The following is a 115,343-nucleotide window of genomic DNA, read 5'->3' as shown; positions in this document are numbered from 1 at the left end:
GAATCATGCCGCCGTCAAGGTATGGAGCCGGGAGATGCTCGTCCAGTCCCTGCTGATGGAGAACCGCCTGCACCCAGCAGCGCCCGCACTTGTGGACCCGGCAATGGAATCCGGCCTGCTCTGGGATTCCTATCAGGTAATCCTGATCCGGCTGCTGCTCCAGGATCATGCGGATAACGGACCTTCCACCGCCGTCAAGGCCAGGCTGACGGCAAGCTTCGAGAACAACAGCTGGGGCATTGTCTTCTCGCTGGATTCTTATCTGGGCGTGCTGCTGCAGCCCTCTTACCAGAAGGAGCTGGTCCGCAAATTAATCGTGCAGAATATCCGCGAAGCATCCGCCGCCGAGGGACTGGAATGTATTATTACCGCCGGAGACATGGTGGACAGCCTGGAAGAGCTCTCTGTCTCCCATCAATCGGCGCTGGCCCGGATGAAGGATCATTTCTTCTATGATGAGCCGGGGATGATCGGTCCGGACTCGCTGAAGATGAAGACGGGACTTCCGGCTAAGCTCCCGGATGCGGAGAGCAGCCTGGCACCAGTGATGGACCGGCTGTATTTTGCCATGGATACCGGGAACCTCACCGTGATCCCTTCCCTGATCCAGGAAGCCGGGGATATCATGAGTGCCGCAGGCTTATCGGAGATGGCTGTGAAATCCTATTACGTACGGACGGTTTCGGCACTTTTCAATAAGCTCTCTCTGGAATTCAAGGAGCTGGGCCAGGCGCAGAGCCGGGTGGACGGGCAAATCCAGCATATCTACAGGCATACCTCACTTCCCCAATTGCAGCGCTATATCACGGATCTGCTGGAGCAATATGCAGGCGGAATTATCCGCGATGAGATGGATGTATTAATGAAGCGGATGCTGGACCTCATTCACCGGCATTATGACGAGAATCTGAAGCTGGAAACCCTGGCTGATGTGTTCTCTTACAGCAGTGCGTACCTCGGCAAGCTGTTCAAGAGCAGTACGGGCAGCTCCTTCAACAGCTATCTGGACAATGTACGCATCGGGAGAGCCAAGGAACTGCTGGACCAGGGCTGCAAAATCCATCAGGCCGCAAGCGAAGTCGGGTTCAGCGATGTGGATTATTTCCGTGAAAAGTTCAAAAAAATCACAGGAATCTCCCCCTCCGTCTACCGCCGGAAAGATTCACTGCAGGAGGATGATTTTTCAGAAAGCGCTTACGAAAAGAACTGATTTCCCCCTGTTTTCCCGCTTAAATCTTCGGGTGTTTCCCCGTTTCCCGGAAGATTATGATAAAGCCATATCGAAGGAGGGACATAAATGAAAGCGATTACCCCCGCAATGAAGCCGGAGCTCAAGAAACCCGCTTCACGCTTCTGGGCCAAATTCCGGCAGCAGAAATATCTCTATATGATGGCGGTTCCCTTTGTCCTGTGGGCCTTTGTCTTCAGCTATCTGCCGTTATGGGGATGGATGATGGCTTTCCAGAAGTACAAGCCGGGCAAATCTTTTTTTGAGCAAAAATGGGTCGGCCTGCAGTATTTCAGGGAGCTCTTCCAGGATGAGCAATTCTTCAATGCCCTGCGCAACACTCTGGCGATGAGCCTCATGGGGCTGCTGGCCGGATTCATCATTCCTATCCTGTTCGCCATTCTCCTGAATGAGGTCAGACTGCAGGTGCTGAAACGGTTCGTCCAGACAGTATCATATCTGCCCCACTTTGTGTCCTGGGTGGTAGCCGCCGGGATCATTACCAAGATGCTCTCCACCGACAACGGCGCAGTCAATGACCTGCTGCTGAGTCTCCATATTATTAGTGAACCGGTCCAGTTCATGGCCAAAGGCAATCTGTTCTGGGGAATCGTTACCGCCTCTGATGTCTGGAAGGAAACGGGCTGGAACACAATCATCTATCTCGCCGCGATCTCGGGGATCGGTCCGGAGCTGTATGAAGCCGCCAGAGTGGACGGGGCAAGCCGGCTGCAGCAGGTGCGGAACATTACACTGCCTGGCATCCGGGCGACGATCGTCATCCTGCTGATCATTTCCATCGGCCATCTCATCAGCATCGGGTTCGAGAAGCAATTCCTGCTCGGCAACAATCTGGTACGCGACTATTCGCAGACACTGGATCTATATGCGCTGAACTACGGGCTCGGTATGGGAAGGTTCTCCTTCGGGACGGCCATTAATATTTTCAACTCGGTGGTCAGTGTGATTCTGCTGTTTACGGCCAATGGTATCTTCAAAAAAATAACCAAGGAAAGCATCATTTAGGAGGCCCTTATGCTGATCAAAAAACTGGCCGCCGCGTCCTGGTCGGACCGCATCTTCGATTTGGTTGTCTATATTGCGATTACGGTGGTGACTGTGGCCACACTGTACCCTTTTCTCAATGTGCTGGCGATTTCATTCAATGATTCCACGGATAGCATCAAGGGCGGGATTACGGTCTACCCCCGGATGTTCACCTTCAAGAACTATGAGACGATCTTCGCCTTCTCCGGTCTCATTACCGGATTCAAGATTTCTGTCCTGCGTACCCTTATCGGAACCCTGCTCGGACTGATTAGCGCCTCGATGCTGGCCTTCACCCTAAGCCGTGCGGACTTTCAGGGCCGCAGGTTCGTCTCCACCTTTCTGGCGCTGACGATGTACGTATCCGGTGGTCTGATTCCCTTCTATATTCTGATCAAGAATCTGCATATGATGGGCACCTTCGGCGTGTATGTCCTGCCCGGCCTGGTCAGTGCATTTAACGTATTCGTCATCCGCTCCTTCATCGACGGCCTGCCTTACGCCCTGCAGGAATCCGCCAAGCTGGACGGGGCCAATGACTTCACCATCTACTGGCGGGTGATTCTGCCGCTGACCAAACCTGCGCTGGCGACCATCGCCCTCTTCCTGGCTGTCGGCCAGTGGAATGCCTGGATTGACACCTACCTGTATAACGGCTCGAATGACGCACTGACGACGCTGCAGTTTGAGCTGATGAAGGTCATTCAGAGCACCACCACCAATGCGGATAACTTCCGTGGCCGGAATATGACCGAAGTGATGGCGCAGATCTCCCCGGAATCGGTCAAAATGGCAATCACGATTGTTGTCACCGTACCTATTCTGATTGTTTATCCGTTCCTGCAGCGCTACTTCGTCAAAGGCATGACGCTGGGCTCGGTCAAAAGCTAGTCCGCTCACCGGTATCATCAGGCTGGCGCCTGTGTATACAATATGTTCTCACCAGACAAAGGGAGGGTTTCTATTCATGACAAGAAAGACAGCGAAACCGTATGTGGCGCTAATGGTCTTGACCTTGCTGCTCAGTGTACTGGCCGGCTGCGGCGGGGGCAATAATAACAGCAAGAATACGGCAGGGAATACCGGTACTAAAGCTGCCAATAGCACTAATGCGGCGGCCACAGCAGAAGCTACGGCAGCAGCCGAAGATTTAAGTCCATTGACACTTTCCTTCTTCGCGGAAGATCCCAATCCGAACTGGAATAATATGAAGGATGAAGTCAGTACCGTCCTTACGGAGAAAACAGGCGTCACTCTCGATGCCGAATTCGCCGTAGGCGATCCGCAGCAGAAGATTGCGCTGATTGCTGCCGGCGGGGAATATCCCGACATTATCTCGGCCAAAGCGGATATCGGCAAGCTGGTGGATGCCGGCGCTGTCATTGACCTGACCGAACTGATCGACAAGTACGCGCCCAATATCAAGCGGGTGCTTGGAGACAATCTGGCCCGGGCTAAATACACGAACGAAGACCAGTCCATCTATGCCATCCCTACCTGGGCTGCTGTGAATGAGAAGAAATTCGTCGCCGGCGGGGGCTTCGAGCTGCAGCACAGGGTGCTGAAGGAAGCCGGATATCCGGAGATCAAGACGGTCCAGGATTATGAAAATGTAATCAAGGCCTACCTGGAGAAACACCCTACAGATGAGAACGGCAACAAGAATATCGGCGTATCGCTGAACGCAGATGACTGGCATATGTACATTTCCGTAACCAATCCTGCAGTGGCGACTACCGGCGGTTCCGATGACGGGGAATATTTCATCGATCAGGAGACCCATGAAGCGATCTACCACTTCCGCCGTCCCGAAGAGAAAGAATATTTCCGCTGGCTGAACCATATGAATGACATTGGCCTGCTGGATAAAGAAAGCTTCGTGCAGAAATACGACCAGTACAAAGCGAAGGTGGCCACTGGACGTGTGCTTGGCCTGATTGACCAGGATTGGGACTACAATGACGCGCAGCAGGCTCTGAAGACTGCCGGTAAATTCGATCAGACCTACGGCCATTATCCTGTGACCTTGACCAGTGAATACAAAGAAACCAGCTTCTGGCCTACCGGCTTCATGGGCGGCTACGGAATCTCCATCTCGACCACTAATCCCGATCCGGTCCGGACGATTAAGTTCCTGGATTACCTGGCTTCCGATGAAGGACAGATCCTGAACAACTGGGGCATTGAGGGCAAACATTATGTAGTAGAGAACGGCAAACGCGTTGTCCCTGCCGAAGTGCAGGACCGCATTAACAATGATAACACGGCCTTCACGAAGGAGACCGGCATCGGCTTCTACTGGAATATGATGGTCCACTATGGCGACGGGGCCAAGGATTCTACCGGCAACTATTACACCAAGAACTTCCCTGAGCAGCTGGTGCTCGGTTACAGTGACGTCGAGAAAGAAACGCTGGCAGCTTACAATGCCACTACCTGGAAGGATCTGTTCCCTAAAGAGGAGGAGTTCGCTGAGAAAGCGTACGGGGCAGCCTGGAACATTGCCCTCCCCGGTGAAGATGAAGTCTCCATTCTGGGCAATAAAATGAGAGATATTACGTGGAAACGCATCCCGCAGGCTATTCTAGCCAAACCGGCTGAATTTGATAAAATCTGGGATGACTACATGGCCGACCTTGAGAAAGCCGGCGTTAAGAAAATGGAAGCAGGCTACACCAAATACGTGCAGGACCGCGTGGAGCTGTGGAGTACCAAATAGGGTGTTCATTATTGCTTGACCTTAAGTTTGTTAGAAAAAGAAAGTGTCGCTGCTGCGGGGATTTTGGACTTCCGGCCGCTGTTGTTCCCAGATTTCTTGATTTAGACCGCTACTTGCGGTGGAAATCCGGTAACAAAGGCGGACGCTGACGCTCCTACAGTTCCAAAATCCCCTCCGCTACTCCTTCTTTTTGCTAAAGAATTAAAGTCCAACCAATAGTTCACAAGCAAAACCAACCGTGCGGGAAGCTGCACGGTTGGTTTTTTACTGGGCATTATACAGCTCATGGTAGGTCTGTCTAATTAAGTCCGCATATTCGGAAGGCGGATAATCCTTCACCTGATCATAGGCAAGCTCTACCTCATGGCGGGCTTCCTCCATCAGGCCTTGCTTCGCGAATATCTTCGCTTTGTATGCATAGGCAGTGAGCAGGTCGACCCGGTCAAGCGGATGATAGACCTGGTCGTTCAAGACTACTTTGGACAAGTCCGCCAGTGCCTCTTCATCCCTCTCCAGATGGTAGAGCGCAGTCCCTGTCATCATATGGACAAAAGGCATGAACTGGCTGTCTTTCGCCGGGTAATGGTCCGCGAGTATCAGTACTTCCCCGTAATTCCGCTTCGCAAGAGCCAGTCTAATTTCGCCAAGGTGCACCAGCTCCAGTGACTCCGCAGCTTCTGTGAACTGTGCGAACAGCTTTGCCTTGCTTAAGTATGCCTCTGCCTGCTCAAGATCATTGTGAAGCAGGGCCAGATGGGAAAGTAGACGGTACAGATGATCAGACAATGAGTAGACTCCTTCTTCGTGCGACAGCTTAAGTGCCGCCAAGGCAGCTTCCCGGCTGCCGGAGTAATCTGCCAGTGCAGACAACGTAACACTTTCCGCATAATAAAGATCGATCTCAAATAAAAAATCGTTGCCCACCTTATTGTTCACATATTCCTTACGGACACGGCGAATCAGCTCCAGGCCATCCTGGTATCTGCTCTTGGCAAACATTAAAGCATAAGCCAAATACTGAATCTTGGCACGCTCTACAAATAAACCGAAACGCTCATAGATTTCAACGGCCCGTTCAATACCTTCTTCTCCGCCCTCTGTTCCGGTGTGGTAACAGGAGCCCACATAAAACTCCATCAGCCGTGCGGCATCCACTGCCATCGGAAGCGTGTCCTTCATCAGCGGCTGAATTTCCGCGACAATCTCCTTATACTGCTTCGCCTTGTACTGCTGCTCGATCTTACGGACCAGCGGGCCCAGCTCCGCTTCGTGCTCGCCCTCCAGGAAATAACCCGCATCTGTGCCCAGACGCCCTGCAAGGAATTGCAGCGTATTCATCGAAGGCAACGCCCGTCCGTTCTCTATTTGGCTGAGCATGCTTTTGGTCATATGTTCTCCGGCCAGGTCAGTCTGCGTAAGGCCCTTGGCTTTACGCATTTGTTTGACTTTGTCGCCGATGGTCAGTTTAGTCGTCATCTGCTGTGCCAACTTTCTTTGGTTGCTTTTCTTCCAGTATAGCCTACCTGTAGGGTAAGGAAAAGCTTGAGCCTTTGTAAAGTTAAATAAAATTAAACTTTTCCATTGCATTCTAAACCTAATGATATTACAATAAGTTTAATTTAATTTAACTTCCAAAAAAAGGAGTGCTATCATGTCTCAAGCAACGCCGGTTTCGGCAGCGACTAACCGGAACATCTTCCTCTTCTTCACAGGCAAGCTGGCTTCTGTTCTAGGCTCCAGTATGTATACCTTTGTTGTAGGTCTCTACGTCCTCAAGCTAACCGGATCCGGAAGCAGCTTTGCGGTTACCCTGCTGTGCGGCATGTTGCCCAGCATTCTGTTGTCGCCTTTCGCCGGGGTGGTGGCCGACATGGTCAACCGACGTAAGCTGCTGATCAGCTCCGACCTTGCAAGCGCCCTGATTATGTCTCTGTCTTTTCTGGCTGTCTCCATCGAAGGAATATCCCTGCTGCCGATTTATATCTCACTGATCCTTCTGTCGATCTGCGCTACCTTCTACAGTATATCCGTCTCCTCTTCCATGATGATGCTCGTTGACAGCGACTCTATCCAGCGTGCCGGGTCACTGAATCAGATTGCCGGATCCGTTGGTCACCTGCTGGCCCCGATCCTCGCCGGTATGCTCTACGCCTTCCTCCCCCTTGAAGACTTCATGCTCCTGAATGCAGCCGGGTTCACCCTTTCGACCGTAATGGGCTGCATGCTGAAGTTTAAGCCGGTTCCAGAAGCTTTATCTGAAGACAGGCTTGCAGATGCGACTGCCGAAACCGGGAATCTCCGCTTTCGCGAACGCCTCGGCAGCGTCGCTGCTGAGGTCCGCACGAATCTGAAAGAAGGCTTCTCCTATGTAATCCGCCGTCCCGTAATACGCTCCCTGCTGATCATTGTGTTCTGGATCAATTTCTTTGTCGTCGCGCTGAATATTGTGCTGCCCTTTGTAGGGGTGCAGACTCTGGGGCTGTCTTCCAAGCAATATGGTGTACTTGAAGCAACGATAGCGGCAGGAATGCTGCTGATGTCGTTGCTGCTCACAGTTCTCCCTCAGAGCAACAATCCCGTAAAGCCTATTATTGGCGGCTTGAGCGTACTGGGTCTGCTGTTCCTCGCCATGTCCCTTCCGCTGCTGCTTCATTTCACCGCGACCGTCACCTTCATCTTCTTCCTGCCGTTACTCCTGCTTATCGGTATCGTCATTATGATCATCAATATTCCGATTCAAGTGTACTTACAGCAGAGTATAGAAGAAGAGTATCGCGGGCGGGTATTCGGGCTGGTTGAAGGTATCGCCGGTTCCATCGCTCCGCTGGGCATGCTGCTCTACGGGGTGCTGCTTGACTGGATTCCGGGCTCCATTATTCTGCTGGCCTCCGGAGCGGCTATTCTGGCGGTAACCTTAACCGGACGGAGAGGCTTAATCAGCAGCAGTGCCGCAGAACAGCAAGGGGCTCATGCAGAGGTGGAGCAGGCTAGGGCGTAGCAGTTCGGGCTTTGAGCGCTGTGAGCACATGTGAGGGGACGGTATGGCCAATTAGTGAATACAAGTGTGTGTCTCACGTACAAATCCTGCACGAAATACAAAATTTCCTGCACGACAGCGCTCCTAATCCCAAATTGTTGTATGAAATGCAGCATTCCCCCTCCTTCCAGTCTATTAAACAAACTATTCTTGTATTTCCTGCAACAATCCTCCCAGACACCCGGATTTTTCTGCCTTCGAGTTGTAATTCGTACAACATTTTACCCGAATCCGTTTGACCACCAGCGATGGGACGGAAGCTTTGAAATAGTAGCTATAATTACGCAGTTTTTTCACTTTAGAGGAGTATATGAAACAAAAGGCCGCCCTAAGGGCGGCCTTCTCCGGCAAACTTATTTCTGCACCGAGAGCACGAACCTCTCCAGCGAGCTTATATTGGTGATACTCTGATTACATCCATGATTATCTATGCAGACGTATTGCCCCACAGAAGCAATGTTATCGGCTGAAGCAAGCTCAGGCTTGGTCTTGACCGTCAGGAAGGCAAGCTCCTGCTGGCGGTTGCAGAACAGGCAGTAGCCTTTCTTATGGGTCGGTATTATTCTGCCCTCTACACCGATGAATTGTCCTTCGTAGGGATAGACAATGAACAGCTTATTCGTGGCAATGTCTGCCCAGGCCAGATACGTTACATAACGGAAATCAAACGATGCAAGATCAGGTAGCTTCATCTTCTTATTCTTGGGAAACAGCTTCTGAATCTGCTTCAGTGTAATCGGCGGAAATGCCTCCAGATAAGGCTCGAAGCCGCTGATATACTGCTGGAAATCCTCGGCTTTCTCCAGGGTGGAGATAGGCCTCAGCATCTGCTCCTGCTCGGTAGTCAGCGAAGAAAATGCCTCCGTCACATTCACCTCAGCACTGTACCGTACGGTCTCCAGGACACGGCGATCTGCTACAGACCGTAGTGTTTTGAGCACGAAATCCGATTGTTTCTTAATATAATTATATTGATGGTTTCTAATAAATGTTGTAGTCACAGCTCTTCAGCCCCTTATTCATATTGGTCAATCCAATAAGGTGCAGAGCCTGCTAATTAGAAACGATAAAATCAGTTTGGGCGATCAAGATCTTCCTGCCGCACCCCACGCAAAGTATCGCCCCAGATCAGGCTCTGCATGAGGACTTCCTAGCTAATGAGCAATTCGTTGCCATCAGTGTAACCCCCTATCAACTTACATGCGAAAAGTATAGCAGGAAATTCCGGAGGGTACAATTGATAATCTCTTATCTATCATTCCCCTTCATACACCGCCAGCAGCCCCTTGATCCTCCGCACCAGCTCCGCCCGCACATGGGGCGGCCCCAGACATTCACACTTATCCCCCATCCGCAGCAGCATATTATATCCGAAATCATTCTCGGTAAATGGAAAGTACACGGTAAACTGGCGGTTCCCGCAGGGCACTACATTCTTCTCACCGCATAGCTCAAGCATCAAATCACGTAATGAGGAGTCTATCTGCAGCGTAAGGGTTATCACTTGCTGGCCCGGCGGATGCAGCGGCTTGGGATCAAACTCCCTTGGTGTAAAGGTCTCCTCCAGTACCTCCAGCGCAGTGATGCGGGATAACCTGAAGATACGAAAGTCCCGCCGGGAGATGCAATACCCCTGCAGATACCAGTTGGAGTCCTTCAGCACCAGCCTGTAGGGTTCAACTTGCCGTTTGCTCAGCGTCCCCTCCTGGTTACTGTAGCTGAACGATACCAGTCTGCACCTGTCCATAGCAGTCTTGATGTCGTTCAGATTCAGCTTCAGAATCTTATTGCCCAGCCAGGGAGCATGATCGATAACGATCTGACCCGATTTCAGCTCAATCTCCCGCACCTGCTCCTCGGGAATCAGCCCTTTCACCTTGGCCATCGCATTCAGGATTTCCTCACTCGACATCGTTGAATGGATACTCCCGAGACCCGTTAACAGGGCGGTAATATCCGAAACGGTAAATAATCTTTTCTCCACCTTATATTGCTCCATAATGCCTATGCCGCCGCGTACCCCCGGGTAGGTAACAATCGGAATTCCCGCCTGATTGATCGAATCAATATCCCTGAAGATGGTACGGGGCGTAACCTCGAACATCTCTGCTAACTTGGAGGCACTCACTTTATCGCGTTCCAGCAAAATCATGATTATGGAGATTAACCGGTCTATTTTCAATGTGATCACCTTTTTTCATTCTACCACAACAACCATGACAGACTGCTGTCATAATTCCGTATGCTACTATCAGCTTAGGCCGCTAACCCGCGGTTCAATACATTAACAGAGGAGAATGAACATGGAATATGTACAAGGCTTCAAAGAAATTATGGAGGTCAGCGCACACCTGGCCCTAGCCACCTCAATGGATAATAAACCGAACGTGAGAGTGATGAGCCACTTCTACGATCAGGAGAAGGGCATTGTGTATGTCTCCACTATTAAGCAGTCCCCCAAAACCGAAGAGTTTGCTTCCAACGATAAAGTTGCCTTCACAACCCTCCCCGAACCCGCAGGCAGGCTGGTGCGCGTGACGGATGCTATCGTTAAGAAAAGCGGGCATACCGTATATGATTTGAAAACCGGCTTCACGAAAAACAATCCGGCCTTTGAAAGCACGCTGGAAAAAATGGGTCCGATGTTTGACGTATACGAATTTCATTTCAATGAAGCAATTGTCACACTCGGGCCGATGAGAATGGAGAAGATCACGCTCTAAATAGAGTGATCTTAAGCATCCGGCTTACATCACTCTTAAGTTCAGCTTATAAAGATGGTAAGATAGGTTGGTGTTTATCAGCGCTTCAGCTGCAAGGAGGGAGGATCGTCATGGACATCCACAAATACGAGCACCTTGTGCCGGATGTCTTTCTGTTTGTGGACCGCAGATCCTTTGCCGACTGGGAGATTATCAGAAGCACCATAGATTTCCATGATCTGTCGTTCATCGTGGAAGGCAAAGCGGATTACTTCATTAACGGGGAGAAATTCTCTGTAGAAGCCGGAGATATGCTCTATGTCCCTTCCGGCAGTGTAAGGGAAGCCCATACCTTTGCCGAGGCACCCATGCATTCCTTTGCGTTCAACTTCTTCTGGACGGGGGCGGATAATCATGTACACCTGCCGTTTGAGACCGTAACCAAGCACCGGATGACCAAGGAAATCCTCGATGATATCAGGGAGTTCTCGCATAACTGGATGGGCGGCCAGCCTTTTTATAGAATGAAGGCCCGGGCCATCTTCCAGCTGATTGTCTACCGCCTGCTTAATATTACCCATCATCAGGAAACGCCGCTGCTTGATCCGAGAATCCATAAAGTCATGGCTTATATCATGGATCACTATGCGGAGGAGGTTACGATTAAAGCTCTGGCGGAGTGGATCGGACTGAATCCCGTCTACCTGGGTAAGCTGTTCAAACAGAATACCGGCTCCACCTGCAAAGAATTCCTGAACAGGGTCAGGGTCAATAATGCCGAGATGATTCTGTCTGCGGGCGGGTTCAATGTGTCTGAGGTGGCGGAGCACTGCGGGTATCATGATGTGGCGTACTTCAGCAATGTGTTCAAAAGCATGAAGGGGTATCCGCCGTCAGCTGCTTTGAAATGACGGCGGATGGAGTCATGTTAGTCTAATTTACAGAATAATGGTATTAAAAGATTCCGCATCCAGCATCAGCTTATAATGCGTCTCATCGTTAGCCAAAAGAATCTTTCTTGCTTCCTTGAACGGATTCGCGATCACCAGCACCCGTCTGCCTTCCGGCGTCCCGAATGCCAGTGCATTGCCTGTCCATCTGCCCTTCAGTCCGATTCTGCGGGAGCCGGGGCCAATGAAATGAGCGAAATGCTTCATGACGTAGAACTCGGGATTATGCACGGCCTTCGGTTCATCCGGATCTACAGTAATCATGGAATTTTGCTCCCATCCCCAGGTACTGCGCCCTTTCGGCTGAAGCACCATGTTCCAGTAGATATAGGCGTTCACGCCATTGGTGAAGTAATGCTGATACAGGTTAAACACATATTTAGCATAAAACCAGGTGTTCTCCCCATCCCCGCACTCATTCTCCGTCTGCATGTAGCGCAGTTCAGGATAAGCCTGCACCGTACGCTGAATGCCATATTTGCCCGCCCACTGGTAGCCAACGCCTTGTACATATTTGTATGCTTCAGGATCGCTTAACACCGTGTGCGCATAGGCATCGAATCCGCTATCCTTCTGCTTCATCCACTCATCCCATGGCTCCGGCGCATTAATCGTACCCAGCCAAATCTCTGTATCCAGGCCATGCTGTTCAAAAGCCGGTCCCAGATAGTCACGGATGAATTCACGCAATTGCTCACCGGTCCATACGCACGAAGGGAATTTCTGATCCGCTACGACTTCATTCTGCACATGAACCTGATGGATGGTGATGCCTTCCCCGGCATACGCCTGTACAAACTTCACAAAGTATAAAGCATACGCCTCCAGAATCTCCTTCTCCCAGCGCAGCGTGCCGTAATTATAAGCCCGGGGGAACTTCATCCAGGTGGGCGGACTCCAGGGCGAGGCGAATAATTTCAGCTCCGGATTCAGCTTCAGCGCCTCCCGGATGTACGGAATCAGATACTTACGGTCCCGTTCGATCGAGAAATGCTCCATGGCGTAATCGCCGTCGGTTTCATTCAGGCTGTACCATTCAAGCGCATAGTCACTCGCCCCGATCGGCAGCCGGCAAATGCTGAACTTATGATCCCCTGCCGGATGGAAAAGCGAGTGCAGCACAGCGCTTCTGTCTTCTGCAGCCAGCAGGTTCAGCGCCTCGAATCCAAGCTCGTTGAAGCAGCCGCCGAACCCTTCAATGTTCTGATGGATTTCTCCGGTGAACGCCAGATCCGCCGCGCCTTCTGCTGCTGCACTTTCCACGCTTCGGGACACCCAAGGCTCACTCTCTGTACTCGATACCCAGACTATATCTTTAACGTCCATTTGCTGCCTCCTCATCCTATCTCCCTATGGGGAGGATCGTTACTTGCTCCTCATAGTTAAAGCAATTTATTAACCTTCACTAATAATAAATACGCCCCAAGCCTCCAGCTTCAGCTCCTCAGCATGCGCTACGGGATTCCCGGATAGAAGCTCTTGCCCCGCGCCATGCGGATACTGGAATGTCACGGACTCCGCCGAATAATTGTAGTAGTAGCGGATTGTACTGCCATGCCGGTTCACACCGGATTTCACGATTAACGGGAACGACAGCTGCTGGTCTTCGCCCCATAATCCGGCAACCTGGAGCGTATCCCGCAGGATTACCGCCAGCGCGGCAGGCTCCGTCATACATCCGATATAGGTGGCCGTACCGTCACCGAAAGAGTTTCTGGTGACCGCCGCATATTCGCCCCACTGGGGATGATCATAGCTGGCGAGTACTTCGGCCGAGTCTGGAACAAGCATTTCCATCCAGGTTCTGACGGTATGAACGCCTGCTTCCGTTCCCTCCGGGAACAGCTTGCCGGTAAGTCCGGCAGAGGCATTAGGCGTGGCAAAATGGCTGTAAGCCACTCCGCAGGCCTCATGAATTACGCCCGGCTGCGCTGAATGCCGCACCTTCACCTGCTCATCGGTGAATCCGCTTTTGAAGGAATAGACGGCATGACCGCCGCTGCGCACATACTCATTCAGCCGCTGCAGTGCCTCATCAGAGACGGCGTACAGGGCTGGCACGACAATCAGCTCATAGTCGCTCAAACGTGTGCAGGACGGCTGGATGAAATCGCAGGCGATATTCATTCTGTAAAATTCGTCATACATCCAGCGGACTACATCGTTATAAATCACACCGCCGGGCAGCTTGAACCACTCGATCGCCGACAGTGCTTCGTTGCTGACCATAACAGCCACTTTGCTGGTCTTCTTGAGCCCAATCAGCTGATCACTCAGCCGCTTGAAATCAGCACCGATCGTCCGGGCTTCCTTATACACCGGATTAGGCAGGAAGTCGTGACTGAGCAGCCCTTTCCAGTAGGTCTCGAACGAATTATGAATCGAATGCCAATGCCAGTAGGCAACCATGGAGGCACCCGAGCCTAAATGACTGAAGGCTTGCAGCCGCAACTGCTTAGGGTAAGGCGTCCACTCAGGAAAAGCCTGCGCCTGTGTCTCCAGGACAAAGTAGTTGTCCTGCTTCAGCGAACGGGTCATATCTCCCCCGAACGAAATCTCCGTACCGGTAAGACTGTCCTGCGACGGATGATAGATATCTACACCGGCAATGTCGAACGGAGCGGCTGCGGCAAAGTGATCCACGGACGGCTGCACCCCAAACGAATGCCCTCTCCACTCAAAATCAAAATTATGTGTCGTGAACTGCCCCGGCTGCTTATACTCCCCGACAATTCCAATCTGCCACGCCAAAAATTCATTCACCAGCCCGCGCTGGAATCTGGCAAACTCCGCACCCAGACTGCCGTTAATCGTGCCAACCATCGACGGGAAGTCCTCCCAGCTGTCGATCCGGTTGCTCCAGTAATCCAGGCCAAACTGATGGTTAATCGCCTCAAGCGTTCCATAGGTTTCTCTCATGTATTTGACGAATTTAAGCTGGACATTCGGTCCGGCGGTCTCATAATGCTTGGTTTCATTATCAATCTGGTAACCGATAACTGCCGGATGCTTGTGGACCACGGCCATCAGTTTACGGATGATCCGTTCTGCGTAGAACAGATACACGGGATGGGTAATGTCCATAATCTGCCGCGCACCGTACTTCCCTTCACCTTGTGCCGTGACGGCCAGCACATCCGGATGCTCTTTGACCATCCACGCAGGAATGGCGTAAGTCGGCGTGCCCACAATGACATGAATTCCGGCGGCATGCATGGCATCCAGCACTCTTGTCACCGGACTGAAATTAAATACGCCGTTCTGGGGTTCATGGGTACTCCAGGTGGACTCGGCAATACGCACAGTATTGATTCCCGCTTCCTGCATCATCCGGATGTCTTCATCCAGACGGTCATAAGGCATGTATTCGTCGTAATAAGCAACACCGTATAGCAAGTGATCCATTGTTGTCCTCCTAAAAGTTTTGTGAGCATCTACTTCCCTGTGATTGCTTCGTACAAAACTCGCTTCGGAAGCATGCGCAGTGTGATATTAACCTTTTACAGCACCGGCAGTAACGCCCTTCGTAATCTGCTCATTGAAGATCGCATAGATGACAATCGCAGGGATGGAGGTCAGCACCATGACGGCAAACTGTGAGCCATAATCAGAGGAATACTGTCCGGCGAAATTCATGACTGAGAAAGGCAGCGTTTTCAGTGCATCCTTGCTGAGGAAGGTCGAAGCCATAATGAACTCATTCCAGCAATTCAGGAAAGTAGTTACGACTACTGTTACCAGAGCAGGTGCGGTAAGCGGTGCGATGATCTGGAACACAATCCGGTAAATATTCGCCCCGTCCACAATTGCCGACTCTTCCAGCGCTTTGGGGATACTCCGCAGGAACCCGGTCAGGATGAACGTCCCCATGGGCACGGACACCGCAGTGTAGGGTAGAATCAGCCCCAGATAGGAGTCGGTCAAGCCCAGCGCTTTGAAGATCGCGAAGTTGGGCAGCAAGGTGGCATGGATCGGAATCATAATCCCGAGCAGGATGATGGTGAAGAATACCGAACGGAACTTCCAGTCCATCCGTGTAAACGCATACCCTAACGTCAAGGATAGCACAACCGTTAATAGGATTGTAACCGTAGTAATGAAAGCACTATTAATGAAGTAGCGCAGGAATTTGCCGTCTACCCAGGCATTGATATAATTCTGCCACTGCGGTGCGCTTGGCCATTTCAGAATACTTGAAGAGTAGAATTCATTGCTGCTGAGGAATGAGAAATCCACCAGCCAGATTAACGGGAACAGTTGAACCAGGGCGACAACAAGGAAGAACACCCATAGTATGGTTTTAGTGCTTTTGGTCATGGTGTTTCCTCCTTAGAATTCCGTAGCATCACTGCGGGTAAGTTTGTTGCTGAGGTAGGTGGCCAGCAGACAGACGACGATGAAAAGAATCGAAATGGCATTGGCATAGCCGTATTGGCTGGCCGAGAATGCCTTGTTATAGAGATACACAGCCAGGAATTGGGTGGAATCGCCGGGGCCGCCATTGGTGGTCAGGAACACGGTTTCCATCTGCTTCAAGGCGGTAATCATAGCCAGTGTGATCTGCACCGTAATGACCGGTGACAGCAGCGGAACGGTGATCCGCAGGTGCAGCTTGAAGCCCGAAGCTCCATCGAGGGAAGCGGCTTCATACATTTCATCCGGGATTCCTTTGAGGCCGGCATAATAGAATAGCAGCCCCCAGCCGAATCCGGCCCAGATTAGAATGAACAGCATCGTAACAAGTGCCGTACTGCTGTCCCCCAGCCAGGCATGCTTCAGGAACCCAAGGCCCAGTGTATCCAGCAGTTTGTTGAACGCACCGAAGGTAGGGTCGAGCAGCGACAGCCACATTTTGGAGATAACCACTACTGAAATCACGCATGGAATGAAAAAGATCGTTCTGAACCACTTCTCCGCTTTCCCACCCAGGCGGTCCAGCATAATGGCAAAGAAGATGGCAATCGGATGTTGAATGAAGATGAAGCCCAAACCCAGCAGGACGGCATTTCTCAGCGCCAGCCAGAAACGTGTATCGTGAAACAGCAGCTCCGTATAGTTAGCGAACCCTATGAATGCAGACGGTGTGCCTGGTGCCAGGGTATCCCGGAACGAATAGTATGTGCTGAGCACAATCGGGACCAGAAAGGTTAGGGAGAATAAGAGAATTCCCGGGAAGACGAACAGGAAGATGGCCATTTTATTGTTGAATACTTTTTGCATGGAAGTCTCACTCCATCCTTAAGATTGGAGAAGGGCAAGAAGATTCCTGCCCCGTCCCCTTTCACTCTCTATATTTGTTATTGGGATTCCGCTGCTTTCTGCAGGTCTGCGAGCAGCTCTTCAGGTGTCGATCCGCCGGCGAAGAACTTGCCGAAGGCATTCTGGCCATCATCTTTGAACTTCGGAGTTCCGTAATCAAGACCCAGTGAACCTGCGGTTGTTGTTGCTCCGGTAAGAACATCTGTCAGCTGTTTCTGCAGCCCGCTCTCCGTGCCGGTCAGCTCATACTTCTGGGCAGGAACAGCCGCGCCGGTATCCCAGACGGTTTTGGCCCATTGATCTGCTTGCATTAGATAATCGAAGAATTTCTTGGCTTCTTCCGGATGCTTCGAGCTGCTGACCAGTGAATAGCCGCCGCCGTTCCAGGCCAGAAGGTCTGTATCCTTGCCTTTGCCGCCATCCACTACCGGGAATTTCAGCACAGCGACATTATTGCGGAAGTCTTCGGACAGGCTCTCATTCGTAGCCATTCCCGCTTCCCAGGAGCCCATGTACCACATTGCCGCTTTTCCCTGAGTGAATAAATTCTGGGATGCGCCGTAGTCTGCGGTCATGAATGATTCCTGGAACAGCTTGGCATCTCTTGCCTCACCCAGCAGCTTGGCGGCAGTGATGAAGCTCTCATCGGTTGTGAAGTTCTTCTTCTGCTCCACCGCGTCCAGCATCAGGCTCTGATCTCCGCTCACTCTAATGACCAGGTCCTGGAAGAATGCCGCGAAGCTCCACAGGTCTTTACCGTTCACCGACATCGGCTCAATGCCTTTGTCACGGAATTGTTTCGCTGCATCCAGCAGCTCCGCATAGGTTGTTGGTACATTTATGCCATTGTCTGCAAATATTTTTTGGTTGTAGTAGATGACCTCATAGTCGCTGTTCCGGGGCAATCCGTACAATTTATCATTGAAAGTGAATGACTTGTATACGCCCGGGAGGAAGTTGTAGGTCTCCCCTTCATACCCGGCCGGGTCCAGCTCTTTTACATAACCAGCCTGAACCAGTGTATTAAGCTCCGCTCCCCCGTGCACCATAGTGATGTCCAGCGCTTCGTTAGAGGCCATATAGGCTTTTAATTTGTTCTTAAAAGGCTCTTCGGCCAGCGTTTCGAGTTCGATTTTCACATTAGGATTCTCTTTGGTATAGTTGTCGATCACCATTTGCTCGGCCAGGCCCTGGCCCGATTTACGGTCCGGAAGGTTGGAGAACACGCGCAGTGTGACTTGTTCAGCAGCGGGATCTGCGGAGTTGCCGTTTGTACTGCCTGCACTCTCATTCTGATCGTTGCCTCCGCATGCACTGAGTACCGAGACAGCTGCCAGCGCTGTAATCAGCAGTAGATTCCGTGTAGCTTTTGTATTCATAACCATTTAATCTCCCCCTAGTTGTTGTTGATTGTGCTCGCCTTCTTTGTTGTGACCACATCGTAACAGAGAACCTAATCCGGGGTCAGTAGAGAAAAAGAGAGTAAAGTTTAAAATTGTCGACTCCTCTTCCGGCACCCTTGTTTAAATGCAGCAATACGCATAAGATAAGTGGAAACGGCTTCGCCGTCCTTTTTAAGGGCGGTACCGTTTCAGCGAGAAAGATAAGGAATATTTAATGCGCGAAGCATATAAATTCTTATCTTTTAAAAAACAAAAAGGTTAGTGATCATGTGCTGCGTTTCTATTTAAATATGAATCTGCGATATAAGATAACAATTCTTATCTTCCTTCTGATCACCGCAGTAACTTTTGCTATAGGAGGATATTCGTATACCATCTCAAAAAAACAGATCATTAACAAAGTAAGCAACTCCAATCAGAGCGTGCTTAAGCAGATTGACAGCAATCTCTCCCGGATGCAGAAGACGATTGCCGACTGGGTTACGGTATTCAGCCTGGCTTCCGTTGTACAGGAGACGTTAAGAAGCAACACCCCCGACTCTGTCGAGATCGAGGATCAGTTCTATAACGGACCAACCGCGTCCATGATGAACCAGATGCTGGTGACCGGTAATTTCGATTATCTGGCGCTGTACGGCAGCCTGTCCGCACCCATGTTTCAGGTCGCCACCGATGACAGCAGCGGGGCCTACAGCCTGGACAAGATCACTCCGCACAATATTTATAAGGAATCTGTTGCCCTGAACGGCGCCTCCTACTGGTTCCCGCTGACGGAAGAGAATAATGTCTTCATTCAGAGCAACCGCAATGACAAGCTCGGCATGACCCGGATTATCCGCGATATTGTAAACGGAAACAGAATCGGCTTTGTATTTGTCGGCATTAATCTGGAGACGATCCGCAGAACCTATCTGACGGATCTCTATGATCAGGACCACGGCATTCTTATTCTGAATGAGAGCGGTAAGCAGCTCCTGGCCGCAGGTAAAGAAACGTATGACAAGAAGGCAGTAGACTTCGTGATGAAGCAGGCCGAAGCCGGCATTCTGTCCGGTTATACCATCGTGAACCTGCAAGGCGGAGATACGCTGCTGAACTATAATATCAATGCCAATGGCTGGATTACACTGTACAGTGTGCCGCTGAGTTCGTTGACCGAGGAGCTTAACTCGATTAAGTCGGCTGTGCTGATCATGATTCTGGCCAGTTTGCTCCTTAGTATACCCCTGCTGATGTTTTTCTCCTCATTCCTGACTGCACCGATCAAGACCCTTCTGCTGTCGATGCGCCGCTTCCAGAACGGTCAGTTCGAAGAGAAGGTTAACATTAAATATTGGGATGAGATCGGCCAGTTAAGCCGGGGGTACAACAACATGGTCGCCAATATTAAGGCGCTGGTGGACGATGCCTATCTGCTCAAGCTTAAAGAACAGGAAGCGGAGCTCAAGGCGCTGCAGTCCCAGATCAACCCCCATTTTCTGTACAACATGCTGGATACGATTTTCTGGGAAGCCGAAGCTGCGGGGCAGGACAAGATCAGTGAGATGGTGATCAACCTCTCCAGATTGTTCAGATTAAGTCTTAACCAGGGCAAGAGCTTCACCAGCGTAGCCAAAGAGAAGGAGCTTATCGAGCTCTATCTGTCCCTGCAGAAAATGAGATTTAAAGACTCTCTGGATTTCGTGATCGATATCCCTGATGAGCTGCACCCCTATGTCATTCTGAAGCTCAGCCTGCAGCCTTTTATTGAGAACGCGCTGATTCATGGGATTGAACGTAAACGCGGGGGCGGCTGTGTGAGTATCAGCGGACAACGGACCGGAGATCAACTGATGTTCGTGATTGAAGATAACGGGGGCGGCATGAGCAGCGAGACCCTGCAGAAGATTCTCACCCTGCCGGATGAATCGGATATTTATACAGCCCGGGATACCGGGGGATACGCGGTGCAGAATGTCCAAGCCAGACTGAAGCATTTCTATAAAGGGGATTTCACCTTGAACTACACCAGCGTCCCGGGAGAGGGTACACGCGTGGAGATCGTAATTCCGGCTATCCTGAATGATATTTAGGCTGAATATAAGAAGAAACGGCTTCGCCGTCCTCTGAAAGAGGCGGCATCCGTTTCTCCAAAAATAGAAGGATAATGGATAGCGTGAAACCTATAAATTCTTATATTTCAAGTGGAAACAGCTACGCCGTCCTTTTAAGAACGGGGCGTTTCAGCGAGAAATAGAAGGATAAGTTATCATGCGAAGCATAAGCGCAGAGGACCGGAGGGATTATCACTTGTTTAATATGATTATCGTGGACGATGAAGAACGGGCCCGTGTCGGGATCAGGACCTTAATCGACTGGCAGGCGCACGGAATTACTATTGTTGCCGAGGCCAGAGACGGCCAGGAAGCACTGGATATTCTGGGTACCCATCCTGTCGACATCATGCTGACGGATATCCGGATGCCGCAAATGGACGGTCTGGAGTTAATCTCCATTGTCTCCGGGAAGTATCCCCACATCAAATCGGTGATTATGAGCGGATATGATGATTTCGCCTATGCCCAGCAAGCCATTAGAGTCGGAGCCAGCAACTATCTGCTGAAACCAAGCCGGAGACAGGAGATTCTTAATACAATACTGGACATCACCGAGCAGATTCAATCGGAGAAGCTGGAGATCAAATCGCTGGAGCATCTGCGGCAGGGCTTCCGGGAGAGTCTGCCCCTGCTGAAAGAGAAGACCCTAAGCCAGCTGGTTCTCACCGAGAGTCCTGCATATCCGCAGCTGCTGGCCAATCTGAAGATGAACAATCTAATATTTCCTTATCTGCTGTATGGCGTGATTCTGCTGCGGATTGATAATTTCCGGCAGCTGCACCAGAAATATCTCCATGAGGATACGGAGCTATTGAAATACGGGCTGAAGAATATTTGCGAGGAATCCCTTCCGGAGACAATAGTATGTATCGCCTTTGAACATCAGGATGATATTGTCCTGATCCTTAATACGGATGAGCTGCTGGATCATGAGGAATTAAGCGGATATATCCGGATCATCCAGGATAATATCCTGAGTTATCTCCGGTTCACGGTCTCTGCCGGAATCGGAAGTATAGATAAGAATCTTCAGCATTTACGGCGTTCTTTTCTGGAGGCTTCCCAGGCGCTGAATACAAGAAACTACACAGGCACCGGCAAAATTGTGGAGTTCAGCGGGGAATTTGATGATGAAGCCTCGCAATCCTCTTACCCTCTGCATGAGGAGCAGGAGGTGCTTAAGGCTGTCCGGAACGGCTCCCCCGAAGAAATTGCCGGGAAGCTTACCCTGTTCAACGTGGCCCTGCAGCCCGAAACGGTATCCAGGGATCAGGTGATCAAGTCGAGCTTCGCCCTGTTCTTCGCCCTGTATAAATTATGCATTGAGAATAACGTCAACGTGAACAAGGTGTTCGGACAAAATCTGACCGAGCTGATCCAGGTTCTGTCCCGCTCCAGTCTGGATCATATCTTTCAGTCTCTGCTTGAGACTGCCCTTCTGGTCAGTGAGCATTTGACCTCCAAGAAGAACAGCAACAAACTGCTGGAAGCAGCCAAGCTCTATATCGGGCAAAATTACATGAAGGATATCAACCGCGAGATTGTCGCCAGGGAAATCTATATTACACCCGGCTATTTAAGCCTGCTGTTCAAGCAGCAGCTCAAAATCAGCTTCACCGATTACCTGCATAAGATACGCATAGAGCATGCATGCCTGCTATTCAAAGATCCCGGAATGCGGATCGAGGATATCGCTCTGCAGTCCGGGTACAATGATACGAAATATTTCTATCAGGTGTTCAAAAAGTATAAGGGGATTACTCCGAATCAGTTCCGTAGTAATGCGGAGTAACGTGGAGTATGCGGAGGAACGGAGAGTGATGAGGAGTTATGGGGAGTTGCGGGGAGTGACGCGGAGTTATGGAGAGTTATGGAGAGTTACGGGGAGTGACGGTGAGTGACGGTGAGTAACGGGGAGTGACGGTGAGTAAGGGTAGTGCGCATAGTGTTGCGGGTTTCCGCCGCCATCTGCTTGACGATGGCTGCGGTCCCGGCAACCTGCGGGAAGTCAGCTATGATAGCTCTCCACCGGCCCCAGATAGGAATAGGGCAGCGGCCCGGCAGACAATACCAGCTTCTGCAGGACAAGTCCGGTATCCAGTCCGTAAAAGCGCAGCGTATGCTGGCCCTTGGCCAGTACATGACGCGTAACCTGCGTATGAATATTGTCCATCACCGCACGGCACCACGGCTCATTGTCATGATTGCCGCCCTCATAACCCGGCGGCAGCGCATCTGCGGTGACCGGCGTTTCCCCGTCGAATCCGGCTGCATACTTCAGGCCTCGGACTGGAGACAACTGGTTAGTCGGCGCAATATAGGCGGTCAGGCTGTATTCCCCGTCCTGATGGACGAGCAGCCGGTACTCCAGATAGGGTGCTTCCTCCGGCTGATCAAAGGAGCTGCCGGCGGGGAGCATTTTGACTGAAGACAAGGTCCGTCCGTAGTTGTTAATGGTCTTCCACTCGGCTCCGGATTTCGCCAAGCGGTTTGTAGCATGCTCCGCTTCGATAGAGACGGTATTATGCGTCTGGATGAAGGTCATCGGCGGCACATTGATGAGGTTGGTCCACTCTACTGCTACTTGAACGGTTATGATTGTGCCGGCACCCGAAAGAGTAATATGGCCCGAAGCCGCCCCCTGCACCTTCTCCCAATCTACTGAAACCCGGATCGCCGCTCCAGTATCCACCCAGCCTTGGGTCCGGTCCAGCCTGATCCATTCCGCACTTCTGACTGCCTTATATTCGAACCCGGCTCCGCCGCTGCTGACCGTAATCTCATAAGTCTCCTGCTGAAGATTCGTAAACGGAGGGAGACCCGCTGTCCCTGCCGTGTAACCCTGCTCCGTTCCCTCTACACCAACAATCATGATGGCTTCCTTGGCAGGGGTCACTCTGCTGACCTCCGGATAACTCCAGCCGTCCGCGTTCCAGTTCACATAGCCGACATGCGGAGAGCTCATCATGCCCTGCCATTTGCTGTCCAAGATGCCAGTATTGTAGTGCTGCTCCAGCTGCTTATCCCGCTCAATAGACTCCAGTACCAGATCGGCATAGGTATTGGCAAGTACACTGCCGCGTCCGGCATGCAGCCTGTTCAGTCCGGCGTAGATCTGCATCTTGACCACGTTCGCCGAGGCCACTGCCGGATAATAGACCAGCTGGTAATAGGCATCCTTGAGCGCCGCTGGGAGCTCAGGCTCATACCTGGCCGCCGCCTGCTCCAGGCTGAGCGCCTGTTCCAGCACTCTCTGCGCCTCTTGATGATGCAGCAGGCTGAAGGTGCCCGCTCTGATAATTTCCGGCTTGCGCCGCCCGTTCATCCGGGTGTAATCCGCCAGTACCGCTGCGATTCCGTCAACCGTCCCGGGCTTCAGGCCAGCTCCGAACTGCTGCTCCACCCAACGCCGGGTGTACTCCTCTGTCTGGTTAATCGCTCCGGTTCCCCAGGCTTCAAAGTCATAGGCTAAATCCATGAAGTAGGATAGCGGCAGCTCCATCGGCTTCAAGTCGCCGACATTTACCACCCAAATATCACGGATGCCGTAATCGAACGCCATGGTCATCTGCTCCCAGACCTTCTCCAGCGGAGTCACATTCACCCACTCGTAGGAATGCGGGCCTCCGTGGTAGTCAAAATGGTAGTAAATTCCCCAGCCGCCCTCCCGCTGCTGCTCATGTTTTTCCGGGATTTTGCGGAGATTGCCGAAGTTGTCATCCGAGAGCAGAATCGTCACATCCTGCAGGACCTCCCAATCCTTCAGCCCTTCTGCTTCCGCCGTACCGTACCAATACTTCTCGACCTCCTTGTACACAGCCAGAACCTGAGGCTTATGCTCCAGATTGTATTTCTTCAGCAGGGCCTTCTGGGTAAGGATAATCTGCTTCAGCAGCTCAATATTCTCCTGGTCTGAGCCTTCGAGGGCAGAGTCACTCTCTCCGCGCATGCCGAGTGTAATCAGATTATCATAGTATCGGTTGCGCTTAATTCCGTCTTCCCAGAAGGCGGTAATCGCCTGCGGGTTGCGGGCGAAATCCCACAGATTGCTTGTCCCGTACTGCGCGTACACCTTCTGCCATTCGCTGCCGGCCCTAAACAACGGCTCATGATGCGACGTTCCCATAACAATGCCGTATTCATCGGCATGAACTGCATTGGCAATCGGACTGCTTGTACCATTCAGACTGAATTCTGCACTCCACATCGCCGGCCACAGAAAGTTCCCCTTCAGTCTCAGGATCAGCTCGAACACTTTGTCGTAGAAATCCTCATTGAAATCGCCAAAAGCATGCGTGACCCAGGAGCCGAGCGACGGCCAGTCATCATTCAGGAAGAACCCCCTGTATTTAACGGAAGGTTCTCTGGAGCTGCGATTCAGTCTGCTTACAGGAATGGACACTGTGGTGTTCTGCTCCGGAACCACATCGGCAAAATACACCCACGGGCTGACCCCGATCAGCTCAGAAATGGAGTAGATGCCATAGATTGTCCCGCGTTTATCGCTGCCCGCAATGACAAGCGCCCGGTCCACGCCAGGCAGTGGAGCTTCAACCAGCTGCAGCCGGTAGCATTCCCGCTTGCCCTGAATCGCCGTGACGTCGAGGACGCCTTCTGCAATCAGCCTGTCGATCAGCTCATTTCCGCCTATGGGACCGGCGATGACGACGGTTCCTGAGAGCTGTTCTTTTCGTGTCAGAATCACAGGTGTTATCCCGCTCACCAGCTCGATATCTGCGCCGAAAGACTCCGCCACCCGACGCAGCCCGTTATAATCTGCCCCCTTCGGGTCCAGGTAAATTTGAACCGCCTGGTCTGGCGCGGCAAGTATAAAGTCCTCATTCGATTTCATGGAATAGCTTCCTCCCGGATTGTCCGATTTCGTATGCTTACGCACATTATATCGGGAAAGCGGTTACAGGCTCCATGGTCTAACTAGCAAGTTTTTGTAATTAGTAAAGGAGGCACTAAGCCGTCACCAGCTTATAGCCCGTTGAACTGCTTGAGCAGGTGAATGAACTGGTGCAGCTCGTCGTCATTCCATACCGCAGTCCGCCCGAAGAACACGGAACCCTTCTCGTTAAGGGCAGCTATTGTCTGCTGCTGTCCCTGCTCTGTAAGTGAGAGGAGGATGGCCCGCCCGTCATCGGGTGAGGCTTCCCGGCTCACATAACCCAGAGACTCCAGTTGCTTGATTAGACGGCTGACCGCGCTGCGGTCCATAGCCGTTGCTTCCGCAATGGCGGCAGCACTTGCCGGCCCATAGGAATAGAGCCAGCGGACAATATGGAAGGCAGCCGGCTGCAACGAGGAATCGAACCGCGCGGCGGCTTTGACATTCAGCGCATGGGCTGCGCTGATCAGTGCGTTAAGCTGCTCTCCCAGCGCCAGCTCCAGCTGTTCTCTTGATTCAAGCCTTGATTGATTAATGTTTATTGGGCCCTGCTTCATATTCATTCACCTGTCCTTAACTTCAGAAATAACCGCCACCAATATAGTTGACATATATCCATCATATAATTATAGTGGACATATATCAATTATACGTCATTTAAAGGAGAATAACCATGCCTAAACAACCAACCGTTGTCATCACCGGAGCCACTAGCGGACTGGGACAGCTTGTAGCCGTCCAATTGGCGGAAAGAGGCTATGCGCTTGTCCTGACTGCCCGCAGTGAAGAACGTGCTGCGGCTACCAGAACCATCATCGAGGCCCGTCAGCCTGCTGCAAATATCCGTTTTGTCTATGGAGACCTGTCGCTGATGCAGGATGTGAACCGGGTTGGCGCTGAAATTGCTGCCGCCTGCCCTTCCATCGATGTACTTTTGAACAATGCAGGAATCCATGCCTTCGAGCCCCGCACCACTGCCGAAGGTTTGCCGGAGATGATGGCTGTGAACTATCTGGCACCCTGGCTGCTGACGCATAGACTGGAGACTTCACTGCGCAGTGCAGGCAATGCCAGAGTAGTCAACGTAGCCTCAGAGGCTTCGCGCCGTCATGGTGTACTCCGCCTGCCCGGGGACCTAACGGATACTGCTGCTTTTACTGCCCGGGGCTCCTCTCCTGTCTACGGCAAAACCAAACTGCTAAACATCATGTTCACGGCAGAACTGGCCCGGCAATGGGCAGGCAGCGGAATAACAGTAAATGCCCTGAATCCGGGCTTCAATGTAACCGGACTGGGACGCGAGCTGCGGTTCGCTTCTGTGATCGAGCGGATCCTGAAGATTATCCGGCTCGGTGATCCGCGAAGAGGGGCAGAAATTATCACCCGGTTAATCGTGGACCCGTATTATGCAGAGGTAACCGGAGGGTATTTTAATGTGGGAACGGGCAAGTCCATTGTACCGGTATCCCCTGGCGGCGATGAAGCGATGCAGCGCAGGTTGTGGGCAGATACACGGGAGTTGCTGGGGGAGATACTGGTGCAGCATCAGATCTAATGAAGTGAGTTCATTCAACAATGCAGCATCTAAGAGAAAGTATTCAGTTCCAAGTGGAAACTCAGCGATAGTTGTATAATGTACAATTAAAAACAGCGAAAAGGAACGCCTTCATCTTTTAACTGTAATCAGTACAACTAAATCTGCCCGAATCGGAGAAACCATCTACAAATAGCAATTTAATTGCACGAAATACAACTAAACGGATAATCGGTTGTAAATCATATGATTTAGTTGTACAAAGTGCACTTAAGCCTAACTCATATTCTTTAATCGGGTTACTGCAACCCCCCAGCACACGATTGGCGAAAGTGGTTTTCACCAGTTAATATCGGTACTATAGAATAATATAAGTTCACACAAGATGATCTATTACTTGAATTGGAGGGTCTAAGAAATGATTCAGTCTATTATACACATCGCTTTGGTTGTAAAAGATTACGATGAAGCGATAGAATTTTACACAAAAAAGCTGCACTTCACATTAGTTGAGGATACATATCAGCCAGAGCAAGATAAACGGTGGGTAGTGGTTGCACCTCCCGGCTCTGCCGGTACGACAATTTTACTTGCCAGAGCGTCGAAATCTGAACAAGAGCAGTTTATTGGCAATCAGACAGGCGGGCGGGTATTTCTATTTCTGAACACTGACGACTTTTGGAGGGATTATAAGGAAATGGTCACTGAAGGCATCGAATTTGTAAGAGAACCCAAAGAACAAGCCTACGGAATGGTTGCTGTGTTCAAGGACTTGTATGGAAACTTATGGGACTTGCTGCAGATGAATGAAGATCACCCGATTTCCAAACGCATTAGATGAGGTCATATGAGATGCATATAATCAAAAACGGCCGCACCCTCACAATCACGTGAAGATGCAGCCTTTTTCTATTGTATCGGGATAAAAATTTCCGTTCCGCCCGTAGTTTGAACCGTGATGCCATCCTCAGCAAAAGAAACCTGCAGCAAGGCCTCGGGAGATTGCTCCAGAATATTACCGGCCCCGTTCACCTGCTGTGCTGAAGAATCAGCCGATGGATCACCGTAGACGGCCGAAGCCAGCCAGTGAATTCCGGGCTCAAGCGTAGCCGTCAATGTTGGCAGTACCGTCCGGGGACGCAGCAGGTTCGTGTTTGCATTGGGCCAGATGAGCTCTGCCGTTCCGTAACCCATCAGTCCCTTGATTCCGCTGGCTCCCCAAGCTGTAGATACTGCTGTGCCTGAGTTGTCGGTCTGCTGCGCAAGCTCCGTTTCCTGGCCCAGGGCGAACCCGCCTTCTGCGGCGTCAAGTGCCCGGCCTGTCTCGATCCGGTGAACCCGGATATGCCACGGCAGTCCCGCTACAACCCATGTTCTGACCTCCACATTGGCCCAAGGCTTCCAGACAGACCGCAGAACATTGTCCGTAATCTCGGATTCCACATTCCGGCGCCGCACGCGGTACAGATTGTCCCCGCCTTCACTGAGCGCAAGCATGGAGTCGAATGCACCCTGCGACAGCCCCCACTCAGAACGGGGTACGCTGAACCCGAAGCCTGTGGAATAGACGAATTTCTCGTATTTGGCCGAGGTATGGGTATGCTCATTCGTGTACAGGTGGCCGCTGTTGAACGCCGCCACATGACCGGAGGCCGGCTCGCGGACCAGGACAAGATGTGCAGGCTTCTGAACCATAACTGCCGGGATTTCCGGCAGGGGAAGCTCCTCTTCGCTCCAGAACGGATGCTCTTCACCAAGTGCGAGCGGCAGGAAAGTCTTCAGCGCCCAGTAGGGTGAGCCGGGTGCATTATAATTCTCCGCCATGACCAGATTCGGATACGTATATCCGATGGTCAATACGCCTGCCGCATCAAAGATCGGCTGGCTGAACCACCAGCGCAGATTGCGCAGAACGATGCCTTTTACCACACCGGCAGGGAAGCTTTCAACATCAGCATAAGCCAGGGCACTCCAGAACGCAGATTGAGCGAATCGGTATGCCAGGCTGCGCCCGTAAGGAAGCGCGGAGCCGTCCGGGGCGAACCAGCCCAGGAATTCAGCGGCGAACAGCCGGGCGCGTTCTTTGAACAACCGGGAACGCTCTGGGTCCTCCTGCTCCATCAGCTTCGCATAGAGCAGCGAATAGTAATGGATCGCAAACGGTCCATAATAATCGCAGTGTCCGTCAACACCGTCACTGTACCAGCCCTCTCCCAGATAGAATGCATCCATCCGCTGCAGATTGTTCTCCAGCTGCACCGCATCATACGGGCGGCCGATGGTGCGGAACCCAACATTAACAAGTACATTGAAGAACAGCCAGTTGCAATCATAGCAGGGATGCGAGTTTATCTGATTCAGCCAGTTATACAGGTGATCCTGCTCCTGTGGAGCAAGCGGTGCCCAGATCTGCTCCGGAACCGCTGCAAGCGCGAAGCCGAAGGCTGCCATCTCAACCAGACGCTGGTCGTAATCCCTTACATCTCCCCAATATTCTTCATGGGCAGGGTCGGTGCCATGCCGGATGCCCTCCAGCACGATGTCCCGGATTTCGCTGCTTCCGCCTCCGGCGAGCAAGGGGACCAGCCCCCATAATACCCGGGAAAAGCCCTCCATCCCGGCAGTTGCTGCCGGATAGCTCGCTCCGGTTCTGCCGATCTCAAGTCTTGCGCCGCCTTTGCTGTAGAGCGGACGCAGCGGACCCGTTAGCTGTTCAAGAGCGGTCACCAAGTCCTCCCGCGTCTTCAGCGGATTATCTGCAATCCGCGAGGATAATATGTCTGATGCTGCTCTCCCGTTAGTCATCATATCCCCCTACTCCCAGTAGAACGGGCCGGCTTCTTTGATCCGCGCCAGCGCTTCAACATAGAAGAAATCACCGTAGATCAGAGGAACATCGATATTCCGGTTCTCAGGATAGTTGCTTGTACCGTGAAGCAGCAGCCCTTCTTCCTCCGCATTATCCCAGGTCCCATAATTCCGGTAGAGGGATTCCGTAATTCTAAGCGCGCCGTTCCGGTAGACATGTGCCTCCGATTCATCCACCTGGCTCGCCAGCAGCAGCAGGCCGCTCGCCGCGCAAGAACCGGCGGAGCTGTCACGAATCTCACCGATTTCACCGGGAGCCCGGAAATCCCAATGCGGAACCTGATCCTCCGGCAGACGCGTCAGAAAGAAATGGGCAACCTGCTTGGATGCATCAAGGTAGCTCTGCTTGCCGGTATGATGATAGGCCAGCGACAACCCGTAAAGTGCCCAAGCCGCGCCGCGCGACCAGGCCGACTCCGGTGCATAACCCTGTCCGCCGCGCTTCTCTACCACTTCGCCCGTTTCCGGGTTGAAATTGACAATGTGATAGACAGAGCCGTCCGGCCGGATGAAATGCTCCAGTACCGTATCCATATGGGCCTCGGCGATATGCCGGTAACGCGGGTCTCCGGTTACTTCAGAAGCCCAGAAGAGCAGACTGGTATTCATGCTGCAGTCGATAATAGCGACCCCGCTGTTGTCCTCGCCTTCTCTCCATGGATTCCAGGCGCGGATATAGCGGCCTTTGAGGTTGAAGCGGGCAGCCAGATAGTTGGCAGCCTTAAGCGCCCGGACCCGTGATTCCTCTGCGCCCGTGAGCTTGAAGTTGGCTACGCTGGTCAGCAGCCACATGAACCCTAAGTCATGATCCAGCTTCACATAACCATCCAGCACCTCGTCCAGCCGCTGCTCGCAGCATTCGGCAATCGCCTTCAGGCTCTCGTCCCCGCTCCCGGCATAGAGCTGCCAGAGCATGCCCGGCCAGAAGCCGGCTGTCCACCAGCTCGGTGTCTCCAGTACGTACTTGCCGCCTTGGCTGGCATGGGGGAATTCCGCGCCGATTCTCAAGCTGTTTGCTCGCGTTTTCTCCAGTGCCTTACTCCAAGCCTCATCTACCCATGCGTGCTGTATTGTTCCACTCATCTGAATCCCGCCTTTGTTTGAATGATAAGTTCTGATCTATATAAGCTGAACGAAAGATTTCTACGAAAAATTAGCTTTAAATGCGGTAAATGTGGGGATTCCGGGCGGCGTACGCCGTAGCTTTCCCGGCGGCGTGCCCGGCAGCTTCCCGGAGGCGTGCGCGGTAGCTTTCCCGGCGGTGTGTGCGGCAGCTTTCCCGGCGGTGTGTGCGGCAGCTTTCCCGTCGCTGCTATCGCCGCAGAAGTTCCGGGTTTCTCCGCTCTGTTGTTAAATCCTGCATAAAATACAACATTCCCCTCCATAAACCGGCTCAAATCCAAAATTGTTGTACAAAAGGCAACATTTCTTCTCATCCAGGTCGTTTAATGAAGAAATTGTTGTATTTCATACAACAATCCTCCTACACATCCCGATATAGCAGCACCTAAGTTGTATTTCATACAACATTTTGCCCTAGTCCGTCTGAGCACCCGCGATGGACCGGCCGCTTTGTTGGAATCGTCTACTATGCGGGTTATACGCTTTTATATTTCCCCAAGCAGAGAAGCAGTAACTCCGGCGGATGAGATTACCTGGAATTCCGGCCGCCTGATTCAGTCTTCACAGAAATTGAAAAGTGAACGCTAATGTTCCCTCCGCCCCTGGCTGAAGAACATGGAAGTCCAGACTATGCCACAGTGTCTCCTGGCCATAATGATCCCGGTACACATGCGCGGTAATCTCCGGCCGGACTGCTTCCGGATCATAAGTGACCTCAACACCGTGACCCGCCGCAGTGCCCGGCAGCAGTACGCTGCCAGGGTGAAGAAGCTTAGGCCTGCGCCAGGTTACAAACCGTTCCGTCCAGCTCGCCGGAGCTCCCTCATACCGGTAGGTGTCTGTCAATTCCAGACGTGGCAGCTCCTCTTTGTGCCAGACCAGCGAACGCACCAAGGACTGCAAGCCTGACACCGGATAGGCCTGTGCCATCTCCAGTGTCAGCTCATCCTTCTCCGCCGCCGCAGATGCATGCAGCACGGCGGTGCTGAACTCCCGGCCTGCACCCTGATACTGGCCGCTGATGATCGGCACCGAATGTCCCTGTGATCCATTGCAGTCATAGCTGTAACGTCCGGCACCGAAATAATCAGCGGTATATTCTCCGCTGCCCAGATCGGAAGCATAGATCTCTCCCCGGCCGCTTAGAATGAAGTGGCCCAGATCATTATGATTGTGCGGCTCATCATTGTGGCCGGCTTTGGCGGCGAACCCGAAGGAGCCTGCTGCCTGCACATGACGCGAGACAATCCAGGCGGCATCCGGAAGATAATAGCTGGCAGCCTCCCAGGCTTCATTCTCCCGGCCCGCTCTGGTCCAGATCAGATTGCGCAAAGCCGGTGCGAAGCGGCTGCAGTGATCTTCAGTGAACGGTGCGCGCAGAGCGGACGGCGGCCGCAGGACATCCGCATAGGCATCAGCCAGATAATGGGACAAGCCCATATGCACACGTACCTGAGGCACCGAATCCGAGAAATTGGCGACATGACTTTCGTCGATGAAGCATTGTTGCTGGAAACGGGCAATCTGCGATACCTTCTCCTGCTTGAACCAGTCCAGCCTGCCTCCGGTTCTTGCCCGGAGCAGATCGCTATAATAAGTGAAATAGCCAAAGCCATAATTCCAGTAGCCCAGCCCCTCCAGACAAGCGCCGTCGTCCCCGAAGCCTTCCAGATAACAGCTCATGCTGCTCTCTGTCTTCAGCAGAATATCCGTCAGCATGGCCGGTTCCTTCACCAGCAGCAGCGCAGCTGCCCCGATGGAGCCCGCACAGACTGCCGCCCAGTTATGGCGTGATGTCTCCCAGAAATATGGCCCCTGCTCAAGAAAAGGCCGGAAGATTCTGCGCTCTACCTCATGCCGTATCCGGGACTGGAGCAGCAGCGGAAGCCGGTCCCCCAGCAGCAGTAATACTTCACTTAAGGTGAATCCCGTCTCGGAGGAGAACAGGTCAATATGCCGGCTGATCTCAGCAGCGTCATGATCTGCGGGAAGATGGGCCGGAAGACACCAGGTGTACTCATCGCAGATGACCCAGAGGATATCCTCCAGCTTCTCCAGAGCCCCCGTATTATCCGGCTCCAGCAGGCTTAGGAATGCATAAGTATTCAGTCTTCTTCTCCGTTCGAAATAGACCCGCTCATATTCCAGTCTCGAGCCTGTACGCGCAAAAATAGAAAATAGCGTATATGTCAGCGCGGATATAGGCTGACCGTCCAGCCTTTGCGCCTCTGCGCGAATCTCGCTAATGTCTGCCTGTAATACTCCGGATGATAACGCCCGGTTCCAAAACCCAGCCGAATCTCCCAGCGGATAATACAAGCTCCAATCCGCCGGCTTCATGTCCTGCACAATTCCGGTAAGCTCCTGTCTGTTCATGCCCGTTTCCTCCTCCTTATCGGTGCTCCACCTTGATTAGTGCCGCACCTCATAATCGTTAAAGCGGCTGAACACCCGCTATTCCAGCGCATGATCCCGCATGACATTCTCACCGTCTGCTATTCTCAGCGCAGTCCATTTCAGCTCTTCCCCCGACCAAAAGGGATCGGATGGAAGCAGCCCCAGCGGAAGGAATACGGCAGCGCATAAATAGAGGCTGCCCGTATTAATGTAGCTCTCCGCAAGCTCCGGCTGATAGCCATAGATCCCCGGCCGCAGCCAGCCTTTCTCATCCAGCGTACCCGGAGCATTCATGATCCGCTCTATCACGGCAGTCAAAGCGCAGCGTACCTGTGCCGGAGGCAGTGCCTCCTCCAGGAAATGCTGCAGCGCCGCCTGCGACAGCAGCTGAAACGCACCGAAACGGTACACAATCGAGCGACCGAGGAACGGATAGGTGCCGTCCGGTGCAATGCTGCGTTCAAGCACTGAGGCATATCTCTGTGCCCGTTCCATAATCACCGGCTTAAGTGCAGCATATTGCTCCGATTCCTGTTCAAAGATGGCCACGACATCAACCAGCATCGGCTGGATCACGAAGCTGTTGTAATAATCCCAGTGAAAATCCTTGCCATCCCCGTAGACACCATCGCCCTTATACCAGTCCATGAACATATGAACCGCATAACCGACACGCATCCGGTCATAGTCGGCATCGCCCAGTATATATAAAGCCGTTTCCACCATTGCACTGAACAGCAGCCAGTTGCTGCCGCTTGGAGCCGTCCGGCGCGTCTGCTTCAGCGCTGTAATTAAATGGCCTTTGACCCGCTCATCCAGCCGGCCTGTAATCGCTTTCGGTGCGCGCACCAGCGCGTGGGCCAGGAAGGCGGCATCGACCAGCGGCTGCCCTTCCGTCTTGAACTCCATATAGTCAGGCGACTGCGGATCGACAGCTGCACCGATAGCCTCCAGCATCAGCGCGGCATAACGGGCTCTAAGCTGTTCTTCTTCTCCTTCAAGTCCTTCAAGCTCCAGCCAGGGGGCCATCCCGCAGGCCAGTCTCGCAAAAGCTTCCAGATGGGCAAACCGGCTCCGGTCACTATGAAACTCCGTAGGCAGCTGCTCTTTCAGCTGCCGCTTCGCTAAAGCCTCCAGCACCGGTCCCCCGATCAGCAGCATCGTATCCAGCCAGTATTTTCGCTGTTCCTTACCCTTCATCTACAATTCCACCCTTTCAGGTATTCTTCTTCTCTAGTGTAGTGTGGTATTATTGCAATGTCTTTGCGAATAATGATGTTTTATTGCGTTTGTTGCGATCAATCTGAAAGGGGCAATGACTATGAAACATGCCCGTTATCATCAAACATTCAACGGCGATATTCTGGCCGGTATCGGCAATTCCCCAATCTCACCGACAAGGGATTTCCATATTCATGACCACTACGAAATCTTCCTGTTCCTGGGCGGCAGTGTGAACGGGTTCGTCGACCAATACAGCTATCCGCTGCAGCGGGGCAATGTGCTCTTGTTCAACAATCACGAGATTCACAAAATCATCAATTTGTCCCCGGAGCCTTACGAACGGTTGACGATTCATTTCAAGGCGCCGCTTATCTATCCTTTCTGCACAGCCACTACCAATCTGCTCGCCTGTTTCCAGAACCGTCAGCCCGGTGAGCATAATCTGGCCCGCATGGATGAACTGCTGCTTACTGAGTATATGGCACTAGCTTCACTTCTGATTGCAGCACTGGAGAGTGAGCAATACGGGAGCGAGGTGCTGGCTCTAACTTACCTGATTCAAATTCTCGTAATCGTCAATGAGCTGTACAGCCAGACCCGTTCTGCCGTCCCCAGCATTATTTCCTCACATATTCAATCGGCCATGAGCTACATCGACAACCACCTGCATCTGAACCTCTCGCTCGAGCACATAGCCGGGGAGTTGAACGTCGATAAATACTATCTCAGTCACCTGTTCAAGCAGCAGACCGGCGGAACCATCTACCGTTATGTCCTGCTCAAAAAAATAGCCTTATCCAAGCAGCTCTTGGCCGCCGGAAACTCCGTATCCGATACCTGCTACCTGTCCGGCTTCAATGACTACGCCAACTTCATCCGCACCTTTAAGAACATCACAGGCATCCCGCCCGGTAAATATGGTAAAAAAAGCTGAGGGCCCCCTTATGACGAGCACTCTATTGAACTAAGGGTACGCTGGCTGGCGGAATTAGTGGGATTTATCCCTCTGATTTCCTCGTTCTGCCCACTTCTGGTGGATTCAGTGGGATTTATCCCTCTGATTTCCTCGTTCTGCCCACTTCCGGTGGATTTAGTGGGATTTATCCCTCTAATATCCTCGTTCTGCCCACTTCCGGCGGAATTAGTGGGATTTATCCCTCTAATATCCTCGTTCTGCCCCACTTCCGGTGGATTTAGTGGGATTTATCCCTCTAATATCCTCGTTCTGCCCACTTCCGGTGGATTTAGTGGGATTTATCCCTTTCATTTCCTCATTTCCGGCCAAACAGGCCGAATCTGATGTATTTATCCCTCTAATCCTACGGGTGTCTAGAAATTGAGGGCAAATTTCACATTCGTATAAAAAACCTGACAGCCCGCTTCCCGCAGCTGCCAGGTTCTTTGAGTACCTCTTACAAATCTCCCAGCAGATTAGCGATGACTTGCGCACTCTCGGCGCGGGTCATGCTCTCCTGCGGAGCGAATTGCTGATTGCCGCGGCCCTTGATCAGCCCCGCCTGTCCGGCGATGCCGGCTGCGTTCTTCGCCCAGTCATGAATCAGGAAGTAGTCACTGAACGCTCCTGCAGCTATATCCTGGCTTGCCTGACTTGCATCGCTTGCATTGCTTGCATCGCTTGCATTGCTTGCATCGCTTGCATTGCTTGCATTGCTTGCCTGGCTTCCCTGCAAATACTCATAAGCGCGGACGATCATGACCGCCATTTCCTCACGGGTAATGCGCTCATCCGGAGCGAAGGCATCCTTGCTGCGTCCGAGCACGATCCCCGCTTCATTTACAGTGGCAACAGCTCCGGCATACCAGGATTTGGAATCCACATCAGCAAATGCCGGTGTGCTTCCCGCCTTAAGGCCAAGCGCACGTGTAATCATAGCGGCGAATTGCGCCCTGGTTACTTCACCTTGCGGATTGAATTCAGTAGCCGAAATGCCCTCGATAATATGCTTCGCAGCCATGGACTTAATAACACTGTTCGCCCAGTTACTGCTGCTGACATCCGCGAAGCTCTTGTCATACTCCAGTACTGCATACTGGCTGAAATGCTGTACATCGGCAGTAAACTTACCGTCAGCCAGTGTTCCGCCCATGTATTCAAGGGCACCGCTGGCAGCAATATAGTAGACGCCGAGCAGGCTGCGGTTCGCATTAGGATCTACAATGAATGTAAGGGTCAGCGGCTTGTCAAAAGCGGTTACCGGCACGGCCGTGCCGTCCGCAGCAACTACCTCCAGACTGAAGCTGATTACATCACTTGCCGCCGATAGCTGAACAGAACTGTTGACAGCCGGATTGTTCATCAGCTGCTCCGCAGCAGCCTTCGCAGTCTTCACGGCTGAAAGCTTAATTCTCGCCCCCTCCGGTTGTCCTCCTACACCCGCAACCTTCTCCTGAATGCTCTGCAGCACTTCCGGTGTCAGGTCGACCGCAACCGTACTCCAGGCGAGACGCAGGGTATTCTCTCCTGTAATTCCCGATATTCCTGCCGGAAGCAGCACGGATTCTGTAGCATCACTGAGCTGAACCGTTATTGTCCCGCCTGCCGGAGCCGCGAAATCACCAGCGGCAAGAACTTTCTCGGTCTGCGGCTGCGGCGCCGGTGACGGCGTAGCCGCTGGTGTTGGTGCTACCGTAGACACTGGCGCATCCGTAGGGGCCGGTGTTGCCGTTGGTGCAGTTGTCGGCTCCGGTTCCGGCGTCGGCGTAGGTGTTGGTGTCACCGGCGGCTGTTCTGCTTCGCCTACAGTCACCGTCCGGGTCACCTCAGCAGCGGCGTTGCCTGCTGTATCCGTCACATTATAATGGTACAAATAGGTGCCAGCTGCCGATGTATCCAGCGTTAATACTGACTCCCCATCCTTCGTAATCGTCGCCACGATACGCTCCGTAATGTCTCCGTCGCGGTCATCTGCCGCAGTAGCTCCGGCATCGGTATAGCTTGCGCCATTCTCCAGTTGAACGGATGCCTCCCCAAGCAGGGTTATCACTGGCTTCGTTACATCCGGATCAATGGCAACCACTACGGTTCTTGTTACTTCCTCCGCTGCATTCCCTGCGGTATCACTGACATTATAATGAAAGGTATAAATATCCTCTACCGCCGTATCCAGCTCTGTCAGGCCATATACTTCACTGGTCACTGTTGTAACGATACGGCCAGTTATATCGCCGTCCCGATCATCAACAGCCGTAGCTCCGGCATCCGTATATTCCGAGCCAACCGGCAGATTAACTGTTGCCTCGCCATTCAGGGTAATCACCGGCAGAACCGTATCCGGTACCGGCAGCGTAATTGCTCCGCTGGCCGAGCTATCCGCCTTCGCCTCTCCCTTGCTCAGCGTAACCGAGAAGGTGAAGCTGCCATCCGTGTCGTCTGTTGCTTCCTGGAACGGAGACAGGATGATGTCACCCATGGTAACCCCGGTTTCACTGAAGCCGGGCAAACCGCCGATGGTCTGCTCCAGCCAGGCAAGAACAGCCTCTTCGCTGTTTGCCGTTTCCTTCCCTACATTGTAGGCCGCGCCTTCAATGATGCTCTTCGCCTCATGGACAGCCTGCTCATTGGCAACGCTGACCTTGTCTCTGGCTACAGCTACATAGCTGATTACCGCAGCCTGACTGAACGTATTGTACACTGAATAGGTCACGGTACCGTTCACCGGCAGCGTGAAGTCATGATTGACTGCGGTACCCGCAGGACCTGCAACCAGGCCGGTACGAACCTTTTCAGATACGGCTTTTCCTTCTGCATCAGCATAACTCAGTGTAATATCCATCGTCCGGCTGCTGTTGTTCCACCAGTCCAGATGATAGGACGTAATCGTATATTTGCCTGCATTCAGAGGCAGCTTGTAGACCAGAGGCGTATTCTTCGTATTCAAGCTGTATACCCCAGTCTGGGCTTTGTCTGTAGCAACTACTGCTCCGCCAAGTCCCTTTGGACTGTAGTTTGCCGTAATATTGGTATGTCCCCAGACCGTATCCCCTGTCGACAACTGATCCGCCTTGTCATTCAGCAGGCTGTCCCCGACGAAATTCCTGATGGTTGTAAATGGCGGTGTTACCCCGTCAGCGGAGACACCAGGGTCCAGGAAATATACGAGGCCAGCAGGTACCACTTCCACATACGCTGTTGTCTTCAAATTTCCGAAAGTACCAGTAACAGCTACCCGCTCATATGGAGTGTCGAAGCTGACTGCGTCTACATTCCATTTCACAGCCACCTGCACCTTGCTGCCGTCAGCGCGCGTTGCTTCCAGCTTGGCCGGCAGGTTAGGCTTCTTCCCGGCATAAGCAGCCGTATCCTGAGGAGCGGCAAGTTCTCTCACATCGCCTACAATCAGCCCGATATAGGCTGAGGTCAAGCGCGCTTCAAGCTGCGCGGCCCCTTCCTGATCCAATCTGTACAGCACAGGATTATTCAGTGCTGCCTCGGCTGCACCAAGTGCATCTGCGAACAACTTCCAGTCACTCTCCGGGAATTCATCCTGCCGGGTGATTTCCTGCGCGTCCTTCACCGCCTGCTGAAGCGCAGCAGTGTTCACGTTACCTGCAGCTCCACCGGCGATAACCCCCACAGAATCCACAGCTAATGTCCCGCTCAGCACCTTGATCTGGACCGTGTGCTCTCCGTATTCCAGCCCGCGGAGCATGAAGGTCTGGTACAGCTCCTTCGATGCCGCAGCAGTTCCCGAGAGCACTACAGTCCGGCCGTCCACGCTCGCTTCCAGCTTGGCTGAGCCGTCGTTCTGGCCCAGAATATCGAGTCCGGTGCCGGTAAATGTGTATTTCAGCACCGCACCCGCAGCCTGACTGGTCGAAAGGGAACGCTGGTACACATACATCCCTTTGCCATTCTCATGGGCCCACGCACCTTCGTAAACCAGCTTGGCACCCGGAACCGCAGCCAGATCGTACATCTCCAGATTATCCAGCAGCTCAGAATAATAAGGAGTATAGCCGTCTACCTTCTCCACCTTAAGATTGTCGAAGCGGACATGATAGAAGCCGCTGGCCAGCTGTACGCGTCCCGACAGCTTCGGATCCGGGTCGGTATAGGTTGTAAGCTCAACATGATCCAGATAGGCAGTGATTCTATCACCTGCAACCTGAAGAGCAATGTTATGCCATGCGTCATGTGCGGTGTCGTAACCCTCAAGCTTCACACCGCCGGTGCCTGTAGCGGCATTGCCGCTGGCGACAACTGTGCCGCTGGAGAGCAGCTGCCAGCCGCCGTCGAACCAGAACTTCAGCGCATATGGTGTTCCGCTTAGCGTCTGCGAGCCGCCCTGATAGCGGGCTCCGACTGCCGCGTAATTGTTGCCGCTGTAAGTGCTGTTCTGTTCAAAAGACACATCGGCGCTGACCTTATAGTTGGTCCAGCGGTTATCACCGATTGCTGTGACCGGGTCTCCGCCGTTCCAGGCACCGCCAACGCCTGTTGTAATCTGGTCCAGCTGCTGGCGCAGGACATAATTATCCGTATCGCCGATACGATACCCCTCGAAGGCTCCGTTAAGGTCCTGGGTATAACGCGGAATGACGCTCTGCTCACCGCCGCGGGAGCTGACATAGCTCTGCTCGCCGGCAATCACACCCCCTTTGCCGATGACAGGAACAGTTTTGCTGCCGTAATTGAAATCATCCGCATACAGAATTCCGTCTTCCGTATTCTGCACGGAACCTGTTGCATCGGTATCCAGCACTGTACGCTCTCCCTCAACCGGAAGGGCTGCTGGCGACTCCGCTGTGGCGTGGTTATCCAGCGTGCTTACAGTTACAATCGAGAACGGCTTCACTCTCACCGTGTATACACCGCTGCCGTCTGCAGCCGCATCGCCTAGATATTTCATATAATTGCTGTTAAAAGCCTGACCCTCATCAGCTGCACGGGTCTCCCATACTTCCAGGGAGGGGTTTCCTGTATAGCCCATGTTCACCGCCTGAAGCTTGTAGATCTTCTCATACTCGCTGTCATTGATGATGACTGTCGAGAAATCCTGCTTGCCCGGAGCAGCAAGTGTCATGTAGCTCGGAGACCCGTTCCGTCCGCTGACAGGGTTCGTGCCGGATGCTCCGGTGTAGCTGGCCTTGGGCACCGCTCTCCAGACTCCTGCTGTATTATCCCCATTCTCCCAGCCCGTCTTGGCAAAACCGTTGAAATGCTGGAGAATAACCAGCCCTGCGTCATAGTGTATGAAGCCCGACCACGGGTCCCGCGCGCTGACCAGCTCCTTGAAGGAATACTGTCCGCCTTCATAGAAAGAGCCGATCGCCGGCTGGTAGATGAAGTGTGTCCGGCGGGAATTCACGAAGCCTTTAATGATGGTATTGCCCATCTCCAGCGGACCGCCGGTGCCTCCGATCCCCGTTCCGCTCGCTGACGGGTCCTTCATATTGTTGTTCGGGCGGAAGGCCGAGTTGCTGAAGGTCGCCTGCGCCTCACTGTTCCAGATTTCCTTGTCGAATTCTTCGGCCAGCCGTTTGAAGTTGCCTTTGCTGTCATCATCGGTGTTGTAATGATATCCGGCGGCCGTTACCGCCTCCCGCAGCGAAAGATCGCTGACCATAGCATCGCCGAAGGTGCCGATTCCGACCTCGTCGGAGATAATGAGCTTGATGTTGTGATACAGAGCCTCCTCCTCCGTGCTCTCGAAGCCTACAGTATCCGCTTTAACCTTGGCGCTGTATTGCTTGATCCAGTTCAAATCTGATGCATGCTCATTGACATCGGGATTGACGTAATCGACCATATAACCGTATTCACGGTAAGCGGCCAGAATCGTATTTTTGTACCAGGTATATATTTTGTCGTTGTTATTATTGGCCCAGGCCGGAGCATTCCAGCGCAGGAAGCTTACCTTAACCGCAGGATTGATGGCCTTGGCATCGGCCGCAAGCTGGAAGCCGGGATGCCGGGTTACATTGGCCTCTTCATTCTCCGTACGCATCGTCGAAGGGTCGGGACCTGTCGAGTTGTTGCGGTCATTCCCCATCTCAATCTTGACATGGTCGATCAGCGGACGGTCGCCGCCGAACAGGACCTGCAGCAGCTGCGCATAAGCCTCTGGCTGCTCAGACTTATAGTCCATCAGCAAGGCGCTGGTACTGTTGCCGCTCAGCACGCCGAAGCCTTTGAACGTCAGGCCGTTAACATTGTCTTCCTTAATATCGTTGCCGTCGAGCAGAACTTTGACCGTAGAGGCTGCGGTCTGCCGGGCATCATCAAGCTCTTGCTTGATCGCACCTTCGGCAACAGCGAACCAGCTCAGGATCGGCTTCTCACCGGATACAGAAGCATTGGTCAAGGTCATAGGACTGCTAACATCAATATCTGCGGGAATCGAGAATTCACCGGAAATAAGCTGCGTTGTTTGGGTATTGAACTGTGTAAACGAGATCGTGCGGGCTTCTCCGGCGCTGTTCTTATACTCCAGCCGGGGCTGTATTCCCCGGTCGCGGCTGCCGTACCAGTCATAGAAGCCACTGCTGAGCGTATAAGCACCAGGTTGAAGCGCTTTCAATTTATAAACGATATTAGCGCCGGACGGATCTGCACGCAGCCCTACCTTCCATATGGACGGTTCCGTCGCCGGATCGGCAAGTCCCCCGTCTTTGGAGTTCTTTACCTTATTGCCGGTATCATCGAAGCCCCAATCCGTTGTTCCGCTGACATATTTCTGATCCGGTAACCCGTTAAGCAGGCTGCCGCTGGATAATATTTTGACCGCCTCGTACAGGGGAGAGGCTCCAGGAGGATTCCCCAAGGAATCGCCGCCTCTGCCGCTGTCCACGAAGTAGACGAGCGGACTATCGGCCGGCGGAATCACTTCCACATTCGCCACCACCGGCCCGCCGTTCGCGGTTCCGTTCACGGTTACGGTGTCATACGGCACATCGAAGGTGTCTTCGCCGATGCTCCAGTTCACAGCCGCAGTCTGGCCGCCAACATCAACGCTTGCCGGCAGAGTCGTACCTGCCGTTGTCTTTGCCCCCATATAGGCCGCTGCATAGACCGTATTTACAGTAGCAGCAGATGCTGCCGGCATACCTAGTGCCGGAAACATTCCGGCTACAAGTGCTCCTGACATTAATACTGAGAATAGCCTTTTCTTGACACGGGTTGTGCTGTTCATTCATTCATCCTCCTCTTCTTCAAATAAGTAAGCGTATCCATTGCGTTGTTAGAAGAATAATGTCTTGGACAGACTTTTGCCTTACCTCCATGATTGGTTATAAAAAACCCGGCAGCCACGAAAAGATGCAACTGCCAGGCGCGTTACTTGTTCTAGCCTTTAATCCCCGATGCTGCAACACCTTGCACGAAGTACTTCTGCAGGGCCAGGAATACAATCACTACCGGAATGATAGAAACTACACTTGCTGCCATGATCAGCCCGTACTCCGCAGAATATTGCGAGATGAACATCCGCAGACCGATCTGAATGGTCTTAAGCTTCGTATCTGTCAGATAAATCATTGGCCCCAGGAAGTCATTCCAGGTGGCAACGAAGGTGAAGATGGTGAGTGTGGATAACGCCGGCTTGGACAGCGGCAGCATGATTCTTGCCCAGATGCCGTATTCACTGAGTCCGTCGATCCGGGCGGCTTCACACAATTCATCAGGTACTCCCTGATAGAACTGGCGCATCATGAACACACCGAATGCCGAGAACGCCTGCAGCAGAATGATCGCCAGGTGGGTATTGTTCAGTCCCATGTAACGCATCAGGATGAACTGCGGTACCATGTAGGCCTGCCAAGGGATCGCAATTGTCGCGATATAACCCAGGAAGATAAAGTTCTTGCCCCGGAAATGCAGCTTCGAGAACGCATAGGCCGCGAAGCTTGAAGTCAGCAATTGCAGAATCGTTACGATAATCGATAATTTCGCAGTGTTAAAAATAAACCGTCCGAGCGGAATCCGCGTCCAGATATCCGTGAAATTCTCCCAGCGCGGATTCGCCGGAATCCACTGCATCGGGAAGGAGAAGACATCCTTGTTAAGCTTGAGCGAGGAGGACAGCATCCATATATACGGAACCAGCATCGCCAGCACGGTCGCAAACAACAAAACATACACAAGAACCATAAGGCTGATTCTAAGTCCTTTACTTTTTCCAACCATATCTTTTGAATCCTCCTATTGTCCGTATTTCTTCTCGCCGCGGAACTGGACGATGGTGATGCCAAGTACCAGCAGAAAGAGTACAATCGCCATTGCGCTGGCATATCCGTAATCAAGTGAACGGAATGCCGTATTGTAGATTTGATAGACCATAACCCTCGTAGAGTCGTTGAGCTGGTTATCGGCGCCGGCAAATAGGTTGATAAAGATATCGTAGACCTTGAACGAGTTAATGACCAGAATCATCAGAACAAAGAAGGTTGTCGGTGCCAGCTGCGGCACGGTGACATTGCGGAATCTTCTCCACGGGCCTGCGCCGTCCAGCTCAGCAGCCTCGTACAGCTCAGGGTTAATTCCCTGGAGTCCTGCCAGATAGATAACCATGTAATAACCCATATTTTTCCACACTGTGAAAAGAACTACGGTAAACATGGCCCACTGCTTATCTGCCGCCCAGCGGGGAAGATCCTCCAGCGGGATACCGGTAATGGTATGCAGAATGTTGTTGATCGGACCCATGGTAGGACTGAAAATGAAGTTCCATACCGCCGCAACGGCTACCAGCGATGCTACATAAGGGAAGAAGAACACGGTTCTCATGAAATTACGGCCCATAATCTTCTGGTTCAGCAGAATGGCCAGCGCCAGCGCCACAATCATGGTCAGCGGTACGACTCCGATAGTGTAGACAATGGTGTTCCACAAGGCTTTGTGGAAGGTTGAATCTTTGAGCAGCCGGGTGAAATTGTCCAGCCCGATGAACTTCATCGGATTGGCCCCGTCCCATTTCACAAACGCAAGGACAAAGGCAAATATCATGGGTACCAGTGTAAACAGGGCAAATCCGATAAAGTTCGGCGCAATGAAGCTGTAGGCAATCAGGTTATCTTTAACCCCTCTTGACATACGTCTTTTTGGGCTCTTATTTGTATGCAATATGGTTTCGTTCTGCATTGTTTCTCCTCCAAACCTTCTAAAGCTTTCCCAAATCTATTATGCGAAGCAGATAGATTCTTATATTTTATAAAAGGCGGGCCTTCGCCCGCCCTTATATCCACCGTCCTACTCAGAACGGTTAATTGTTCAAGAGCTCTCCTACACGTTTGTTCATATCCTTCAGGCCTTCATCAATCGTAGCGTTCTTCGTCATGATGTTATCGTGGGCTTCATTCAGGATAACCTCGATGTCTGCACTCTTTTCATGTATTGGCATTTCCAGATAAGTCTGAACAGTATTTAGTGCAGCCTTACTGTTCTCGTCTGCAGGGAAACCGTCGATGGAAGTAATGGAATTGATAACTTCATCGTTCTTGATGGCCGGGATGGTTCCGGTAGATGCAATAACCTTCGCGCCTTCTTCACCGGTTACGAAGTTCATGAACTCCAGTGCGGCTTCTTTGTGCTTGGATTTCTGGTTTACAGCCAGGGAAGTAATCGTACCCAGAGTTGTACCGGCTTCTACACCGTCAGGATGAGGGTATTTCACAATGCCCCATTCAGTCGATTGGGATTCGCCGCTCTTCACTTTCTCGATCTGGGTGGCAATGAACCAGCTGCCCATGTTCATCATGGCAACGGAGTTGTTGTAGAATACGCCGGAATAATGCGTGCTGGAAGTCTTCAATGTAGCGTAATCCATCACGATGCCGTCTTCCTGCTCTTTCAGAATCCGCTCATAGGTAGGCTTCAGGAAGTCATAGTTACCGCCGACCACTGTGTTCTTGCCGTCAAGAATACCGAACAGTTGAACCGCGCTCCGCCAAGTGTGGTAGTGGGCACCGTATACTTTTTCGGAACCGCTGCCGGAGGTCATCTTGCGGGCCAGCTCATCATATTGGTCGAAGGTCATATCGTTGCTCGGGTATTCCACGCCTGCTTTGTCGAACAAAGCTTTGTTGTAATAGACCACCCAGAAGTCACTGCGGAAAGGAAGCGCATACACCTCGCCGCCCACTTCAATCTGCTCTACTGTACCGCCGTATACGGAAGGATCAATGGAATTTGTGCTCATGTAGCTCTTAAGCGGCTCCAGATGATTCTGCTTCACCAGGTTCGAATAGCCGGGAATATCTTTAATGGTAAGAACGTCCAGGTCTGCACCGCCGGAGAGCTGTGTGCTGAGCATGGTCATATAGTCCGTGGAGCCAAGGTCTACATATTCAATCGTTACATTCGGATGTGCAGCTTTATAGGCATCAATCAGCGGTTTGTAGTAAGCGGTTGCTTCCCAGTCCCACAGCGCCCATTTCAGAGTCACAGGCTCCTGGCTTGGTTCAGCGGAAGCGTTTGCAGCGTTACCCGCCGCAGGTGCGGTTGTTGCTGCAGCTTCATTATTGGCGTTGTTCCCGGAACATCCGGCCAGCATGCTCACGGAGAGCGCTGTGGCAAGGGTCATGCCATAGAATCTTTTTAAGTTCATTTAAATATCCCCTTTTCCTTCTATTGTTCTAGCGGCGACCGGCTTATCCGGCCTTAGTTCAAAGTGTAAGCCTTTTCAGGCGGGATTGGGATGCAATATCAAACACAGATCATTCACTTTTCTGTGCTCTTCTCCCCCTCGTCCGGCTTAAACCTGTAATATCCTATCCGAAACATGTAAAATTCTCAGCTTATACTCCTTGCCCTGTATTGAAACGCAGGAATATGATAAGGTAGATGAAAACGCTTAATATGTTTTCACAATGTACAAAGGAGTGTTCACGACGGTAAGAAAATCTACTATTAAAAGCCGCATCATTCTGCTCATGGCCGTCTTCGCCCTGCTGATCGCGTCGCTGCTGTCTTTTTTCAGCTATGAATTGATTACTTATTATCAGCGTAAAACAACCATTCAAGCGACCGAGTTCAATCTGCAGCTGGTTTCCCATATTATTGAACAGGATCTGATTAATCTGTCGGCCTTAGCCATGACCTGCAGCACCAACTCGTCCACCAATAGCCTGATCACGAATTATTTCGCGTCCAAGAACCCCAGCTCCAAGGAAGCTGTTAATGTCTTCAACTCGATGCAGCAGGAATTCCTGAATAACCGCTCGAACAGCTATGCCCGCCGCCTGATTGTTACGGATAACAACGGAAAGTTCCTGCAGGTGGATAACACAGGCACCTCCGTTCCGCTTACCATACACAATATCGGCCATATCGCCGGCCTTAATGCAGATGCCGAGGAGCAATGGGATCAGGTCATCAAGGACCCGCTCTCCAACACGAATGGAATCCCGTTTGTGTTTCCGATTTACGGCAAAGGGGCTATACGGGTTGGAACGGTATATATGTTAGCCAATACCTCTGTTATCACCGACAAGCTGAAGGGATACTCTCTGCCGAAGAATTCCCGGCTGCTGCTCACGCTCGGCAATCACCATTATCAGCTTACCGGCGATCAGGTCACTGCCATTACTGAACCTTATGAACCGGTGGCCTATACCAATGACAAGCCTGTCGGCCCGCAGACCGAGCTGTCCATGGTGAAGCTTACGGATGATAAAGAAAGCCATATTGTGGTATCTTATCCCGTACGCAGCGGAGTCATACTGTCCCAGACTTTATCGAACGACCAGTTTGCGCCCAAGGCAAATATCTGGATTCTGGTGATGCTTGGTGTCGTCCTGCTGGTTATTGTCTTAAGCGCTATCATTACACTGTATTTGACCCGTACAATCAGTCTTCCGGTGGAGAAGCTTAAGAAGCGCATCGATAAGATTGCCCAGGGTAATTTCCTGATTGACCGCAATATTGAATGGAAAAGCGAGCTTGGCGACGTCGGACGCGGCATTAACCGCCTGTCTCAGGATATCGTGGCCCTCATGGACAGCCGGCTTGCTGACGAAAAGCAGAAGCAGGAGCTGGAATACCGGATGCTGCAGAGCCAGATCAATCCGCATTTCCTCTACAATACCCTGAATTCGATCAAATGGATGGCTACTATTCAGAATGCAACCGGTATCGCGGAAATGACAACCTCTCTGTCCAGACTGCTCCGCAGTATCGCCAAGGACAACAGGCGGCTGATGCCGCTGAAGGATGAGCTAAGCCTGCTGGATGACTATTTCCTGATACAGAAATACCGCTATGGCAGCACGGTCACCATGGTCAAAGAAATTGAGAATGAAGAGCTGCTCACCGGCCTGATTCCGCGCTTCACGCTTCAGCCGCTGGTGGAGAACGCGATCTTCCATGGCATAGAGCCCAAGGGCCGGGGCGATATTATCATCACGGTCTCCAAAAGCGGATTCGCCGATATCCTGGTCACCATTGAAGACAATGGTGTCGGCATGAAGGAAGAGCAAATCTCTACTATATTGTCCACTCCCGAGGACGAATCCAAGGGAATGCTGGAGAATGTCGGACTGCGCAGCGTGAATGAACGTTTGCAGCTGGCTTTTGGCGGGAATTACGGCTTATCTATTGAGAGTGAACTTGGACAATATACCATCATGAAGCTGCTCCTGCCCTTCCTGCAGAGAGAGTAGCTAAGTACAAACTGCGTTACCGTCCCTTTTAGGACTATACCTTATCCGCTCGACGTTGCCCAGTAACAGTAACTGTATATAAAAGTGCCGCTATGCTTAAGCAGAACCGCCCTGGCTGTGAAGCTGGGGAGCTGCTGTAGATTAGGGAGCTGGCGGCTGGAGCTGACTGCTGACTGCTGACTGAAGGGCTGGTGGCTGACTAAGAGCTGACTGAAGAGCTGACTGCTGACTGAAGAGCTGAAAACCAGCGGTTCCCTCAAGCAAGTGGAAAAATGCATCTTAATTGTTCGATTTCGCAGGATTAGGGGCAATTAAGTGGAAAAATGACATCTACTACTTGAGGTTTCAGCTACTTTGAATGAAATGAGATCATTTAAGTGCTTTTTATCCAACTGCTGTTATTGCAAGGCTCCCTCGCTCATCAGCAAGTGGAGAAAATCCAACTGTTATCATTCCATTCTGGTGTTTACATCAAGGAGTAACAGCTTTGACGTCCCAGTTATCATATGACATATATAAACTCTTATATTTAGCAAACTTAGCAAGGATGTGATGAAATTGATCAAATTATTAATCGCAGATGACGAAGCCCTGGTCTGTATCGGCCTGCAGTCCATGCTGAAATGGGACCAGTTCAATATTGAAATTGTCGGCATTGCCCACAACGGCGCACAGGAAGAAGAGATGATTGACACGCTCCGTCCGGACATCGTAATCAGCGATATCAAAATGCCGATTAAAAGCGGTCTCGAGGTAGCCGGCTCGGTACGCAAAAAGTACGGCCGGCTGCCGCTCTTCATTATGCTGACCAGCTATGAAGAATTTCAATATGCCCGCGGCGCGATTGAAGTGCAGGCCACGGATTATCTGGTCAAGCTGGAGCTGACCCCGGAGGCGCTGTCCGAATCCATCCGCAGAGCGATTGGCATACTTGAGACTTACCAGGCGATGGAGAGCTACCCGAAGCTGGTCCACCGCGGGAATATCCAGGCCCAGCGCGATAAATTCTTCATCCGCCTGTTCAACAACCTGTTCGAGAACAAGAACCAGTATCTTTTGCAGAAAGAGGATCTGGACCTGGATTTGCCAGGGGCTGCCTATCTCGTCTGCACCTGCCGCATTCTGGGTCCGGATACGGTTCCGCCGCGCGGGGATAAGCTGGTTGCCTTATGCTCCAGCACTGTACAGATGGCTAAGGATACGCTCTCTTCTGTCAGCCCGTGTTATGTAACCAGTCTGGATCTGCGCAATTTCGCCGTGGCTCTGCCGGTCCCGGGCACCGATCCGCGGCTCTGGATGCCTGACATCCAGAAGCTGCTTGGGGACATGGCCTCTGTGCTGCACAACTACTTCAATGTGACGATCATCGGGGCCATCGGTTTCGCCGTCGAAGATCCTTATCTGCTGCGGGAGAGCTATCTTGCCGCCCGGAAGGCGCTGCCGGCTGCGGTTAAAGAGCGCTCCTTCGTCTTCTTCACAGAGGGCGAAGCACTGGCGCAGGAGCATCTGCTGTTCGATTTCTCCGAATCACGTTCGGAGATCCGCCGGGCTTTTGAAGAGATGGATACCCGGGCCTTGTACACCATTATCTCCAGAATGATCGAAATCTTCGATGGCCGGTCCGACCTGCTGGTCCCCGCCACCGATGCCGCCTGCAATATCCTGTATATGGCTACTTCCCTGCTTGCGGACGGGGAGAACATTGTGGAGCAGATATTTGAGAATGAGCCGGAGGGCTACCGGGCCATTTATCAGATGCATACTATAGAAGAAATTGCCGGCTGGCTGATCCAGTTCCGGGACGGATGCTCGAACATTCTTTCCACCCGCAGACAGAGCTATAAGGAGCAGGTCGTGAAGAATGTCCAGGAATATATCAAAAGAAATCTCGGCAGCAAGCTGTCGCTCAATCAGGTGGCGGATGTGTTCAATTTCAGTCCCAACTATCTGAGCCATCTGTTCTCGAAGGTCGCCAAGGTGAACTATGTAGAGTATATCACAGAGATCAAAATCACCGCCGCCAAGGAAATGATGGTCCGCGGGGAAGGCCGGATCTACGAGATCTCGCAGAAGCTCGGCTACGAGAGCGCCTTTTACTTCAGCAAGGTATTCAAGAAGGTCACCGGGCTCTCCCCCCGGGATTACATGCAGCAGATCGAATCAGGTACGGAGGATGTGCGGAGTCATTGAGGGGTAGCGGCAATTTTCTGCCCAAGGAAGACGGCTTGTCCGTTCTCCAGCAAAAACGGACAAGCCTGGAAATATTGGAATAGCAATATTCATAACGAGCTTCCAGAGCTGTTGAATAACAGAATAATCTTGCGGACTGAGAGGACGCTATTCGGCGGAAAAACCGGATTTTCTGGTTATTGCGGACTCAGAAGCCCTTATATTGCTTGTATGAGCTCCAATTGATGCGAAACAGGTTAGTTAAGCGCCAGATTACGAACCTGCGTGAATAAGAAGGTGTTCCAAGCCGCCGTTATACGGTGCTCGGGCACCTTCTTTTTTGAAAGAATTTATATGCTTTGGGGTCTCTGGTAGGCACCTGAGTAATCAATAAATATACTTCTCCACTTTTCGGGATAGTTTGGCGTATGCCGCAACTTTTCCTCCTTCTAAGCAGAAACTACGGGCATGACACGGCCACAGCCGGGGTATGGTCCTATCCCTGCCTTCCACAATGTAAGCGCCTCTAAAAAGCCACTTGAAAGAAAAGGACGCAGGTGGTAGGATAAAAGCGAAGTTTTAGTAAATATATTAACTAAAAAGGCGTGAAGCAGCTTGGCAACGATTAAAGACATCGCCCGTGAGGCCGGCGTATCCGCCGCCACCGTATCGAGAGTGCTAAATAATGACCTGTCCCTGGCTGTCAGTGACGATACGCGGAGCCGGGTATTCGCGGTTGCAGAGCAGCTTGGCTACAAGCCCTCCCGGTTAAGGCAGCTGAAGCGGGAGACAGAGCTGAGCAGCAAGGCCATTACGCTTCTGCTCTGGTGCTCGGCGGAAGAAGAACGGGAAGATCCGTATTACGGCTCAATCCGCCGCGGGGTTGAGCTGCGCTGCGAGGAGCTCGGGATTGTGCTCGGCCAGACGCTGCGCGGACGTAACCCGCTGCCCCCGCTCCGGGCCGATGATGGACTTATCGTCGTAGGCGGCTTCGACCCCAAGGAATTCGAGAGGCTGCATGCCGACAAAAGCACGACCGTGCTGGTTGACCAGTACGAGGAACGCCTGGAGTACGACTCCGTACGTACGCATTTCCGTCAGGCTGTCGGTCAGGCGCTTACTCATCTGCTGGACCTTGGCCACCGGGATATTGCCTTCATCGGCGGCGGCGGTGAAGGCGAGCGCCGGGCGCATCACTTCAGCCGTATGATGCAGAGCCGGGGCTGTTACGATCCGGGACTGGTCCGCAAGGGCAGCTGGAGCAGTGCTGACGGTTACCGGATGATGGACGAGCTGCTGGCCTGTGGCAAGCGGCCGACAGCTTGCTTCGCAGCCAGTGATCCGCTGGCGGTCGGCGCCCTCCGCGCCCTGCACGACCACGGCGTGCAGGTGCCTGCAGAGATGGCCATTGTCGGCTTCGATGATATCGAGATGGCCGCCTACGTCCAGCCTCCGCTGACAACGGTGCGCGCCTATCCCGAGCAGATGGGCAAAGCGGCCGTCCAGCTGCTCGCCGAGCGGTTCGAAGGACGCGAAGTGCCATCGCATACGATTATCGGCACGAAGCTGATCGTCAGGGAGACCAGCGGTGGAAGCGCCTGACTAAATTGGCAGGCTGAATCTATGTAAACAGAAACTATATATTGCAGCTGCAATAACGGACCGGATCACCGGACCGCATTACATCCGACAAGGAGAGTTATGAATATGAACATTATCGCAGATGAAACGTTAGGCCTGTTCCACCTTCAGTCCAAAGATACCAGCTATATTATCCAACTGGTAGACGGCTATCCTGCCCATGTATACTGGGGTGCACGGCTCCGCCATGACAACAGCCTGACCGGGGCGCTTGAGCTGCGCGAGCGCGCATCCTTCTCTCCAACTCCGCTGCTGCAGAAGCCTACCCTCTCTCTGGATGCTCTGCCCCAGGAATATCCGCAGTATGGAACAAGCGATTTCCGCCGGCCGGCCTATCAGGTTCAGCTGGCTGACGGCACGCGGATCTCTGAACTCCAATATGCCGGCTACACAATCACAGCGGGCAAGCCGGCCCTTGAAGGGCTGCCTTCGGTCTATGTAGAGGATGAAGCGGAAGCCCAGACACTGGAGCTTACACTGAAGGATGATTACGCGGGTCTGACCGTTAAGCTGATCTATACCGTCTTCGCCGGCCATAGTGCAGTTACCCGTTCTGTCCGCTTTGAGCATAACGGGGAGGCACCGCTGCGGCTGGAACAGGCGCTTAGCGCATCCGTTGATTTCGCAGATTCCTCCTACGATACCCTGCACCTGAGCGGTGCATGGGCGAGAGAACGCCATGTTCAGCGCCGTCCGCTTACCCCGGGCGCAGCCTTGTCGCTGGAGAGCCGCCGCGGCTCAAGCAGCCACCAGACCAACCCGTTTCTTGCCCTGCTCCGACCGGGTGCAGATGAAGACCAGGGGGATGTATTCGGCTTCAATCTGGTCTACAGCGGCAGCTTCGCCGCAACTGCAGAGGTTGAACAGTTCGGACAAACCCGGGTAAGCATCGGGATTAACCCGTTCGACTTCTCCTGGCTGCTGGAACCGGGCCAATCGTTCCAGACCCCGGAGGCTGTGCTCGTCTATTCCAGTGAAGGACTCGGCGGCATGTCGCGCACCTATCACCGGCTGTACCGGACCCGGCTGTGCCGCGGCGTTCACCGCGACCAGGCCCGTCCGATTCTCGTCAATAACTGGGAAGCGACCTATTTCGATTTCGACGCCGACAAAATCGCTGCGATCGCCAAGGAAGCAGGCCCGCTCGGGATTGAACTGTTCGTCCTTGACGACGGCTGGTTCGGCAAGCGCGACAAAGACAACAGCTCGCTGGGCGACTGGTTCGAAGACCGCCGCAAGCTGCCTGAAGGTCTTGCCGATCTTGCCGGCAGAGTCAACAAGGAAGGTCTGCAGTTTGGGCTATGGGTTGAGCCGGAGATGGTCTCACCGGACAGCGATTTATACCGTAAGCATCCGGACTGGTGCCTGCACGCCGAAGGACGCCGCCGCACTGAGGCCCGCAACCAGCTCATTCTGGATCTCTCCCGCCCGGAAGTATGCGATTATCTGTACGAGACACTCAGCGCAGTCTTCTCCAGCGCACCCATAACCTATGTCAAATGGGATATGAACCGCAACATGACGGAGATTGCCTCTGCTAACGCCAGCCCTGAGCGGCAAAAAGAAACCGCCCACCGCTATATGCTCGGCCTGTATAACCTGCTGGAGCGCCTGACCTCGCGCTTCCCTGATATCCTGTTCGAGAGCTGCTCCGGCGGCGGCGGCCGGTTCGATCCGGGAATGCTTTTCTACATGCCGCAGACCTGGACCAGTGACGACACCGATGCGATTGAACGCCTGGCAATTCAATATGGTACTAGTATTGTCTATCCGGCCAGTAGCATGGGGGCTCACGTGTCGGCGGTACCGAACCATCAGGTTGACCGCATCACCTCCCTTGCCACCCGCGGGGATGTAGCGATGAGCGGCAACTTCGGCTACGAGATGGATCTTACAAAGTTCACGGAAGCCGAGAAGGATCTGGCTGCCCGGCAGATTGCCCAGTACAAGGAGATCCGCACGCTGGTGCAGCAAGGAGATATGTACCGTCTGCAGAGTCCGTTTGAAGGTAACGGCGACACAGCCTGGATGTTCGTCAGTGAAGATAAGACGGAAGCCTTTGTTGCCTATTTCCGGGTGCTGGCTAAGCCCAATGCACCGATCTCGCGTCTTACGCTCAAGGGGCTCGATCCTGAGCTGGATTATGTGATTGAGACTGGCGCAGCCGATGTTACCGCAAAAGGCCACGGCGGCGGGGAAGCCACTGTATCTGCTGATGGGCAGAACTCCACTCCGTTCCAGACGGCCTTTGACGGCACCCCTCTCGGCGGCGACCGCCTGATGCGTATCGGCCTGGTCGTTTCCGATCTGCGCGGCGATTACGCGAGCTGCACCTATCGCCTGAGAGCAGTACAGCGTTAATCCTTAACTATTGAGAAGGCTTCAGTCTCCCCGGGGACTGGAGCCTTTTTGTTATATGGATCGGCTACATAACAGATAAAGAATAGCTATTACTTTAGTGAAAAGTTGGCTTCAGCTGATGATGATGCGGTTGCTGTTGTGCTATTGCAGCTTGCTGCCCGACTGTTGTTACTGCAGTTGCGGTTGCGGTTGCTTGCTGTTAATGATGCCGTTGCTGTTGTGGCGGTTGCCGTTGCAGTTACTGCTGCGGTTACTATTGCTGCTTGCTGTTGATAATGCCGTTGCCGTTGCTGTTACTGTTGTGGTTGCGGTTGCTGCTGTAATTACTATTGCTGCTAGCTGTTACTGTTACTGATGCGGTTACTGTTGCGTTTGATGATGCTGCAGTTGCTGCTGCAGTTGCAGTAAATTCCCGGTTGAAGCGGCTGCTTTTAAAAATCCTGCACCAAATACAACATTTCCCTCGATATCTCGGCCATAATCTTAAATTGTTGTACAAATTACAATATTTCTGATCTTCCAGGCGGCTAAGCCGGATAATTCCTGCATTTAGTACAACAATCTGCCTGAACAGGCGGATATATGCGGATCAATGTTGTAATATGTACAACATTTCTCATTTTCCAAGCCCGCAAGGTTCCTCCGGCAACCAACCACCAGCTACGGAAACTGAATTATTCAGTTAAATTTTAAATGTTCACGTTTCAGACACTAATTGCACATTGTGCAATCTTGCTCTTTGAGCAATAATATAGACTGTAGATTACAATTCAGCATTCATCCTATACATAAGAAAGGAGGAAGCATACAACTTGAATCCCAAACTGACACTGCGGGACCAAAAAAAAGAAGCCACCGCCTACGCTTTGGCCGTAGCTGCCTTCGAGCTTGCGCTGGAGCAAGGCATGGACGGCTTCATCGTCGATGACATTGTCCAGAAGGCCGGTTATTCGCGGCGGACCTTTGCCAACTATTTCTCATGCAAGGAGGAAGCGGTGGCGGCATATTTCATCAGCAGCGCTGCAAATGAAGATAAGAATATGCTGCTTGCTGTTCTGCCTCAGGATGCTACACCGCTGGAAGCTTTGTATAACCTGCTCAAGCTGCAGTTCACATCAGAGTTTCTGCATAAATTGCGGCAGTTCGTATCGCTCGCGAATCAGTATCCGTCGCTGGAGCCTTATATCCTCAGCGTATTCCGCCGCCTGCAGATTGCCGCCCAGGAAGTACTCGAACAGTTCTCCCATGGACGCTATGACGATGGATATACCCACCTTCTCGCCGGTGCCGTCTACGGGGCATTTATCCCTATACTGGACGGACGCCTCAACGTCATGCTGCCGGGCGAAACACAGGATGAACCCTCCAGTGCCATGCCGTTTGATCAATATTTGAATTCCATGTTTGCTTACTTACGCAACGGCTTCTAATAATAAATTCAGAGATAAAGAGGAGAAACCAATACATGTCAACATTTCTGTACCGCTTAGGGAAGTCGGCTTATTCCAAGCCCTGGTATTTCATCGCGGCGTGGATCGTCGTGCTCGGTGTTATAGGCGCCCTGCTGGGTGTCAATGGCATCCAGTCCAGCTCCGAAATGAAAATTGAAGGCACCGAATCACAAAAAGTGCTGGATAAGCTCACCCAAGAGCTTCCTGCTGCTGCCGGCGGCCAGGCGAGCGTCGCCTTCACCGCACCAGACGGAGAACGTCTGGATACGCCGGAGCGTGTAGCGCTGCTCCAGAAAGCTATCAATGACGTCTACAATATGGAATACGTCATCAATCCAATGGAACTGGCAGCACAGGCTGCTGCCGCTGCTCAAGCTGCTGGCGCCGATCCTTCCGCTGCTGCCGGCCAAGCTGCCGCCGCCGATCCTTCCGCTGCTGCCGGCCAAGCCGCTGCCGATCCTTCTGCCGCTGCTGGCCAAGCCGCCGCTGCCGATCCTTCCGCTGCAGCAGGCCAAGCCGCTGCAGCACAGTCAGCTCCTTACGGTCCGCTGATGGCTGACGGCGCTCCGGTTCCCGGCGTTATGCTGTCTGCCGACGGCAATATTGCCCTGTTTCAGTTCCAGTTCACGGTTCAGCAGACCTCTCTGCCATCGAATGTACCTGATAATATCATCGATACCGTGACTGAAGTTGAGCAGGCAGGCTCCGGCATCACTGCGATTCCGAGTGATTCCCTGAAGAGCATCCCGGCCATCGGCTCAACCGAAGCAGTCGGTGTTGTCGTCGCTGCGGTCGTACTGTTCATGACGCTAGGCTCGGTCGTTGCTGCCGGTCTGCCGCTGATCACTGCACTCCTCGGCGTCGGAATCAGTGTCGGAGGTGCGTTTGCCCTCGGCAGTCTGATCCAGATGAATGACATTACACCGGTTCTCGCCGTGATGATCGGTCTGGCTGTAGGTATCGACTACTCCTTGTTCATTGTTAACCGCCAGCGCCGCCTGATTCTCGATGAGAAGCTAAGTGCCGGCGAATCCGCCAGCCGGGCACTGGGCACCGCCGGCAGCGCCGTATTCTTCGCCGGTCTGACCGTTATCATCGCCTTGTGCGGGATGCTCGTTATCGGCATCGGCTTCTTGTCGACCATGGCTCTTGTCGCGGCTGCCAGCGTTCTGATTAACGTCCTGCTGGCACTGACCCTGCTGCCTGCCCTGCTCGGACTGGTCGGTGAGAAGATCGTTACCGCCAAGGCCCGGACGAAGAATACCGCTGCCGCTAAAAAAGCACAGCACGGCTTCTCGCACCGCTGGGCAAATGCCACAGTGAAATACCGCTGGGTGATCATTATTCTCGTTGTACTCGTTCTTGGAACAGCAGCGATTCCGGTAACCAAAATGGAGCTGGGCATTCCTTCGGGCGCCTCGGCAAACCTGGATACTCCGGCCCGCCAGAGCTATGATGTTATTTCCAAGGGATTCGGCGAGGGCTTCAACGGACCGCTGCTGCTGGTAGCAGAGCCGAAGAACCCGTCCGACAAAATTTCGATGGAGCTGCTGGGCAAGCTGACGCAAGAGCTGCAAATGCATGATAACGTTACACAGGTCTCTCCGATGGGCGTGAATGCCACCGGCGATATTGCCATCATCAGCCTGATCCCGAAAACGGGTCCGACAGATACAGCTACAAGAGATCTCGTGCAGGAACTGCGCGATCCGTCTTCCAGTCTAACCTCAGGGAATAATATTAATCTTGGTGTGACCGGCTTCACCGCCATCAATATTGATATGTCCTCCAAGCTGTCTGATGCCTTCCCTGTCTACATCGGCATCATTGTTATTCTCTCGCTGATCATCCTGCTGCTGGTCTTCCGGTCGATTATCGTACCGATCAAGGCAACCATCGGTTTTGTTCTCAGTATCCTTGCCACCTTCGGTGTGACCACCGCTGTCTATCAGTGGGGATGGCTGCATTCCCTGTTCGGCTTCGATACAGGAGGACCGCTGCTCAGCTTCATGCCGATTCTGGTCACCGGGATTCTGTACGGTCTGGCTATGGATTATCAGGTATTCCTGGTCAGCTCCATGCGTGAAGCTTATGTCCACGGCCGCCGCGGCAATGACAGCGTCGTTCACGGCTATGATCTCGCCAGCCGCGTTGTGCTTGCCGCAGGCGTAATCATGGTTTCCGTCTTCTTCGGCTTCATCTTCGCCCCTGATGCGATGATTAAGCAGATCGGCTTCGCACTCGCCTTCGGCATTCTGATCGATGCCTTCATCATCCGGATGACTCTCGTTCCGGCTGTCATGGCCGTCTTCGGCGACAAAGCCTGGTGGCTGCCGAAATGGCTGGACCGCCTGCTGCCGAATCTCGATGTGGAAGGCGATAAGCTGATCGCCAAGCTGAATGCAGAGAGCGGACAGAAGCACTAGAATAACCCCACAAAACGGAGCCTTAGCTTCGATAATTACTCAGTTAATTTGCGGGGACCCCAGCATATATTAATTCATCTAAAATAATGGACGGCATCGCCGCCGTCCGCCCCAAACAAAAGAGGGCCTGCAGACATTGTCAGCAGGCCCTCTTTTCTATACAACAGCTCTTCTTAAGCTACACTGAAAACCACATGCTTCCCAGTTGCCAGCGCCTTATCGTAAAAACTCAGATGAAGACCTACAATTCACCCTTTAATTCCTGTCTCAGCGTTTCCGTTCCGTAACCCGGCTCCAGCGTACCCATCAGCGCTGCTCCATCCATCGCCATCATGCTCTCCAAGGTATCCTCATCTATCATTACATATTGACCAAGCATCCCCATCTGCTTCTCCTCCTAAGTTTCCTGCACGGTATATCACTAATATCACTATTATCACTAGTACAACATCTGAACTAAAAGAAGCGAGTTCAGTAAACAATGCAGCAAATGATGAATTCAGTTCCAAGTGGAATTTCGGAAATAGTTGCATACTGTACAATTAAAAACAGCGAAAAGGCAGGCTTGAGTCTTATAACTGTAGTCTGTACAACTAAATTTGCCCGAATGGGTGAGAATCAGGCCGTAATCGCAGTTTAATTGTACGAATTACAACTAAACGGAGAATCGGTTGAAAAACATAACTTTTAGTTGTACAAAGTGCAATTAAGCATACTGCGTATACCGTAACCGGGTCACTGCAAACCTCAGTCTTCTTCTATAGAATAGGCGACAGCAGCCGCGATATCCCTTCCTTCAGCTTAATCATAAGCGAACGCTCCTTGTACCGCTCGGGCGTAAGCTCAGAGCTTAACAGGCTGTCCTGCAGAAACAGGTCCTCAAGCTGTGCGGCAACCTGCCGGTCATATACAATGGCATTGACTTCGAAGTTCAACCGGAAGCTGCGGGAGTCGATATTCATCGTTCCTACGGAGGCGACCTCCCCGTCTGCCACAATGGTCTTGGCGTGCAGGAAGCCGTTCTCATAGAGCAGGATTTTGGCCCCATAATTGAGTAAATCGCCGGCATACGCCCAGGTAGCCCAATACACGAACGGGTGGTCAGGTTTGTTCGGGATCATGATGCGCAGATCTACCCCTGAGAGCAGGGCGATTTTGCAGGCATCCATGAAGCTGGTGTCCGGAATGAAGTAGGGCGTCTGGATATATACACTTTTTCTGGCCGATAAAATGAGCTTGATGTACATATTCTTCAGATGCTCGGTCTCCGAATTGGGGCCGCTGGTGATGATCTGAACCGGGCTTGTCCCTGTATGGCCCCCAGTGTAAAAGGAGAATTCCTCGTAATCCCCGCGCTTATGCTTCCCGGCCTGATGCCAGTCCAGAATAAATCTGCCTTGAATATGATTGACGGCATTCCCGGTGATCCTGAGGTGGGTGTCCCGCCAATAGCCGAATTTCTTATCCAGCCCGAGGTATTCATCTCCGACATTGAACCCGCCGATATAGGCGGTCATGCCATCAATTATGCACAGCTTGCGGTGATTCCGGTTGTTGATCCGGAAGTTCAGCGGTCTGAGCAGAGACGGGAAGAACACCTCCACCTCTCCTCCTGCTGCACGTAATTCTTTGAAGAACCCGGGTGCAATCCGTTTGGAGCCGACTTCATCGTAGAGCAGCCGCACCTTCACGCCTTCCTCTGCTTTGCGGGTTAATGCATCCCTCAGCTTCCTCCCCAGGGCATCCGGCTGAATGATGTAATACTGAATATTGATCTCTGTCCGGGCAGACCGGATATCCTCGAATAATGCGTCGAATTTCTGATGCCCGTCACTGTAGATAACGATGTCATTATCACTGGATAAAAGACCATGCGACGATCTGATATTCATCGTGATGAGCTCTGTGTATTTCTGCAGCCAGGGAGATATCTCCTGGACTTCGTCATGCAGCGAAGCCAGCTGCCGGTCTGTCTCAGCCTGGACAAATTCCTGCTCTTCAATGAACAAATGATAGAAATTCTTCTTCTTCAGATTCCGCCCGAAAAAGATATACAGAACGAACCCCAGGATAGGAATGAAGAACAGAACCATCAGCCAGGCCCAGGTGTAACCCGCCTCTCTCCGCTCAATGAACAGGAACCCCAGCGCCAGCAGAATATTTATGAATGTGATGCTTGAAATAATAAGTGTCGTTATACTTGCGAATTCCATGCCCTGTCCCCCTCTCGTGCGTAAGCCTCAAACCCTCCCGTGACTAATACTGCCACCTTACGGGCGACTTCCTCTTTGTCCATACGGATCTCCCCGGCCACCCATTGAACAGCTCCTTCATGGATAGCCTGGGCAGCAAAAGATGCCATTATTTTCCGCTCATCTTCCGTATAGAGGTTGTCCAGACCGTCCAGCAAATAAGCCTTGAGCGCAGTTAACATCTTATCTCTGAGCTGCGGTACGACGAATGCTACATAGCTACTGCGGCAGCTCATCTCCGGCTGGTCATAGAAATCGCACACGGCCAGAACAAGCTGCCCGATGCTGTCCGGATCAACCTTCACTTGCCCTGCAGTGTATTGTCTGATGGCTGCCGATGCGGAGTCCCCCATCATGTAGTCCAGTAATTCGTATTTGTCATTAAAATGTGCATAGAAGGTAGCCCGGTTCACCTTAGCCCGTTGGGTGATATCGGCAATCGTGATTTTCTCGAAATCCTTCACGGACACCAGCTCGATAAAAGCACCCGCCAACGACTCCTTCGTATGCGTCACCCGTACATTCATTACTTTATTCGCCATAGCATCCTCCCGCCCGACAATAGGTACGTCTTGTTGCTATAGCAACATCTGCACCTGTTTTGTTGATTGTTGCGCTGCCTGATCAGCGGTATATTCTGATTAAAGCAACACGCGTTAATTTAATATATCACAACGAAGGAGAGTTTAAACCATGAAAACTATTGTTATCGTCGGTGCAGGACCCGGATTAGGTCTGTCGTTAGCCAAAAAAATTCGGGGAGAACGGATTCAGGGTAGCCGTAAAAGTAAAAGCGGTAAGACATCCCTTGACAGGGTAATGTCTTACCGCTTTTTTCTAATAATTATATTCAGACTAATAAGTACAATCATAGCTATATTTGCTATCAGCACGCCAGTATAAGCATCCGATAAACGGGTCCGGTGTACCCATAGCTTAACAATTTCACCCGACACCCCCATTTTCATTAAATAGGGTTCCAATCCCTTTGTAGTAAGCTTATCACCGTAGACCAGCGGTATATCAATAATATCGTTGCTTCCTATTTCGGGAGTGAATTCAGCCCATAATTGTTTGGCCCATCTGTCATATTTATAGCTGAATACTTCGTCTGATTCACGGTATTCCCACCTGTAATTCCACGCAACAACTAATATCCCCAGTGTAAGGATGCTGATTAATAGAATTTTAAATTTCAATAGGCCGCCTGCTCTCAGGACAATAAGTCTATCCGTTGGATAGGCTTATGTCCGTTATTATTCACTCACCCGCTCACTCCGGCAGCTGAAGCAGCTCATCACGCAGCTGACGATAAGCAGCATCCCAGCCCATTTTGGCATAAAAGCGGAGCGCATCCAGCCCTTTGAAATACCGCGCACCGGTCAGCCGTTCATGAAAGTCCGGGATGATGATCCCCTTTTCAAACTCTCCCAAGCAAATTCCGTCTCGCCCTCCTCATCCAGCCAGCCGTAGCCTGCTATGCCCGAAATATCAGATGAAGAAATCTCCAGCAACTGGTCAAAAAATAACTCACGGCATTCCGCGAACTCAGCCGCACTCAGCTGCTCGGCAACAAACCCCTTCGGTGTCATATTCACCTTGTCAGACAGCAGCGATTTAAGAAAATTATCTTTCCCCATGTTCATCTCACCTTTTCCCATACACTAGAATATACCAGCTGCGCATCTGATAACAGAATCATACACCCTGAAATTCCAGGGAGATAGGCAATGAATTCCTTAAGGTAACTTTGCATAGGCTGCCATACCGGTCACGAGCTAATAGAAAAACCGCCATCCCCTCATCAGGTCTGACGGTCCTCCCCTCACACAGCTTAAAACTCTTCCAAGACCTTGGATTTGTCACCATAAACCTTATCCAGGTGATCCTCTCCCCAGTAACATAAAAGATCCAGCGCAGGCTTTAATCCCCAGCCGTAGGGTGTTAACTCGTACTCCACTCTAGGCGGGATTTCTTTAAATATTTTCCGGGCAATAATCTCATCCTTTTCCAGGCCTCTTAGCTGGGTGGTCAGCATTTTTTGTGTAATGCCGGGGATGAGCCGCCGCAGCTCGGACGTACGTTTGCAGCCTGTCATCAAATGATAGATGATTAGAGGCTTCCATTTCCCGCCCATGACTTCTAATGCCGCTTCTACTCCGACTTTATATTTCTTTGGAGTGCTATTATCACTCTGTTCTGTCATTGCTTATTCCTCCGTCAAAAAGCTGTGTATATGCCGGGAATATACTATCGGGTGCAGGGCACTTCAATGTTCCTATGGTACCTTTCTCATCCTATAGAACATGAAAGTGCGTACTTCCAGACTCTTTTATTCCTGTTTATAATAGCATCAGCCACTGATCATGGCTACAAATTGGCGGTTCAGAAAGGTAGTGACGATACAGATGAACGTATTAATCGTGGTTTCGCATCCAAGACAAGATTCCCTGACCTTTGCGGCTGCCCGCCGTTTTGCACAAGGTCTTACAGAGGCTGGACATAGCTATGAGATATTGGATTTGCACGGGATTGGCTTTGATCCTCTTTTGCAAGGAGTAGATGAGCCTGACATGTCCCTTGAGGAGCAATCCTTCTCACCTGAGGTGGAGAGGGAAATGAAGCGGTTGAAGGAGCATGATGCCCTGGCCTTTATTTTCCCTGTCTGGTGGTGGCATTTACCGGCCATGCTGAAAGGTTATATAGACCGGGTATGGAACAACGGATTTGCCTACGGCAAGAACCAGCTCCATCATCAGCAGGTGTTGTGGATGGGTCTGGCGGGCGTTTCGCAGGAACAGATGCGCAAGCGCAACTATGATGAAACAATTGCCCACCTGCTCAATGTAGGAATCGCAGATTATTGCGGTATCTCCAATTCCAGGGTTGAGTTTCTATACGAGACAACCTTAGATTCTAATCCCCGGCATTATGAGCTGCTGCTTAACCAGGCCTATCAATTAGGTTTGAATTATGCGGAGGAACAATGACCCGATTGGTGAACAGGGTAGAGCCTACAGGTATTCATTTGCTCAACCAAAACTTGGCGTGCTCTTCATGACTCTAACCCCACAGCCAGCTGGGAGGACTGAGATTCCGCTATTGGAGCTAATTAGACGGATTCAGTGGTCAAACGGACTCAGAATCGCTTATATCGCCGAACCCCCTCCATTTCAGGCCCGAATGAACTAGATAAGCGATTCTCAGTCCGCTTCATCCTGATAAGAAGGTTTTTGAGAGATATAACGGATTCTCAGTCCGCTTCACTCGCAGATTTGAGTTCTCAACGGAATTTCACAGTGTAGTTTCTCAACAGTAAAAAAAGCTGCCCCAGCAAGCCTATTGAAGGCTTGCTGGGGCAGCATTGAATTTCTAACTATTAACCGCGTCAGATGAACTCCGCGTAACCGGCCAGCTTCTGCTTCCCCAGCCACGCTCTCTCCGCCATAGCGCTAAGCGGCCCGCGGATTCCGACTGCCACTTCTGCTTCGGTCTGCGCTTCCGGCTTGTCGCTCCAGATGGAGAAGGAACAGCCGATTAACTCACGCGGATAAGAACCCGCGGGATATTCCTGCTTCGCTCCGCCGGACCGCTGCGGGAACAACCCCGGATGCCATGAATTGCAGATTTTCTCTCCTGTTGGATACGTATAGCCTGCATGCTCACCCAGTACGTAATAAAAGTAGGCATCATTGAAATTAATCACCTGATGTCCCTGCGCAATGATCTCTTCAACCGGGGCCATCATTTCATGCCATTTCGTCCAATACGTAATTTGGATGGAGGATTTAGGCGTTATTCTCTGGATCTGATCCCCACGGTACAGTCCATCGTTCCAGGCGCGGACGATCCATCCCTTGGACTCCAGATGTTCAGCCACACCGTTAAGGTAGTCAATATAAGTGTCCACACCCGTCCCGCCGCTGATGTTCAGTACATTCTCCGCATACTCTGCCAGCTGTGGATATTCCCCGAACTGCCCGAAGTTGATAAATTCATCGCCACCGATATGAAAATGAGTGCTTCCGGCAAATAACTCCGCGTACTCGTCGATCAGCTCCAGCACGAATTGCTGCGCAGCGGCATTCGTAATATCCAGCGCGCCCGGGGCAACGGCTCCCGATGAATTTTTAAGCAGCCAGTCCGGATGTGTCCGCAGGGCTTGTCCCAGATGGCCCGGCGAATCCAGTGAAGGAATAACAGCAATATGATATCTTGCGGCCGTATGAATAATCGCCTTCATTTCCTGCTTGGTTAAATATTCGTCCGACATTACCTCAGGATGGCTCTCGCTCATCAGCCTGAAGCCTTCATTCTCGGAGAAATGCAGCTGCAGGGTATTCAGTCTAAGCCGGGACATCTCCCTGATCCTGTCCATGATCCATTCGGCGGTATAGAACTTCCGCCCGATGTCAATATGCAGCGCCCGCTCCGGCATCACAGGGTAATCGGTGATTCTACCGTACGGCATGAAGCCGTCAGCCACTAGCGTCTGTATCACCGTCCGCAATCCATACATCACAGCAGTTTCGCTTGGGGCCGTGATGTGCACAAACTTGCCGATTTCAATGACATAACCTTCCCGGCTGTCCATACCTCTGCCTACTCCGCTGTCGTTCAATTCAATGACAATATCTCCAGAAGACGGTGTCTCACACTCTCCATAAAGTACAGACAGGAGATGGCCGGATGGAGTCAGACTGTCTGCATATTCCGAGAGAACAATGAAAATCGTGTCATTGAGGACCCTGTTTCCCTCTGATCTGATATTGTCTACAATCCTAACCCGGGATTGTGCTGACAGTCTCCATTGCCCCTGAGAGGCCTTCATATACTGCTGCACACCCGGGAACGGACTCTGATCACTGCTTAGCTTATCCAACTGAGGGTCACCTCCTGCTTCTACTTCTACTTCTGCTTCTGCTTCTACTTCTACTGCTACTTCTGCTTCTGTCAGTCAAGCCGGATGCCAACGGTTAGTATTTCATGTCCGCCCAGCTGTAGCTGAAGCGCATTTGCTCCGCCTTGCTCCAGCAGCCCAGTCTCAGCCGCAATATCCGCAACCTTAGCTTCCAGCACATTTGATGTGTAGAAGCCCGTTGCCGGCAGGTCTGTCTCCAGCTTCAGTTCACAAGACTGGCCGGTCATATTGAACCAGCGAAGCAGCAGATCCCCGCTCTCTTCGTTCATCTTGAGCGAAGAGAAGGCGGCAGCCGTGCCGCTCCAGCGGACAGCCGAGTACACGGCTGGAATGGTTCCTGTATGAACCTCCGCCTGGGCGCAGGTCCAGGGAATCTGGAACTGGTAGGCTGCAGCCGCAGCACCAGAAGCTACCGCGTCCCCGCTATGCGGAATAAGCAGCAGCTCCGCCATATGTTCCCCCTGGCACTGGGCTTCCGGCGTAGGGAACCAGCCCCAGTCGCCCATCTCTCCGACACAGCGGAGCAGAGTAACAGCGATAGTATTGCGGCCGTCATGCAGAATTTCATATTCATGGAGTCCGAGATTAGCGACCGTAAGCCCCGCATGCTCCTCCGCCACATCCACAAAGCTCTGCTGATGCTGCGCATTGCTCGGGTTCAGCCACTCCGGCGCCGGTTCATTCGGCCGCTCCGCCAGCTCGAACATCGAGTCTACACGGTGGGAAGCTGCGGCCAGATCTGCAGGGAACAGCATCCGCAGACGGTGATCCTTCGCCGTATTATGGATATAACTCTTGAATTCCAGACCTTTACCGCTGCGTTCCAGCCTTAACACTGTCCGTAGCTTAAGCAGAACCTTGTCCGCTGAGCGCTGCGCCTGCCGCTCCGGATAATAGACTAGCGCACGCTGTTCTTCTTCCAGCACGGCATCGGCGGAAGCCGGAATCTCCCATTCATGGACGATCTCTATAGATGCCCGGTATGGCGCATCTTCGATGATGTTGATATCAGCCCTCAGCCCCCGGGTAGTCAGCGGAACTTCACCCGCAGGCTGTCTGTACATATATTCGTTGCCGATGTCCCCGGTATTCTCATAGACACCAAGATCACGGTATACTTTGCCGCTTGGCTTATGCTCCAGCGTGAAGGAACCGTCGGCCATAATCTCAACGCGCAGCGTGTCGTTCTCCAGAATACGTCCGCCGTGGACAAGCGACGCTGAGGCCCCGGCACCTGCCGGAATCTCCGTCCCGTTCGTTGCGGCACCACCCGCTGCGGCGGACCCTGCTATGCCTTGGCCAGATTGACCGGCAGCGGCCCCTGCCAGCGGGCGGACCCAGGCATAAGCGCGCAGTCCCAGCGCTGGCACATCCGCCGCTTCGAAGGTCAGCTGCACCTTGCGGCAGCTGTACGGCTGCCGGAACCGGTCATCCGGCAGATCATAGCCGAATGACAGCCCCAGGTCCTGAATCGTACAAGGCACTTCGTTGCCTTGTTCATCCACCAGGACACGCCCGCTCAGGTCAACCGCCTTCATCCGGCGGGCGTTCTCTTCAAGCGTGTGGCCTTCGCGCAGATACAGGCGTGCCGCGTCCAGCTCCACGCTGACTGTACCCGTGCGGCTCCAGCCGCTTGTATTCGTCACAACGAGCGGAATGGCAGCTTCACCATACGCGGCGAAGCCCGATGTGTCCACCGCCGAAGTGATCGCCTGCATGCTGTCCGCCACGATGCCTTCGGCAGTGTGACGGCTCTTGTCGAACCGGGTTACCATCTCCCGGTGCACTTCGTCTACACTGCAGCCGCAGATGGAATCATGCGGATGGTTCTGCAGCAGCGTCTTCCACGCGTAGGTCAACAAATGCTGCGGATACTCCCCGCCGTGCAGCCTGGCGATAACGGCCAGCGGCTCGGCGACCTTCTCCAGCAGCGCCTGGCCCCGCTGGTTCAGCTGCTTCAGGTACACCCGGGCGGACGCTGTATTAACCAGCGTCCCCCAGCCGTCTGTGCGCTGGCTTCGCAGCTCGCCCTTAACCGTGGAGAGGCTGCGGCCGGCAAGAGAGTGCTGCACAGCCTTAATATAATCGGCAAAGTTCGAATGAACGAAGGATATCTCCGGGTACAGCTGCTCTGCAGTCCGGATCGCCTCCGGCAGATCGGTCTGCAGCGGCTGATGATCGCAGCCGTTCATGAACAGCAGCTGATCCGTGGCCGCATACTGCCTCGCATCTGCCAGCTTGCGCTCCCAGAAGGTCTTCGCCTCCTCCTCCCCGGCTGGAATCTCATTGCCGTTCGAATACCAGTTGGCGAACAGGATGCCCAGCACCTTGGACCCGTCCGGCCCTTCCCAGACCAGCTCCGAGAACGAGGATTCATAGCCGTCGCTAGAGACCGTATTGTTGAAGCCTGTCGGCTTCACCCCGCGCCCGAAGAAGGCATTGGTGATTCCGGCCTGTACCATGAGCTGCGGAATTTGTCCGGTCAGGCCGAAGGTGTCGGGGAAATAGCCAATCTTCGATACCTCCCCGTAGACTCCCGCGTCCTGATGCCCGATCTGCAGATTGCGCACATTGGCTTCCGGACTGGTCAGGAAGGCATCCTGCAGAATATACCAAGGCCCGATATAGATCCGTCCTTCACGGATATGGCGTTCCAGCCGTTCCCGGTTCTCCGGGCGGACCTGCAAATAATCTTCTATAATGATCGTCTGTCCGTCGAAGAAGAAGCTCCGGAATCCCGGGTTCTGCTCCAGCGTGTCCAGCAGGCTGTCGACCAGCCGGATCAGCCGGAGATGATGGCGTTCATAAGGAAGATACCATTCCCGGTCCCAGTGCGTATGGGAGATGATATGCGCCGTTTGTTGTTTGTCCATGGCTGTTACACCTCAGTCTCCAGAGGATATTCCTCCATATAGTTAAGCAATTCGTCCACGGTGGTGAAGGCCAGACCCGTAACCGTATCTGCACAACCGTAGTAGATGGCAATCCGTCCTGTAGCCGCATCCGTCAAAGCCGCGCAAGGGAAGGTCACATTCGGCACATCGCCCACACATTCGTACAAGGTTTCAGGGCCGAGAATATAGTTGCGTGAGCGGGCTTTCACCTTCCATGGCTGATCCAGATCGAGCAGCGCGCAGCCCATGCGGTAGACAAACCCGTTGCAGGTGTTGATTACGCCGTGGTAGATCAGCAGCCAGCCCTTATCGGTCTCAATCGGAATCGGACCCGGGCCAATCTTCTTGGACTGCCAGGCGGAGGCATCGCCGTTCACCGTGCCCATCACATAGCGGTGCTTGCCCCAGAAGGTAAGGTCAGGGCTTTCGCTGTAAAAGATATCGCCAAACGGAGTATGCCCGGTATCGCTTGGACGGCTGAGCATAGCATAATTGCCGCCGATCTTGCGCGGAAGCAGCACCCCGTTCCGGTTATACGGCAGGAAGGCATTCTCCAGCTGATGGAACGTCTTGAAATCAAACGTATATGCCAGTCCAATCGTCGGCCCGTGATAGCCGTTGCACCAGGAAATATAGTAACGGTCATCAATTTTGCATACCCGGGGATCGTAGCGGTATTCCCGCTTGATGATTTCCTCATCGCCCTGGAAGACGATAGGCTCATGATTAATCTTCCAGTTCACCCCGTCCTCGCTGAACCCGGCAAAGATATCCATGCTGACCGATTTGGAATCGCAGCGGAAGACGCCGGCGAAGCCGCCCTCAAAGGGAATGACCGCCGAATTAAACACACTGTTCGAGTTCGGGATCGCATCCCGCTTAATGATCGGATTGGCGGAGTATCTCCATACAGGCGCATTACTGTCCGCCGGTTTCTCCTGCCAAGGGATATTTGACAATGTTTCTCCAATAATTGTACTCATGCTCAGGTCTCCTTTGTATATGAAAAAGTGCTTTACACAATCATAATTAGCTTCCTGTATTCTGTATCCATGCAGGCCGGAACTAGAGAATCCCTTCCTGCAGCGCCCGCCAGACCAACTGGGAGAACAGGCTGTTCGACCAGGCGAACCACTTGCGGGTGAACACCGACGGATCGTCGGCCAGGAAGCCTTCATGCATATAGCCGGTATCCGCGTCCGTTGCTTCAAGCATGGCAATCACCGCCAGCTTCTCTTCCGAACTATCCGCCGTGATTCCCTGCATGGACAGCGCCATATGCCAGATATAACCCGGAGGGGTATGCGGACTGCCGATTCCCTTGGCGGCTTGGCCTTCGTAATAGAACGGATTCTCGCTGCTCAGCGCAAAACGTCTAGTATTCTGATAGATAGGATCGTCGTTCTTCAAATACCCGAGGTACGGAATGGACATCAGGCCCGGTGTTCCGGCGTCATCCATCAGGCAGTAATTGCCGTAGCCGTCTGTTTCGTACGCATAGATCGGCCCGAATTCAGGGTGGCGATAGATACCATACAGCTTGATGCCGTGATCCACCTCTTGCTCCAGCGCCTTCAGCTCGGCCAGGAAATCCAGATCGCGGAACACCCACTCGGCGAAATCCTGCATCTGGCGCAGAGCCACCACAGCGAACATATTCCCCGGAATGTTGTAGTGGAAATCGCAGGCATCGTCGCTGGAGCGGAAGCCGGACCAGATCATCCCTGTGTAGTTGACCGGCATGCCGAGGCCGCCGCCCCGGATCGAATCCTCCATAATCCCGTTATTCCGGGTGAAGCGGTACGGGGATTGTTCAGCGTGATGCTGCTCCCGCTTGAAGAGATCGGTAATGGTGCGCAGCATTTTTTTGAAATCAGCCGTGAAGATATCCGATCGCTTCGTCTCCTCCCAATAGGCATGGGCCAGCCGGATCACGAAGCATAGCGAGTCAATCTCGAACTTGCGCTCCCACACCCAGGGCGACATCTCCGTCACATCCCCGGCATTCCAGTGCCAGTCGTTAGCCGTTTCGTTGAATGCGTTGGCGTAAGGATCAATCAGCACGTACTGCGTGTGGCGCTTGATCAGCCCGCCGATCATACGCTGCAGCTCAGGATCTTTGGCGGCAAAAGGCACATAATGAATGACCTGCTCGACCGAATCGCGCAGCCAGCAGGCCGGGATATCGCCCGTAATGACAAACGTGGTTCCATCGTCAAGCAGCTTGGTAGTAGTCTCCAGCGTGTTCGGGAAACAGTTCCGGAACAGGCGCTGCAGCTTGGGCCGGTGGGCCAGCTTCTCTTCGGCCTCGGCCAATACGGCCTGAATGGATGTCGGGAGCGGCAGCTCCGGCATCTGAATCTGGGGAAGTCTGAATTGTTCCAAGGTGATAGTCTCCTTCGGCTTAATCTATAGGGTAGAAGCTGATTTTAAGGTACTAACTTAAAGTTAACTCGTCACTGCGGTGAATATTTGGACTTCCGGCCGCTGTTGTCCCCAGATTTCTTGATTCAACCCGCTTTTCGCGGTGGAAATCCGGTGACAAAGGCGGACGCTGACGCTCCTACAGTTCCAAAATCCCCCTCCGTTCCTTCTCACTTTTTGTTATTATCTTTTATTCAGCTAATTCTGAATGAACAATTTTGATGGTCTTGATCTCGAACGGGTGGAAGTCTAGCGTCAGCTCTCCCGCCTCATCCGGCAGCAGCTCTGTCTCTTCTTCCAGTGCATTGGACAGGTATATCGCCGAATGCGGCAGCGGCCAGCCAAGCTTGACGGTCTCGCGTCCGCCAGCGGATTCATACAGCCGCAGAATACTGCCGCTTCCGTCTTCCGCCAATTTGACTGTATCCAGGATAACCTGCTTCCCGTCATAGGGGAGGAATGAGCCTGACGGCGGGAGCTGGCCTGCACTTGAATCACAGGCAACCGCATAGGAAGTGTGATTCAGCTCAGCGGCTTTGCGGAGGGTATGCGCCCCGCGCCAGTCTCCGGTATGCGGATACAGCGAATACGTGAATTCATGTGTGCCCAGATCCGCGGAATGATCCGGCCAGCGCGGCGCGCGCAGCAGCGACAGACGGATGGTACTGCCCTGCGTGTCATAGCCGTATTTGCAGTCATTCAGCAGGCTGACACCATAGTCATGCTCAGACACATCGGCATAGCGGTGCCCGCAGACTTCATATTGCGCCTGCTCCCAGCTGGTGTTGCGGTGCGTTGACCGTTCCAGCGCGCCGAACGGGATCTCATAGGTCGCTTTGCTGGTTACTACATCTACCGGGAAGCCGACCTTCAGCAGCTTATGGGCTTCATTCCATTGGACCTTCGTCTTGAAGTCGATCCGCCGGTCACTGTGATACAGGATCAGCTCCTGCTCTATTTCGGATTGGCCGATGCTCCAGCGGAAGTACAGCACATCGCTTACGGGGCCTGAGGACAGCAGCTTCTGCTCCAGCAGAACAGCTTCTCCGGCAGGCTGCTCCTCATACCGGCTGTCTATATCCCAGGCATCCCATAGGATAGGGCGGTCATGGAAGAAATGCAGCCGGTTCAGCCGCTCTCCGGCCTTGACAATCTCACGCCCGGCTTCCTTATCGTACAGGCTGATGATCTCGCCCTGTTCATTGAACCGGAGCCGGTAATATTCCGTCTCCCAGTCCTTGCCGAACGAAGCTGCAACCGAAGCTTCATTAGATGCTTCAATCGGTGTCGGCACATCTCCGCTATCTCTGCCAACCCCGCCGTTACCGTCAACTCCGCCATCTTCGCGCAACGCTGGCTGTTCCTCATCTCTCAGCCACACGGTAACATACCCGAATGCCGGAACCTCCGGCACCCGCACGCGGAGAGCAGCTGGCCCGTCTGCTGTAACCGGCTCCGCGGCCAGCCGCATTCCGTTCCGGTCATATACGGCGGCAGCAGTGTTATCCGCTCCGTCTCCGGCAGCCGGGAGCTCAACCACCATATCCCGGGCCCAGCCCAGACCGTTCAGGACGACATAAGGCTGGCCCTCTCCACGGGTATCGATATCCGATACGGCGGCCTCCATGACCGACTTTAGGCTGCTATCTCCAAGAGCGAAGATGCTCTGATACTCCTTGTCCGAGGTCTGATAGACCTCGGGAATCGACGAGCCGGGAATAATATCATGGAACTGGTTAAGCAGAATCAGCTTCCAGCCTTCATGCAGGTCCTGCCCGATCTCTTCCCGCTGCTGCGGCTGCAGCTGGTGTCCGGCCAGCGTCTGCCATAGTTCCGCTTCCCTGTACAGAATCTCGGCCTTGCGGTTATTGCGCTTGTTCCGGGCATGTGTGGTATAGGTTCCCCGGTGCAGCTCCAGATAGAGGTCGCCCTGCCAGACCGGCAGCTCAGGCTTCGCCTGCTCGATGCCTGCGAAGAAATCTGCAGCCGTGCTGTAGCCGGAGGCTGGCTGGCCCACCATGAGCTCGGAGCGAGAGAGATATTCAAGCATCTCCCGGGTCACTCCGCCGCCCCCGTCCCCGTGTCCGTAGAGAAGCATTTGTTCGCTGTGCACGGCTTTTTCACGGTAGGACTGCCAGTGCTCATGAATATCCTTCGGCAGCGTACTCTCATTCACTCCGTGGTTCATATAAGACAGAAGTGCCGTTCCGTCGATGCCTACCCAGTGGAACAAATCATAAGGAAACAGATTCGTATCATTCCAGCCCAGCTTGGTCGTCATGAAATAGCGGACCTTGCCATGCTTCAGAATCTGCGGCAGGGAAGCGCAATACCCGAAGGTGTCCGGCAGCCATTCAATCTCGGATTGCCGCCCGAACTCCTCCTGATAGAACCGCTGCCCGTACAGCATCTGCCGCATCAGGGATTCCCCGCTTGGAATATTCAGATCCGGCTCCACCCACATGCCGCCCACCAGCTCCCAGCGTCCTTCCCGTATCCGCGTTTTCACCTTCTCATACAGCTCAGGGTCGTTATCCTTCAGATATTCGAACAGCTGCGGCTGGCTCTGAGCGTAGCGGTACTCCGGGTATTCCTCCATCAGCGCATGAACCGTCGAGAAGGTCCGGCTGGTCTTCCGCACCGTTTCCCTCGTGGGCCATAACCAGGCAATATCAATATGTGACTGCCCGACCATATGAATGAAGCCTTCGCTGTTGCCGCCAATTTCCCGGACTTTCCCGGTCAGCTCCTGCTCAATGTCTCTGATCCCGCCGCTGTCCCTTGCTGCTTCAGGCCCCATAAGGACAAAAGCATCCATCGCCTGATACAACGCCTCCAGGATACGGACGCGCCGGAAATCCTGTTCCGGCAGCAGCAGCGCCGAATCACGGATCACGGTAACGGTATACATCAGCGACTGCACCGGCAGGTTAACCCTGACGAGCGCAGCGGTTATAGACCGGACCGGCGGCTGAATCACCGCCTGCTTATTCAACGGATCATCCGGCTCGGGAATCGGATCGTAGAGTTCGATCTCAAGCTCCGGGTTTCTTCCGTCGGCAACAGGGTCAAGTGAAACGAAGGTATGATTGCGGTCCAGCCCCTGCCGGGAAGCTCCGCCTACACTCAGCAGCCCTTCTCCGCCGGAATGGAAGATGATCCCTGTGTCCGCACCCGTCCAGTCCGCCGGAATATCAAGCGTCGTGCGGAACATATAAGTCGTTCCCTGTACGCTCGGGAACAATCCGAAGGCTTCGCTGCCCAAATACGGCTGTAATTCGTCATACTGCCCCGGCTGCCGGTAGGTTGTGGAGAAGACCTTCCAGTCTTCAATCGCCCGATATTCCAGCCATTGCGCTTGTGAACATTCACGGATAAACCTGTCTATTCGTTCCATATCTAATCGTTTCATCCCTAATCCTCCATGACGGCAAGCTCTATATCGAGCGTATCGTTGACGTTCCTTCCTACTCCGATCCGGAAGATCCCCGGTTCAACAACCCGCTTGTACTCCGCCCCGATATAGCTCAAGTGTTCAGCACTGAGCCTGAAAGTGACCGTCTGCTTCTCTCCCGGTTCCAGGTAAATCTTCCGGAAGCCCTTGAGTTCCTTGGCCGGTCTGGTCACCTTACTGACCCGGTCGGAAATATATAACTGAACGACCTCCGCGCCTCCGCGTAAGCCTGTATTCTCCACTTCCACCGTAACTTCAGCACTTCCGTCCGCCTGGATTTCAGCAGGCTCTACCTGCAGCCCGCTATAGCTGAATTCGGTATAGCTGAGCCCGAAGCCGAAGGGATAACGCGGCTGCGAATCCCCTTCAAGATAACGTACACCCCGTGAACGTTTGCCCAGATAATAGACGGGCAGTTGTCCTACGTCCACCGGGAGCGAGAGGGTCAGCCTGCCGGACGGATTCACATCGCCGAACAAAATGTCCGCAATGGCATGGCCGCCCTCCTGCCCGGGATACCAGGCTTCCAGAATGGCATCCGCCTGCTCATCGATCCAGGGCTCGGCAATAGGACGGCCGTTGATATATACGACTACCACCGGCTTGCCGAGTGTCTTCAGCTCCTTCAGCAGCTCCAGCTGAACGCCGGACAGATGAAGCGACATCCGGTCTATGCCTTCGCCGCAATCCATATCGCTAAGCCCATTCTCTGTTACCTTCGAGGCACCGGTCCGCAGATCAATGCTGCCCTCGCCAAAGTCTCTGGCGCTCGACCCGCCCAGTGCGAGTACGATCGTATCCGCCCAAGCCGCTGCCTGGAGCGCAGATTCGAACCCCTCGGTGGAACCGTCTTTGATCCGGCAGCCGGGCGCATAACGTACCCGCTCCGGCTCAGCGGAGAGCTTGGCCCGTATTCCGGCCAGCACCGTCGCCACCCGGTCACGCGGCTGCGGGGAGGTGTAATCCCCGAGCTGATTGTAGCCGGTATCCGCGTTGGGTCCGATGACAGCCACTTTTCCTGTGGCCGCAGACAAGGGGAGGATACCGTTATTCTTCAGCAGGACAATTCCTTCTGCCGCAATGCTCCGTGCCAGCTCCGCATGTTCCGGGCTGCCGATCACCTGCACTGCCCGGTCCGGATCGGCAAACGGCTGTTCGAACAGGCCCAGCCGGAACTTCAGCTCCAGCACACGTGCAGCCGCTTGATCCACCAGCTTCTCATCCAGCCGCCCGGAACGGAGCGCCTCCAGCAGATAGCCTCCGAACATGACGCCCGACATCTCCATATCAATACCGGCGCTTAGCGCCTGCACTGCCGCATCTTCCCCGCCGTCCGCTGTATCATGGCCCGAGGCCAGCATGTCGATAGCGCCGCAATCGGTAATGACCATGCCCTTGAAGCCCCATTCGCCGCGCAGGATATCCTCCAGCAGCTCCTGATTGGTTGTGCAAGGCACTCCGTCAATCTCGTTATAGGCTGGCATGATGGATACTGCACCGGCTTCCACCGCTTTGCGGAACGGGTACATATCGACCTCCAGCAGCTCCCGCTTGCCGATATGCGCCGGACCTGCATTCCTGCCGCCTTCCGAGCTGCCGTAAGCGACAAAATGCTTCAGTGTCGCCCCGACACTGGACCCGCTGTCAAGCCGGTCGCCCTGGAGTCCTTCCACAGAAGCTACAGCGAATTCGCCTATGAGGTACGGGTCTTCCCCGTAGCATTCCTCGGTCCGGCCCCAGCGCGGATCACGCACCACATCAAGCACAGGCGAATACGTAACTGCACCGCCTTGAGCCCGGGTCTCCAAAGCTACTGCCCGGCACATCTCCCGGTACAGATCGACATTCCAAGTGCTGCCAATCAGCAGGGGAACCGGAAATACCGTCGCCCCGATCGCCATATGCCCATGCGAGCATTCTTCGCCGATCAGCAGGGGGATGCCCAGCCTGGAATGCTCCAGCACATAACGCTGGATGGTATTCACCGCTTCGGCTCCGGCCCGCGCCCCAAGTCCGCTCTCCAGGGTGACCCCTGTCCAGGGATCTGCCCGCAGTGTGCCATATAATGCGCCGATGCCGCCTTCGCGAATCTGGCGTTTGAAGTCTTCTGTCAGTTCTATGGTTCCTTCTGTATGATCATAGGTCTGCCACCCGAATAGCTGAACGAGCTGGCCAACCTTCTCTTCCGGCGTCATCAGCCCCAGCAGATGTTCAGTCCGCTCCTTGACGGGCTTCGCAGAGTCTTTATATAACATTTTGGCTCCCACACCCTTTCTCCTGTTGTACTCCTACTCTTTAACAGCACCCACGGTAAGACCCTGGATGAAGTAACGCTGGAAGAACGGATATGCAAAAATAATCGGCCCGGTAGCCAATACCACCATCGCCATACGCGAGGTATCCTGCGGCATGTTGCGGAGGGCTTCCAGACTTAATGAACTGTTCTGCGAATTCTGCATTATGAACTGCATACTGGTCTCAATCCGCATCAGCATCGACTGCAGCGGCACCAGATTCGGATTATCAATATAGAGCAGGGCATTGAACCAGTCATTCCAGTACCCCAGGGTGCTGAACAGCCCGATCGTAGCGAGGCCCGGCAAGGACAGCGGCAGCACGATTCCCAGGAAGGTGCGGAACTCTCCGGCGCCGTCAATTTTGGCCGACTCAATCAGGGCATCCGGTACGCTGGTAATGTAGAAGGTCCGCAGGATCATAATGTAAAAAGCATTGACGGCCAGCGGCAGCACCAGCGCCCAAATGGTGTCCTTCAGACCCAGCATCTGTGTCACCACAATATAGGTAGGAACCAGCCCGCCGTTAAACAGCATGGTGAAAAACGCAAAAAACGCGAAGAAATTGCGGTATTTGAAGCTTTTACGTGAAATGGCATAGGCATAAAGTGAAATAATGATCAGGCTGACAAGCGTGCCAATGACCGTTACGGCAATGGTTACCCCATAGGAACGGAGCAGCGTGTCCCCTGAGCCAAATACATATTTGTAGGCTTCCAGACTCCATTTGGCCGGGATTAACTGATAGCCGTCCCGCGCAAGCGCCCCTTCGTCAGTGAAGGAGATGAGGACTACGAACAGGAACGGGAAGATACACAGTAAGGCAAAGCCTCCGGCGATACAGTTGAAGATGATATTCCACACGGACGACAGCCGGTGGAAATCGCGCGATTTCACAGGATTAGCATTAGCAGACATTTGGATGACCTCACTTTCCTTCTTTTTCCCTAGAATAATGCACTGTCCTTATCGAATTTACGCACGATGTAATTGGAGGTAAGCACCAGAACGAACCCAACCACCGATTGATATAAGCCCGCAGCCGTACTCATTCCAATCTCGCCGGTAGTCTTGAGTCCACGGTACACGTACGTATCGATTACGTTGGTCACACTGTAGAGCGTCCCCGAATCTCTCGGCACCTGATAGAACAGCCCAAAGTCGGCATAAAATATCTTCCCTATAGCAAGCAAGGTCATAATGGTGATGATCGGCTTCAGCATCGGCAGCGTAATACCGCGGATCTGCTGGAATTTGCTCGCCCCGTCGATCATGGCCGCTTCATAGAGGGACTTGTCTATACCCATAATTGCGGCGAGATAGACCACGCTGTTATAGCCGACAGCCTTCCATAGAAACACGAATATAATAATGAACGGCCAGTATTTCGATTCCGAGTACCAGGAGATATTGCTGCCGAACATTGCGTTGAGCAGCCCCCGCTCCGAGCTAAGGAAGCTGAACGCGAAGTATCCCACAACGACCCAGGACAGAAAGTATGGCAGGAACATGCCTGTTTGATAGAGCTTGGCAAGCTTCTTGTTGGCAATCTCGGACAGCACCACCGCCAGCAGCACTGACAGGATCAAGCCAAGGACAATGAAGGCTATATTATATAAAAGAGTATTGCGTGTGATCAGATAGGCATCATTGGTGCTGAACAGAAACTTGAAATTATCCCAGCCGACCCATTTGCTGTTGATGATGCTGGCCCAGAAGCCATCCCGGCTGAAGCGGTACTCCTTAAATGCAATTACCGTACCCACCATCGGCAGGTAGGAGAAGAATAAAAACCACAGCGTGCCCGGGAGAACCATAAACAGCAGCACTTTATTTTTCAACACATCTTTGGCGGACTTCCCTATTTTCCCCATACTCTTAGTTCCTCCTATGCCGGAAAGTTCTTCCGTTGATACAAAAAGACCAGGCCAAGTCTAATCACCCGCCCGGTCTTGAATTGAATGCTACTTATTGTTCGCTGCTTTCCAGGCGTCGATCTGTGATTGGGCTTCTGCGATGATTTTATCCAAACCGGCGGCTTTTAATTTCTCATTGGCCTTGGTCAGGTATTCTTCCGAATCTACAGATCCGGTCATCAGCGGTGCCCAGAATTCTTCCTTCACGTTCTGAACGGCGGCGATTTCGTTCGTCACCTTGGAAGTATCGAAGTTGAAGCCGAGCAGCGGTGCATTGATACCGGCATCATTGAACTTCTTGAATTCTTCCCATTTGTTCTCAGGGTCGCCTTCATTCAGATAGTTGATCATAATGTTGCCCAGGGAGAACGTCGGCATATCGTAGTTCTTCGCATCCGGTAGATTCTTGATCATGTTGTCGCTGATTTTCTCGTAATGGACGCCTTCAATACCGGAGTCAATCATGTTGCGCAATACAGGGTCTGTATTCAGCAGGTTCAGGAATTCCATGGCTTTCTCAGGATACTCAGAGTTGGCGGAGATGGCCTGCATGGAGCCCATGACGGACCAGTTGTAGATATAAGGCTGACTGGCTGGTGTCGACACAACCGGATACCCGTAGCTTACTGACCACAGATTGTCGGCCATCGGCTGGGTGGAGGCACGGTCGGTAAACCATTTGCCGGCTTTGTACAAGTCATCCACCGACGATGTAGTGGCTACTTCAGGAGAGATGTAACCCGCCTGATAGAATTTGCGGACGGTCTTAAGCGCTTCCTTGATTTCAGGAGTCTCAAGGATGTTGATGACCTTGTAGTCCTTGGTGTCCATATATACTGCCATCGGCATCTTCTCGATCACATAGTCAAATGGCATAATCGGCATGAAGTCCTTGACCATAGCGTACGGGGTCACTCCAGGCTCGTTTTCCTTGATGGTTTTGAGCAGCGGCTCCAGATCGGCCATCGTTTTCACGCTGGTCAGATCCAGCTTGTATTTGTCCAGCAGCTCTTTGTTGAAGCGGAAGACTTCTTGAGCCGGAAGCTCTTTATTGGCAGGAATGGCATAGTTATGGCCGTCCACCTTGGAGCCTTCCAGGAACGCCGGATCAATAGTGTCCACAATTCCCTTGCCCTGGTTCTTCAGCAGATCATCGAGCTGCAGGAACGCGCCCTTGCGTGCATTCTGCACATAATCGAAGGCCCAGGAAGAGGTGAACAGGATGTCCATAGGCTCGCCCGAAGCAGCCATGACCTGCATTTTTTGCGTATAGTCCCCGAAGTCGAGCATTTTGATATCGAGTGTTGCGTTAATTTTTTCAAGCGTGTATTTATTGACTTCTGTGAGCACCTTATCCATATCCTTCTGCGGTGGCCCGATAGTATACCAGATCAGCTCTACAGGTTTCTCCGTAGACTCGGCAGCTTTGTTGCCTCCTGAAGCCGCTTCCCCGCCTGCATTGTTCTTACTGTCCCCCCCACATGCGCTAAGCGCCAGTGAAACGGTTAAAAGCGTTGTCAACAACAAGGAGAAGTGTTTCTTTTTCTTACTCATTTGCCGTACCCCCTTTTAATTAGCCGTCCGGAAATTCAGGCCTGCCGGGCCTTCCCGGCTGCAGGTTTCCATGAGCTATACCTTTACTTTATAAGATGAAAGCATTTTCAAATAGAAGAGAAACTATATATATTCAGGTATGAAATAAAGAAATTAACCCCAAAACATAACATATATCTATCAATAAGGAGCTGCTTAGAGCAGCCCCTTGAATTCTGTCGGTGAGATGCCAACGTATTTCTTAAATTGTTTATAAAAATAGCCCATTTCCCAGTAGCCGACACTGCGTGCGATCTCATGTACCTTGTTGTTTGTCGAACGAAGCTGCTCTTTTGCTTTCTCAATCCGGTAACGGTTCAAATATTCTGCAAAGGAATCACCGGTCATTTTGTGAAACAGCTGGCCCAGATACACGGGGTGAATATTGAACATGAAGCCCAGCTTCTTCAGTGACAGATCCTCACTGTAAGATTTCTCAATGTAATTCAGCACCTGGTTCACAACCGGACTCTTCAGCTCACGGTCCAGCAGTTCGATGATGCTTCCGGCCGTCTGCATGACTGCGGCGGACAGACCCGGCAGCGAATTCGCCCTGTGGATCTCGTTCAGCCCCTGCGCAATAAGCTCCCGCTCCATTTCACTGCGGATCTCCTTAATCAGCATGCGGAAATACAGAATCCACTCCAGGGAAATCTCCCGGAGCAGCTCAGGGGTCAACCCTTCCATACATTTCGCAGAGAAATACAATTCGAGCCGCTCGGTCAGCGCCGGAAGATTCTTGGCCATAATTAATTTCGAATACTCGCTCCAGTCCTCCGGCAAAGCGGCTTCAATATCCTCCTTGCGCTCCTTCAGCTGTTCATAATAGATCAGGCTGCGCTCCGGGTAGATCTCCAGGAATTCCTGAGCCTGCTTCGCCTGCTCATAGCTGGCCGGAGCAGCCTGCACCCCGTCCATGACGGCTCCAACCGCAGCGCGCAGCCGCTGGCCGGGGGAGCCCAGGCCCGTGATCTCCTCCAGAATGGAAGCCATCTCTTCCTTCCCTTTGCGTTCGTCCGCGAAATTATGTATGAGCACCAGATCATTGTCCGAGTCCCAGAACATGAAGAACGAAGCGCGGGTACCGAGGAGAGCGGCGGCATTCTTCCGGAAGGCTTCCGTTTCCGGGTCTGCCTGGACCAGAGCAACCTCCACATACCGGCTGCTGATTGACAAGCCCAGGAGATTCAGCCGTTCGGACAGTTCCTCCGGATCAATCTGCTTCCGCAGCCAGCGGAGCAGCACATTATCCTTCAGTACGGAGTTCGTATACTCCGACCACTCTGTGTCCAGCCTGGAGACATTCAGCTTCTCGGCAATCGTCTCCAGCGTGCTCTGGAATTCCTCCAGATTGATCGGCTTGAGCAGATAATTCTCAATCCCGAGAGCCAGGCCTTCTTTGACATAGATGAATTCATCATATCCGCTCAGCACAACCACCTTCAGCTCCGGACGGAATTCCTGGACCGCACGGATCAGCTCCAGGCCGGTCATCACGGGCATGGAAATGTCGGTTATGAGAATATCCGCAGGCACCTCCCGCAGCTGCTCCAGCGCCTCCTGCCCGTTCTCGGCTTGTCCCACAATCGTAAGGCCCAGCTGCTCCCAGTCCAATATATCCTGCAGGCCGCTAAGAATGAACGGCTCATCATCGACAATAAACACCTTATACATGATCTGTCTCCTCCTTGACGGGATATGGAAAAGTAATAGTGACCTCGGTTCCGGCCCCTGCTTCACTGGCCAGCTCAACCCCGTACGGTTTGCCGTACATCAGCCTTAACCGCTCATGAATGCTCCGCAGCCCGAACGACTCTGATCCGGACAATTCCCGGTTATCCTCCAGTCCCAGCCGGAGCTGGTTCAGCTTCTCCCCGGCAATCCCCAGGCCGTTGTCCGTGACAACAACCCGTATATTGTTGTGATCATCCGGATGGACCCTGATGGTGATCACGTTGCCGGTTTGTCCGGTGCGCATGCCGTGCAGAATATAATTTTCGATCACGGGCTGAAGGGACATTTTGAGTACAGGAATAGGCTCCAGCTCTTTACTGCATTCAATGGTATAGGAGAAACGGTCCTTGTAACGGATCCGGAACAGCTCCAGATACATACGGCAGGCTTCCAGCTCATCCTTGAACGTATACTTCACCTTCGGACGGACATACGATTTGAACAGCACAGACAGGCTGTAGATCATCTCGCCCACATCCTTCGCGCCGCTCGAAATAGCCCGCATCCGTATAACCTCCAGCGTATTATAGAGAAAATGCGGATTCACCCTTGCCTCCAGGGTAGCGATTTCCGTATGCTTCTGCTTGATTTCAGCTTTGTACACCTGATCAATGTACTGGTTCAGTTCATCCAGCATGCTGTTGAAGCTCTTGGCAATCTGGCCCAGTTCATCCTCACGGTTGTCTATAATCCGGGTGTTCAAATCACCGTTTTTCACTTTGCGGGTGAAGCGGATAATGCGGTGCGTCCGTTTGGCAAAATTCGAAATAAACATCGCCGGCAGCAGCACGGCGAACAGAATACAGACGAGGGCAATCGTAACAATAGTATTGCGTGCGCTGCTGTAGGTTTCGGCAAGCTCCTTCTTGGAGATCAGGCTGACCACCGTGTAGCCGGCCTGGCTCTGGGTCAGGCTGGTGACCACCATTCCGCCCATGGAGATTTCCTCCCCGGAGTTCGCCCCTTGCAGCTGCAAATATTTCCGGCCGTACCCTTGACCCGAAGTGTCAAAGATGACTTCATTCTGGGCAGAGAGCACAAGAATCTCGCCTTTGAAATCCTGCTTATAATTATTCATCGCCTGCCAGATCGATTCGGAATCGAAGTAGACCAGCAGCTGGCCGATATTGAGCAGCGATGACTTATTGGTAATGGGAATCTTCACCGAGAACATAGGGGTTCTCTGCATGCCGATGCTCTTCAGCACCCAAATATTCGGCACGGACACCAGGCTCTCCTCATCCAGAACCATCGAATCCGGGACAAAGGAATGGGCCGCGTTGGTAGATATCCGTTCAAACTGCCTGCGGTTGTCATAATAGTACATCACCTGCTGATTGGCACTGTACAGCATCAGGCTGCGGATATCGGGATCATCGTCGATCTTGTTCTGGAAATACTGTACGGCGTTAGAGGTAGTCTGATCCCCGAGCAGATAGCGGTCCAGCCGGTGCTCGACATATTCGCCGAAGGGATGCTCCAGCAGAAATGTGGTGTTGCTCGCCAGACTCCCGTCCCGGTAGACATCACGCATCATGTCCTGGACGGACTGGTATTTGTTCTCCACATAGTTGCTGATGCTCTCCATCGTCTTGCGCTGGATATCCATCTGCCGCTGCACCGCAGAATCCGAGATCAGCATCAGCACCAGATACGAGAAGGCAATAATCGTTGCAATGAAGATACAGGAGACAATAAGGGTGAAGCGCATAAACATATTATCTTTAAAATACTTGCGGTACAGGGAATTACTTCGCATAATCCACCTCCTTCAAGTTTGTCAGCCTACTCTTCCGTGAAACCACTTCGTACAAACTCACTTCGGAAGCATTGGCTTCAAGTTTGTCAGCTTACGCTTATCATTATGATACACAAGAAGCGCTCCCCCCTAAATACTGTTCAGGGGGTGAGCGCCTTGTTTATGGCTTGAGCCGGCGGTCTTTCCTTACCGCCCGCCAGGCTTAATTCAAATAATTCAGCAGCATCTGCGCAGCTTCTGCCCGGGTGGCGGGAGCTTTGGGCGCGAAGGTTCCGTCAGCCCGCCCTTTCACGAGGCCAAGCGCAGCGGCTTCAGCCACCTGATCCGCTGCCCAGCCGGAGATGTCTCCAGCATCCTTAATAGACAGGCTGCCCGTTGCGGCCGGGATTGAACCCTGCTGCAGCCGGTAAGCGCGCATCAGAATGACGGTCATCTCTTCCCGGCTGATTGCTGCAGCCGGCTGGAAAGACTCCGGCGTACGGCCGGTAATCAGACCGGCCTGGACCATGCCGGAGAGTGCCTGCTGATACCAGGCGCCTGCCGGAACATCAGCGAAGGAAGTGGTGCCGCTGCCGCTTAGCTGCAGCGTGCCGGCCATCAGCTGCACGAATTCAGCCCGGGTAATATTCCTGCCCGGCTGATAAGCCTGCTCCGATATTCCCTTGATCAGATGCTTCGCAGACAGCTCACGCAAGGCTTCGAAGGCCCAGTGCGTGACCGGAACATCGTTGAACTGCTTCGTATACTCCAGCAGTGCGTAAGTGCCGTTGCCGTCAAGTTCGGCTGTAAGACTGCCGGCTGCAGCAGATCCTCCCAGATAAGTGAGTGTACCGTCACTGCCTACACGGTACAAGCCAAGCAGCTTCGGATGAAGTGCTTCACCGGCTGGCCAGCTTATACTAACAGGAGAAGCGTAATTGCCGGGACGCTTAACGGTTCCATCTGCCAGGGACAAGCTCAGATCATAGTCCAGGAGTTGTCCCTTAAGCGATACACCGGCTTCCGTCTTCAGCGAAGCTTGTGCAAGTGCCTTGAATTCTGCTTGCAGCACGATCTTTGCACCGTTGCCCTGGGCAGCAGGCACGGCTTCGGCCAGCTGCTTCAGCAGGTCCGGTGTCAGTTCAAGAACTGTTCCGTCTCCCTCTACGCGGAGCGTATTGGTTCCCAGCAGCTCACCGGCGTTAACCGGAAGCTCAATTGTGACCGCTTGCTGTACCTGCACGGTAACTACACCGTTTACGGCCGGACTGCCCAGCTGTGCGGCTGATATCACTGCGACCGAAGGCGCCGGTGTTGCAGCCGGTACAGGTGTTGCCGTTGGCAGAGCAGCCACCGGAGGATTGGTTGCCGTCAACGGGGGATTAGTTGGCGTCACCGGCTGACGGTTTACATTCAGAGTAATAACCTCTGTATCCGCCGTATCCACATAAGGGCGGCCGCCAACGATGCGGGTATTCTCTACACGCGCCTTATAAACGCCCGTATCAGAAAGTTGCGCCTTGGCAAGGGTCAGGCTGCTGCCAAGAGCATCCTCTATAACCAGATCATCTTTGAACCAGCTGTAGCCCAGTTCACCATATACGGAATCGGCAACAACTGTAAAGGTCACATCGTTACCTTCCATTACTGATTGGCTTGTCGCTGTAAATGAAGCAATCGCCGGAGCTTCATGCTGCGGATAGACCTTCAGTGCCAGTGGTGAGCCAACGATACGCGCCGGGTCTGTGGCCTCTTTGCCGGTCAGCACAACACGATAATTCGTTCCATCCTCTTCAAATAATGGATTGAACCGGTATACCGCGCCGGTAACGCCCGGAACCGTCTGCCATTCCTCATCCGCAGCACGCTTCATTTCCCACTCAATGGAGGCAATATCTCCTGATGTATCGACGGCAAGCGCGATCGGCTCCCCGGCAACCGTCTCAAGTACCGATGGCAAATCCATTACAAAGGCCGGGGTCATCCATTGGATTTCCGCCGGGAGCACCTGCAGGTTGTATTCCTTCTCTGCGGTCAAGCCGCCTTCGCCGGTCACAATGACCTTATAGCGGTAACCGCTCATTTCTTCTGTCAGATCTGTAAGTGTCAGCGTATCGCCAGCGGCAATAACTTCACCGTATCCTTCTCCCTGATCGGCATACCAGGCATAGACTAATGTACCGGTACCTTTACCAACAGCGCGAAGCACTCCATCCTGTCCTGCCCGGAACGAACCTTCACTGACCACCTGTACATCCGGCGGCAGCGCGGTCCATTTCGCCTGCAGCGTAAGCGGACCATTCACCGTGTCAGAGGCAAAGTGCCATCTCGCATTACCGTTATACCAGCCTTCCAGCACATAACCTTCTCTCGCCACATTCGGTGCTGCTACAAGCGCACCGTTCATAACCTGGACAACCTTCGCCTTCGGCTGGCCGCCGTTACTGTTAAAGGTTACGTTGTACCGCTTATCCAGCTGCAGCGGCTGGGATTTGTTCCCGCTGTAATCCTCCATCACCACTGTTACTGCTTTGGTCGACGTAAAGCTAAGGCTTGCCTTCGTGGTGCGGCCGCGGATAATCATCGGCTTTTGCGCTGCTGCCCCTGATAAATAGGTTACCGCAAAAGACTTAGGAACTCCGTCTTCAAAGACGTACATGTACCTCCAGTCCCGTGTGTTCGGCATTGGCAGGCTCAGTGTATTTCCATTCCAGGACCATGCTTCGGCATAAGGCTCCGACAGCTTGTCAATGAACGTACCATTATAGGTTACAATATCCGAGTTGCCTGCCTGGATGGTTACAGTGAACTCGTCCCCATTAATTGGCATATCGCTGAACAATGCCGAGGTTGTCCCTTGCGGCAGGATCAATTGTCTGGAGACAGGCTCTGCGGTAGTAATCCAGTTTACCGATTTCACCGTCACCTTAACGTTCCCGGCAGCGTCTGAACCGGACCACTTGACCAGTAGATCGCCGTTCTCGCTAGATTCGGCCTCAGCACCCGATACCGCCGAGTCCAAATTAAAGGACACTGTGGCCGCGTCCCCTTCTACTCCGTCCGCTCCTACAGGAATGACTTTAATTATACCGGATTTGGCTGGCAGCTGTTTGATGTAGAACGTTTCGTCATATTTGCCGCCCATAAAGATGTCGTTCACATATACATTGTATTGCTTCACCTGGGAATAATCGCTGTTCAGATCCCACTTCAGAATCATTTCATTCGTATTCGGCAAGGCCTGCGAAACCACCAGATGGGTTGGCGCGGCCGGCTTCACGGCTGACCCGTCAGAGATGCGGATTTGGCCGATGTTTACCTGATAATCGGCGATTGTGCCTGCACCCGGTGTAAACACCAGGCCAAAGGCTGCGATTTCTTTACCTGCGTAAGCCCCTAGATCCACCTCTGCCGTTGCCCAGCCCATGGTTTGTTTGCCGCTGTTCTCCACAGGTACCTTGACTACCTTGGACGGATTGTCCTTGAAGATCAGGCCTGCACTCAAGACAGAAGCATCGTCGGCTGAAGTCTTGTTATAAGCAATCGACAGCTGGGACGTTGCCTGTACGGACAGGTCGCTCTTGTACAAGCGGAGGAAATTCTCCTTGTCCAGCGCCCCGTTCACAACCAGTGAACTGCCTCCGTTGAAGCCGCCGATCTGCTTATAGCTCATGCGTGAATTGTCTGTCATTGTATATTCCGGACCGTAGTCGTAATCAACCGTCAAGCGGTTGCCCAGGGTATCCTGCCACCATTGCCACGTTACAGGAATATCCTGAAGGCTCATGTTGGACCATTCTTCCTCATTTGACTTTTCCCCGTTAACATAATAAGAAATACCATGCCCGGTATTGAAATTCGTATAGAAGTTGGAATTCTGAACCACGGAGCGTTCCGCAATGACCGAAGAAATTCCCGGCCAGTAGCGGTTATCCGCATAGACATCCGCCACCGTATTCGCGGGCGAAACGGTTGTATTGCCGGGGTTCACATTCGGACCTGACCACCAGAGCTGCTCCCGCAGATGGGTCATCCACTGGTAATCATTGTCTGTACGTTTGGAGACAGGCCACGCTTGTCCCATATCCTCGTCAAGACCGGCATGGACGAAATCAGCTCCGAGCGTTGCGATGCTCAAACGCGGAGCTCCGCCTGCTGTCAACTTGTCTTTCAGAGCTGTTCCCTGTACGCTCTTGAAACGGTCACGGCCTGCTTCAAGTCCGGCAAAGCCAATATCAAACAGATTGTAATTTGTCCCTTCATCCTCATTCATTCCAGCCAAATAGCCTATAGCTGTATTAATATGAGTGCTATTCACTCCGTAATCGAAGAAAAAGGAGTTTGAAACCGGCTCTTTTGCCGTTTTATCATACAGCATCGAAATATTGTTATTATTAAAGGTTCTTGTAAAGGTATTGGAACCGTTGTTCGTAGTTAATGAATCGTACCACTGGACATATAACCCGCCTTGTTGCAGCACCTTCATGAAAGCAATGTAATCGGGAATATCGGCTGTAGCGACATTCGGGCTCACCTCTTCCTGATTAAGGAAATAGCCGTCGAAGCCGAAGTAATTTGCCATTTCAATCATTTTCCTGGCGACCGGGAAGTCACCGTTCTCATCCTTCACAATCATTTGTTTGTAGGTTTGCTGTCCGCGGTCATTGTTGGAGAAAAACACACCGGCCAGCGACATGACCCCATTCTTATGTGCGGCATCCGTATAGGTTGGATTCGGAATATTCAGCATGCCGAACTCAAACCACTTCTGCTGCCAGTCGGACTGGGCCAGATCATCGTAATATTCCGGCGGCGTATATGCCGTTGCAGTACCATGCCAATACGAATAATAATCAACATACTGCCAGAAATTGAAGTGATATTGGGCAAACTTGTTGGTATAAGGAGCATTTTCAATGAAGGCATTTCCATAATCGCCTGCGACATTCATCATCTTGACATCCGGACTCAGCTTAGGATTGGCCTGTGTAGCCGTGAAAGATGAAATCCGCTTCTGTAAAGGCACGCGGGAACGAAGCAGTTCCGCATCCGGATCGGTCTCAGGACTCCAACCCGCGATTAGATTGCTGGTGTAGCCATGTATACTCGGCTGGTTAGCTCCATGCGCGCTGTCCCCTTTGAACGGCCAGGTATCTCCGGCCAGAGCGGTCTGCGGCAGCAAGCCTGCAAGTAGCGCCGCACTTATTACGGTTGAAGTCAGTCTGCGAAGTTTGCGTGTTTGGGTATGAGATATCATTGTCCACTCTCCTCATGTAATGGGGATGATCTTCGATACTGCTAGTTCAAACGGTGTATTATTGGAAACGCATTCATAAAAAATCCTGCTGTACCCCCCTTTTATTCTTTATCCAAATTTAATATATAGCAGGAGCTGCCGGTCCAAGTAGAAGCGAAATTAAAGATACACTGGCCAAATTAAAGGAAAGTCTGCAACAGCCCATAACCAAATAGAGCATAGCTCCAATAGTCCTGAGACATGCTCTGTTTAATTTGACGCTACATCTTACTTTTTACTTTCCAGATTCCCTTCGGGCAGAAGCAGGAGCAGCTTACTTTATATAATCCTGCACCAAATACAACATTTCCCTCACTATCCCGGCACTTAATCCGAAATTGTTGTACAAAAAGCATCATTTCGCTGCCTCCAGACGGTTTAGCAGGATAATTGCTGTATTTCGTACAACAATCCTGCCAAATACCCGGATATCCGGGTATCGAAGTTGTACTACGTACAACATTAACGCGTATACGATGTGAACTTAAGAGCCTCAGCGCTTCCGGCACGAACCCGGTGTTGGAATTCAGAAGAGCCCCCCTTATCTCATTCAAGTGAATCGGCAACTTGTCCGGGCTTACTCTAACGTGCTAACGTGCGGTTCACATTGCCGGATTATTCAGTCTACATACAGCAAAAAAGCAGCCTCCGCGGGGAAGCTGCCGTTTGTTCTGCTGTCATACAGGCTGCTGTACTGCAAGCTGCTGAGCCTGCGGATTACTCCGCTGGTTCAGCAGAAGCCGGGTATGGATCAATCTTCTGAATTGTTCCGTCTTCATTATATTTAAGCTCGGTGTATTTCACGCTGCGCTTATGGTTCACGCCGCCTGATAACGAGCTGTCGTGATAGAACAGATACCACTTGTCTTCAAACTCAACAATCGAATGATGGGTGGTCCAGCCAATGACCGGAGAGAGAATCTCGCCCTTGAAGGTAAAGGGACCCTGCGGATTCCGGCTGACGGCATACACCAGCGTGTGCTGTGTTCCTGTCGAGTAAGAGAGATAATAATACCCGTTGTACTTGTGGACCCAGGGTCCTTCGAAATATCTCCGCTGCTCATCCCCGGCAAGAATCGGGTTGCCCTCTTCATCCACAATCGAAATCTCTGCAGGCTGCACTTGAAAAGACAGCATATCCTCGCTCAGCAGAGCCACGCGCGGTCCAATCGCCGGCGCATCCAGAGCAGGCCCTTCCGCATCCGCCACGAATGTGCCAGTCTGCCATTTCTCCAGCTGCCCTCCCCAAAGACCGCCGAAATAGATATAAGCCTGGTTATCGTCATCCACCAATACAGCCGGATCAATACTATAGCTGCCAGCGATGTAATCGGGCTGCGGGTCAAACGGGCCTGCCGGTGAAGCGGAGGTAGCCACACCAATCCGGAATATTCCGTCGTGGTCACGGGCCGGGAAGAACAGGTAATAGGTATTATTCTTATAGGCCGCATCCGGAGCCCAGAGCTGCTTGGAGGCCCAGGGGATCTGATCCAGATGGAGCGCCTGGCCGTGATCCACTACCGGCGAATCAAAGCTATCCAGTGACAGAATATGATAGTCTTCCATCGCATACTGGTCCCCGTTATCATTATCCGGTCCATCGTGATCCAGGTCATGGGAAGGATAAATGTAGATTTTCCCTTCATAGACATGGGCGGACGGGTCCGCAGTATAGATGTGGGTAACGAGCGGTTCATTAGGTTTCGGCAAATGTGTCATAAGACATCTCCTTTTGTATTTGTGTAATAGAATTCTGCAAAATAACCCGGAGCCGCAGCATCCGCACCCTCTCCCGAGGCGTGAAGTCCCAGGCAGACACCGGTGAATCCGCCGTTCACCTCAGGTGACAGGACAGATACATGTACCTTCTGCTCTGCGTCATGCCAGGAGATGCCATCCTCAGAATACGAGCAGGTATAGACCTCTCCGTCCGAACGGAGGCGGAGCCGTACCCCTCCGGAGCTCCCCGCCGGGTAATGATATATCTGCTTCTCATCCCCGTCCTTGACGGTAAGCTCCATAACCCGTCTGCCACTCCGGCTGGCGAGTCCCCAGAAGATGTATCCCCGGTTGTTCAGGCGGGCGGCCAGTCCGGCATATTCCCCATCCTTCACGGGATCAAAATCCAGACTTACGCCTATCTCCATCCGGTGATGCTTCTGGCGGATACAGGCCAACACTGCCGGCGCCTCATCATCCAGCGTGTAGGCATTCCCCCGGACGGCAAGCTTGCCATCGCGCTCTGTCCAGGAATACCGTTCCTGCTCGTAGCAGCGCAGAAAAGCCCATTCCGGGCCGAAGCCTCCGCTCAGCTCCATGCGCTGAGCAATGTCATCCGGACTGGAATCTTCAGCGGAGACAACGGTTCCTTCATTGTTGTCAATCAACGGCCAGCCTTCTTCCGTCCAGGTAACCGGAGCCAGGAAGGTCTCTCTGCCCAGCGGAGAGTATTTGCCGTCCACCGGACGCATGCCCAGAAAGACGGCCCACCACTTCCCGGACGTATCCTCTACCAGATCCGCATGGCCCAGGCATTGAACCGGATGCTCCTTCAGCCCGCGGTGGGTCAGTATAGGTTCAGGCTTATCCTCAAACGGCCCGTAAGGGTTGCTGCTGCGGGCAATGATCTCCCGGTGATCCCGGGCGGTGCCGCCCGATGCCGTCATCAGGTAGTAGACGCCTTTGATTTTATACAGATGCGGCCCTTCTACCCATGGACCCTCATCCCCCCGCCAGATCTCCACAGGCTCAGACAGCACTTCACCGGATTCCGGATGAATCTCGTACTGGATAATATGGGATTCATAGCCGGCTCCATTCTGCACAGTCACGTAAGCGCGCCCATCCTCATCGAAGAACAGGGACGGATCAATTCCCCCATAAGGCAACAGGACCGGCTCTGACCAGGGACCTTCCGGCTTGTCCGCTGTCACGAAGAAATTACCGATACCCCTCACATCCGTAGTAATCATATAGAATCGGCCTGCATGATGGCGTATCGTAGCGGCATATATACCGTCAGAGCTGCCGCTTGTCCGCAGGTCCACCTGGGACTTCCGGGTCAATACATGTCCTATCGGCGTCCAGTGAATCAGATCCTTGCTATGGAAGATAGGGACGCCGGGAAAATACTCAAAAGAGCTGTTAATCAAATAGTAGTCATCATTTACACGGACTACACTTGGATCTGGATAGTAGCCGGAGATCACGGGGTTCCTGACATTTATTGAGTGCATAATAGCCTCCCTGAAATTGTGCGCAAGCGTTTACAATCCTCAGTACCATTCTACAAGCCGATATTATTTTTTCCCATACGCAGAATAAAGGACTTACCCCGAAAATTATGAGAATTGCCATCCTACTGAAATTGTAATTTAAACAAGGAGCCGCTGCTCGCCATTTTACTTAAAGGATTGGTCATTTTTTGCGGAATGTTTATCAAATGTTAATGAAATCTTTATGGCCTGTTCAGATTAGACGGGGTGAACGTTTATAACGGGCCGCTAGAATGAGAGAAAGCCGGCAGACACTTTAAGTACATAGAAATCTAATGAGGTGGGAGAACGCATGAGCGAATATGTGCTACAGGCACACCAATTATCCAAGCATTACAAGCATCACCCTGCACTGGACCGTGTCGACCTGTCGATACGCCGGGGCAGCATCTATGGGTTCATAGGCCAGAACGGCGCCGGGAAATCAACCCTTATGCGGATAGCAGCAGGACTGTCCAGGCCAACCTCAGGCCAAATCGAATTATTCGGATATAAGGAAGGCGCACAGCTTGTACAGGCGAGAAAAAGGATTGGCACGACTATTGAGACACCCGCCCTTTTCCCTCATCTATCAGCCGCAGAGAACCTGGAGGTATTCCGGCTGCAAAAGGGTATCCGCGACAAGGAGCAGATCCGCCAAACCTTAGCACTGGTAGGACTTGAGCAGGCCGGCAGCAAAATCGCTGCCAACTTCTCATTGGGTATGAAGCAGCGGCTGGGTCTGGCGGTTTCACTGCTCGGCAACCCTGAGCTGCTTATTCTTGACGAACCTACCAACGGACTTGATCCTGTGGGGGTTGTTGAATTAAGAGAATTATTGCTTCATTTAAATAGGGACAAGGGCATCAGCATTCTGATATCCAGCCATATTCTGAGTGAGCTGCACTTGCTGGCAACGGATTACGGGATTATTCATAACGGGCGAATGCTGGAGCAATTGTCTGTAAGCGAGCTTCAGGCCAAGTGCAGGCAATACCTGCACATCAAGGTAGATTCACCAGAGAAGGCCATAGGAATTATACAGGAAGAATGCCAGACAACGGAATATGAACTAGATGCTGACGGTATCATCCGCTTATATGAACCGTTCGGCCCTCCCGGTGCGCTCTCGGCTAAGCTGTTTGCAGCAGGTCTGGAAGTCCAGCAGTTCATGCCGAAGGGCGAAAAGCTGGAACGGTATTATACCAAGCTGATTGGAGGGGCGGCAAATGGCAAATCTGTTACGGTCTGAGCTGTACAAATTATACAAAGAGCCCTCGTTCCGGATTCTCTGTTTCACTTTTATCTTCGTGGCGGTCATCTTATCCGGAGTTATCCATTTTATGGGCTCAGGTCAGAAGGTTTTCAGCGGGATATCAGGGCTCGGCCAAGGTGTTCAAGTGAATACGATTGTGCTTAAAGTCTCTTTAGCCGTAGTAGGAGGCTTCTTTCTCTCAGGTGAGCATGGCCTTGGGATTATGAAAATCTCGGTTGCTTCGGGGTACAGCCGCAGACAGATTTATACTGCCAAGCTGACGGCCTATTCTATCGGAATCATCATTTTGTCTTTAATCGTCCCTGTCATATGTGTGATAGCCGGCAGTTTGCTGAATGGCTTCGGCAGCCTCCCGGAAATTCCTGCCGCCCTATATTTATTTCGTACACTTGCCTTCACGATACTATATGCAGCTGCCTTTGCCTCCATGGTTGCCGTGTTCGCTGTCACAACAACAATAAGCGGCATAACGATTGGCGCGGTGCTGCTGGTAATGCTTTTCTTCGACACCCTCTCACAATGGCTGAGCGGGAAATGGGCTGTGTACAGGGAATTTTATGAGCATTCCGTATTTAAGCTTGTTATGGATATCGCCACCCCAACGCAGACAACGTATGAGCTTACTCTCTTAATCCTGATTCCCATTGCGACTATTCTCGTATTTGCCTGGCTGGGGATCATGAGCTTCCGGAACATGGAAATCAAATAATCAATAAATTAAATCCAAGGAGACCTGACTATGAAAAAACGTATTCTCTATCTTGTGATCATTGTTGCTGGCGCAGTATTAATTTTATTATCCATGATCGGTTTTGAAACGTCCTGATTTACGGAAATATCCAAATCATATATGATGGTCACTATATAAGATGCACTAAAGATATAAACAAAAAGCGAAAGAAGCGGAGGGGAAATTTGGAACTGTAGGAGCGGTAGCGACCGCCTTTGTCAACGGATTTCAACCGCGAACAGCGGATTAGATCAAGAAATCTGGTGACAACAGCGGCCGGAAGTCCAAATGTTCACCGCAGTGACGACTAAGCTTCAAGTTCAAACCATAAGTGCTTCTTATATAGAACTATATCCTACAAAAAACGGGTGTGTCCTTACTATGGCAAGTGAACGGATTATGATTGTCGAAGATGAGCTGGAGATCGCCGAGCTGATCAAGGATTATTTGGAGATAGAGCGGTATGAGGTGATCATCTGTCCTGACGGTGAAGAAGCGCTCCGGGCTTTCGGACAGTTTCATCCGCAGCTGGTAGTCCTTGATATTATGCTGCCGCTGCTTGATGGAATGGAGGTATGCCGCAGGATACGTACGGAGTCCGATGTTCCCATCATTATGCTCAGCGCAAAAAAACGGGATTCCGACAAAATCCTGGGGCTAGGTCTGGGAGCAGATGATTATGTGGTGAAGCCCTTTAGTCCAGGTGAGATTGTGGCCAGGGTTAAGGCTCAGCTGAGGCGTTTCAACGGGTTAACCTTACCTTCAAAGCAACAAAGTACAGTCGTATATCCCGGCCTGGAGCTTGATCTCAAAGCCTATGAGGTCCGGGTACGCAAGGAGACCGTTCATTTCTCAGCGCGGGAATTCGAGGTACTCCGCTTCCTCGCGATCCATCCCAATCAGGTGTTTACCCGTGAACAGATCTTTGGAAGTGCCTGGGGAATACATGAATACGGGGATCTGAATACGGTAACAGTGCATGTCAAAAAGATACGGGAAAAAATCGAATTAGATCCGGCCAATCCCCGGTACATTCTTACCGTTCGGGGCATAGGCTATAAATTTTACGGGGGGAACTAAATGAAGAAGCCGGGCCTCCGCTTTCAAATGGTTACTTCGATGTTTATCATTATCCTGCTTCCGCTGCTTCTCTTTTCTATATTTGTGGGTACCAGTTACAGTAACAACGCACCTGCAGATAAAGCTTATACTGGAATGATCCCTGTGGTCATCCTGGTGTCACTCCCGCTGATCTGCTGTACAATTTGGATGACCCGAACGATAACCCGCAAAATTCTGTTGCCTCTCCGGGAGCTTACGCTTGTAGCTGAACAGATTGTGCAGGGCAACATGGATTGCCCGATTACATACCGGGCCAACGACGAAATGGGCAGGTTCAGCGCCGTGTTCGAGCTGATGAGAACCCGTCTGCTGGAATCCAAGGTGAACCAGGATGCTTATGAACAAGCACGCAATGAACTTATAGCGAGCATCTCTCATGATCTCCGGACCCCTCTTTCCTCCATCAGGGGATATGTGGAGGGTCTGCAGGATGGCGTCGCACAGGATAAGGTCAAATTCGAGCGTTATTTATCGATCATCCGGGACAAGACAGACAAGCTAAACGATCTGATTGAGGATTTGTTCCGTTTCTCGGAGCTGGAGTCGGGGCAGCTGCAAATGAATTACGAAGAGATTGAATGCGATCTTCTGCTGGAGTCCATCGTGCGGCCGCTGGAATATGAATTTACTGAGGCCAGGGCCAGATTAACTGTGGTCCGTCCCTTTCCGGCTGGAAGGGTGCGGGCAGACGCGGTCCGCCTCACGCAGGTATTTAACAACTTAGTCGGCAATGCCACCAAATACGCTGGTGAAGAGGCACATATAACTATAGCCGCTTCCCATACCGGGAAGCGGCTGAAGGTTATTGTGAGTGATAACGGTACAGAAATCGCACCCGAGCACTTGCCCCACCTTTTTGAGCGGTTCTACCGCGGGGATAAATCACGCTCCAGCCAATGGGGGGGAGCCGGCCTGGGGCTTGCCATCTGCAAATACATTATTGAAGCACATGGCGGGGACATCGGAGTTCACACCTTGCCGGGTGCCGGCAATGTGTTTTCCTTTACGTTGCCGTTAATTACCTAGACGCTCGTTTCAGACATATTACCGCCGCACCCGTCTGGCAAAATCCACGAACTGAAACTTATCCAGCCGGTGTCTGGATTCGGTATATTGGAACAGCACCGTATTCTCCAGATACACATAGTTCCGCACTATGACAATATGCGTGTATTTCTTCAGATCAAGCAGGCGGTGATCCTCCTCCGTCGCCGGCTCAACGGATATCAGCTTCTTCGCATAACTGATTTTCAGCCCCAGCTCCACTTCCAGATATTCATAGATAGAGCCTGCCGCGATCTCTGCGCTTAAGAACGGCACAATATCCGCCCGGAAATAATCCTTGTCCAGAATGATCCGTTCTTCTTCAATCTCTCTGGCGCGGATTACCTTCCATACCGGGGTATCCTCCGGAACCTGCAGCTGTCTGGCCAGCGCAGAGCCGGCCGGCTCCATCACCGTTTCTTCTACCAGTGTCCGTGAGGGAGCACCGAGAGTACCTGCCATTTCCTTGAACGAGATCAGGCCGGTAACGGGAAAATCCATCCGGGTCATATCCAGCACAAACGAGCCTCTGCCTTTGATTTTGTGAATGTAGCCCTCACGGAACAGCAGATTCAGCGCTTTGCGCACCGTTTCCCGCGAAGTGCAGTACGCCTCGGCCAGCTCACTTTCAGAAGGCAGCTTGGTCCCCGGCAGCAGCTGGCCGGAATGGATCTGGTTACTGTATTCATTATAGATTTGCAAATATATATTTTCTCTCATTATAGATCACCGCCCTATATTGTATCACGCCGTGGCTCTGGACGCATGGATTCAATTCGGGGGCGGGCCGGATCAACCCTTAAGATGAATAGTCAAAATACTGGTCTGCTTTGCCGTCGCCGGTCCCGTCTTCTCCTCAATCTTCTCCACCATCTCCTGCCCCGCAGGAATGATGATTGGGGTAATCACCGGGTAACCGGCTGCACGGATAGCATCCATATCGAATTCCAGCAGAAGCTCGCCGGCCTTCACCTTATCGCCAATATTCTTAAGCTGGGTGAACCCGCTGCCCTTGAGCGACACCGTATTAATCCCTACATGGATAAGTACCTGCACGCCGCTGGCATGCTCCAGAATAAGCGCATGTTTGCTCTTGATTACATGGGCGACTGTCGCATCAAACGGTGCATATACTTTCCCTTCGGAGGGTTCAATCGCAACCCCCTGACCCATCTGCCCCTCGGCGAAAGCAGGATCGGGTACCTGCGCAAGCGGTACTGCCGTGCCGCTGAGCGGTGCAGCCAGCTCCAGAATGTTCACCGGCTCCTGTGAGCCTTGAACGGACTGGCGGCTGCTGAGTTCATCTTGTACGGCCGGAGGGCTGACCGTTGTTGTTCCGGCTGCTGTTGCGCCTGCGGCTGCAACTGAACTCTTCCCGGCACGGCTGACGACGGCACGGCCATACAGCACAGTAGCCACAAACGGCACGATCAGCACAATTGCCATACCTACGAAGAATACGCCCCACTGGTTCGGGAAGATGGACAGGAAGCCGGGAACCCCGCCAACGCCAATGGAAGAGGCGCGGACCTGGTTAATCGTGAGCAGAACCCCGCCCAGTGCAGAGCCGATCATTCCGAAGATGAACGGATAGCGGTAGCGGATATTGACCCCGAAGATCGCCGGTTCCGTGACTCCGAGGAAGGCAGAGATCGAAGACGTTACCGCAAGTCCCTTCGTCTTCTGTTCTTTGATGACGAACATCATCGCCAGTGCCGCTGCCCCCTGTGCAATGTTGGAGAGAGCGAGCATCGGCCAGAGGAATGTGCCGCCTTCACTTCCGATAAGCTGAACGTCAACCGCCAGGAAGGTATGATGCATCCCTGTGATGACTAATAGCGCGTAGAATCCGCCATAGATTAAGCCGCCTAGAATCGCGAAATGATCGAACACATAGACCAGTCCGGAAGTGATCGCATTGGCGATACCGAAGGTAACCGGTCCAATAATTGTGAACGCCAGGAAACCTGTAATCAGCAGAGTCACTGGCGCAACAACCAGCAGTTTAATCGAGTCATGTACTCTTTTGTTCAGGAACTTCTCAATGCCAGCCAGAATATAGGCCGAGACCAGCACCGGCAATACCTGTCCCTGATAACCGATTTTCTCCAGATGCCAGCCGAACAAATTCCAGGTTGGAACCGTTCCTTCCGTAGAAGCACTGGCATAACCGTAGGCACTTAATAAATCCGGATGAACGAGAATAAGTCCGAGCACAATCCCGAGCAGCGGACTGCCGCCGAACCGGGTCACTGCCGCCCAGCCGATCAGGGCCGGTAAGAACGTGAAGGCTGTGCTGGCAATCGTATTGATAATCGCCGCAATATCTTTCCACTGCGGATAGACATCGACCAGCGACTGGCTGAAGAAGATTCCCGGGCCAGTAAGTATATTATTGATCCCGAGCAGCAAACCTGCAGTTACGATGGCCGGAAGGATCGGAATAAAAATATCGGCCAGCGTCTTGATCGCCCGCTGCAGAGGATTCTGTTTACGGGCCGCTGCCGATTTCACCTCATCCTTGGAAGAACGGGCACCGCCGGTCAGCTGAATCATTTCGTCATACACTTTATCAACGGTTCCCGGACCAATTACGATCTGGAACTGGCCTTGGCTGGAAAATTGTCCTTTGACAAGGTCATTGGCGTCCAGCGCTGCTGAATCCACCATGCTCTCGTCATAGAGCGAGAATCTTAGCCGGGTTACGCAATGTGTCGCGACCTCAATATTCTCCTTGCCCCCAACCGCCCGTACAATATCCTCTACATTCTTGCGGTCAATAGCCATATCATCACTCCTTAAGTATTAGATGTTGTTAACCACATATAGGAAGCATAAGGACTCAGTTGAAGCTCTTGGGTTAATGCAGGTTCATCGGCTGTATTACCGGTTAAAAGCTTGTCCGTACCCGCTTGGCTTAAGTCTGCCCAATGCTTGTCCACGAACCGGAAGCTAATCTCCTTACTGCTGAAGTTCGAGACCACAACAAGTGTCTCCCCTATCCCTGTCCGGGCATAAGCGAACACCTCGGGATGACCTTCATCCAATCTGCGGAATACACCGTCGATGAATACAGCATGCTCTTTGCGCAGCGCAATCAGCTTGCGGTAATGATGGAGGATCGAATCCGGCCGCTCCAGTTCTTTTTGCACATTAATGTCCGGGTACCGCTCGTCGACCTTAAGCCAAGGCGTACCGCTGGTGAATCCGGCATTCGGACTGTCATCCCACTGCATCGGCGTACGGGAATTGTCGCGCGAACGTTCCTGTAGGATGCTGAGTGCCGCTTCCGGGCTCTTGCCCTGTTCCTGCAGAATGCGGTACATGTTCAGGGACTCAATATCGCGGAATTCTTCGATGCCCTTCCACTTCGGATTCGGCATGCCGATTTCCTCGCCCTGATAGACATATGGCGTTCCTTGAAGACCATGCAGCGTTGTAGCCAGGAGTTTCGCGCTTTCTTCGCGGTAGACATCATCATCGGTGAATCTGGAGAGCGCCCGCGGCTGATCATGATTGTTGAAGAATAAAGCGTTCCAGCCTCCGCCCTGCTGCATTCCGGTCTGCCACTCACTGAACAGCCGTTTCAATGCCTCGAAATCATAGGGCATCAGCTCCCACTTCCGTCCGCCCGGATAATCCACCTTCAGATGGTGGAAATTGAAGGTCATGGAGAACTCCCGCTCTTCAGGGTTCGAGTAGCGGATACAATGCGCAAGGGTAGTGGAGGACATCTCCCCGACTGTCACCATCTCAAACGGGCCGAATACCTCTTCATACATGTCTTTGATGTATTCATGAACCCGTGGTCCGTCTGTATAGAACTTCCGTCCATCCCCCGGCGGCACACTCCCGTCATCATTAGGGAACTGCTGGTCCTTGGAGATCAAATTAATGACATCCATCCGGAACCCGTCCACACCCTTGCGTGCCCAGAACAGCATCATATCGCTAACCGCTCTGCGGACCTCTGCATTCTCCCAATTCAGGTCGGCCTGAGTCTTGTCGAACAAGGTAAGATAATATTGTCCTGAAGCTTCATCGAACTGCCAGGCAGGCCCCCCGAACTTCGATTGCCAGTTATTCGGCACGCCGCCGTCTGGTGCCGGGTCCTTCCAGATATAATAATTACGGTACGGGTTGTCCTTGCCTGAAATCGACTGTTTGAACCATTCATGCTCCGTCGAGGTATGATTGACTACGATATCGGTCATCAGCTTCATGCCGCGCCGGTGCAGCTCCTCTATCAGCTCATCGAAATCCTCCATCGTGCCAAAATCAGGGTTAATATTCTCATAATCCGCAACATCGTAACCGTTATCATATTGGGGCGAGACATAGACCGGCTGCAGCCAGACGATATCAATCCCAAGCTCCTGCAAATAATCCAATTTCTCAGTAAGGCCTTTTATATCTCCCGTTCCATTGCCTGTCGTGTCCTTGAAGCTTTTCGGGTACACCTGATACACTGTGGACCGGCGCCACCATTCTGAATACCGGGACTGGGTCAAATTAAGCACCTCCAAAAGAATTGCTGTATTTCAATCATTAAACTTGTATATACAAGGTCAAACACTTCACACAGTTTAAACCTGTATATACAGGTTGTCAATAGTGCCTGTCCGTTGCGGTGTGCGGTGTGCGGTGTGCGTAAGACAGATATTTGCGTAGTACAGATAAATGATATTAAGACAGGGGCAAAGGTATAAGGGGGAATGTAGCGGCAATAGCCGTGATTGCGATAATAATGAAATTGTGGCGGGAACAGCACTAATAGCGGTGATAGTTACTGAATAGTATCTTTAACACGAATTGACCGCATCACTCCAGAGAGTCTCTCGTTATGCATAAGTAACAGTAATATTGGGTTAAAGCAAGGGTGCGTGAGCAATCTGCAGCGGGAAATTGTACATGTATCGCAGTTGTGGCTCATTTTGATAACTTTGTCTCTAGTCCAATATTAATTAAGTGGAAAATGTACATCTAAATTCCAATAATCAAACAGACTATAAACAATAAGTGGATAAAGAGCATCTAATTATTCCATTTCTCTAGTGAAAGGCATATTCGGCAGAATTAATTGTACTTTTTCCACTTATTATCCTATTTTTAGTATTGGATGAGATATTAAACGTCGTTTTTCCACTTATTTCGATTGGTCAGCATTGGAGGCGCGCGCGATAAGGTACAGACCAGGTTAGTCAAACTACTGGCGCGACAAGGTACGGGTCGGATTAGTCAGTCTGCTGGCGCGACAAGGTACGAACCAGGGGAGCTGAGCCACGCACGAAAACGGCGATCCATCCCCATAACCCGGGGACAGATCGCCGTTTTTTTGACTATATAAGCTACCTTAACTACTCCAAATAACCCTTAACCAAACCCAGCGGCAGCAGCTTCGGCTGCTCGCAGCTGGTGGACAGCTCCGCATAGCGCTTAGTGTCCGAGCTGGTGTGGAACGCATGCATGATCTCGAGCACATGATTCGCCAGCTCTCCGTTCGCCCGCGGGGTGTCTCCTGTCCCGATGCAGCGGGCCATATCCGCTACGCCAATGCCGCGGCTGTTCCCGGCATAATTGTAGATCAGCGGAATCTCCTGGAATTCCGTGCTGTGCGCCGGACGCAGCAGGACCGGACCGCCGAAGGTATTCGGGTCGGGTACGATCAGTGTGCCGAGCGAGCCGTAGATTTCGATCCGCGGCAGCGTGCTGTGCCAGACATCGAAGCTCGTAATCATCGTAGCCACGGCACCGCTCGCGAACTCGATGGTTCCGGCCACATGTGTAGGGACTTCGACATCAACCACCTTGCCGAACTTCTTCTCACTGGTGATCGTCCGCGTGGCGAATGAGGTTTTGGTGATCCCGCATACCGTTTTCGCCGGGCCGAGCAAAGATACCAGCGCCGTAAGATAATACGGGCCCATATCAAACATCGGACCGCCACCGGCCTGATAATAGAACTCAGGGTCCGGATGCCAGCTCTCATGACCATGGCAGAGCATGAAGGCGGTTGCGGCAACCGGCTCTCCGATATAGCCGTCCGCAATCAGCTTGGCGCAGGTTTGCAGGCCGCCTCCAAGGAAGGTGTCCGGCGCGCAGCCGACGAACAGATTCTTTTCTTTTGCCAGCTTAACAAGCTCGGTTCCATTCTCTAGCGTCAGTGACAGCGGCTTCTCCACGTACACATGCTTGCCTGCCAGCAGAGCCTGCTTACAGACATCGAAGTGGAAATTAGGCGTTGTCAGATTCACGACAATCTCTATTTCTTCCGAAGCCAGCAATTCCTCTGTCGTCCATACATGAGGAACTCCATATTTCTCTGCGGCCTGCCCTGCCCGCTCAGGGTCCAGATCGGCACAGGCGTAGACCTCTGTATTCACAAAGGTTCCGGTCAAATTCTCAAAATAAATGCCGCTGATATTCCCGCAGCCGACGATCCCTACCTTCACTTTACGCACAATGAGTCCCACCTTGTCTCGGTTTATTTTGCTGCCCAGATGAAGCCTTTACGCATCAGTTCCTTGGCTTCCGGAATATCGAAGACATCCGCATGATGTCCAAGCGAATTATAGAATACCTTGCCCTGGCCCCAGCGTTTCGTATAAACAACCGGCATGGTGATCACACCGTTCGCTGAATGGTCGCCTTCGCTCAGCACAAAAGTCGTAGTAGCCAGTACATCTACCGCCGGATCTACATGCAGATAATACTGCTCGGACTTCACCTTGAAATCCGGGATGCCTTCCACAATCGGGCTGGAGCCGGATCTTACGATGTTCACTTCATAATCCACCCCGTCGTTGAAGGGATGCGCCACCCACTGTGACCCGGTCAAAAATTGCCATTCTGTATTGTTACGGAAGGAGTCGCACATCCCGCCGTGACAACCGGCAATGCCTACCCCGGAAGCCACAGCCGCCAGCACCGATGCCACCTGTTCACCCGCAATTTCACCCATTGTCCATACCGGCACAATCAGGCTCAATTCCTTAAGCGCCTCAGCGTTGTTGAAGCTGTCCAGCGTATCCGACACCTCTACCTCGAACCCTTCAGCCTCCAGAATACCGGCAAAAATCGCCGCAACCTCATTCGGTTCATGACCATCCCATCCGCCTTTTACAATCAATGCCTTCTTCGCCATATCAAGTTCTCCTTTTTATCCTGAAATCAAATTTGGTTTTGGATTGAATAGCACGTCTATACCCTGAAGAAATTGTAATCCAAACCGGTGGGGGATGCTCGCCATTTTGCTTGTATGGATGGTCATTTTTTGCTATGTTTAGATTTAAATAGCGAAGATCAGAACAGGAGATATCATGAGAGCTTTTCACGAGAACAGAACGTATGGAACAGCTTTTCCCTTCACTGCATTTGTGAGCCACAATATAGATTTCCTGGCCCATTGGCATAACGATCTGGAGATCATCTATGTACTGGAAGGCTCGATCCGGATGGGGATCAACTCTGAAACACGGGTGCTTCAGGCAGGCGATCTGGCCGTATGCAGCAGCGGAGATATTCACTACTATGACAGCAAGGACAACACATCGAAGCTTATTCTTGTCATCTTTAACCCGGCGCTGATCGGCTTCCCTGCAGGCTGGCCCCTGAATCTGCGGCTCACCTCTCCTTTCCGGGAGAACCGGCCGTCTACACCGGAGGATGAGGTCATTAACCGGCGTCTGTCCGCGATTATGCAGGAGCTGCTGCAGGAGCATCTTCTGAAGCCTCCGCATCATGAGCAGCTGATGACCGGCCTTTTGCACGAGCTGTGCGCATTGATTCTGCGGCATATGCCGCTGGAATTAGTCAATCCTCATAAGGATAAACGGCGCATTACGAATATGAAGATCATGCAGGAGGTTCTGGAATACCTTGACGTCAATTACATGCATCCCATCACCCTTGCCGACGCCGCCAATCACGCCAACATGAGCCTGTTCTATTTCTCCCGCTTCTTCAAAAGCATCTCGGGCATGAGTTACATTTCGTACCTCAATAGTATCCGGGTCAATCAGGCCGAACGGCTGCTGCTGAATACAGACACAAGCATACTCGATATCGCGCTGGAATGCGGTTTCTCCAACATCCGCACCTTCAACCGTGTATTTAAACAGGTCAAGCAGCGGACACCAAGCGAGCTTCGTTGATCATGTGTTAATGCTGCGGTGCGGTTCTGCTAATCATCTCTTGCTTATTTGCCGGGAAGTCACTACAATACACTTATTACAACTCTTTTAATAATAGGATTATAATCATCCGGGAGGAAGGTTGCGCTATGGTAAATCCGTCTCATAACACACAGCTGGTGAAGAAAATAAATGTGGAACTGGTGAAAAATATACTCCGCACATCCGGCACAGGCACCAAAGCCTCCATCGCCGGACAGACCCGGCTGAGTGTAGCCACCTGCGGCACCATTCTCAATGAACTGGTTCAGACCGGGGAGATTCTGGAGCTTGGGTGGGAGGAATCCAGCGGAGGCAGACCGGCGCGGAAATATCAGTTCAACGCCAATTATTCCCTCATGATCTGTATGATCGTGCGTTCGGAGGGCGGGATTCAATCCATTAGCTATGCGCTGGCGAATCTGAATGGTGAGATTATGGAGCAAACGGACAAGGTGCATGAGCAAATTACCGTAGACACCTTAACGGACTGGCTGGATCAGATTATTGAGGTTCACCCGAATGTTCAGGCGGTCGGCATCGGCATTCCCGGTGTAGTCCAGCAGGACCGGATTGGGATCTGTGATGTTCCGGCGCTCGCAGATCAGCCCCTTGGCATTCTGCTGAAGGAGCGCTATGAAGAGGTTGAGATTATTATCGAGAACGATATGAATCTGACGGTTTACGGCTTGTATCAGCGGCTGTTTCCGGATGCGGAGAGCCATTTTGCCGTGCTGACCTTTCCCAAGAACCATTTCCCGGGGGCCGGCTTTATGGTGAATGGACGATTGCTTAACGGGAACAGCTTTTTCAGCGGAGAAGTGTCTTACCTGCCTTATGGCATTCCGAGGGAGCAGCAGCTGCAGCTCCTGCAGAAGGGCGGAGATTCCGTCAAGCTGGCTATACATGCACTGGTATCCATTATCAGCATTATTAACCCTGCTACGATCGTCGTCACCGGTGACAATATATCGCCTGAGATGCTGGAGGATCTGCGCAGCGGGTGCCAGGAGATTATTCCGCCCGAGCATATGCCTGAGCTGATCATCCAGAATGACACCCGCCGGGAATACATGGCAGGACTGATTACAACAACCATGGAAAGCCTGACCTACCGGTTCCAGCTGGTGGAACGGAAGTAAGCCAAACATTATTTTATCATCATTCAGGAGGCATCACTTTGAAGGCTCAAGCACGCAATTCTGCTGGCAAACGTAACACTATCTATATTATGCAGCTCGTAACCATTTTTCTGGGCTTTGTCGTCTTCGGAATCTCAGAAAATATTAAAGGACCCGCAATCCCGCGGATTCAGCTCGCTTTCAATCTGGATGAAGGACAGCTGGGTACACTGCTCTCGCTGAATGCGCTGGGCTACCTGATCGCCTGCTCGTTCACTGCTATTCTCGTCCGCAAATGGGGCATCAAGGCGGTCAGCATTATTTCATTCGGTTCAATGGTTCTCTCCGGAGTACTGATTTTCCTGTCGCATACCTACCCTCTATTCGCTTCCTCCTACTTCCTGATGTACATCGGCAACGGGATGCTGGAGATTGGCCTGGCGATTCTGGGAGCACGTATTTTTGTAAAAAACACGGGGATGATGATGAATTTATCCCACTTCTTCTATGGACTGAGTTCGACTGTAGCGCCGCTGCTGGCCACCGGGGTTATGTCGCTGAGTGTGTTTGGACATATGCTGGACTGGCGCGGAATGTATCTGGTGATGCTGTCGCTCTGCCTGATGCCGATTGTGTCGGCGCTGCGCAGTACTTTTCCCGGGGATGATCTGCCGCATGAGGACCGTACTTCCTTCAAGACCTTGATGCGCGATCCTGCGCTCTGGATGATGGTAATGATCCTGTCCTTCGGGGTTGTCTCCGAGCTCGCCGTTGGCGGCTGGCTGGTTAATTTTCTGGAAAAAGCTTACGCCTGGGATACCGTCAAGGCCTCCGGCATGCTTTCCGCCTTCTTCCTGCTGTTCTCTCTGGGAAGACTCGTAATCGGACCGCTGACAGACCGGATCGGCTTCGTGCTCTCGCTGATTATTTTCTCAATGCTCTCGGCAGGTTGTACCTTTGTAGCGCTGGCCGGCGGGGAAAGCCTTGCTTTTCTGTTCGCCTTGTCCGGCGCAGGGATCGCGATCATCTACCCTACCGTCATGGCCTTTATTGCCCGCCGCTATCCTAACGGGAGTGATACTGCGATTACTTTTGTAGTCACGCTGATGGGTCTCGGCAGTGTTATCGGGAACTATATTATCGGCTGGGTGATTGAACTCGTTAAGACGGTCTATGGCCGTTCAAGCGAGCTTGGTCTGCTGCGCGGCCTGCAGGCGGGCTATGGCTTCATCGGGTTATGTGCTGCGGTCTGCTCCGTGTCGGGAATTGTGCTGTATGTGTATTTGAAGCGGAGAGGGGAACTGATCTGAGGGCAGTGGTATAACTGAACAGCGGCTCTCCTGCTCCGGAGGACCGCTGCTTTGCATTCTATCCTATGCTTATAGATATTCTTTTAGATTATTAAGGACCACCGCGTAACCATTCGCATACATATGAATCCCGTCCATCGTGTAATCTTCCTTCAGATTCCCTTCCTCATCCGTCAACCCTTCATTCACATTAATGAACGCATATCCATGCTGCGCTGCTAGCTTCTCCACTTCGGCATTGGCTTCGCGTAACGCGGCATTTGTTCTGGTGCTGAACATTCCCGCCTTCATCTCTTGATCCACTCCGCTGAAATCAGCCTTAGCATTCACCGGATAGTACGCCATGACATACACCTTGCATTCCGGCAGCCTTGCTCCGATCTGCGTCAGAATCTCATTATAGTTCGCAAGCAGATGCCCGACTTGATATTCGCCGTCTGCTGAGCTGATGTCATTGGTGCCAATATTAATGAACAGCTTAGAAGGCTCCAACTCAACAATACATTCCTCCAGGGAATTTAACAGCTCACTGGTTACATAGCCCGCAATTCCGCGGTTGTAAATAATCGTCTGCTTCTCCAGCGTCTGCTGTAATTCATTAACCGGAAAATACTCCATCAGTGAGGAACCGGCCATTACGGTCTGCCCTTTCTTGGCATATGTATTCAGAATCTTATACTTTCTTACTTTCTCTTCTTTCTCTCTTGTCATATTATTGTTCATAATCTCGTGGATAAGTTCTTCCTGCGTCAATGTAATCTCCTCCATTCTACTATTGTTATACACTATAACCGAGCTTGCAGCTCCCTCCAAATTGTGTCGGAAATATGGTAATTGATCTCAGTAGAACTAATTTGTTCTATGCACACGTGTTCCGAATATCCTATATATCGGGTGCGGGCAGAGGTGCACATCTGGTCAGGACACCTGCAAGATACCGGTTCGCCGGATCTATACTCTACAGTTGAAGGGCGGAATATTATTGAAAAAGGTTGTGGGCTTACTCCTGTCGGTTGTTATGTTGTCTTCGTTCTATGTTGCCAGTCCGGCCAAGGTATCCGCTGCAACGCCAATTGTTGTCAGTACAACGATTGTTGTTCCAGCAGGAGAGACCTTTAACGGTAATGGCCAGACTTATGTCGCCAATGCGAGTACACTTGGAGATGGCAGCCAGGCAGAGAACCAGAAGCCAATCTTCCGGCTGGAGAAGAATGCTACACTCAAAAATGTAATTATCGGTGCTCCCGGCGCAGACGGGGTGCACTGTTATGGAAACGCTACAATCTCTAATGTGACCTGGCAGGATGTGGGCGAGGATGCATTGACGCTGAAAGCCTCCGGTACAGTCAATATTACGGGCGGAGGTGCATATAAAGCTTACGATAAAGTGTTCCAGGCAAACGCTGCGGGCACAATCAACATTAAGAACTTCAGAGCCGACGACATCGGCAAGCTGGCCCGCCAGAACGGCGGAACCTCCTACGCCGTGAACTTCACACTGGACAGCTCTGACATATCGAATGTCAAAGATTCCATCTTCCGTACAGACAGCAGCAGCAGCGCCGCAAAAATCACCAACACCCGCTATCACAATGTACCCACCCTGTTTAAGGGCTTTGCCTCAGGTAAAACCAGCCAGTCGGGCAACACGCAATATTAAGGTGAAGTAAGCTGGCATAACTGCAACCGGATAATCAATCCAACACTTACCTCCTCTATCCATAGAAGCCAAGCGCTATAATTGGATGAGGAGGTTGATTATATGTGTGGACGCTTTACCATTACGGTCACCCTGGAAGAACTAATTACGCACTACTTAATCGATGACAGCAAATTAGCTACACTGAAACCCAATTATAATGTAGCTCCCATGCATAATGTTCCGGCGGTAATTGCCAGTGTCGCGGGGAAACGCTTGGGGGAACTGCGTTGGGGGCTGATACCATTTTGGGCCAAGGATGAGAAGATCGGCAGTAAGATGATCAATGCACGCGCGGAGACGGTGGCCGAAAAGCCTGCCTTTAAACGACTGCTTAAAACCAAGCGCTGTATCATTCCGGCTGATGGATTTTATGAGTGGAAAAAGGACGGGACCAGCAAGCAGCCCTATCGGATCCTCATGAGTGATGGCAGCCTCTTCTCCTTCGCCGGATTGTATGACACTTGGGAAGATCCGGAGGGAAAGAAATTGAGCACCTGTACCATCATCACCACTACTCCGAACAGTCTGATGGATGATATTCATGACCGTATGCCGGTGATCCTCCGGCCGGAGGATGAGGCTGATTGGCTGGGGAGAGACAATGACGATGTCGAGTCCTTATTAAAACTGCTGAAGCCTTACGATGCAGCGAAAATGCGGGCTTATAAGGTCCCTTCGGCTGTGGGGAATGTACGGAATAATTCTAAGGAATTGCTTGAGGATATAGGATAAATGCAAACCCGTCAGTCAATCAGACAGACGGGTTTTATTCAGTAATCTTAGTTCAAGGCTGTTGATATACATATCTTTGAATAAATAGCACATGTTTATTTTGTTATATATTTGGTGAGATTAAGATAATAATTATTAAGTTTTCTACGTCATGCTTAGTTAAAAATACATATAAGAACGGCGGTAAAACATGAGCAACGAAATAATTACCACAAAAATCAAAGGTATCATCATCGAGCTATTTAGTAAAAGCTTTGGAGAAAGCCCTAAAAATGTCCATGTTATTTTAGATGAACGTTGTCTGGTTATTCGATTGGAAAGATTCATGGGGGAAATTATTGAGGAACTAATCTTAACAAATGATTACGATGCATTACGTTCCACCAGAGAACTTATTCTGGATTTCTTACTGCCTGATTTTTTAAATCAACTTAGAAATTTTTCGGATTTGGAATTTGATAGTTTTTATTATGACTGTGATGACAACAATCTTTCAGGTGTAATAACAGGTTTAATAAAAGATAATAACTATCAGAACAATGAAGACTATTATCCGGGAAAAGAAAAAATCCACCTTCAGATCTGTAAAATCACTTACGAAGTTGAAAAAGTTCCCGACTTCACTTATTCCTTTTGGGCAGATAAAAATACATTTGTCATCGTTAGAGAAGGTTTATTAATTGAAATTGAAAAATACCTTATTCGGCTTGACGGGGAAAATGCTTTACGCACAGCTAAAAGAACATTAGAGAAAACTCGTTTCATTGAAGATGCCTATACCTCTGCGATATTAAACCGGAGGCTAGCAGGCATATATTTGGATTGGACGTTTGAACTTGATAAAAGCATCTTGGTATATGTTTTTGAAGAAAAGTAAAACAGCTTATAAAAAAAATACCCCGCCGACCAGTTAAGGTTGACGGGCTTCTACATCATTTGCTATTGTATCTCTTCCATGAAAAACTGCTGTAAATCCAATTCTGATTTTATATTCTCAATTACATTTTTCAAACCAGGAACCCAAAGCAGAGTATCTTGCCGAATATAGTTTAAAACTAATGCACAACTCCGTTCAAATTTTTCAAGATGCGGACTGTGATCACTTTTTAAAACATTTCTGACCTCTTCTGCCAATTCCATATAATCTGAGTCAATGTGATCTTGTTTACTAATTTCTGCGGGTTTTAATTTGGACCAGGCATAAGCGCCTCCAGCTACTACCTCTTCCGATCCTTCTACATATTCCAGAGACGAATCCTCATTTATAAATTCGTTGATCCGCTCCTCCAGACCTTTGAAAGTTTGAACGAAATTAACTACGTCTTCCAAAGAGACACCTCCCAAATAGATAAGAAGATGTGATTTTCGCTTGCTGTACAATTTCTTCAGTTAGCAATCACAATCTTGTGTGATTCCAGTATATCGCAATTTGAAACACATATTCAATCAAGAATATTTTACTAGAATTACATCATTATCACTGCTAATCGGTTTGAATAATAGTACAGAGGGTATTGTATAATTAAGACTTGGGAAGGAGTTGTCCAGTCATGAATCAAACGGAGATTCACTCTACTTTAGAAACGGCTAATCCCTTACGGTTTCATCTAATTAGTGGTGAAAATTACTCCGGTATATTCACTAAAGACGAGCAGACAGGATACATAAAATTAATTGGTACGAGCATATCATTTCCGGTCTGGGCGATTAAACGTATCCATAAAACCCTTTAAAACAACCCGTCAGGCATAAGCCCGGCGGGTTGTTTTGTCGTAGTTTATTATTCTTCAGATGCGTATTCATCTACGTTGAAGGTAAGGATCTTATCGAAAACTACATACTCTGTTCGTTTAGCAAATGGCCCTTTATTCCAAGTCTTGATGAAAGCATACTTGGCCATTCCAACACCTGCATCTTTTTGGTCATACCAGTCTATAAAGGCATTCACTTCGGTCATGGACAGATCGTATTCTTTTTCGGTTCCGTTGTTAAGATAAATTGTTAGGATTGCGCGTCCAGTTTCGGGCACTATTATAGCTGTTGCTTCTTTCGAACCGATACTTTCACCCACTACATTAACTGCGGTTACCACATAATAATATTTCACATTACTGGTAACGTTAGTATCAGCGTAAGTAGCATTCGTTACGTTAGAAGCAATGGTTTCATAAGGGCCTCCAGAAGTTATTGATCTTTTGACTTTATATGCAGTTGCATTTGTGACTGCAGTCCAATTGAGATTAATTTTATCCACTGCTGCCGCTGCATAAAGTTCCAATGGAGCAGATAAGTTAGGATTGATTAAATAACCTGTAGCATCAATATCAATAGCATCAATATCTAATCTCCATTCTCCATTAGTCCCGCTGATAAGCTTAACCTCATGAATGCCTACTGGTAAATTTGTTTTTTCGTAGGTGAGTATCTGTCTTTCTGCTATTGTTGTTCCCATTTTCGGGTTAAACTGCTCACTAATTCCATCAATGTTCACTGAAATGTCGTTAGCAAAATCCGAACCTGTACTTGATATTAGTCTCAACTTGGTTCCGTAAAATTTAAAACTTACTTCATTGCCACCTTTTCCTTTAGCTGAGTAATGATGATTTAAGTTATATAGGTTTGCTACTCCTGAATCGTAAATCCAGTTTGCTCCAAGATAAGTAAAAGCACTATGGCTATCGTCATATCTCATCCAACCAGCCTCTGGTGCTATTAGTTTAGTACCTACTGCCGCAGCATACGTATTAGTTTGTCCAGAAAAAAACAACACCCCTGCGAATATAACCAATACTAGTTTTGATACTATACTCTTCCATTGTTCCACAAAATCCATCTCCTTTAATATGTATGCATCAAGCCTACACTATATAAAGGCGAACAAACAGTCTGTTTCTCGACAGGAATTTACAATACACTTAAGGGTTATTGAGGAAATATGTGGATGTAATTTATGAAAAAAAGCCCTCCGGCCCGCTTAGGTCGATGGGCTACTTTATGTATGCTCTAAATTCAAATTGCCGAACAAAACGGGCAGCGGCTATTATAAATGCGACGTGTATCCCCTTACTACTCCGCCATAATCCATGAGTTGGCGAATAGAGTACGAATCTCCTCGGTACCATCCAGAACCATAAATCACTTGGAATAATTATATATATTCGCAAGTGAATCCCCCACTGAATGCCAGCAGGGGAACACACCATCATCAATTCATCTATAGGTCATGGCCATTTGCTTATCTGTTAACAGAATACTACGTACATATCCGTTACCATCAAACATAACTGAAATGAGATGAATTTTTGTGTTATCTTCAATATTTTTAGCCCACTCAGATTCTTTTACAAACTGTTTGCTGTCTGAATTGTAAGCATAATCCAAATTTTTCTCAAGATCCGCCAGATATTGATCCCCATAAATTTTTTTAACATCCTCTTTGGACATTCCGATTATCAAACCGCCGACCGTCTCATACATATCCTCCGATTCTTCAGTCAAATTAATACCCGCCACTTTATCCTCACGGTACATAATCCTTACTCCGGAGCTGTAAGCGAATGAATTGCCGATTTTTATATCTTCGCCTTCACCAAGCACTTTTTCCGCATCCACACGATTCATTCCATATTGAACAACCGCTTTATCATCATCCACCTTTTTTATGGCTAAGTCTTTCGTGGTGAGTCCTCCATTTGAAGATCCACAAGCAGTCAAACTGAACAGAAATAATAATGCCAGTATACTCTTCCTCATGTCCAACCCCCTAGATGATTTACCTAAAGTTTACCATAGGGAGAAATACGAAAAAAGTCCCGCAGGCCCGATGAACGGATACCGCAGGTCCGTGGTGCTGAAGCTAAATGTCATATCAAATGGGTGCCCCCTTCGCCCAGAGCTTTAACAATTTATTAACATCCGGATTGTAGAATGCTATAGATCGTATGAAGCGGGATGAAAGGAGGGATTCACATCAGGGAGCTACTTGACCGTTACCGGGGGGATTATCAGGAGCGCACCGCCATGGTCAACGCCGTATCTCTGGCTGTTAATGCTGTGATTGGCGCAGGCAAGCTGATTCTTGGCGTGTACCTCCTTTCCGGCTGGTTGATCACCAACGCCATTTATTATTTGATTCTCAGTGCGGCAAGAGGTCAGGCGCTCCACAAGTTCGCAGCCGTCAAACAAATCGAACAACCCGGCGAGAGGCTCCAGCTGGAGCATAACATTTACAGGCGCAGCGGCCTGTCCCTTTGCCTGCTGGGCATCAGTTATCTGCTCGTTTCCCTGCGGATGTATGTCCTCGGGGATGCCCTTATTTTCAGCGGAAACCTTGTCTATCTCGTCGCTGCCGTTTCATTCACCAAGCTTGGGATGGCGATTTACGGTATGACGGCCAACCGGAATTTGAAGGGTCCCATTGTATCCACACTCAAAATATTCAGCTTCACCGACGCCTTAGTCTCCATCGTAGTCACTCAATACACCCTGCTGACTATGCAGCACTCCCCCAGAGCCCTGGACAGCAGTGCTTTGCTCGGGATGGGTTTCAGCCTTTTCTTTGTATGTATAGGTATGTATATGGCTTGCACAAAAAAAGCACGCGAAAAATAATCTTCGCATGCCTTCTTTATATACAGGTAACAGAAATCGCGGATTGCGCTGCTTCTTACTCCTGCTGCCCGCCCTGATATTCGGTTTCATCCTTGCGTATTTCCCGGCCCTCCGCCTTGGCCTGTTCGAGCAGCTCCGCCGCATCATCCTGGGGCTTGTATCCGATCAGCTCCTCCAGATAACCAATGGTATAATAGTTGTCACTATTCGCCGAGGTCCCGTACAGATTCAAATATTGCAGTTCCTCATCCGCCTGAATACAGCAGTTGACCAGCTGCAGCAAATCACGCTCCGAGATCCAGATATGCCCTGCCCGCTCCGAATGGGGACGGTCATCCCCGGGGAAGTTGCCAATCCGGATATTCAGTGAAGAAATCTTGCCCTGATCCGAATAGAGGCGGCCGAGCAGCTCGATATAACATTTGCTTAATCCATAGAAGCTGTCCGGCCGGTAAGGGTCTGACGGTCCCGTTGTCTCATCCGACTTATAATAACCGGTCGCATGATTGGAGCTGGCGAATATAATGCGCCTCACCCCATTCTGCACCGCCGCCTCAAACAATTTATACGCACCCGCTACATTCCCCTGAAGCACCTTACCTAGGAAATCGTCTTCATCCTTAATCCAGGCAAAGTGGAGCACCGTATCGATCCCCTTAGTAAGCTCCGCCAGCCGTGCTTCATCATTAATGTCCAGTTGGGCGATCCCCTGCTCTTCGTCTGCCTGTATATCTGCGCCGGTTACTTCATATCTGCTGTCTTCTTTCAGCCCTTTGAAGAGTGCGTTGCCGATCCTTCCAGCCGCTCCGGTCAGTAAAAGTTTGCGTTTCATTCATCCCAAGCCCCTTTCCAGCCTGCTAGTCCTAAGCATTATTAACCGCTGGAGTGGAAAAGATTACAAACGGCTTGAATTTTACAGATCAAAATAAAATAACTCTTCAAATTTCATGTCCAAAGCAATACATAGAACAAGCGCCAGCTTAGCAGTAGGATTGAACTGTCCGGTTTCAATCGAACTTATCGTATTCCTTGAAACACCCACCATTTCTGCCAGCTCAGCTTGGGATATTTTTTGCTCTGCCCTTGCCTCCCGCAGCCTGTTTCTCAAAACCAGCTTATCATTCATGTTGACTCCTATCCTGCAATTAAAAAGTACTTTACGAAAAAATAGATGCTTAATACAGGTCCTGCGATAGCTTTAATTAAATCTAATTTCTTTTTAGTTATACTATAGATCCCGATACTTTCACAGCCTAAATACCCCATAAATACCGCTACTAATGCAGTATTCGTCTCTTGATGATTATCGTATAAATTATAAACAGCCAGGATGCTAAAAATAATCAGCATACCCAGGACTCCAAATTTCCTGCCTCTATTATGAACAAATTCTCTACCTTCGTCGTTCTTCTCTTGTCTGCTTTTTTCTAATATCAGTTCCTTTTCCATTAGAAATCCTCCTTTGATTATGACAAGTAAACTTGGCATCTTCATTATAATACGCCAAGTTTACTTGTCAATAATCAATCCGAAATTTTACAATAAAGACCAGTCAAAATAACATAAGAAAGCTAAAAATATAGCAAGAACACCGGGCTGCTCTCCCCGC

Annotated in this window: 81 protein-coding genes and 1 pseudogene (1 of these 82 cut by a window edge); 31 read left to right on the top strand and 51 right to left on the bottom strand. The window is 51.8% G+C overall.

From position 1 onward, the window contains the following. The 4 genes from MHI42_RS31160 to MHI42_RS31145 all read left to right on the top strand — a co-directional run. On the top strand, positions 1-1,210 hold the 3' portion of the coding sequence (locus MHI42_RS31160) for a response regulator transcription factor (RefSeq protein WP_342421696.1). The gene continues 392 nt to the left of window position 1, outside the view; only the last 1,210 of its 1,602 coding nucleotides appear in the window; its start codon lies off the left edge, out of view; it ends in the stop codon at positions 1,208-1,210. A gap of 87 nt (positions 1,211-1,297) precedes the next feature. Continuing rightward, positions 1,298-2,254 carry an ABC transporter permease subunit gene (locus MHI42_RS31155; protein WP_039306445.1) on the top strand — a complete coding sequence of 319 codons (957 nt, stop codon included), beginning with the start codon at positions 1,298-1,300 and terminating at the stop codon, positions 2,252-2,254. 9 nt (positions 2,255-2,263) lie between these two features. Beyond that, positions 2,264-3,166 (top strand): carbohydrate ABC transporter permease, encoded by a 903-nt coding sequence (locus MHI42_RS31150; RefSeq protein WP_039306448.1) that lies wholly within the window; start codon positions 2,264-2,266, stop codon positions 3,164-3,166. A 76-nt stretch (positions 3,167-3,242) separates the two neighbouring features. Then, positions 3,243-4,994: an ABC transporter substrate-binding protein gene (locus tag MHI42_RS31145; RefSeq protein WP_342421695.1), complete on the top strand. Its 1,752-nt coding sequence runs from the start codon at positions 3,243-3,245 to the stop codon at positions 4,992-4,994. A 264-nt stretch (positions 4,995-5,258) separates the two neighbouring features. Here MHI42_RS31145 and MHI42_RS31140 read toward each other — a convergent pair whose 3' ends face one another. Then, complete coding sequence (locus MHI42_RS31140; protein WP_342421694.1) at positions 5,259-6,470, bottom strand: helix-turn-helix transcriptional regulator; 1,212 nt, start codon at positions 6,468-6,470, stop codon at positions 5,259-5,261. Positions 6,471-6,645: 175 nt separating this feature from the next. On the opposite strand from MHI42_RS31140, the gene MHI42_RS31135 reads away from it, so the two are divergent. Further along, a complete protein-coding gene (locus MHI42_RS31135) occupies positions 6,646-7,992 on the top strand; it encodes an MFS transporter (RefSeq protein WP_342421693.1) in 1,347 nt (448 codons plus the stop codon). A gap of 392 nt (positions 7,993-8,384) precedes the next feature. Here MHI42_RS31135 and MHI42_RS31130 read toward each other — a convergent pair whose 3' ends face one another. Further along, positions 8,385-9,032, bottom strand: a complete 648-nt coding sequence (locus MHI42_RS31130) for a FusB/FusC family EF-G-binding protein (RefSeq protein WP_342421692.1) — start codon at positions 9,030-9,032, stop codon at positions 8,385-8,387. 254 nt (positions 9,033-9,286) lie between these two features. After that, on the bottom strand, positions 9,287-10,222 hold the full coding sequence (locus MHI42_RS31125) for a YafY family protein (RefSeq protein ID WP_342421691.1): 936 nt from the start codon (positions 10,220-10,222) through the stop codon (positions 9,287-9,289). 112 nt (positions 10,223-10,334) lie between these two features. Here MHI42_RS31125 and MHI42_RS31120 point away from each other — a divergent pair, with 112 nt between their 5' ends. Next, on the top strand, positions 10,335-10,754 hold the full coding sequence (locus tag MHI42_RS31120) for a pyridoxamine 5'-phosphate oxidase family protein (RefSeq protein ID WP_342421690.1): 420 nt from the start codon (positions 10,335-10,337) through the stop codon (positions 10,752-10,754). A gap of 110 nt (positions 10,755-10,864) precedes the next feature. Then, positions 10,865-11,644, top strand: coding sequence for a helix-turn-helix domain-containing protein (locus tag MHI42_RS31115; RefSeq protein ID WP_342421689.1), 780 nt, complete (start codon positions 10,865-10,867; stop codon positions 11,642-11,644). 27 nt (positions 11,645-11,671) lie between these two features. Here MHI42_RS31115 and MHI42_RS31110 read toward each other — a convergent pair whose 3' ends face one another. From MHI42_RS31110 to MHI42_RS31090, 5 genes are all read right to left on the bottom strand, one after another. After that, a complete protein-coding gene (locus MHI42_RS31110; protein ID WP_342421688.1) occupies positions 11,672-13,009 on the bottom strand; it encodes a glycosyl hydrolase in 1,338 nt (445 codons plus the stop codon). Between the two features lie 69 nt (positions 13,010-13,078). After that, complete coding sequence (locus tag MHI42_RS31105; protein ID WP_342421687.1) at positions 13,079-15,088, bottom strand: beta-galactosidase; 2,010 nt, start codon at positions 15,086-15,088, stop codon at positions 13,079-13,081. Positions 15,089-15,175: 87 nt separating this feature from the next. Continuing rightward, a complete protein-coding gene (locus tag MHI42_RS31100; RefSeq protein WP_171718102.1) occupies positions 15,176-16,000 on the bottom strand; it encodes a carbohydrate ABC transporter permease in 825 nt (274 codons plus the stop codon). A 12-nt stretch (positions 16,001-16,012) separates the two neighbouring features. Further along, on the bottom strand, positions 16,013-16,903 hold the full coding sequence (locus tag MHI42_RS31095) for a sugar ABC transporter permease (RefSeq protein WP_340986080.1): 891 nt from the start codon (positions 16,901-16,903) through the stop codon (positions 16,013-16,015). Between the two features lie 77 nt (positions 16,904-16,980). Beyond that, entirely contained in the window at positions 16,981-18,327 is a 1,347-nt protein-coding gene (locus tag MHI42_RS31090) for an extracellular solute-binding protein (protein ID WP_342421686.1), read from the bottom strand. Between the two features lie 308 nt (positions 18,328-18,635). Here MHI42_RS31090 and MHI42_RS31085 point away from each other — a divergent pair, with 308 nt between their 5' ends. Beyond that, positions 18,636-20,417 (top strand): sensor histidine kinase, encoded by a 1,782-nt coding sequence (locus MHI42_RS31085; RefSeq protein ID WP_342421685.1) that lies wholly within the window; start codon positions 18,636-18,638, stop codon positions 20,415-20,417. Positions 20,418-20,595: 178 nt separating this feature from the next. After that, positions 20,596-22,233 (top strand): response regulator, encoded by a 1,638-nt coding sequence (locus MHI42_RS31080; protein WP_342421684.1) that lies wholly within the window; start codon positions 20,596-20,598, stop codon positions 22,231-22,233. A gap of 216 nt (positions 22,234-22,449) precedes the next feature. On the opposite strand, the gene MHI42_RS31075 is transcribed toward MHI42_RS31080, so the two are convergent. Both MHI42_RS31075 and MHI42_RS31070 read right to left on the bottom strand, forming a co-directional pair. Next, positions 22,450-25,293 (bottom strand): glycosyl hydrolase 115 family protein, encoded by a 2,844-nt coding sequence (locus MHI42_RS31075; RefSeq protein ID WP_342421683.1) that lies wholly within the window; start codon positions 25,291-25,293, stop codon positions 22,450-22,452. A gap of 131 nt (positions 25,294-25,424) precedes the next feature. Next, positions 25,425-25,898, bottom strand: coding sequence for a MarR family transcriptional regulator (locus MHI42_RS31070; protein ID WP_342421682.1), 474 nt, complete (start codon positions 25,896-25,898; stop codon positions 25,425-25,427). A 110-nt stretch (positions 25,899-26,008) separates the two neighbouring features. On the opposite strand from MHI42_RS31070, the gene MHI42_RS31065 reads away from it, so the two are divergent. Both MHI42_RS31065 and MHI42_RS31060 read left to right on the top strand, forming a co-directional pair. Beyond that, positions 26,009-26,890, top strand: a complete 882-nt coding sequence (locus MHI42_RS31065; protein WP_342421681.1) for an SDR family NAD(P)-dependent oxidoreductase — start codon at positions 26,009-26,011, stop codon at positions 26,888-26,890. Between the two features lie 397 nt (positions 26,891-27,287). Then, positions 27,288-27,710, top strand: a complete 423-nt coding sequence (locus MHI42_RS31060) for a VOC family protein (RefSeq protein ID WP_342421680.1) — start codon at positions 27,288-27,290, stop codon at positions 27,708-27,710. Between the two features lie 68 nt (positions 27,711-27,778). On the opposite strand, the gene MHI42_RS31055 is transcribed toward MHI42_RS31060, so the two are convergent. The 4 genes from MHI42_RS31055 to MHI42_RS31040 all read right to left on the bottom strand — a co-directional run bounded on the left by MHI42_RS31055 (position 27,779) and on the right by MHI42_RS31040 (position 34,456). Beyond that, on the bottom strand, positions 27,779-29,677 hold the full coding sequence (locus MHI42_RS31055) for a DUF2264 domain-containing protein (protein WP_342421679.1): 1,899 nt from the start codon (positions 29,675-29,677) through the stop codon (positions 27,779-27,781). Between the two features lie 6 nt (positions 29,678-29,683). After that, positions 29,684-30,820, bottom strand: coding sequence for a glycosyl hydrolase (locus tag MHI42_RS31050; RefSeq protein ID WP_342421678.1), 1,137 nt, complete (start codon positions 30,818-30,820; stop codon positions 29,684-29,686). 600 nt (positions 30,821-31,420) lie between these two features. After that, positions 31,421-33,235, bottom strand: a complete 1,815-nt coding sequence (locus MHI42_RS31045; RefSeq protein WP_342421677.1) for a hypothetical protein — start codon at positions 33,233-33,235, stop codon at positions 31,421-31,423. A gap of 78 nt (positions 33,236-33,313) precedes the next feature. Continuing rightward, complete coding sequence (locus MHI42_RS31040; RefSeq protein ID WP_342421676.1) at positions 33,314-34,456, bottom strand: DUF2264 domain-containing protein; 1,143 nt, start codon at positions 34,454-34,456, stop codon at positions 33,314-33,316. 115 nt (positions 34,457-34,571) lie between these two features. Between MHI42_RS31040 and MHI42_RS31035 the strand changes: the two genes are divergently transcribed. After that, on the top strand, positions 34,572-35,414 hold the full coding sequence (locus MHI42_RS31035; protein ID WP_342421675.1) for an AraC family transcriptional regulator: 843 nt from the start codon (positions 34,572-34,574) through the stop codon (positions 35,412-35,414). A 478-nt stretch (positions 35,415-35,892) separates the two neighbouring features. Here the strand turns inward: MHI42_RS31035 and MHI42_RS31030 are convergent, their stop codons facing one another. The 4 genes from MHI42_RS31030 to MHI42_RS31015 all read right to left on the bottom strand — a co-directional run bounded on the left by MHI42_RS31030 (position 35,893) and on the right by MHI42_RS31015 (position 46,044). Further along, positions 35,893-42,633, bottom strand: coding sequence for an immunoglobulin-like domain-containing protein (locus tag MHI42_RS31030; RefSeq protein WP_342421674.1), 6,741 nt, complete (start codon positions 42,631-42,633; stop codon positions 35,893-35,895). A 152-nt stretch (positions 42,634-42,785) separates the two neighbouring features. Continuing rightward, positions 42,786-43,625, bottom strand: a complete 840-nt coding sequence (locus tag MHI42_RS31025) for a carbohydrate ABC transporter permease (RefSeq protein WP_342421673.1) — start codon at positions 43,623-43,625, stop codon at positions 42,786-42,788. 15 nt (positions 43,626-43,640) lie between these two features. Then, positions 43,641-44,531 (bottom strand): sugar ABC transporter permease, encoded by an 891-nt coding sequence (locus tag MHI42_RS31020; protein WP_231575186.1) that lies wholly within the window; start codon positions 44,529-44,531, stop codon positions 43,641-43,643. Positions 44,532-44,700: 169 nt separating this feature from the next. Further along, the gene (locus MHI42_RS31015) at positions 44,701-46,044 is read right to left on the bottom strand and encodes a sugar ABC transporter substrate-binding protein (protein ID WP_171717218.1); all 1,344 of its coding nucleotides are present in this window, start codon (positions 46,042-46,044) and stop codon (positions 44,701-44,703) included. A gap of 262 nt (positions 46,045-46,306) precedes the next feature. Here MHI42_RS31015 and MHI42_RS31010 point away from each other — a divergent pair, with 262 nt between their 5' ends. The 7 genes and pseudogenes from MHI42_RS31010 to MHI42_RS30980 all read left to right on the top strand — a co-directional run bounded on the left by MHI42_RS31010 (position 46,307) and on the right by MHI42_RS30980 (position 58,145). Next, on the top strand, positions 46,307-48,097 hold the full coding sequence (locus MHI42_RS31010) for a sensor histidine kinase (RefSeq protein ID WP_171717219.1): 1,791 nt from the start codon (positions 46,307-46,309) through the stop codon (positions 48,095-48,097). 558 nt (positions 48,098-48,655) lie between these two features. Then, on the top strand, positions 48,656-50,287 hold the full coding sequence (locus MHI42_RS31005; RefSeq protein WP_039310367.1) for a helix-turn-helix domain-containing protein: 1,632 nt from the start codon (positions 48,656-48,658) through the stop codon (positions 50,285-50,287). A gap of 2 nt (positions 50,288-50,289) precedes the next feature. Continuing rightward, positions 50,290-50,512 (top strand): annotated as a pseudogene (locus tag MHI42_RS31000) (hypothetical protein); the annotation flags it as partial. A gap of 369 nt (positions 50,513-50,881) precedes the next feature. Next, positions 50,882-51,868 carry a substrate-binding domain-containing protein gene (locus tag MHI42_RS30995; protein ID WP_342421672.1) on the top strand — a complete coding sequence of 329 codons (987 nt, stop codon included), beginning with the start codon at positions 50,882-50,884 and terminating at the stop codon, positions 51,866-51,868. A 105-nt stretch (positions 51,869-51,973) separates the two neighbouring features. Then, a complete protein-coding gene (locus tag MHI42_RS30990) occupies positions 51,974-54,268 on the top strand; it encodes an alpha-galactosidase (protein WP_342421671.1) in 2,295 nt (764 codons plus the stop codon). Between the two features lie 812 nt (positions 54,269-55,080). Beyond that, positions 55,081-55,698: a TetR/AcrR family transcriptional regulator gene (locus MHI42_RS30985; RefSeq protein ID WP_336100009.1), complete on the top strand. Its 618-nt coding sequence runs from the start codon at positions 55,081-55,083 to the stop codon at positions 55,696-55,698. A gap of 35 nt (positions 55,699-55,733) precedes the next feature. Continuing rightward, positions 55,734-58,145: an MMPL family transporter gene (locus tag MHI42_RS30980; RefSeq protein ID WP_342421670.1), complete on the top strand. Its 2,412-nt coding sequence runs from the start codon at positions 55,734-55,736 to the stop codon at positions 58,143-58,145. Between the two features lie 241 nt (positions 58,146-58,386). On the opposite strand, the gene MHI42_RS30975 is transcribed toward MHI42_RS30980, so the two are convergent. The 7 genes from MHI42_RS30975 to MHI42_RS30945 all read right to left on the bottom strand — a co-directional run bounded on the left by MHI42_RS30975 (position 58,387) and on the right by MHI42_RS30945 (position 62,603). Then, positions 58,387-58,530 (bottom strand): hypothetical protein, encoded by a 144-nt coding sequence (locus tag MHI42_RS30975; RefSeq protein WP_340986056.1) that lies wholly within the window; start codon positions 58,528-58,530, stop codon positions 58,387-58,389. A gap of 373 nt (positions 58,531-58,903) precedes the next feature. Further along, a complete protein-coding gene (gene cls / locus MHI42_RS30970; RefSeq protein ID WP_076244590.1) occupies positions 58,904-60,358 on the bottom strand; it encodes a cardiolipin synthase in 1,455 nt (484 codons plus the stop codon). Then, on the bottom strand, positions 60,340-60,939 hold the full coding sequence (locus tag MHI42_RS30965) for a TetR family transcriptional regulator (RefSeq protein WP_342421669.1): 600 nt from the start codon (positions 60,937-60,939) through the stop codon (positions 60,340-60,342). Before MHI42_RS30965 ends, cls begins: the two co-directional genes overlap by 19 nt. Before the next feature lie 282 nt (positions 60,940-61,221). Next, on the bottom strand, positions 61,222-61,596 hold the full coding sequence (locus MHI42_RS30960) for a hypothetical protein (protein ID WP_342421668.1): 375 nt from the start codon (positions 61,594-61,596) through the stop codon (positions 61,222-61,224). A gap of 73 nt (positions 61,597-61,669) precedes the next feature. Continuing rightward, positions 61,670-61,831: a hypothetical protein gene (locus MHI42_RS30955; RefSeq protein ID WP_342421667.1), complete on the bottom strand. Its 162-nt coding sequence runs from the start codon at positions 61,829-61,831 to the stop codon at positions 61,670-61,672. Next, a complete protein-coding gene (locus MHI42_RS30950; RefSeq protein WP_342421666.1) occupies positions 61,780-62,037 on the bottom strand; it encodes a hypothetical protein in 258 nt (85 codons plus the stop codon). Before MHI42_RS30950 ends, MHI42_RS30955 begins: the two co-directional genes overlap by 52 nt. Positions 62,038-62,231: 194 nt before the next feature. Beyond that, on the bottom strand, positions 62,232-62,603 hold the full coding sequence (locus tag MHI42_RS30945; RefSeq protein WP_171717234.1) for a helix-turn-helix domain-containing protein: 372 nt from the start codon (positions 62,601-62,603) through the stop codon (positions 62,232-62,234). Between the two features lie 202 nt (positions 62,604-62,805). Here MHI42_RS30945 and MHI42_RS30940 point away from each other — a divergent pair, with 202 nt between their 5' ends. Next, entirely contained in the window at positions 62,806-63,387 is a 582-nt protein-coding gene (locus tag MHI42_RS30940) for an NAD(P)H oxidoreductase (protein WP_171717359.1), read from the top strand. A 398-nt stretch (positions 63,388-63,785) separates the two neighbouring features. Here MHI42_RS30940 and MHI42_RS30935 read toward each other — a convergent pair whose 3' ends face one another. The 14 genes from MHI42_RS30935 to MHI42_RS30870 all read right to left on the bottom strand — a co-directional run bounded on the left by MHI42_RS30935 (position 63,786) and on the right by MHI42_RS30870 (position 91,897). Further along, positions 63,786-65,279, bottom strand: coding sequence for a glycoside hydrolase family 20 protein (locus MHI42_RS30935; protein WP_342421665.1), 1,494 nt, complete (start codon positions 65,277-65,279; stop codon positions 63,786-63,788). 71 nt (positions 65,280-65,350) lie between these two features. Further along, positions 65,351-68,191 (bottom strand): alpha-mannosidase, encoded by a 2,841-nt coding sequence (locus tag MHI42_RS30930; protein ID WP_342421664.1) that lies wholly within the window; start codon positions 68,189-68,191, stop codon positions 65,351-65,353. A 5-nt stretch (positions 68,192-68,196) separates the two neighbouring features. Further along, positions 68,197-69,195, bottom strand: a complete 999-nt coding sequence (locus tag MHI42_RS30925; RefSeq protein ID WP_342421663.1) for a glycoside hydrolase family 130 protein — start codon at positions 69,193-69,195, stop codon at positions 68,197-68,199. A gap of 82 nt (positions 69,196-69,277) precedes the next feature. Then, entirely contained in the window at positions 69,278-70,597 is a 1,320-nt protein-coding gene (locus tag MHI42_RS30920) for a glycoside hydrolase family 125 protein (protein WP_342421661.1), read from the bottom strand. Positions 70,598-70,826: 229 nt separating this feature from the next. Next, the gene (locus tag MHI42_RS30915; protein ID WP_342424840.1) at positions 70,827-74,033 is read right to left on the bottom strand and encodes an alpha-mannosidase; all 3,207 of its coding nucleotides are present in this window, start codon (positions 74,031-74,033) and stop codon (positions 70,827-70,829) included. A 17-nt stretch (positions 74,034-74,050) separates the two neighbouring features. Next, positions 74,051-76,345 carry a glycoside hydrolase family 3 N-terminal domain-containing protein gene (locus MHI42_RS30910; protein WP_342424839.1) on the bottom strand — a complete coding sequence of 765 codons (2,295 nt, stop codon included), beginning with the start codon at positions 76,343-76,345 and terminating at the stop codon, positions 74,051-74,053. Between the two features lie 33 nt (positions 76,346-76,378). Then, positions 76,379-77,302 carry a carbohydrate ABC transporter permease gene (locus tag MHI42_RS30905; RefSeq protein ID WP_171717238.1) on the bottom strand — a complete coding sequence of 308 codons (924 nt, stop codon included), beginning with the start codon at positions 77,300-77,302 and terminating at the stop codon, positions 76,379-76,381. Positions 77,303-77,331: 29 nt separating this feature from the next. Beyond that, positions 77,332-78,258 carry an ABC transporter permease subunit gene (locus MHI42_RS30900; RefSeq protein WP_042138936.1) on the bottom strand — a complete coding sequence of 309 codons (927 nt, stop codon included), beginning with the start codon at positions 78,256-78,258 and terminating at the stop codon, positions 77,332-77,334. 90 nt (positions 78,259-78,348) lie between these two features. After that, the gene (locus tag MHI42_RS30895) at positions 78,349-79,854 is read right to left on the bottom strand and encodes an ABC transporter substrate-binding protein (protein WP_042138937.1); all 1,506 of its coding nucleotides are present in this window, start codon (positions 79,852-79,854) and stop codon (positions 78,349-78,351) included. A 195-nt stretch (positions 79,855-80,049) separates the two neighbouring features. Next, a complete protein-coding gene (locus tag MHI42_RS30890) occupies positions 80,050-81,567 on the bottom strand; it encodes a response regulator transcription factor (protein ID WP_342421660.1) in 1,518 nt (505 codons plus the stop codon). Next, complete coding sequence (locus tag MHI42_RS30885; protein ID WP_342421659.1) at positions 81,560-83,386, bottom strand: histidine kinase; 1,827 nt, start codon at positions 83,384-83,386, stop codon at positions 81,560-81,562. The genes MHI42_RS30890 and MHI42_RS30885 overlap by 8 nt, the downstream gene beginning before the upstream one ends. A 202-nt stretch (positions 83,387-83,588) precedes the next feature. Continuing rightward, positions 83,589-88,622: an S-layer homology domain-containing protein gene (locus tag MHI42_RS30880; RefSeq protein WP_342421658.1), complete on the bottom strand. Its 5,034-nt coding sequence runs from the start codon at positions 88,620-88,622 to the stop codon at positions 83,589-83,591. A gap of 756 nt (positions 88,623-89,378) precedes the next feature. Further along, the gene (locus tag MHI42_RS30875; RefSeq protein WP_342421657.1) at positions 89,379-90,380 is read right to left on the bottom strand and encodes a glycoside hydrolase family 43 protein; all 1,002 of its coding nucleotides are present in this window, start codon (positions 90,378-90,380) and stop codon (positions 89,379-89,381) included. Next, a complete protein-coding gene (locus tag MHI42_RS30870) occupies positions 90,377-91,897 on the bottom strand; it encodes a glycoside hydrolase family 43 protein (protein ID WP_342421656.1) in 1,521 nt (506 codons plus the stop codon). The genes MHI42_RS30875 and MHI42_RS30870 overlap by 4 nt, the downstream gene beginning before the upstream one ends. Before the next feature lie 331 nt (positions 91,898-92,228). Between MHI42_RS30870 and MHI42_RS30865 the strand changes: the two genes are divergently transcribed. The 4 genes from MHI42_RS30865 (at position 92,229) to MHI42_RS30850 (ending at position 96,069) form a co-directional block, all read left to right on the top strand. After that, entirely contained in the window at positions 92,229-93,167 is a 939-nt protein-coding gene (locus MHI42_RS30865; protein WP_342421655.1) for an ATP-binding cassette domain-containing protein, read from the top strand. Next, a complete protein-coding gene (locus MHI42_RS30860; protein ID WP_342421654.1) occupies positions 93,145-93,900 on the top strand; it encodes an ABC transporter permease in 756 nt (251 codons plus the stop codon). The genes MHI42_RS30865 and MHI42_RS30860 overlap by 23 nt, the downstream gene beginning before the upstream one ends. Positions 93,901-94,302: 402 nt before the next feature. Then, positions 94,303-95,001 (top strand): response regulator transcription factor, encoded by a 699-nt coding sequence (locus MHI42_RS30855; RefSeq protein WP_039302528.1) that lies wholly within the window; start codon positions 94,303-94,305, stop codon positions 94,999-95,001. Beyond that, on the top strand, positions 95,002-96,069 hold the full coding sequence (locus MHI42_RS30850; protein ID WP_342421653.1) for a HAMP domain-containing sensor histidine kinase: 1,068 nt from the start codon (positions 95,002-95,004) through the stop codon (positions 96,067-96,069). It begins immediately after the preceding gene. Between the two features lie 18 nt (positions 96,070-96,087). Here the strand turns inward: MHI42_RS30850 and treR are convergent, their stop codons facing one another. From treR to MHI42_RS30825, 5 genes are all read right to left on the bottom strand, one after another. Next, complete coding sequence (treR, locus tag MHI42_RS30845) at positions 96,088-96,807, bottom strand: trehalose operon repressor (protein WP_342421652.1); 720 nt, start codon at positions 96,805-96,807, stop codon at positions 96,088-96,090. Between the two features lie 72 nt (positions 96,808-96,879). Further along, positions 96,880-98,874 (bottom strand): PTS system trehalose-specific EIIBC component, encoded by a 1,995-nt coding sequence (treP, locus tag MHI42_RS30840; protein ID WP_342421651.1) that lies wholly within the window; start codon positions 98,872-98,874, stop codon positions 96,880-96,882. 11 nt (positions 98,875-98,885) lie between these two features. Beyond that, positions 98,886-100,607, bottom strand: coding sequence for an alpha,alpha-phosphotrehalase (gene treC, locus MHI42_RS30835; RefSeq protein ID WP_342421650.1), 1,722 nt, complete (start codon positions 100,605-100,607; stop codon positions 98,886-98,888). 837 nt (positions 100,608-101,444) lie between these two features. Continuing rightward, complete coding sequence (locus MHI42_RS30830) at positions 101,445-102,548, bottom strand: Gfo/Idh/MocA family oxidoreductase (RefSeq protein WP_342421649.1); 1,104 nt, start codon at positions 102,546-102,548, stop codon at positions 101,445-101,447. 23 nt (positions 102,549-102,571) lie between these two features. Further along, positions 102,572-103,231, bottom strand: a complete 660-nt coding sequence (locus MHI42_RS30825; RefSeq protein ID WP_342421648.1) for a ThuA domain-containing protein — start codon at positions 103,229-103,231, stop codon at positions 102,572-102,574. Positions 103,232-103,406: 175 nt separating this feature from the next. Between MHI42_RS30825 and MHI42_RS30820 the strand changes: the two genes are divergently transcribed. From MHI42_RS30820 to MHI42_RS30810, 3 genes are all read left to right on the top strand, one after another. Beyond that, a complete protein-coding gene (locus tag MHI42_RS30820) occupies positions 103,407-104,240 on the top strand; it encodes an AraC family transcriptional regulator (RefSeq protein WP_342421647.1) in 834 nt (277 codons plus the stop codon). Positions 104,241-104,368: 128 nt separating this feature from the next. Then, positions 104,369-105,400 (top strand): ROK family protein, encoded by a 1,032-nt coding sequence (locus tag MHI42_RS30815; protein ID WP_342421646.1) that lies wholly within the window; start codon positions 104,369-104,371, stop codon positions 105,398-105,400. A gap of 89 nt (positions 105,401-105,489) precedes the next feature. Further along, positions 105,490-106,689, top strand: a complete 1,200-nt coding sequence (locus MHI42_RS30810) for an MFS transporter (protein ID WP_342424838.1) — start codon at positions 105,490-105,492, stop codon at positions 106,687-106,689. Between the two features lie 69 nt (positions 106,690-106,758). On the opposite strand, the gene MHI42_RS30805 is transcribed toward MHI42_RS30810, so the two are convergent. Further along, on the bottom strand, positions 106,759-107,475 hold the full coding sequence (locus tag MHI42_RS30805) for a GDSL-type esterase/lipase family protein (protein WP_342421645.1): 717 nt from the start codon (positions 107,473-107,475) through the stop codon (positions 106,759-106,761). A gap of 196 nt (positions 107,476-107,671) precedes the next feature. Here MHI42_RS30805 and MHI42_RS30800 point away from each other — a divergent pair, with 196 nt between their 5' ends. From MHI42_RS30800 to MHI42_RS30790, 3 genes are all read left to right on the top strand, one after another. Further along, positions 107,672-108,349, top strand: a complete 678-nt coding sequence (locus MHI42_RS30800; protein WP_256703891.1) for a pectate lyase — start codon at positions 107,672-107,674, stop codon at positions 108,347-108,349. 102 nt (positions 108,350-108,451) lie between these two features. Next, a complete protein-coding gene (locus tag MHI42_RS30795) occupies positions 108,452-109,123 on the top strand; it encodes an SOS response-associated peptidase (RefSeq protein ID WP_342424837.1) in 672 nt (223 codons plus the stop codon). A gap of 190 nt (positions 109,124-109,313) precedes the next feature. After that, positions 109,314-110,000, top strand: coding sequence for a Na-translocating system protein MpsC family protein (locus MHI42_RS30790; RefSeq protein ID WP_342421644.1), 687 nt, complete (start codon positions 109,314-109,316; stop codon positions 109,998-110,000). A gap of 62 nt (positions 110,001-110,062) precedes the next feature. Here the strand turns inward: MHI42_RS30790 and MHI42_RS30785 are convergent, their stop codons facing one another. The 3 genes from MHI42_RS30785 to MHI42_RS30775 form a co-directional block, all read right to left on the bottom strand. Continuing rightward, positions 110,063-110,452 carry a hypothetical protein gene (locus MHI42_RS30785; RefSeq protein WP_342421643.1) on the bottom strand — a complete coding sequence of 130 codons (390 nt, stop codon included), beginning with the start codon at positions 110,450-110,452 and terminating at the stop codon, positions 110,063-110,065. Between the two features lie 451 nt (positions 110,453-110,903). Then, positions 110,904-111,947 (bottom strand): fibronectin type III domain-containing protein, encoded by a 1,044-nt coding sequence (locus tag MHI42_RS30780; protein ID WP_342421642.1) that lies wholly within the window; start codon positions 111,945-111,947, stop codon positions 110,904-110,906. Between the two features lie 386 nt (positions 111,948-112,333). Beyond that, a complete protein-coding gene (locus MHI42_RS30775; protein ID WP_342421641.1) occupies positions 112,334-112,876 on the bottom strand; it encodes a hypothetical protein in 543 nt (180 codons plus the stop codon). Between the two features lie 198 nt (positions 112,877-113,074). Between MHI42_RS30775 and MHI42_RS30770 the strand changes: the two genes are divergently transcribed. Then, positions 113,075-113,734, top strand: a complete 660-nt coding sequence (locus tag MHI42_RS30770) for a hypothetical protein (RefSeq protein WP_342421640.1) — start codon at positions 113,075-113,077, stop codon at positions 113,732-113,734. Positions 113,735-113,789: 55 nt separating this feature from the next. Here MHI42_RS30770 and MHI42_RS30765 read toward each other — a convergent pair whose 3' ends face one another. From MHI42_RS30765 to MHI42_RS30755, 3 genes are all read right to left on the bottom strand, one after another. Further along, positions 113,790-114,566 (bottom strand): NAD(P)-dependent oxidoreductase, encoded by a 777-nt coding sequence (locus tag MHI42_RS30765; RefSeq protein ID WP_342421639.1) that lies wholly within the window; start codon positions 114,564-114,566, stop codon positions 113,790-113,792. 81 nt (positions 114,567-114,647) lie between these two features. Continuing rightward, entirely contained in the window at positions 114,648-114,860 is a 213-nt protein-coding gene (locus MHI42_RS30760; RefSeq protein ID WP_039302486.1) for a helix-turn-helix transcriptional regulator, read from the bottom strand. A gap of 8 nt (positions 114,861-114,868) precedes the next feature. Next, the gene (locus tag MHI42_RS30755; protein WP_039302483.1) at positions 114,869-115,183 is read right to left on the bottom strand and encodes a DUF6442 family protein; all 315 of its coding nucleotides are present in this window, start codon (positions 115,181-115,183) and stop codon (positions 114,869-114,871) included. Positions 115,184-115,343 lie beyond the last annotated feature (160 nt).

It is taken from the genome of Paenibacillus sp. FSL E2-0178, from assembly GCF_038593005.1.
Classification (GTDB): domain Bacteria; phylum Bacillota; class Bacilli; order Paenibacillales; family Paenibacillaceae; genus Paenibacillus_AQ; species Paenibacillus_AQ phytohabitans.
This window is presented reverse-complemented; position numbering and strand designations above follow the sequence as displayed.

Bases quoted from the DNA above. Each gene is read 5' to 3' on its own strand.
- MHI42_RS31090 (WP_342421686.1), bottom strand. From the start codon at position 18,327: ATGGTTATGAATACAAAAGCTACACGGAATCTACTGCTGATTACAGCG.
- MHI42_RS30875 (WP_342421657.1), bottom strand. From the start codon at position 90,380: ATGACACATTTGCCGAAACCTAATGAACCGCTCGTTACCCACATCTAT.
- MHI42_RS30895 (WP_042138937.1), bottom strand. From the start codon at position 79,854: ATGAGTAAGAAAAAGAAACACTTCTCCTTGTTGTTGACAACGCTTTTA.
- MHI42_RS30940 (WP_171717359.1), top strand. From the start codon at position 62,806: ATGAACGTATTAATCGTGGTTTCGCATCCAAGACAAGATTCCCTGACC.
- MHI42_RS31025 (WP_342421673.1), bottom strand. From the start codon at position 43,625: ATGGTTGGAAAAAGTAAAGGACTTAGAATCAGCCTTATGGTTCTTGTG.
- MHI42_RS30815 (WP_342421646.1), top strand. From the start codon at position 104,369: ATGGTAAATCCGTCTCATAACACACAGCTGGTGAAGAAAATAAATGTG.
- MHI42_RS30850 (WP_342421653.1), top strand. From the start codon at position 95,002: ATGAAGAAGCCGGGCCTCCGCTTTCAAATGGTTACTTCGATGTTTATC.
- MHI42_RS31070 (WP_342421682.1), bottom strand. From the start codon at position 25,898: ATGAATATGAAGCAGGGCCCAATAAACATTAATCAATCAAGGCTTGAA.
- MHI42_RS30775 (WP_342421641.1), bottom strand. From the start codon at position 112,876: ATGAGGAAGAGTATACTGGCATTATTATTTCTGTTCAGTTTGACTGCT.
- MHI42_RS30885 (WP_342421659.1), bottom strand. From the start codon at position 83,386: ATGCGAAGTAATTCCCTGTACCGCAAGTATTTTAAAGATAATATGTTT.
- MHI42_RS30890 (WP_342421660.1), bottom strand. From the start codon at position 81,567: ATGTATAAGGTGTTTATTGTCGATGATGAGCCGTTCATTCTTAGCGGC.
- MHI42_RS31105 (WP_342421687.1), bottom strand. From the start codon at position 15,088: ATGGATCACTTGCTATACGGTGTTGCTTATTACGACGAATACATGCCT.
- MHI42_RS31145 (WP_342421695.1), top strand. From the start codon at position 3,243: ATGACAAGAAAGACAGCGAAACCGTATGTGGCGCTAATGGTCTTGACC.
- MHI42_RS31020 (WP_231575186.1), bottom strand. From the start codon at position 44,531: ATGTCAAGAGGGGTTAAAGATAACCTGATTGCCTACAGCTTCATTGCG.
- MHI42_RS30910 (WP_342424839.1), bottom strand. From the start codon at position 76,345: ATGTTATATAAAGACTCTGCGAAGCCCGTCAAGGAGCGGACTGAACAT.
- MHI42_RS30825 (WP_342421648.1), bottom strand. From the start codon at position 103,231: ATGGCGAAGAAGGCATTGATTGTAAAAGGCGGATGGGATGGTCATGAA.
- MHI42_RS31010 (WP_171717219.1), top strand. From the start codon at position 46,307: ATGTACAAAGGAGTGTTCACGACGGTAAGAAAATCTACTATTAAAAGC.
- MHI42_RS31065 (WP_342421681.1), top strand. From the start codon at position 26,009: ATGCCTAAACAACCAACCGTTGTCATCACCGGAGCCACTAGCGGACTG.
- MHI42_RS31150 (WP_039306448.1), top strand. From the start codon at position 2,264: ATGCTGATCAAAAAACTGGCCGCCGCGTCCTGGTCGGACCGCATCTTC.
- MHI42_RS31085 (WP_342421685.1), top strand. From the start codon at position 18,636: ATGAATCTGCGATATAAGATAACAATTCTTATCTTCCTTCTGATCACC.
- MHI42_RS30790 (WP_342421644.1), top strand. From the start codon at position 109,314: ATGAGCAACGAAATAATTACCACAAAAATCAAAGGTATCATCATCGAG.
- MHI42_RS31055 (WP_342421679.1), bottom strand. From the start codon at position 29,677: ATGATGACTAACGGGAGAGCAGCATCAGACATATTATCCTCGCGGATT.
- MHI42_RS31115 (WP_342421689.1), top strand. From the start codon at position 10,865: ATGGACATCCACAAATACGAGCACCTTGTGCCGGATGTCTTTCTGTTT.
- MHI42_RS30820 (WP_342421647.1), top strand. From the start codon at position 103,407: ATGAGAGCTTTTCACGAGAACAGAACGTATGGAACAGCTTTTCCCTTC.
- MHI42_RS31035 (WP_342421675.1), top strand. From the start codon at position 34,572: ATGACTATGAAACATGCCCGTTATCATCAAACATTCAACGGCGATATT.
- MHI42_RS30860 (WP_342421654.1), top strand. From the start codon at position 93,145: ATGGCAAATCTGTTACGGTCTGAGCTGTACAAATTATACAAAGAGCCC.
- MHI42_RS30880 (WP_342421658.1), bottom strand. From the start codon at position 88,622: ATGATATCTCATACCCAAACACGCAAACTTCGCAGACTGACTTCAACC.
- MHI42_RS30865 (WP_342421655.1), top strand. From the start codon at position 92,229: ATGAGCGAATATGTGCTACAGGCACACCAATTATCCAAGCATTACAAG.
- MHI42_RS31075 (WP_342421683.1), bottom strand. From the start codon at position 25,293: ATGAAATCGAATGAGGACTTTATACTTGCCGCGCCAGACCAGGCGGTT.
- MHI42_RS30980 (WP_342421670.1), top strand. From the start codon at position 55,734: ATGTCAACATTTCTGTACCGCTTAGGGAAGTCGGCTTATTCCAAGCCC.
- MHI42_RS30760 (WP_039302486.1), bottom strand. From the start codon at position 114,860: ATGAATGATAAGCTGGTTTTGAGAAACAGGCTGCGGGAGGCAAGGGCA.
- MHI42_RS31030 (WP_342421674.1), bottom strand. From the start codon at position 42,633: ATGAACAGCACAACCCGTGTCAAGAAAAGGCTATTCTCAGTATTAATG.
- MHI42_RS31040 (WP_342421676.1), bottom strand. From the start codon at position 34,456: ATGAAGGGTAAGGAACAGCGAAAATACTGGCTGGATACGATGCTGCTG.
- MHI42_RS31015 (WP_171717218.1), bottom strand. From the start codon at position 46,044: ATGAACTTAAAAAGATTCTATGGCATGACCCTTGCCACAGCGCTCTCC.
- MHI42_RS30915 (WP_342424840.1), bottom strand. From the start codon at position 74,033: ATGGAACGAATAGACAGGTTTATCCGTGAATGTTCACAAGCGCAATGG.
- MHI42_RS31120 (WP_342421690.1), top strand. From the start codon at position 10,335: ATGGAATATGTACAAGGCTTCAAAGAAATTATGGAGGTCAGCGCACAC.
- treP (WP_342421651.1), bottom strand. From the start codon at position 98,874: ATGGCTATTGACCGCAAGAATGTAGAGGATATTGTACGGGCGGTTGGG.
- MHI42_RS31135 (WP_342421693.1), top strand. From the start codon at position 6,646: ATGTCTCAAGCAACGCCGGTTTCGGCAGCGACTAACCGGAACATCTTC.
- MHI42_RS31110 (WP_342421688.1), bottom strand. From the start codon at position 13,009: ATGGACGTTAAAGATATAGTCTGGGTATCGAGTACAGAGAGTGAGCCT.
- MHI42_RS31100 (WP_171718102.1), bottom strand. From the start codon at position 16,000: ATGACCAAAAGCACTAAAACCATACTATGGGTGTTCTTCCTTGTTGTC.
- MHI42_RS30795 (WP_342424837.1), top strand. From the start codon at position 108,452: ATGTGTGGACGCTTTACCATTACGGTCACCCTGGAAGAACTAATTACG.
- MHI42_RS30765 (WP_342421639.1), bottom strand. From the start codon at position 114,566: ATGAAACGCAAACTTTTACTGACCGGAGCGGCTGGAAGGATCGGCAAC.
- MHI42_RS30965 (WP_342421669.1), bottom strand. From the start codon at position 60,939: ATGGCGAATAAAGTAATGAATGTACGGGTGACGCATACGAAGGAGTCG.
- MHI42_RS30900 (WP_042138936.1), bottom strand. From the start codon at position 78,258: ATGGGGAAAATAGGGAAGTCCGCCAAAGATGTGTTGAAAAATAAAGTG.
- MHI42_RS30925 (WP_342421663.1), bottom strand. From the start codon at position 69,195: ATGAGTACAATTATTGGAGAAACATTGTCAAATATCCCTTGGCAGGAG.
- MHI42_RS31140 (WP_342421694.1), bottom strand. From the start codon at position 6,470: ATGACGACTAAACTGACCATCGGCGACAAAGTCAAACAAATGCGTAAA.
- MHI42_RS31045 (WP_342421677.1), bottom strand. From the start codon at position 33,235: ATGAACAGACAGGAGCTTACCGGAATTGTGCAGGACATGAAGCCGGCG.
- MHI42_RS31050 (WP_342421678.1), bottom strand. From the start codon at position 30,820: ATGAGTGGAACAATACAGCACGCATGGGTAGATGAGGCTTGGAGTAAG.
- MHI42_RS31060 (WP_342421680.1), top strand. From the start codon at position 27,288: ATGATTCAGTCTATTATACACATCGCTTTGGTTGTAAAAGATTACGAT.
- MHI42_RS31080 (WP_342421684.1), top strand. From the start codon at position 20,596: ATGCGAAGCATAAGCGCAGAGGACCGGAGGGATTATCACTTGTTTAAT.
- MHI42_RS31155 (WP_039306445.1), top strand. From the start codon at position 1,298: ATGAAAGCGATTACCCCCGCAATGAAGCCGGAGCTCAAGAAACCCGCT.
- MHI42_RS30975 (WP_340986056.1), bottom strand. From the start codon at position 58,530: ATGGGGATGCTTGGTCAATATGTAATGATAGATGAGGATACCTTGGAG.
- cls (WP_076244590.1), bottom strand. From the start codon at position 60,358: ATGGAATTCGCAAGTATAACGACACTTATTATTTCAAGCATCACATTC.
- MHI42_RS30990 (WP_342421671.1), top strand. From the start codon at position 51,974: ATGAACATTATCGCAGATGAAACGTTAGGCCTGTTCCACCTTCAGTCC.
- MHI42_RS30755 (WP_039302483.1), bottom strand. From the start codon at position 115,183: ATGGAAAAGGAACTGATATTAGAAAAAAGCAGACAAGAGAAGAACGAC.
- MHI42_RS30950 (WP_342421666.1), bottom strand. From the start codon at position 62,037: ATGGGGAAAGATAATTTTCTTAAATCGCTGCTGTCTGACAAGGTGAAT.
- MHI42_RS30855 (WP_039302528.1), top strand. From the start codon at position 94,303: ATGGCAAGTGAACGGATTATGATTGTCGAAGATGAGCTGGAGATCGCC.
- MHI42_RS30930 (WP_342421664.1), bottom strand. From the start codon at position 68,191: ATGGACAAACAACAAACGGCGCATATCATCTCCCATACGCACTGGGAC.
- MHI42_RS30770 (WP_342421640.1), top strand. From the start codon at position 113,075: ATGAAAGGAGGGATTCACATCAGGGAGCTACTTGACCGTTACCGGGGG.
- MHI42_RS30810 (WP_342424838.1), top strand. From the start codon at position 105,490: ATGCAGCTCGTAACCATTTTTCTGGGCTTTGTCGTCTTCGGAATCTCA.
- MHI42_RS31095 (WP_340986080.1), bottom strand. From the start codon at position 16,903: ATGCAAAAAGTATTCAACAATAAAATGGCCATCTTCCTGTTCGTCTTC.
- MHI42_RS30945 (WP_171717234.1), bottom strand. From the start codon at position 62,603: ATGACAGAACAGAGTGATAATAGCACTCCAAAGAAATATAAAGTCGGA.
- MHI42_RS30870 (WP_342421656.1), bottom strand. From the start codon at position 91,897: ATGCACTCAATAAATGTCAGGAACCCCGTGATCTCCGGCTACTATCCA.
- MHI42_RS30905 (WP_171717238.1), bottom strand. From the start codon at position 77,302: ATGTCTGCTAATGCTAATCCTGTGAAATCGCGCGATTTCCACCGGCTG.
- treR (WP_342421652.1), bottom strand. From the start codon at position 96,807: ATGAGAGAAAATATATATTTGCAAATCTATAATGAATACAGTAACCAG.